This window comes from Kribbella sp. NPDC056345 (assembly GCF_042262745.1).
Lineage (GTDB): Bacteria > Actinomycetota > Actinomycetes > Propionibacteriales > Kribbellaceae > Kribbella.
Genome location: NZ_JBHJQQ010000001.1, coordinates 433,489 through 548,831 on the forward strand (window position 1 = coordinate 433,489; position 115,343 = coordinate 548,831).

A 115,343-nucleotide genomic window follows, 5' to 3' on the forward strand; every position below is an offset into this window, starting at 1 on the left:
GCCGTCAGCCTTCCACAGGAACAATCCGACATAGGCCGACGCCTCATCGAACAGCTCATCACTCAGGAAGAACCTCCGCCCGTCCTCAGCAGTCCCCGCATACGGCACGTGATAGTCATCAGGAACGATCCTGAAACGCGCGGGTGCTCGATGCATCACAACTCCTTCGCCCGGGTCCGTCGGCATCAAGGCACAGCTTGCCAGTACGCCGGACACCGAACGCACGTCCGTCTATTGCCGGGCAGACGGCGAGGGCGGTGCTGGTTCGATCCCCACGACATGTAGGTGGCAAGGCGCAGCCGCCGAACCCGCAGGGAGCGGGTTGTCTCACGCACGTACCGCACGCCACCGCACCCGAAAGGCGGCTGGCAGTTTGTGCTGATGCTCGCCGTCTTCAGCGGCTGCTCTCGGCTCCGCCGTTGACCTGCATCACCTGCGCCGTGATGTGGCCTGCCTTCTCGGAGGCGAGGAAGTGCAGCAACGAAGTGACGTCGCCCGGTACGCCCACACGGCCGGTCGCCGTCTCCTCGGCACGCAGCCTCAGCCGCTCTTCGGTCAGCGGTTCACCGAAGAACGGCGTATCAGCGATCAGCCCCGGCGCCACGGCGTTCACCGTGATCCCACGCGGACCGAGCTCATGAGCGAGCCGAACGACGTACGGCGTAAGCGCGGCCTTGGCTGCACCGTACGCCACCCTGCCGGATCCACGCAGCGCCGAGATCGAGCTGACGAACAACACTCGGCCGGTCTCGTTCGTCAACTGAACCTTGAGTGCCTCCGTCAGGAGCACGGATGTAAGCGTGTTAAGCCGGAAGTTCAGCACCCAGTCGTGGGCGATCGTCTCCAATGGGTCGGCATACTCGACCTTCTCCTCGAGGACGCCGTTACCGCCGGCGCTGTGGATGACGACATCGACCGCACGACACTGCTCGGAGATGAAGTCGGCCGCCGCCCGGACAGCATGGGGATCACTCAGGTCAGCCGCAAAGTACGTCGCGCCGGGAATCGTCCCGGCCGCCTCCACGAGCACCTCCCGCCGCCGACCGAGGAGAACGACCCGGTCGCCGTCGGCGGCAAACGTCTCCGCGGCCGCGAATCCGATGCCGGTGCCGCCGCCACTGATCACTACGGTGCGCCCCATGCATCGATCCTAGGAGGTCCCGTCCCTGCCGCGCGGCCGAGCTGGCGGCTGGGGATAGGCCGCCAGGTCGATGCCGCCGGGCAGCTGGGCGAGGCCGCGCCCGCCAGAGCAGCTGGCGCTCGTCCCTGGTGGTCTCCGTTGTCCGGTACTACAGGCACTGTTACGAACTCACCCCGCGCCATCGCCGGTGCCACGCCAATCGCAGTTATCCTGATAGAGGCGAGTCGACGTGGTACCAGATCGGACGCATCGCATGATTGACGGACGTACGGCGCGGCGCTCCCGCGTTGGTACCAGAGTGAGCCGCTCCTGGCTCTGTCCCGCATGACACCGCGGTCCGGTGGCGAAGCAGAGAAGATCGGCCACCGTTACGAGGGGACGTGGACGGTCGGACGCGTCTTGGAAGTTCTGCAAGGCGAAGCTGAATCTCTACGGATCGAACCGCTCGGTGATCTTGGCAAGGGCGTCGAATTTGTTCTCACCCGAGGCGACGGCTCCGTTGAGGCGCACCAGGTCAAGAGGCAGTACGGACAGTCGAACAGCTGGAACGTAAGTGCTTTCACGAGCCTTGGGGTATGGGCTGCCGCTGAGCGTCACGCCGGGGAGGGCCGGGACTACCACTTCGTTTCGATGCTCCCGTACCGCGATCTTCAAGAGCTCGCTGAACGCGTGCGCAACTCGCAGGACCTGCCGTCGCTGATTCACGGATCCCTCCCGGGTGGGTCGGACGTGCTGTTCACTCAACTTGGAGACCTCTACCGCACACCGGAGAACGCGTATCGGATCCTGAAGCGATTCCACATTCGGGTCATCGACGAGATCGAACAGCAGCGCGGCAACGCGGCAATCGCGGAACTTCTGTTGGAAGGCGGAGGCGGAAAACAACTCAGAGCTGTCCTGAGCGAGGTCGTCGACCACAGCATCGACATACCTCTGACCGCTGATGCGATCGACGCGTCGCTGCGTTCGTATCAGGTTACGCGGAAGTCATCGGCCGACCACAGAAGCGTGTCCCAGGCCATCACGACTATGACCGCCGACTGGGTACGCCGCACAGCAGAACTGTTGATGACACCGGTGATCGAACGCACCGAAGTTGCGCAGATCCAGAATCTGCTGTCGCAGCCAAAGCGGATTCACTTTGTAGCTGGCCCCGCAGGCGGTGGAAAGACCGGCGTCCTACACCAGACCGTCGCGGAGCTCGTTCACAATGAGGTGCCGACCCTTGTGCTGCGGATGGACAGGTACGGTCACCTCGCTTCAACCGCCGAGCTCGGCGAAGTCCTTGGCCTAGGAATGTCGCCGGTCGCAGGGTTGGCTGCCAGTGCGAGAGGCGAGCGATGCGTTCTGGTCATCGACCAACTGGATGCCGTCAGCCTGGTGTCGGGACGTCTTCCCGACAACTTCGACATCGTGTCTGACCTCGTCGCGGAGGCGGCAGCCGTCGACTCGATGCACATCATCCTGGGTTGCCGACAGTTCGATATCGACAATGACCATCGAATGCGCACTCTACAGAGCCGCACGGGCGCTACGACCCAACTCGTATCCAGCTTGACCGATGAGCAAGTTCGCAGAGCGATCGCCGCTATCGGACTCGACTCGAACGCTCTGACTGCTGGCCAGTTCGAGATCTTGCGACTTCCTCTCCATCTCTCCCTCCTCGCGAGTGTTCCGGTGGAACCGAGCTCGCTGGCCTTCTCCACGACCCAAACGCTGTTCGACGCCTACTGGGACCACAAGAGACGGGCCGTGCGCCAGCGACGTACAAGTACACGGTTCGATCAAGTCACAGGCCGGCTGGCAGATGTCATCAGCGAACGGCAGGAGCTGTCGGTGCCAATCGCAGTGCTCGATGCGGACGATCTTGCCGACGACAGCGATGTGCTCGTCTCGGAGCAAGTCTTGATCCGAGACGGCGCGAAGGTGGCCTTCTTCCATGAAGCGCTGTTCGACTACGCCTTCGCGCGTCACTGGACGACCCGTAGGAGCTCGGTCCACGACTTCCTGACTTCCGGGGAGCAGGAACTCTTCCGCCGGGCCCAAGTGCGACAAATCCTGACACATCTCCGGGCAACCGAACCAGGTCGCTTTGTCGACGAGGTCCAAGAGCTGCTGACGAGTGTTGAGATTCGCGTCCACATCAAGGACGTGATCCTGAGTCTTGTTGGCGGCTTGCCTGACCCGACTGTCGCTGAGGCGGTGGCGCTGGTCAGGTCAGCGGAGACGATTGGGCTCCTGAGCTCTCGCATCTGGGCTCGGCTCGCTCACCCGGCGTGGTTCCGTCGCCTCTGCGATGACGGCCTGCTCGAGGAGTGGCTTGCCGGCGATCAAATGCACCAGGACTGGGCCCTGCGACTGATGGCCAGCTCCGCAGGCCTATCGGGTAGAAGGCTCCACGGTCTACTCAGTTCGGTACGGGCAACGCCGCACTACGGCGAGTGGTTCCGCGCAGTAATCAGCGGAACCGAGATCAAGGCTAATCCGCAGATGTTCGACCTCCTCCTGGATGCAGTCGCTCGCGGATATTTCGAAGGTCATGAGGAGAAGATCTGGTTCCTTGCTCAAGGCCTGACAGCCGAAGCAAAGATCACGCTGCTATCCGCATACCTCAACGACCGGGCCAGTTCCTTCGAGGTCGATCGCAGCGGGCGCATCGTCGCATTGAAAGCGCACGACTATCTCGGCAGCGAGCTGATCCGCGAAGCCGCCGGACAGGCACCCTTCAGATTCGTCCAGCATCTCCTACCCTATGTCGTCACCGTCATTGAACGCACCGCGCTGAAACGTAGCGACGAGGCACTGCCGAGAGACACCAACTTCTCGCTTCGCTATCCGAACTTCCCCAACGACGACCTTGGCGAAGTCCTTTTCGGCGCCCTGACGGACGCCCTGCGAAGCGCTGCGTCAAGTCAGCCGGAACAGCTGAGCCCAATACTGGACCACCTGTCGGCATCTCTGTACGACAGCACCCAATGGCTGCTCTATCAGGCACTCACCGCAGGAGAAGAGACTTACGCCGAGCGGGCTGGATCCCTGCTTCTCGAGGGTCGACACCGGCTCCTTTGCGGCGATGCCAGTCACTCGCTGTGGGCGACACGACTTCTGCTTCAAGAACTCAGCCCCTATTTCAGTGACCTCACCTTCGCCCGTCTCGAGGACCAACTTCGTTACCTGCGGTTGTCGTGGGAGAAACCAGGTACGACCGCGTCCGCCTTCTGCCTCCTCTCGGCGATGGACGAGCTGCGACTGTCTGACATGAGTCGCGCCCGCCTACAGGAACTGCGGCGGGCGTTCGGAACAGACCAGCCATCGGAACCCGTGGGGATTGTCGAGCTCGAGGCCGGCTCGCCCATCCCCGATGAGGCTACGGCTCGTATGACAGACACGAACTGGCTACAGGCGATGGCCAAGCACGGCGAGGAGCAGAACGGCTCATCGTTCTTCGGCAATGGAGCCCGCGAGCTTGCGCAGTCTCTGCAGAGCCGCGCGTCGGAGAACCCGGATCGCTTCGCACGCCTCGCCGTGAGCCTCACGTCCTCGACCAATCCCGTATACAGCTACCACCTACTCATCGGACTCGGCGAGGGCGCACCCGGAGACCCTGACCTTGTCTTCGCTGCGGTCCGGCACATCGCCTCCCTCGGACAGGGTGAGACCGACCGCTGGCTGGCCTTCGCTCTGCAAAAGCACCTCCGTACTGTTCCGTTGGACATCGTTGATCTCCTGCTGCAGCGTCTCCAGACCAGGAGGGCTCCTGAAGATGGTGCGGGCAACGTCAGCATGTCCCGCGGCAACTGGGACAGCCTTCGGTTCAACGGCATGAACTCGACTCGCGGGAGCCTCGCCGAAGGACTTGCCAACCTGCTCGCACTTGACGTGGACGGCTCCAGGGCAGACCTCATCGTCTCTGTCCTTCCCCAGCTCGCACACGACCCGTCAATAGCCGTCCGTGTCAACGTCGCAAGAATCGTTGAGGGCGCCGTCAGACGTGCTCGCATCGAGGGCTTCGATGCCTTCGAGGTTCTGCTCCAAACCGACGACAGCCTGCTTGCGTCGCCGGCCGTACGCCGCTTGGTCAGTCTCGTCGGCGGTCTCAAACCGGACTTGGTGGCCCCAGTGCTTCGACGCATGCTGCACTCGCAGAGCAACGAAGTACGTCAGGCAAGCGGCGAGCTCGCAGTAGTTGCCGCAGCTGAGTGGAATCTTACGGACCACCTGGGCTTCGTCCTGTCCAGCTCCGATTCAGCAGCCCATGCCGGTGCCGCAACAGCCGCCGCTTACCTTCTGCCCCGCACGCTGAATGTCGAACTGGTGAAGGGCGTCTTGACGACAGCGCTCAACTCCTCGCAGCCGGACGTTCAGACGAGTGCCGCAAAGGTCACTGACAGTCTTCGTGTTCGCCCGCTTCTTCCCTTTCGCGACATCATCATGACGCTAATCAACTCCCCCTCCTTCGTTCACGCCCTGCCTCGGCTACTCATCACGCTCGAGACCGCGCCTGACCAGGTCGACGAGCTGGTCCTAGCCTGCGTCGAGCGAGCGGCAGGCGATCTGGGCGCCGATATCGGAAACATCCAGACAAGCGCGGCGCACCATGGATACCGGCTGGGACAGGTCGTCGTTCGCGCACTTGCCCAATCGAAGATTGGCTCACAGCGAGGAAGACTGCTCGATGTACTGGACCGGCTGATCGTTCTCGGCGCCTACGGCGTCGACGAGATGATCGACAAGGCGGAGCGCTGAATCTGGCAACGCCCCGCCCAAAAGCAGAGGTCCAAGGCCAGACCTACAGCACACACGAAAGCTGGCCGCTCGCGTCGGAAGGGCTATGGAGGTCGGCTGGCCGTTGGCCAATTTCTGGTCCAGCCGCTCACTGACGAAGAGATCTCCGAACGGCTCGGCATCAGTGTGCGCACGGCACGCTACGACATCGCCGCGATTCTTGAAGCACTTGATGCGCCGAACCCTCTCGTCGCCGGGCTCCGGTTGAGGGGGCGGATCGGCGGCTGATCAAGCGCCGGCCAGCGGCCACCGAGCCGGTCCGCAACCGTGACGTGCGAGGTCGCTCAGCCGAACCGCTGACATCAGCTGGGCCAGGTTCACTTCCGTCCTCGCCAGGCTCGAATAATCCGGCAGCCGCGCCACCAACGAGTCGGACAGCCCGGGTTCGGCTCCCACCAGGCACCTCGATTCGTAGGCTTTCCAGAGGTCCGTGAGTGGCGCCCGCGCCGGAGCCGCCTTCCACGCGCTGCGGCTCAGTTCGTCGCCGGCCTTCTCGATCAGACGTCGTTCGGCCGTCGGCACGGGACGGTTCGAACACTTCGCCTGCGCAGCCACGATGGTCGCGTGGCGCAGGAGCTCGAAGGAGTCCATCGCGCCCGACCTGCCCGTACGCCACGACGGCTGTGCACGCCACCGGGCGGGACAGGTTCCCCCCGCGTTGACCGCCAACGCCGCCGCATAGGAATCGTCCGCTGACCCGACGGGATACGGACCGGCGAGTTGTGCGGGCAGGTTGGCCGCGGCACTGGTCGCAACGACGATTCGCACGTTGTCCAGGGCCGATCCGTCTGTCATCGGTGGGGTCTCGCGTACCGCGTCGAGATGTTCGGCGCGGAAGCCGAGCATCCGCAGGACGAGCACCGAGTAGTGCAGGCCCGTGGCATCGATCTGCACACCCTCGTCGATCCGGCCGCCGACCTCCGCGCGCAGCTCCAGAGCACCGGCGGCGCGGTCGTCGACCTCGACGGTAGTACCGGAGAGTTCGACGTACTCGGCACAGGTCTGGTACGCGATCGGCGGAATCAGCTCTCGGTAGGTCGGACGCAGGCGCAGCAATTCCAGGCAGGTGTCCGGTACTTCCAGACGTCGACCCGACGCAACGAGAAACTTCCCGGCCGTCAGCGCAATCTCCTGCCCCTGTGGAGTGACCGGATCCGTCTCCAGCACCGCCTGGGCGGCTCGCCCGGCCCAGGCGTCGGCACCGGCGCAGGTGACGCCGATGCGCCGGGCCAGCGACAGCAGACCGGTGGCAACGATCACACGGTCCTCGCCCGCGGCCGGGCACAGGCCTCCACCGGGAAGGTCGGTGTCCTGGAGATCGCCGGCACGTTCCAGTACATCCACCCCGCCCGCAGTCGCGGTCACCGCGGCCGGGTCGTGCCGGAGCAACCCCGGCCGCATGGTTCGCAGGCGTTCACGAACAGCAGCACGCAGCCGTGCCGACATCGCGCCGGTCGCGAGTACCCGAAGCCGGGTCAGCAGCAGAGGTTCCTGAGTCTCCTCCCGAACCAGCCCGTCGGGCGTCTCGACGCCGAGCTTCACGGTCGCGCGCCGGCCGAGCTGCCGCAGGGCGGCGGCGGCACGCAGTGATTCCGCGATCTGTGGCTCGTTCCCCGTAGTTTCGGCGATCACCACGCCCTTCTCCTGCCGGGTGAGCAAGCGAGCGACAGTGGCAGCGGTGTCGGCCTGCCATTTGGCCAGCGGCGAGCCGTCGGGGCCGACGTCAAACATCGGCGGCGAGGGCACCGGTCCGCCGGCGGAATCGTCCTGGCGGGTACCGCCTGACCCGAAGCCGCACGCCTGCATGGCGAGGCACAGCGTCGAGAGGCCGATGAGGGCCGTTATCGAGCGCGCCGGGCGTCCGAGCACGATCAGTTGTGCCCGCGCCGCAGTCGAACCGACACGGCAGACCTGGTTTCCGCGCTCCCGCTCGGTGAGACGAACCGGACCGAGACCCGGTGGGTGTAGGCGTCGAGTTTGCCGGTGTCGGTCGACCGGGCGTAGACGTCGTCCTCGCCGAAGTTGTACGACGTCCACCCAGCGGTGTTGCTTCGCCACGGCACCGAGAAGGACGACTTCTCCGCGTAGTCGGAGAGCGTGCACTTCAAGCCCCAGCCGAGGTCACAGCTACCGACGTGGGTGCCTTCGACGGTCCACGAGTGCCCGATCTTGACCTTGCCGCCCTTCACCAGGGCCCCGCGAGAATCGCAGCTGCGGAGCTCGGCCTTGGCCTTGCTCCAATAGATGTGCAGATGCCTTCTTCCATTCCAACGCACGTAGTCATCCGCTCTGGCGATGCTGAATGCGCCCGCAGAGCCCCACCCCCGGGCTTGAACGCAGCTGCCACGCCCCGACAGCTTCAGCCTGTCGACGTCGTCGGCCGCAGCAGCCTCGGACGCGGTGACGATCGACAGCGGCAGGGCGGCGGCGATCGCCATGGTCCCTGCCAAGATCCCTCTGAACATACCTTCTCCTCGAGTAGCCGGGCCGGCGGTCGGCCCCTGGGCGCGACTGGCGCCGCCGTGATTCTGCGCGAGCCCGCTCATCATCGGCTAACCGCTCACTAACACCGGCCTCACATGTGGCCGAGCACAGACCAGGTGGTTGATGAATCGATTCTTCAAGACCCAGAATGTAAATCGTCGCCCGTCACGCCGGAATTGATGTGACGGATTTCCGCCCACCCGGACAGAGCGAGATCTCCGGGTTCGACGAAAGAGGATCCATGACCAGATCACGGAAGACGTCGCTGCTCGCGACGGCGTTGGCGCTCGCGCTGACGGTCACCGGAGCGGTGGTGCCGGGCGCGCTCGGCAGCACCGCAGCGCTCGCGTCCACCGGCTCGTCGTCGTTCAGCTTGGCCGACCCGAGCACCGTGCAGGCCATCGACGGCACCTACGTCACCTATGGCACGACCGTCGGCTCCGGTGCCGGCCCCCGCTGCGGCGCCCCGAGCGGCGTGACCTTGTACGTGCCCTTCCTCAACCACGGATCGGGCGACACGGTCGGCATGTCGGACTGCGCCGCCGGCGACGCACTCCCCTCCGGCCCCGGTTCCTGGGCGGTGGACAACGGCGCTGTCTGGGCACCTGGTGTGGTGCGGTTCAACGGCACGTACTACATGTACTACACGGCGACGAAGGCCGGCACCAGCCAGAAATGCATCGGGCTGGCCACCTCCGGCGGAGCCAAGAGCCCCTTTACCAACAAGGGCATCTGGGCCTGCCCCAGCGGCGGCCGGTGGGCCATCGACGCGAACCCATTCGTTGCCAACGGGAAGCTCTACGTCGCCTATCGAGACGACGCGATCACCTCGTACCCGGAGACCGGCATCTCCATCGTCCAGGTCGGTTCCGACGGCTTCGCCCTCTGGAACACCCGCCGCGACGCCCTGAAGAGCACCGACCTGGTCTGGGACACCATCAATGACTCCGGCAGCACCCACGTCATCGAAAATCCTTCGATCTTCGTCGGCGGATCCGGGCACTACTATCTGCTGTTCTCCGGCAACAACTGGAACAGTGCCCGGTACTCGACCGGCATTGCCGACTGCGGGCCCGATCCGATCCCGTCCAGCCGTTGCACCCTCTTGAAAGACGGCGCCAACCAGCCCTACTTCGGGTACACAGGCAGCGGAGGGCTCGGGCCGTACCGAGGGCTGCCCGGCAACCACACCGGCCCCGGCGCCATGGCCGCCTTCTACACCGAGGGCAACCGCCGCTGCGTCGTCTGGGCCTGGTACGACACCGCGACCGGCAAGCGACACCCGATCATCGGCGAACTGAAGCTCGACTCCAGCGGATTCCACGTCGAATGACGGGCGGGCGATCCACCGGCTTGCCCAGCGGCCGCCGGCGTACTCGACGCGATCCGATTCTCACCTCTGCCCACAACATTCACGTGACGGGAGTCCGAGCATGACCACCATGATGAGCAGGCGTAAGGCGCTCGCCCTCGGCGGCGGCGTGCTTGCCGGTGCCGTCGCGAGCACGGGCACCGCATCGGCGGCGACCGACTGGTTCCGGCTGCCGGTGATCACGGCGAACGTCGGCCGGGACAACCTGGGAGCCCGGGACGCCGCGTTCGACGCCGTACGCAACGCCGACGGCGAGCACCGGCCGCTGGTCTGCTTCCAGGAGATCAGCGAGGGCGATACCGGCGAAGAAGCGATGATCGATCACTACTTCGGCCCGCTCTACACCAAGGCGTTCTTGCGCCACGAGACGTCGTTCCGGATCCCGATCTGCGTCGGCAGGCCGTGGGTCGTGGTTTCCAGCCGGACCGAGCGCGCGCACGGCGGCATTCCCGGCGTGACCCCAACGCGTTGGTTCAACGAGGTCGTCGTCCGGCATCAGGACCATCCGTCCATCGAGTTCGCGGTGCTCAACACCCACTACATCGCGAACGCCTACAACGGCGACCAGCGCACAGACCTGCGCGACGAATGGTGGCTGATGCGGGACATCCACAGGGCCAGGGCACGCGCGCACCACGACGCGGGCAGGCTGGTGATCTGGGGAGCGGACACCAACCGCCCGGACTTCGGTACCGCGTCGGACCTGGCCGCGGAACAGAAGGCGTTCGGCACCGGCATCGATCGCCTGCACTGGTTGCCCGGCGACGGTTCCGTGCAGATCACCCTCAACACCACCAGGACTGTCAACATGAACGTCGACTCGCATGACGCCCGCCTAGCCATCTTCCACGTCCGCGCCGTCTGACGCCGATCCTGTCGTCGTCCTACGTGCAGATCCGAGGGGGTCGAAGGTCCGCGGCGGTCCGCGCCTTCGGCCCCTTCCGGCACCGTGCGCGGGCGCACGGCGCGTGCTCGTCAGGCCGTCGACCGCAGGCTCGCGCGACTTGATTGTGGCTGACGGAGCAGGCTCGAAATCGGACCCCAGAACGATGCCCTGATAAAAGGCCGAGCCTGCTGTGAGGCGCACTGCCAAGTCGTCGAAACCCCTTATCCGTAAGCTACTTGAGCTCCGCTGAGGTCTTGCCGAGGAGGCGGCGCGCGACGATCAGTTGCTGGATCTGCTGCGTACCCTCGAAGATGTCGAGGTACGGCGAAGCTAAACCGGATCGAAGCCTCAGTTCCCCCCTCTGACCTGCATCTTTATACCCATCCGTTCTCGACGCTGATCGGCCCTTGTCAACGTCCCACGGAGCAGTGACGGAGCAGGAGAGCTGACCGGCGAGATCCTGTCGACGCTGTGAGCCCTCGAAGTGTTTAGCGCGGGTAATCTGGTTGGCGGGCCCGAAGCCATATCCTTTGCCGCACACAGATGGCACTGGGCAGCTTCGCCGTCGGTTGAGGCCCCTCCTCGAGAGCTGCTCAGCAGTCGAGTCCAGGCAGAGTGCGCTAGACCTGGTCGGCACTCCAGTCTCCCCTTCGGTCAGCTTGCCCCGACTCTGCCTGCTGGATCTTCAGATGGGAATCTCGCCTCCATGAGGCCGGGCAGGCTCGGGAGCACCGCGGATCCAGCGGTGAGAGCTGCGGATCGCCGCTTGCCCAGGAGGTCTAATGGTGGTGATTCACAGTGCCGGACAAGGAGCTCCGAGGAGAGGTTGCGCGCACGCGCCGGCTCGGCACGACTAGCCAGCATCATGGTCTGCTGGGCAGCGAACAGGTAGCCCAAGCATGCCGAGGGCCGCGGCCACGGCCCCTCACTAAGTGGCTTACAACGAAAGGCACAGCCATGGACCTCGTCCAGTTCGCCGCGCATACGGCGTACCTCGATCCGATGTATGGAACCGGTCGTCTCGTCAGGCCACGTGCCGAGGACGACATCGGACCGCTAGAAGGGGTGGACCCCCGACGAATTTGGCTGCCTAACTGCGATGAGTACGCGACGGTGCCGGAGCTCTCCCTGCACTGGGCAGACTGGGAGTCTGCGGTCCAGGAGCTCTACCACCGAGGCTGGGAGGTACTCGAGGACGACGACGGCGACATGTTGGTCAGTGGTACGAGCGAGGACGGTCGAGTGGCCATCGGTCTTTACACGAAATCGATCATCGGCGATCCGGATTGGCTGGAGATCGAGGCCGCGATCCGCGAGCTCTGCGCCGCCGCCGACGTACGTCCACGCTGATCCGCGACCGACGCCAGCCCGCGGAATTCTCCGCATGATTTCTGAGGTTGGAGTACCGCTGGCGCACACCGAGAGCTCCGGCACTCATGGGCCAGTTGCCTGTGAGTGCATAACCGTGGTTATGCGCTTCCATACAAACCCCGCAGATCGGTATCGAGCCTTACCAATTTCTGCCCGCATCGGCCGGGGACAAGCTCGCGGACTATCTCGAGCAACACGTCGCCCAGTTGCGACCGATCTGCTAGCTGCCTGACGGGTCCTGGGCAGCAACTGTTTACTCGTGCAAGGACGCGGCAGCTCTCTACAACCTGGCCCAGTTCACTTTCCGACGAGGCACGCCGCGACGCGCAGCCAAGCTTGTTTCACTCGCCGCGGCGAGTGACGACACGACGGCGCTCCGAGACCTCGCCCGGCCCACTACAACTCCGGGGACTATGAGGGAGCACAGCGGCATGCTCGGCGGCCGCCGACCTTGGTGACTCCCTGCGCTCCGCGAGTCGGAACGGCGCCAAAAGGTATCGTCGAGAATCCACAGCAGTACCCGCGCAGCGGCCGACCTGGGTACGGAGAGCCTCGAGTTCGACTCGCAGGTTGCCAAGCACGCAGAGGTGCAACTGCTTCAGTCGGCTGCGAGCCTCGGAAGGCGGCCGCCGAAGGGGCGGTTAGGATCCGGTGACGCCGCGGCGCAATCAGGCATTGAGTGGACAAAGGCCCCGGTCGGTGTCAACGGATTCGATGGGAGCATCTTGTACGGCCTCGGCGTCTCAGCAGGCAAGGCGATCCTGTCGGGAGGCGGCGGCACAACGCGGCTCTGGCTTGGTTCAGCCACTTCGTGATCAGCGAGCAGTTCACTGTCCAGCTGGGGCACGACACGTCATGGCGGAATCTGATCCTGGAAGGAAGCGCGCATGAAGGAGGAGATCGCTGTCCCAGCGACAACCGCGGCGTGAAGCGTAGGAACGATGCTTCGATCCGCGAGCAGCTCCGGGACGCTAGACCGGACGTCATGAAACTCGCGCTGACCTTTGTGCCGGGCCTTGGCGGTGCCACCATTGAAGCGTTGAACGCCTTCGAGGCCCGGGCCCGACGACGCCAATTGGTGTCGAGGTCGTCGAGAGGCTCGACACCGACCTCGCGCAGCTGGAACAGCTACTCAACGACGATGGAGATCTCGCAGACCTCTGGGTGCGCGGAATGCAGGCTGCCAGGAACGCGCGGGCTGAGCCTAAGCTCGAGGCCTTCGCAGCGATCTCAGCGCGTTCGCACGTCGCGACTCGAAGCAAAGACCGGCGTCTACTCTGGCGAGCATCATGCTGCGAGTCCTCGACTCACTCAACGAAGAGCATATTGAAGACCGCGCAAGCATCGAGAGCTTCGAGGCCGAGGGGCCAGCGCTCGACCAGGAAGGCAACGCCGAACCCGCTGGCCGACCGCCCGGAGCAACTGGAGCACACCTTGAACTACCCGGCGAGGGTGATCGCGATCGTGGTCAACTCGCTACTTTCCTACAGCTCGTCCGGGACACGCATGAAGGCACTTGGGCCGACTCGAAGGCACGGGCCCCTATGCGCTGACTGAGCTCGGCTCGAACCTACTTGCCATGCTCCGCACAACTCATGATCAAGGTGCTGAGTCCGCCGGCCAGCCGACCAGCTCAGCCGGTCGGCCTCTCAGCTCAGACTGCCGATGACCGTCAGGTCGGCGTTCGCGCCCACAGCTGAGGTGCGCGCCGACCGTAGGAGGGTCTCAAGACGGAACAGACGCATCAGGTCTGCGCTCGGAGAAGTCGGCAGCGGATCGACTCTGAGCGACTTGTACCTCGCCTCACTGACATGCGGCTGGACGATCACCACCATGACGGGATCTGCGACGGATCGGCTGTCGAACGCGTCCAGAAACTCTGCACGGGTGGGGACGCTCACGCCGTTCGTCCACGTTGCCGGCTTGTCGATCAGTGGGTTCGCGAGCCGTAGTCGCAGCAGATCCAGGTCCGCGAGGAAGATCAGGTTCTTTACTGCCTGACCGACCACTACTTCATAGGCAGCCGCAGAGATCTGGCGCTTGGCCGAGTCGCTGTCGGCTCCCTTGACGTGGATGATGCTCAAGACCCCGGCCGGAGAGACGTGCAGAAAGTCGGCCAGCTCGCCAGGGCCGTCATCGCAGGTCAGCCAACCTTCCTTGTAGTGCCCCGCCACCCAGTCGAATAGCGAGGTGCCGCCCGCTTCGATCTTGTCGTGAATCGCTTGCGTAGCTTTCGTCAACGGGTCGTCGCCCTCGGACTTTGTTGCCGGCTTCTCCTGCTTGATCTTGAAGGCCGAGAAGTCCTGGAAGTCCCAGTTCGGGAACGGATCCTTGGGGATTCGCGCAGTCCACACCTGCCGGTCGACGTACGCATGCCCCGACTGGTAATACACACTGATCAACTCCGGATACCGCAGAGCGTGGAGCACTCGGCTCACTGCATCGGAATCCGTCGGAGTGCTGTCAGGATCGACCCCAATCACAAGTTTGCATTTGCCGTTCGCGCGACTAACCGAAGCCGAGAGTCTCCCGCCCACGGCTCCGTTCAGGCCGACCTCCAACTGGAAGTTGGCACTCGGCCCCCCACGAACGATCAGTACGGCGTTCTCGAGTTCGGCGGCCGCTTCGTAGACATCCTCGGACACCATTCCCCCGAGCAGGTCAGGTTCCATGATCGAGATGTCATAGGCCCCGTGAACGACGGTCAGATCCGTCACCTGCCGAGCAAAGAAGGGCAGCGCCCGGGATTCCGTAGTCCCCGTCGCCAGTTCCAGTTCGAGGACTTCGAACAACTCGAGCACGGCTGTCACAAAAATCGAAAAGTCCGCGGCGGCCTTGAACCAAACCGACGACCGACGCGGCGTCGTCCCTACCGTGCCGCGAAGCACCACTCGCGCCGCGTCATCGGCCAACACCGCCTTCCCCGACCCCATCGTGAACGAAGCGTCCTCCCATGGATTGACAGCTTCTTCGAGCCGCAGACCACCATAGTTCTTCACATCCGGACGCAAACTGCTCCTCCGATGGGTACCTCGCAGCCAGAGGCCCTTCGCCTGCCCTAGAAGCAACGCATTCTCCAGCACCGCTGGATGCAGCCGCCGGAACGGCGGGGCGGGCTCTCGATCGAGCCATCGCTGCAGGCGATCCTCTACATCACCCTCGGCCCGCACGGCGACGAGATCGCCTCGCCGGAGCACGACCGTCAGATCGTGCACCGTGTCCTGGAACCCGGAATCCGGCCCGAGTGTCCACGAGGGGGCATGCTGAAGTCGTCGGACGAAGCCGCCCAGCTGCGCCAGCCCGAACTGACCCGCATAGTCGGCAGCCGTGTCGGTGCTACTTGAAATAGCCACGATGTCGACGTCTCGCCCGATCCGCCGCCGGCCGTGTGTCGCGAGATAGGACTCCAACTCAACGAAGGCTGCGCCTCTGTCCTCAGCAACACATTGCAGGACCACGACCGTGACGTACGGCCGCAGACTCTCCCATCTCAACGCTTTCATATTGGTATTCATCGTCCCCCACCCCACTCCCCCAAGTGCGAGCTGGAACAGTAGCCGATTGCGCCCCCAGAAGGAACACTTTGCGCAATTGATCGGGGTACCTGCTGGACCGAATTCACTTGTCGTGTTACATCACTGCCAGGTCACCTGGTTTGTATCCTGCGACGCTGATCGGTGTCACAGTTACCGACTACCAACCGGCAGAATAAGGAAAGTTGCTACATAAATTAACGATCAACGCCGCAGGTGAGTGGCAGGAGACGCCTTGGCAGCCTTGTGGGGCTCGTGCCGACGAAATCGCGTGTATCAGACAGGTGGGATCGATGCTCCCTTTACCGAGACGATCATTCATCCACGCTGTCGCTTGGAGACCTGGCACATGAATTGGATACCGCTTGCCTCCAGCGTTGCCCAGGCAGCCGCCTACGATCCGATGGCGCAGACCATCTTCATCAGGCGTTGGCAGGGTGAGGTGTGGGCCTTCGAGCAGTGTGGCCCGGAGATCTGGAGTGCCTTCATGGTTGAGGGGATCAGCAAGGGCGAGTACATCTCGCACGTTCTCGAGCGGCGGCCGTACCGCCAGGTCCGGACCGTCTGATCGTGGTCACGCCGGTGGAGATCGCCCTGGGCAAGGCAGTTCTCGACACAGCTGGGCGATCGGTCGGCTTCTTCTTCCGGAGATCGGCGCATCGCGATGCCGGTGGTGGACGCAAACTCGAGTGGCTGCGGGAGCAGATGGATCTCGCCGACACGGCCGCGTTGATGGTGGCGCGAGCTGTAGGGCGAACACAGGCGAATGCGATGCTCAAGTACTTCGACTCGGCCGAGTTCGAATCCGCGCTCCGGCACGTGCTCGCTACGCGGATCTTGTACGGCCCCGACTTTCGTGACCAGGCAAGCAAGGTGATCGCGCTGGTCGGGGCCGGCATCAGGATGTACGCGCCCACCCCCAGCCGGGCATTGAAGGATGCCCAAGCAGAGCTGGTCGTTTTGGTAATCGATCTGGTGGACAGCCTGGTGAAGAAGCAGGCCAGCCGACTGCTCAAGTTCGCTGCCGATCCAGCGTTCCGCAGCCTGCTGGAACATCAGGTCAGCGAGATCGAGCTCGTGATCGACTCGGTCGTGCACACCGGCGACCCGCGGCTGGTCATCCGTTGGCTCGAGCAGTACCAGAGCGCGGCTGTGCAGAGGTACTCGCGAGTTCGAACGCCCCACTGGAACGATTCGGTGCTGCAGCCGATCGATCAGATTTACGTTCCGGCACGGTTCAAGTTCGGCGCGAACGTCTCGCTCGACGACGAGAGAGTCGTCGCAGCGCGTCAGGACTGGTACACCTCCACCAGCCGCCGACTCAGAGCGGAGTACCAGAGCGAAGCAGCGCATGCCAATGCTCTGGCGGCCGCCAGAGCGAAGCGCGACGAACGAGAGGTCTCCTATCGAATGCTGCCGGCGGATCGCCTGGTGATCCTCGGCGATCCGGGCGCGGGCAAGACAACGCTAGGAATGCGGATCGCGAGAGATCTGCTCTCGCAGAAGCCGGTGGGCAGCGAAGACATCCAGGGGCTCGTGCCGCTGGTGATCACCTTGCGCGACCTCCCCAGGATGGCCGGTGCCAGCTTCGTCGAGCATCTGTCGACGCTGTGCGCCGAGAGCTTCCAGGCCCGTCCGCCCGACGGTCTGATCGAGCTGCTCCTGACAACCGGCCGCGCCTTCGTCATCTTTGACGGCCTCGACGAACTACCTGATGTCTCGCGCCGCGCCGACGTGGTCAGCTCCATCGAGGCGTTCGCGACGGCCTACCCCAATACGCGGATCCTGGTCACCAGCAGATTGATCGGCTACGAGCACGCCCAACTGGATCCTGGACTCTTCACGACGCTCCGCATCCTGCCGTTCGACGACCATGAAGTGCTCGAGTACGCGCGAACCTTCTTCAAGCTGGACGGCAGTATCGACCTGAGCTCGCGTCCGGGTGTGGCCCGCGCATTCTTCGAGACGACCGGGACGATCTCGGACCTGCGGTCCAACCCACTCCTCCTAGCGCTGCTCTGCAACCTCTACCGAGCGACCGGTTATCAGGAGCTGCCAAGGAGCAGACCCGCCGTACTCGAGAAATGCGCCCTGGTTCTCTTCGATCGCTGGGATCGGCACCGCGGTATCGGAAAGGTCCGCTTCGAGGAGGAGTTCGCGCCCACCATTGCCCATCTCGCCTATGTCATGTTCACGGACGTCAGGTTCTCGGACGGGATCTCGGAACGAGATCTACTCGCCGTGGCTCTCCAGTTCCTGCACCCGTCGCGATTCGCCAACGAGGACCAGGCGCGCACGTTCTGCTGGTCGCTGATCGAGCACTGCCGAGATCGTGCCTGGGTGTTTTCGAATGTGGTCTCGGCCGGGTCGATCGAAGATCCTCAGTATCACTTCACGCACCGCACGTTTCTGGAGTACTTCACCGCATCCCACATCGTCCGGCGGCACATGGTCACCGAGCGGATCATGCCGCTGCTGGAAGGCCCGATCAAAACCCTGGCGTGGGGGCTTGTGCCGCTGTTGGTGTTCCAGATCCTCGCCCGAAACTTCGACGACGAGGCAGACCGCGCAGTGTTCCACCTACTCTCGAGCCCGACGGACAACGCGTCTCGTGGCCGAGTGGTTCGCTTCCTGGTCGACGTGATCCGCAACATCCCGCTCCAGCCCGCCACGGTGACGGCGATCGTCGAGAAGGCCGCCGAGTTCGCGACCGACCCTGGCGCCGACCGAGGGCCGATCGCCGCGTTCAACTCGGCCCTCAACGACGTTGAGAAGGTAGCTCCCGAGAACAGGGCCGCCTTTGCCCAAGCCTGTTTGCAAGCCGGCTGGAGCTGAAGAAGTGGTCTCAACCACCGGCGCATGGACGTGACCTGATTCGTCCGACCTGACCCAGCGATCACGATTCTCACAGTCCACCGATGCAGAGTGGTGACTCGGCCTCGGCTCGACGGACGCTGCCCGAACTGACCGGCGTTCGTAGGTCCGGCTTGCAACGATCGGCTCGTTCCTCGCGAGGCCGAACGTTTGACGCACTTCTTTGCGCACCTCAATCAACACGAGAGGTTGCTCAGCGATGAGAACCTGTGAGCACCGCCAGTACAGCAGACTCCTTACCAGTAAGAGCTTTCGCTCATCGTTGATAGTCTGCGCTCAGCCTCAGCTGTCAATCAGCCGGTTCGGGGTTCGAGTCCCTGGCGGCGCACAACATGCAGGCCCGGGCACACATCGCAATGTGCACTGGGCCTTCGTGTGTCTCCAACACACCAGATTGCCGATCGGCGCCCTCGATCTGATCGTGACTGTGCGTCATGTCACACCGATGCTCACCGTCGCCGGCCCCTATCGGATCCTGGGGAGCTATCTCGGTTTCCTCTTCACCGACTGAGCCGCGATTGCATCCGGGCAGGGTTACCTGGCGAGGTATCTGCGGACGTCGGCGGCGACCTGGATGCGGCTGACCATCTCGTACTTGCGCAGGATCTCGCGCAGGTGGGACTTCACGGTGCTGAGGCCGATGCCCAGTTCGGCCGACAACGCCTCGTTGTCGAGGCCTTGGGCCAGCAGTACGGCGACGCTCTGCTGAGCGGGGGTGAGCGCGGCGAAGCGTTGCTCGGGGCCGTCGTCGGCGTCGAGCATCATCTCGATCAGCTCGGACTGGACCTGTTCTGCGGTGCGGACCAGGTGGGTCAGCTGTCCGTGCGCCAGGGTCTGGTCCGGGTCCAGGCCGGCCAGGGCAGTGTCGGCGATACCGCGCAGGACGGCGATCCGGTTGGAGAGGTACTCCATCACGTGGTCGGATGTGAGGAGGTTCGGCGTTTCCTCGCCGGCCGGCAGGGACCGCAGCGCTTCGCGGTCCTCGGCCTCCCGGGTCAGCACCCTGCCGACGGTTGCCGTCAGCCACTCGAACGCCTCGACCATGTTGTCGTCGAACACGTTCGGGCGATAGCTGTGCATCGACATCATGCCGAACAGCTGATCGCGCCCGCCGGGCCCCGGACGGAACAGCGGCACCGTCACCACATCGGCCGACTGCCGGCTGACATCACCGCACGGGATACCGTGGCGCAGTACGGCGCCGTTGTCGTCGGCGAAGCGATAGGTCCGCCGGTGCCGCAGCAACCAGGCGGTCGGACTGTTCGGCCCGAAGTTGTGCGTCGAAGGGTCGTCGTACCGGCCGTCCTCGTAGCCGTACGGGTACCGGACCCGGTTCGTCCCGTGCAGGAATCCGACGTAGAACGTGTCGAGCGGAGCGAGCTTGCCGGCCACCACCCGGGCGTAGTCGTACAGCTGGTAGTGGTTCCCCCGCGGCATGCCCTCGATCTTGTGGTACGCCTCGCGCAAGATGATCGCCGTCACGGCATCCACCCGCGCCTGCGCAGCCGGCGTCTCCCCCACGTTCGTGCAAACCCTCCGGTCGCGAGCCCGACCCCCGTGCCAACCCGGCCCACTATCCTCCGGCCACTCACCGCTGCCAACCCCGAAACAACGCCCGAACCGGTCTCCGCCCGGACTCGTACCGGATGCTCCACACAACGACTGCTGACGCCCCATCGGCCTCCGGGAGAGACTCTGCTGCTTTCTCGTCCGGCTTCTCACTCGCCGAGCCGATGATGCGCATGCCCGAGACCCACGTCCCGACCTGCGCCAGGAGGCCGGCAGCGTAGAGGACCACCGCGACGATCCACTCGGCCAGTGGTACTTGGTACGACGCCTTGACCACGATGTAGGCCGTGTAACTCCAGGCGGCCACGTACACCCCGACGTACACGAAGAGCGAAGCGAACGCCAGCGGCCAGGGCGCTGCGTTGACGTCCATGATCCGGTGACTGACCGCGGATCTCCGGAGCCGTTCCGGCACCCCGGTACGGCGGAACAGCTCCTCCGTGATGATCCCCTGCGCGATCCCGTGGCTCATCCCGCTCAGGGCGACCAGCCCGTGGTAGACGATCACCAGGCAGAGCGGGAACGGCAGCCAGATCACGATGTCCCACGGCAGGGCCTTGGTGCCGAACTTCTCCGACAGCGTCAACGACGCGCCGAGATACCCGACGATGATCGTCATCATCACCATGCCGACGTTGAAGATGCCGATCGAGTCCGTCTTCTCCCCTTGATACAGCGCGCCCAGCGCCTCGACCTGCTCACCACTCGACACAGCTACCTCCCCTCAACTCGCGCGAGTACCGCCAGCAACGCACCGGCGCTCTCGGCCGGCCGCTCCACCAACGGGACGTGCCATCGCCCGTCCCGCCCCCCGACCGGTACGACGACCAGTCCCGGCAGCACCGCTGTCCACCCGCCGACCCCCGATTCCACATCGACCAGCGGATCGTCCGTCGCGTTCTGCTCGCCCTGGAAGTAGTAGGCCGGGCCGACGACAGCGCTCCATTTCGCGTCACTCGCGTCGACCCCGTGGTGACCGATGAACGCGCCCTGCGTCGCCATGGCCGCCGTACCGGCCCAGGCGGCGGCGTGATGCGCCGCACCGATCAACTCATCGTTGCCTCCAGCACCGACCGGTACGTCGCCCATCAGCCCGGCGACCCCGGCCCAGGCTGCCGTTGCGACTGGACCACCCCGATACCAATCGGCCGCGTCGATCAACCACCGTGGCCGTCTCACATCGAGGACACCGGAAGGTGCGGTGTCCAGGACCAGCACGACCTTCCCGTACGGAACGCCGTCGTACTGGTACCGCCGCAGGATCTCCATCGCCACCAGCCCACCCATCGACGCCCCGTAGACAACGACGGTTGCCGGCCGCAACCGCTTCAGCGCATCCATCACCTGGCGGTAGATCTGGTCCGGATCGACGCCACGCTCCGCGTAGTCGACCGCCACCACGGCGTCGTTCGGGCCCAGGTACGGCGCAAACGCGGTCGCGACCAGGCTGCCTTTCATCACGAATCCCGGCAGTACGACGATCGACCGCCGTACCCGTCCGTCGCGGGCGGGCGTGACGGACACCTCGGCATCGGTACCGGTCCGGAAGAGGCACGCCCCGACCAGCCCGTCGACGAGCAACAGGGCCACGAGAGCGCCGCCGAACCGGTGCAGGCGGCGGAACACGGTCCTCCTCACCAGATCCGGACGCCGCGGGAGGCCGGGATGCCGAAGACGATCAGGAAGACCGCCAGGGCGATCCCGAACCCTACGCCGAAGGCGCGGCCGCGCCAGGGACGGAGGAGCAGGGCCAGGATCTCGATCACGGCGAGGACCGAGAAACCCAGCCAGTACTGGACGTAACCGCCCTCGCCCTCGTCCCGCATCCGGTCGGTGATGAAGTTCGTCGTACCGTCGCTGGTCGCGTCCAGCACCCCCAGAATGACGCCTCCGATCAAGAACGGCACCAGAACTGTCACCGACAGGAACAGCAGTCCCCCGAACAGGAACCTGTCGATCTCCCTCCTGCGTTCCAGCAACTCGTCCCAGGTCTCCGGCTGAGCCGCCGGTAACGTGACCGTCGTACCGGCCCTGACCGGACGTGAGACGTCGACCGCGACCGGCGCCGGCTTCCGCCATTTGTTCACGTAGTACGTGAGCAGTCCGAACAGAAGGCTCGACACCAGGCCGGTCCCGACATCCTGCACCGCGCCCCACACCTCAACCGCCGGCGATGAACGCCGGCCGCACCGGGATCCTGCGTTCACCGCGGCCGTTGCTCTTGATCGTCCCCAGCAGTCCCTTGATCGGCCGCAACGTCACGAACGTCCCGTCGAACTCGATCTCGGCGTTGTATCCGGTTGCCTTGCTCATCTCTCGCCCCTCCCCCACCGGTCCACCCGGTGTTCGGATGCCGCCACTGTCGCAGCGCCACCCCACCCCGCACATCGCCCCCGGGACGGCGGTACACCACTCAGCCCCTCGTCCCCCGGACGAGACCCCAGCGGCAAGCGAAGCGCAGCCGCACAAACGACGAAGGCGAGGCGGCGAGCGCTGGTAACAGCGCCGCACACCTCGCCCATCGACTTCGTGTCCGTGTTACGGCGCCGGCAGCGGGGTCCCTGGGCACGTACGGTCCTGGGGCACCACGCCACCGACGAGGTAGTCCTCGACGACGTTGTTGGCGCAGGTGTTGTCGCTGGCGTAGATGCCGTGGTTTCCGTCGTTGGTGATGGTCACCATCCTGGATCCCTTGAACGCCTTGTGTGCGTTGCGGGCACCTTCGATCGGGGTCGCGGGGTCGCGCTCCGACTGAACCATCAGCACCGGGGGCACACCCTCGCCGTTGAGTTCCTGTTGTTCGGCTGGCCGGTTGTTCCAGAAGATGCAGGGCAGAGCCACCCAGCTCCAGCCGATCTTCGGGTACCGCGTGCCCTGCTGTGTCGAGTTCTCGATCTGCGACTGGCGGTCACCGGTGATCGGTCCGTCGTTGCACGAGTAGTGCCAGAAGCTGGCGTCGTATGCGTCGTCGTAGGCCGCCGTCGGGTAGTCGCCTGCCACCAGCGGACGCGGACCCCTTGGGCCGCGGTCGCGCTTCGCCACCACCTTCTCGGCAGCCGTGCGCGCGGCTGCCTTCTCCCCAGCTGTGGACCGTTCGTCAACAAGAGTCTTGACAGCCGCCATGTAGTCCGCCGTGTCGGCGAAGTAGCCCTTCCAGTACAGCCCGCCGTCGATGTCCCAGTCATACTGACTCGGGCCCAGCGGCAGTCCGCCGAGTTCGACCGGCTCTTCGGCAAGGGCGGCACGAACTTTTTCGTATGTCAGCCGTGCCGCTTCCGCGGTCCTGCCGTAGCCGTATTGGTAGTGGTACTTCGCCAGCCACGGCAGGAAGTCCGTACGCCATCGCCGTTCGAATCCCAGCGGCTGCTGGTCCCACGACTCGTGGAGGTTCAGCGTGAGGTCGCCGACCGAGTCGAGCACGACCTTGTCGACGTGCTCGGGGAACCGCTGCGCGAAGTGCGCGCCGAGCCACGTGCCCGCCGAGAACCCCAGCCAGTCGATCTTGTCGCGACGCAGGAGCACCCGCAGCAGGTTCAGGTCGTGAGTGGTCTGGAACTGGTTGACCAGCGGCCCGAAGTCACCGGAGAGCTGGTGACAGTTGTCGACGGTGCCCTCGACGTGATCGAGGATGGCGTCAAGGTTTCCCGCACTCCGGTTGCGCATGTCGAACTGGAATTCCGTACCGACGCCGCCGCCGCAGGTGACGTTGTCGCTCCCGCCGGTGCCGCGCACGTCGAACCCGATGACCTCATGGTGCTCGCGCACCCGGTCGCGGTGGTACACCTTGGCGGCATAGGTCCGCCCGGGCGCGCCAGGACCGCCGGGGTTGATCAGCAGGCTGTCCGTTGTCGCACCGGTCGAAGGCAGCCTGCTCACGGCGATGGTGATGTCCAGCCGCTCGTCGGGGTTGTTCCAGTCGAGCGGCGTTCGGTAACTCGCGCACTCCAGCTCGTCGACGCCCTCCCGTGACGACGGAGGCAACTCGCCTTCGGCACACAGATGCCAATCAAGGACCTGGGACGTATAACGACCAGGAATATACGGGGCGGCGCCTTCCTGGGTCTGCGCGGTTGCCGGGCCCCCGGTCGCGACGGCGGCGACCGTGACCGCCGCGAGCGTGGGGACCACCGCCCATCGCATTTTGCTGTGCAAACCTAATCGACGCAGCATGGTGCTGTCCTCTCTGCAGATTTCGCCGACTCCGGACATAACGCACCAGCGAATACAGCCCGAAGAAATGTCGAGGCTCCTGTGGTCATAGCTCGACCCGCGCCCTCGGCTCCCCCGAAAAGCTAAGGTGCGCCACCGGTACGGCGCTGCCCGTACTCCGCCCGTACTCCGCCCGCACCTGGTCCAAGCTGGACGTACCAGGCCATCCAGAGCGCTTTTCTGGGGATAACTTCGAATTCAAAGTAGGTACTATCGCGGGATGAGGGAAGCGGCGCCGGGCCTGAGTGGGGAGCAGCTTGGGGCGTACTTCGCTCTGGTGGAGGTCAGTAGCCTTCTTCAGTACGCGGTGGACGAGCACCTGCGCGTCGACGGTGACCTCAGTTATGTGCAGTTTCAGGTCCTCGCCCGGCTTGTCGACGCGCCTGGGGGCAAGCTGCGGATGACCGATCTGGCCGACGGTGTCGTGTACAGCCGTAGCGGGCTGACCTATCAGGCGGGCTTGCTGGACAAGCGTGGGCTGATCACCCGTTCGGCGTCCCCGGACGACGAGCGCAGTGTCATCGTGGCGGTCACGGATGTCGGCCGTGACCTGGTCGCCCAGGTGCTCCCGGGGCATGTCGACCGCGTCCGGGACCTGTTGTTCGAACCCTTGACCAGTGACGACGTCACCGCCCTCAACACCGTTCTGGGTCGGGTCCGCGACCACATGCGCGCCGCTCCGCCTCGTTCCGCCAAGCCTCGCGCGCGGCGCAACCAGACCGACTGAGGCGGGCGACAGCGATGGACCGCGCGTTGCTGGCGGACTTTCTCCGGGCTCGCCGAGAAGCACTGCAGCCGGAGGAGGTGGGACTGCCGCGGGGCGCCCGGCGTCGTGCCGGCGGGCTGCGGCGCGAGGAGGTCGCGGTGCTGGCCGGTATGTCGGCCGACTACTACAGCCGGCTCGAGCAGAAGCGCGGCCCGATGCCGTCCGAGCAGATACTGGCCGCCGTGGCGCGGGCGTTGCGGCTCAGCCCGAGCGAGCGCGAGCATCTGTTCGCCCTTGGCGGGCACGCGGCTCCGCGGCGCATCCTGCCGGACGACCGGGTGAGTCTGGCCATCAGGACCATCGCGGAACAACTCTCGGACACACCCGCGATCGTGTTCTCCCGGTTCGGTGAGGCATTGCTGCAGACCCCGGCGGCGGTGGCGCTGTTCGGTGACTACACCCGTTTCGATGGCATGTCGCGCTACCTGGTCTATCGCTGGTTCACCGACCCGGCGCAGCGTGCCATCTATCCGGCCGAGGACCACGACGTACGCGCCCGTGTCTTCACCGTGGACCTGCGGGCGGCGTACACAACCGATCCGGCGGGCACCGCCGGGGAGATCGTCGATGCGCTGCTGGCGGTCAGCCCCGAGTTCGCCGAGGTCTGGCGGCGGCACGAGGTGGACGTCACCCATCACCACGAGCTCAAACGCTACCGGCACCCCGAACTGGGCGAGTTGGAGTTGTACAGCCGGCGGCTGGTGGATCCCGACGAGGGCCAGGATCTGCTGGTCTTCATGGCCGAACCCGGATCGCCGAGTGCGGCCAAGCTCCGGCGGCTGATCACCATGACCGGGGACGAGGCGTGAGCCGAGCCTGAACCTCTTGTCCATGGTCTGTCATACCGTGGATGACGAGAACATTCACCCGCCTCCCGTTCTGCGCCACGCTTGAGTCCTGCCGATCGGCAGTAACCCGGCTGAGCCGGCTGTCACCCGCCACCCTTGCTTCGAATTCGAAGCTTGCTATGGTTGAGAAGTGCTTCGAAATCGAAGCACAACGACTCAGAAAGACGAGGCCCGTCATGAAGGCAGTACGTTTCCACGAGTACGGCACCCCCGAGGTCCTGCGCTACGAAGATGTGGACCAGCCAGTCCCCGGCGCCGGCGAGATCCGGATCCGGGTGGCGGCGACGTCGTTCAACCCGGTCGAGAGCAACATCCGCGCCGGGGTCATGCAGGGCCCCATTCCGGTCCGGCTGCCGCACACCCCAGGACTCGACATCGCGGGCACGGTCGACGCGCTCGGCGAGGACGTGACCGGCTTCGCCATCGGGGACCGGGTGATCGGCGCCCTGCCGCTGACCAGCACCGGCGCAGCCGCCGAGTACGTCGTCGCTCCCGCCCAGATCCTGGCGGCAGCCCCCACCGGCGTCCCATTGGTGGACGCCGCCGGATTACCGCTGGTCGGCCTCACCGCGTGGCAGGCGCTGTTCGAGCACGCGAAGCTGACCGCCGGCCAGCGGGTGCTGATCAATGGCGCGGGCGGCGTCGTCGGCGGCTACGCGGTCCAGCTGGCCAAGAATGCCGGCGCGTACGTGATCGCCACGACCGGCCCGGGCAGCTCCGATCAGGCCAAACTGGCCGGCGCCGACGAGATCCACGGCCCCGGGATCCCGGAACTTTCCGAGCCGGTCGACGTCGTACTCAACTTCGCCCCGATCGCCCCGGAGCAGATGGCCGCCCAGGCCGGCGTGATCCGGGACGGCGGAGTGCTGGTCAACACCACCGTGTGGATGCCCGCTGCGTCCGACGAGGCCCGCGGCGTACGGGGAATCAATCTCTTCTTCCGTCCCGATGCCGAACAGCTCGCCCAGCTGGTGACCCTGCTCGACGCCGGCAAACTGCACCTCGGCGCAACCCGGCGGGCGCCGCTGGCCGCACTGGCACAGGTGCATGCCGAAGCCGCCACAGCCCCGATCAGCGGCAAGGTCGTCTTCGTCGCCCCCAACGCCACCCTCGACTAGAGGAGGCACTCGCCGGCGGGCATCCGTCGTCAGGCTTGAGGCTTGTTGAGCTCGTCCTCGTGCAGGCGATCTACCAGCGGTGACTCCTGGAGATGGCGCAAGGTTGCCTCGTTCACCCTCAGCGTGAGCAGCGGGTAAAGCTCGAAGCGTGTCTTCACCTGGACTCCGAGCGGCTTGAGCTGACCCAGCAACTGGTCCTGCACGTCGGCGATGGCCTTCTTATGCTCCGCGCTCCCGGATGGTGTCTGCGGCAGCTTCAGCGTGACCAGAACCGTGAGCTGACCCTCCGCGCGGACCTTGTCGAGCAAGGCCTGCTCCTCGGGTGTGGTTGACGGACCCGCCGAGGTCTGGCGCGGACTCGCTGACGTCAATGGCGCGGACGCCGAACTGGTTGGGCCGTCCGGTGGATTGCCGCCGGCACAACTTGTGCACAGGAGCGCCAGCGCCGCTGTGATCCCCACCGCGGCGCCAAGAATGCGTGTCTTCACCAATCCTCCAGAAGGATGCCCTCGAGCCAGCCTGCACCCGCCAACGTGTCGTGACGGTAGGTGCTGTCACCGACGCGTCTCTGCCCGCACCGCACCCGTACCGCAGGGCGGTTTGTCTACTGTGTAGACTTTGGTGAAATCCTCTCCGAGAATGGTGGCGCGATGAACAAGCTGCTCTGTGGAGTCGTTGTCTTGTCCGGCCTGCTCTTCATGCTCGTTCCCATAGCCCCGGCAGCTGCGGGTGGCTACCTTCCCGACCCCACGCCGTTCGGCCCGCAACGGACGCATGAGCCGGATGTCGCTGGCCCGGCCAACATCGATTCGGTGGTGGCGACCGTACGCAAGGACGGCGGAAGTGCTCGAGGAATCGAAGTGACGCTCGATCGGCACAGCCGGACTGCGACCGGTGAGAAGCCGGCTGCGGCGCGGCGGTTCGTCTTCCTGTTCGACAGGTCGATCCGGTTCAACTCCGAGGCCTTCCCGATCTGCACACGACAGGTGATCGAGACCCGCGGGGTCGCCGGATGCCCGGCCGGCTCCCAGGTCGGTTCCGGCCGGGCAGAGTTCTATCCACAGGGCGCAGCGGACGTTGCGGTCTTCAACACCCGGTACGCGAACGGCCGGCGCGGGGTTCTGATCACGATCCCGGCCATCGGGGCCATCCTGGAGAACACCTTCGAGCCCGTCGTGTGGCCGTACACCAAGAATTTCCGGTGGGGGTCGGACGAGATCATCCCGCCCGACGCGACCGCACCCCAGAATCGCGGCGCGTCCACGAGATTCCTGGTCAGTTTCGGGGCCGCGCGCAACGGCCGCAGTTTCGTCGAGAGCTCCGCGCCGGCCGGGACTCCGCTGGTACTTGGCGGCCGGAGCGAATTCGTCACTGGCCAGGTCCTGACCGACCGAGGAACCGCGATCCGTCCCTAGCTGCCGGAAGCAGCAGTCGCCTGCGAACGTACGCCGGCCAGCAGCAGGCGCAGCCCGAACTCGAACTGCTCCTGTGAACCGGCCGCGAACATCTCAGCCTCCGCTGACGATTCGGGCAACCGCCCGAACATCGCCATCACCTGAGTCCATCGCTCGTCCCGTACGCCGCCTGCCTGAGCCGTCATCGCCAGTGACGCGCTCAGGTAGGCAATCAGAGTCTGCAGCACGTGCAGCGCCATCGCGGCCGGCAAACCCCCTTCGTCGAGCGCCATCAGGACGGCGCCGGCCAATCTCTGACCATTGGGCCCGAGCGGTGGACGCGCCGCCATGTGGGCCGTGAGACCCGGATGGGACGCCCCCGCATCACGCATCGCCTGCCCGATCACCGCCACCCGCTCATCCCACGGAAGGCCCAGATCTGGAAGCGCGACATCGGCCAGCGAAAGGTCCACCACGAAGTCCAGCAGTTCCTCGCGGTTCGCGAAGTGCCGGTAGATGGCCATCGGATCGCACTTCAGCTCGGCGGCGATCTGGCGCATCGTCATCGCCTGCGGGCCGACCCTGTCCCCCACCCGCAAAGCCGCATCAGCGATGAGTTCCCGAGACAACTGACGCGGTCGTGCCATGCCGCCATCGTCTCACGGCCATTCCGGTTGCTGGCAGCAAGCGGCCGTCGCTGGTGACGACGGCGGTCGTGGGGGCGCGCTGGTTCAGTTGGCCAGTGTTTGGTGTACGCGGTTGTGGACTGCCAGCAGACGGTCGACTGCTGAGGGTCCGAGGCCGGTGTGGGATGCGTTCGAGCTGAAGAGCAAGGCGAGCATGACCGCGGTGTCGAGGCGGTAGATCCAGAACGCGGGCGAGTCGAGGTCGAGTCCTTCTCCGTAGCCGGCGAGCACTTGCTCGTAGTCGATTCCGTTGTCGGGCACGAGGGCGTACTCGGCCAGTCGGCCCAGTTCCATTGCGGGATCGCCGACCAGCGCGTTCGACCAGTCGAGTACGCCGAGGACGTGTCCGTCGGCCGATCGCAGGTTCGACGCGCGCACGTCCAGGTGCAGCAGCCGCCCGCTCGGCTGCGCCGCGAGGACCTTGATCACCTGCTCGACCGGGGGCCCGGGCGGTACGTTCACGCCGTAGTCGGCCAAGGCGGCGAAGCGCTCGGACATCCGCTGGGCCAGCAGTTGGGCGGGTGGTAGGCCATGCGCGGCGACCGGAGCTATCGGTGGCAGCGGTGCGTGGTGCAGCTTGCGTAGCAGCGCGCCGAGCGCGAACTGATCGGCGCCACGGCCGTCGTCAGGGAGGAACTCGGACACGAGTACGTCGGTCTCCCCGAGGCACAGTTCGTACGGCGTTGCCACCGGGAAGCCGAGCCGGCCCAGGTGCCGGGTGACCTCGTACTCCCAGCGCAGCAGCGACCTCGTGTCGGTGTGTCCGTCGTTGGGGTCGAACTGGAACCGGCCCTGGACCGGAGTGCGTAGCACGACCGCAGCGCCGTCCGAGGCTTCGGCAGCGAACACCTGAAACTCCACCCCGCCGCCGGCAGGCCGCAAGCGGGTGAACCCGCGATCGGAGACCAGCCGCCGGATGTGAACAGGCGCGTCAACCATCCACTCGCTCCTCTCGCGCGCTCAACCGGGCCGACTTTCGCCTGCCCTGCCAAGCATCTCGTGATCGCCTATCATCGGGAGGGCTTCATCGGTCATATCCCATCAGGAACAGGGGCGGCATGCGCAAGGCACTCCGGAGTATGGCGGATCGGCTCTACGCGCGGCGTTTGTCGAGTCAGATCAGCCCGGAGCGCCTGCCGGCACACATCGGGATCCTCATCGACGGGAACCGGCGGTGGGCCAAGTCGGCCGGCTACCAGGATCCCAACGACGGCCACCGGGCCGGCGGCGCGAAGATCAACACCTTCCTGCGCTGGTGCGACGACGCCGGGATCGAGCGCGTGACGATCTTCATGCTGTCCGACGACAACCTGCGCCGGCCACCCGAGCAGGTGGCGGCTCTGAACGTGGTCGTCGAGGGCGTCGTCGAGGGACTGGCCAGTGAGGGCAACCACTGGGAGCTGACACTGATCGGTGCCCTCGACGTCCTCCCGGCCGAGATGGCAGCACGGTTGAAGGAGCACGCCGAGGCAACCGTCGGACGCACCGGCGGGGTCGGCGTCAACATCGCGGTCGGGTACGGCGGCCAGCGCGAGATCGCCGACGCAGTCCGTTCCGCGATCGCCGAGCTGATCGCGACCGGCATGAGCCCGGACGCCGTCGGCGACTCCTTCGACGCGGACCTCATCTCCCGCCACATCTACACGGCGAACCAGCCGAACGTCGATCTCATCATCCGAACCAGCGGCGAGCAACGCCTGTCCGGCTTCCTGCTCTGGCAATCGACGTACGCCGAGATGTACTTCTGCGACGCCTACTGGCCGGACTTCCGCCGGATCGACTTCCTCCGCGCACTCCGCTCCTACACCCACCGCGACCGCCGCTTCGGCCGCTAGCCGCGGTCCTGGAGGAAGTCGCGCAGGGCGTCGGCGAGCGCGGCCGGTGCCTGCTCAGCGATGTGGTGAGTGGATTCGATGCCGTGGCCGGTGATCTGCGGGCACCACGGACGCCAGATCGCCAGCGGATCGCCGTACAGGTCCTCCATATCGTCGCGGGTCGACCACAGCATGAGCGCCGGGCAGGTGATCTGCCGACCGGCCGCGCGGTCTTCCTCGTCGTGACGGCGGTCGATGCCGACGCCGGCGCGGTAGTCCTCCAGCATCGCGTGCACGGTGGCGGGATCACGGATGGCCCTCAGGAAGTCGGCATGGTTCTCCGCACCGAGCTGGTCCGGCCCGTTCTTGTCCCAGGCGCCGTACCAGGTCTCCGGATCTGCGCAGATCACGCGTTCGGCCGGATTCGCGGTCTGGGCGAAGAACCACCAGTGCCACCAAGCTTCCGCGAACTTGGCGTCACAACGCTCCAGCGCCTCGACCGTCGGGATGCCGTCGATGACCACCAGCCTCGTCACCCGGTCCGGATGGTCGAGCGCCGTACGGTAGGCGACCCGCATCCCGCGATCGTGCCCCACCACGGCGAACTGCCGATGCCCCAGCAGCTCCATCAGACCGATCACGTCACCACTCATCGCCCGCGCCGAGTACGGCGAGTGCTCCGCATCGGTCAGCGGTTTCGCCGAACCCCCGTATCCCCGTAGATCCGGACAAACCACGGTGAACCCTGCGGCGACGAGCCGCGGCGCAACGGCGTACCAGGTCGTGTGCGTGCGCGGATGACCATGGAGCAGGACCACCGGCGGACCCGAACCACCGTGCCGCACCCGGATCCGTACCCCCGCGACATCAAGCTCCTCCAGAACGAAGTTCTCGTACATCTCAGCTCAGTACCCACGAATACGCACCGGCCGAGCACGGTCATTGCGCGGCGGTGCGCCGTTCGATCGCTCGCACGACCGCGATCATGTCCGCGGTGTCGAGCCCGAGTGCCAGGGCCTCGCCGTACAGGCTGTGACAGATGTCGAGCAGCGGTACGGCGATGCCGGTGGCGCGGGCTTGTTCGGCGATCAGGCGGTTGTTCTCCAGGACGTTCGCGATCGACGCCTGTACGTCGAGGTCGCCGGTGACGAGTTTGCGCACCTTCACCCGGGACACGCTGCTCGCCATTGGCCCAGCGTCGAGTACCTCGGCGAACTGGCTCAGGTCAAGACCGTGCTCGGCGGCGAAGTGGGTCGCCTCGGCGAGGCCGGTGACCATCGTGATCAGGAAGATGTTCACCGCGAGCTTGGTCAGGAGCCCGTTCGGCACCAGGCCGCAGTCGAACGTCTGGTGGCAGATCGGGGCGAGCAGCGGGCGGACCTGAGCGACGGCGGCGGGTTCGCCAGCCAGCATCGCGACCAGCTCGCCGGCCTCGGCCGGCTTGCGCGAACCGGACACCGGCGCCTCCACGTAGCTGCCGCCGGCCGCGCGGACGGCGGTCTCGAGTCCACGGGAGTACTCGGGTGACGTCGTACCCATGTGCACGATCGTCCGGCCGGCGACCGCTGCGAACGCCGCCGTACCGCGGCCGAGGACGGTATCGATCGCCGGTCCATCGGCCAGCATCATCAGCACGACCTCGGCCTGCCGGAGGACCTCGGCCGGAGAGTCCGCGACCTTCGCACCGGCCGCTCGGACTGAGGCGCAGCGATCGGGCGAGCGGTTCCAGACGATCGGCGCCGCACCGGCCCGGGCCAGGTTGAGTGCCATCGGTTGACCCATCACACCGAGACCAAGGAACCCGATACCCATCGACGACTCCGTTCTATGACAAGTGTCATAGAACGGTACTATGACGACTGTCATAGAGCCAAGGGAGGTTCCCGAATGAACCACAGCCCGCGCGAGCGGATGGTGTACAGCGCGGCCCAGCTGATCCGGGCCCGCGGGCCGGCCGGTATCGGCGTCCGCGAGATCGTCGAACACGCCGACGCACCGCGCGGGTCGTTCCAGCACTACTTCCCCGGCGGCAAGGATCAACTCGTCGGCGAGGCAGTGCTCTGGGCGGGCGACTTCGCCGCACACTGGGTCGCCCGATACCCGGAGACCACCCGCAACCCAACGCCGAGCGGGCTGTTCGCCCACATGGTCAAGCCGTGGAAGGACGAGTTCACCAAGCGGGGCTACGAGCGCGGCTGCCCGGTGATGGCCTCCGTCGCCGACCTCGGTGGAACCGACGACCCGCTCAGCACCCAGATCCGCACCGCCCTCGACTGCTGGGAACAGGCCGTCACCCGCGAACTGATCCGGATGGACATCCCTCCCCGCCGCTCCCGCCGCCTCGCGGTCCTGATGATCAGCACCCTCGAAGGCGCCATCATGTTCGCCCGCCTTCGGCAGGACTCCACCCCGCTCACCACGGCCGTCACCACCCTCTCCCCAGCCCTCACGCCCTAGCCGGGTTGTCAATGTTTCGGTGACGGACCACTTGTCAACGAAACGATGACATGATATCTCTGTTCTTGCGTGTTGACACCGACTGAGACAGACGATGGAGGTGGAACGATGTTGATGCGCACCGATCCGTTCCGGGAGTTCGACCGGCTCGCCCAGCAGCTGACCACGGGGACCTGGTCCCGGCCCAGCCCGATGCCGATGGATGCCTACCGATCCGGCGACGAGTACGTCGTGGCCTTCGATCTGCCCGGCGTCACCTTGGATGCCATCAGCCTGGATGTCGAGCGCAACGTGCTGACGGTCAAGGCCGAGCGCAGACCGGCCGCGGTGGACGAGGGCGTCGAAATGCAGGTGGCCGAGCGCCCGCTCGGCGTGTTCTCGCGCCAGCTCTTCCTCGGCGACACTCTGGACGCCGACGGGATCAGCGCCGAGTACGACAACGGCGTACTGACCTTGAAGATCCCGGTCGCGGCCCGAGCCAAGCCCCGCAAGATCAGCATCACCGGCCGGACCGGCACCGAGCAGCAGCAACTGAACGCCTGATCGTTCAGGCACCGGGAGAGGAGCCACGCATGCCGCAGGACGATTCGATCATCCCACCTGCGGACATGCTCCGGCGCCTGACCGAAGTCCTGCGGACGCGCGCCTCCGCCGCGCCGGCGGAGGCTGTGTCCGCGGACGATCCGCTCGAGGCGTTGTACCAGCTGCGCCACCTACGCGACCGCCTGAACGCCTGGGAACCCCAACTGATCGACGCAGCCCGGAGCACCGGGACCAGCTGGGCACAGCTGGCGCCCGCCTTGGGCGTGGCCACCCGCCAGGCTGCCGAACGGCGCTACCTGCGCCTGCACCCGAACGCCGCACAGCCGGGCCTGAACCGCGAACAACGAGTCCAGGCAACCCGCGACCAGCGAGCCGGAGAACGCGCAGTAGCCGAGTGGGCCCGTCACAACGCCGCAGACCTTCGCCGGGTCGCCGGACAGGTCGCCGCACTGTCCGGCCTGGATTCCCGGACCCAAGCAAGCATCGACGCCGTACACGATGCCCTCGGCAACAATGACACCACCGCCCTGCTCGCGCCGCTGTCCCAAGCCGGCCCGCAACTGTCCGGCGAGCACCCCGACCTGGCCGACCGGATCTCCGACCTCGGCGCCCGGAGCGACGAGGCCCGCCAATCCGGCCGCGAACGCAAACGAACCTGAAGCACAGCACAAGGAGGCGTACTCCGATGAAGCTCCTGTTCGAACTCCGCCCCGTCGAGCACCTCGAAGCCAGCGTGGACTACTACCGTACACTCGGCCTGGTGCCACTGGCCTGGCCCAGCGACGACTCTGCGCTGCTTGGTACGTCGCCCGATTCCCCACCGGTTCTCGCCCTCGTCCACGACCCCGCGGAGGGAGCGCTGGGCACCGGTGGCGTGTACGACGTCGGCGACCTCAGCGCCTTCTTCGAACAGCACAAGGAGCTCGACTGGCTACTCACTCCCGCAGACAGTCCCTTCGGCCGGTACGCCGTCTTCGCCGACCGCACCGGCACGGCCATCCGCCTGCTGGAGCCCGCCGACAGGCACACGCTGCGGGCGAGCAACCATCGACTGGCCTCGGCAGCCGCCTGAGCTGACGGATCTTCGACGCGACAAGCCACCGATCGACGACGACAATGAGTAGATGACTTCGGTGGACCGGATGCGGCGCTGGGAGCGATGGGCTTCGGGCCGGGCGCTGATCCGCCAGCGATCCTTGGCCGCGTTCGCCGTGTCGCGCCTGGCCGCCGAGCTGCATCGGGGCAAGTCCTCGTGGGCCGCTTCGATCCTTGTGCAGGCCGCCGCAGGTTCGTTGGAGCCGGCCGCAAGTAAAGCCTTCCAGACACTGGCCGAGGGATGCGAAGACCCTCGCGTGGCCGGCACTGTGATCTATCAATGCCTTCTGCAGTCCGGAGGAGGCGACGACGACTCCGACGCGACCTGGTCGCGGGTCGCGGAGCCACTACTGCTGGGCGACTCACCTCCCCGACTGATCCAGTTCCTGGACCGTACGCCGACCGAGGAAACATCGCGCATCGTCGAGCAGCTGATGATGTGTGTCTCCTTCAGCTCGCCGGAGCGCCCTCAGCTGCGGCGGTTTCTGTCCAGCACGGATCAGCCACTGATCCTGGAGGCGTTGCAGGCGTGCTGGTACGACAGCATCTTCTTGCCGACCCGGCTTGTCACGGAGGTGTGCAGGGCGAACCCGCACGTCCAACCTTCGGGCACGGACGGGAACGGCGTACTGCTGGCCGTCATCAAGGATCGCCTGGACCTCCTCGACTTCACCCGGCCGCACACTGTCGACGCTTTGCTCCATGGCGCGGAAAGGGCTGACCTCGCCGACAAGTGCCTGCGCGTGCTGAAGGCGCTACCTCCCGGCCCCGCGCAAGAGCGCCTGTGCGAGATCGTTCCGCACCGAGCCGGCCGCGAAGATGTCGCCACCAAGGTCGCCGTTGAAGCAGGGTACGTACCCGGCAAGCTGGAGGATCGAATCGTCTTCTTCTTCCTCACCGAACAGTGGAGTCGCTACGACGCGATCGACCCTACCGGGGAACTCCTCTATGCCGCCTATGCGGGAATCCAGCGAGCCGCCGGCGACCATGGCCTGACCTCGAAGCTCATCGAGACCGCCCGCCGCAACGGGCGGCCCGATCCCGCCGTTCGGTACTACAAGGAGAACTACCCGGACGAGATCGACGGATCCGACGGGAAGCGCAGGCCGGCCGGTGGCTACAGCAGCGATTACGGCATCGGCGGCGACCACGGCGGCAGCGGCTGGACCGGCGGCAGCTTCCACGCCTAGACCGCATCCGATGTGAAAGTGGACACTTGCACATCGAGGGATCGGCTGGCACAGTTCCCTCATGGACAGCATCGAGCGTGAGGTGTACGTCGACGCGCGGCCGGAGCAGGTCTGGTCCGCCCTCACGAACCCCGAGCACTTCGCCACCTGGTACGCGTTCGGCGGCGCCGAGATCGACCTTCGCCCGGGCGGCAGCCTGGTGATGCGCTGGGACGAACACGGCGAGTACCGCGGATTCGTCGAGACGGTCGAGCCCGGCCGGCGGTTCGCCTACCGCTACGCGGTCGACCCGGACGTCGCCCCGGTCCCGGGCAACTCCAACCTGGTCGAGTTCACCCTCACTCCGGATGGCGAGGGCACTCGGCTGCGGGTCGTCGAGAGTGGTTTCGACCGCCTGGAGTTTCCCGAGGACGTGCGAGCCAAGCACGCCGAAGACTCCGGCCAGGGCTGGGACGGCGGTCTGGCGGCACTCGCCGAGGTCGCCCGGGGCCTGTGACAACGGGCGAGGTCCTCGCAGCCCTGGCGGATCCGACCCGACGGCAGCTGGTCGAGCTCCTCGCTCGGCAAGGCGCCGGTACGGCGACCACCCTGGCCCGCGAACTCCCGGTCACGCGCCAGGCCGTCGTACAGCATCTGTCGGTTCTGCGAACTGCCGGCCTGGTCAGCAGCCGGAAGAGTGGGCGAGATGTCCGCTTCCAGCTGCATCCGGACGTGCTGACCGAGACCGCCCGGTGGATGAACGAGGTAGCAGCTGCCTGGGATCAGCGATTGGCCACCATCAAGGCAATCGCCGAAGGAACGTGAGTCACCGGGTAGTCAGATCGTTGGCGGTGCGGAGCACCGGCGGCGCAGCAAGGTCGACCGTGGCTCCGGACCACCCTGTCGTCACCACGAAGGACGCCGTACCGCCTGCCGGGAGGTTCACCAGTCCGCGGTCGACAGTGGCGTCGGCCGCGATTCGATCGGCGTGCAGGTGGATGGCGATCGCCAGGCTTCGCGCGGTGACGTCGACCCGATAGCCGCCGTCGATGCGTACCACCTGCGCATCGAGCGGCGCGGGATCGAGGTCGGCGTCGACCACTTCCACGAAGAGGTGGACGAACGACAGCTCGCCGAGCGCGCCGATCAAGGTCTCCCTTCGATCATCGTCAGCCGAAGCCACCTCACCAGGTAGTGCAAGCACCTGTACGGCGCGCGGCCCGACCGCGACCGGGAGCGACGCGTCGGCCAGTACGGCGCCGTCGAACTTCTGCCGGCTCAGCACCAGCGCGCCTTCCAGCGGCTCGTCGGTATCGTTGACCACGGCAACCGACAGCACACCCGCACGCTCGACCACGGTCAGCAGCCGCGGTGCGTAAGCGTCCCGGAGTGCGAACCACAGCGGCTTGAGTCGCTGCTCGGAGTCGATCGCGGACCAGGACGTGACCGGCCAGCAGTCGTTCAGCTGCCAGATGATCGACCCGGCCGTCCGCGGCCACCAGGACCGGTAGTGTTCGATGCCATAGGCAACAGCTCGCGCCTGGTTGAGCTGCGCCGCCCAGTGCCAGTCGGTGAAGTCGTCCGGTACGCCGAGGTGCGGCACCATCCCGCGGTCGAGTTTGCCGTTGCCGTCCTCGGCCTTCTGGTGCACGAGGAACACCGGATCGCTCTTCGTCAGCGGACCCGGACCGGACGGATGGACCCAGTCGTCGAGCGTGCGCCAGTTCGGCGGTCCCTGGAAGCCGAACTCCGAGCAGAACCGCGGCACCTCGCTGCGGTAGACCGTGTAGTCGACCCGGTTCCAGACCTCCCACTGATGATGGGTACCGCGGTCAGGATCGTTCGGATGCACCCGGTCGGGACTGGACGGGCTGTTGTCGGTGTAGGGACGGGTCGGGTCGAGCTCACGCACCAGCCGCGGGAACAGCTCCCGGGCATAGTGCTCACCCCAGCTCAGACTGGTCCCGTCCGGCTGCCGGAGAAAGAACTTCCAGCCCCAATCCTCATGACCCCACAGGTTCTCGTTGCCACCGTTCCACACCACCAGCGACGGATGCGGCATCAGCCGCACGATGTTCTCCCGCGCCTCCGCCTCGATCTCGCTCCGGAGCGGCTCCTCCTCGGGATATGCGGCGCAAGCCAGCAGGAAGTCCTGCCAGACAAGCAGTCCTCGTTCATCGCACAGCGAGTAGAAATCCTCCGACTCGTAAACGCCACCACCCCAGATCCGCACCAGATTCACGTGCGCGGCCAAGGCCTGGTCGAGGCGGCCGGCCAGCCGCTCACGGGTGATGCGAGTCAGGAAGTGGTCGTCCGGGATCCAGTTCACTCCCTTGACGAAGACCGGCCGGCCATTGACGACCACGGTGAACGCCGACCCGAACTCATCCTCGGACGTATCCACGGCGACGCTACGAAACCCGATCCGGCGCTCCCACAGGTCCAGCGGCTTACCCCCAAGCGCGCCGTCGATCACTGTGACGGTCAGGTCGGCGAGCGGCTGATCGCCGTATCCGGCCGGCCACCACATCGGCGCATCCGGTACGTCGACCACGACCACGGCCGTAGTTTCGCCCGGCCCGACGATCGCCGTACTGCGGTGGTTCCGGCCGACCTCGACAACGACCAGCAGCGGCGTGTCCGCCGTACCGGCTCGTTCGAGCTCGATGTGCGCCTCGACCCGTCCGGGAGCGATCGTCGTGTGCTCCCCGTCGAGGTCAACCGTGACCAGCGGACGGACCTGGGCGATGCGTGCCGTGTGCCAACGCTCGACCCGCACGCCCTTCCAGATCCCCGCCGTCCGCAGGTCCGGACCCCAGTCCCAGCCGAAGCTGCACGCCATCTTGCGGACGAACTGGAACGGCGTACCGTACGGACTCGGCCGGTTGCCCAGCCGGTCCCGCTGCTCGTTGGCGTAGGTGGTCACCGACGCGAGCTCGACGACCAGATCGCGTTCGATGCCGTCGGCAAGGGTTGTCACATCGAAGCGGTAGGACCGATGCATGTTCGCCGTTCGCCCGAGCTCGGCTCCACCGAGCGTGACCGTCGCGACGGTGTCCAGTCCGTCGAACACGAGCTCGACCCGCTCCCCCAGCACGGCCGGCCGGAGAGCGAGCGGACGCCGGTACTGCCAGTCGACTCCGAACATCCACCGCAACTCGGCCTCGTTCGCGTCGAGGTACGGATCCGGAATGATCCCGGCCGCCAGCAGATCGGTGTGAACGCTGCCCGGCACCTGCGCCGGTAAGGGGCTGCGGACAGCTGTGGGAGCGGTGGCAGCCAACGCTGTGACGGTCCAGGCGTCGTGGAGCGGGTCTGTACGCAAGCGAAACTCCTGAAGAGTGGTGTCAGCGCCCAAGCTCGGCGAGGCGGCGTTCCGGATCCGGCGCGGCCTCGGCCAGCAGACGGGTGTACTCGTGCTGCGGATGGAGGATCACGTCGTCGGCCGGACCGTGCTCGACCACCTCGCCGCGGTACAGCACCATGATCTCGTCGCTGAAATGCCGCGCGGTCGCCAGATCGTGAGTGATGTAGAGGACGCCGAGGTTCTCCTCCCGCTGCAGTGTGGCCAGCAGGTTGAGCACGCCGAGACGGATCGAGACGTCGAGCATCGACACCGGTTCGTCAGCCACCAGGATCCCCGGCGACGGCGCGAGGGCACGGGCGATCGCAACACGTTGGCGCTGGCCTCCGGACAACTCGTGCGGTTTGCGCTGCACGAAGTCCGGATCGAGCCGCACCCGATGCAGCAACTCCAGCACCCGCTCCTCCACCTGCGCCCGCGACAATCCCGGATGGTGCAACCGGATCGGACGGGCGAGATGGTGCCCGACGGAATGGTACGGATTCAGCGAGGCGAACGGATCCTGGAAGACCATCTGGACGGCCTTCCGGTACGACGCCGCGCGCGCACCGCGATAGACCATCGGCTCGTCGTCGACGAGGATCTGGCCGGATGTCGGCCGTTCGAGCTGCATCAGCAGCTTGGCGATCGTCGACTTCCCCGACCCGGACTGCCCGACCAGAGCGATGGTCCGCCCCGGCTCCAACCGGAAGCTCACCTCGTCGACCGCGCGCAACTTCCGGCTCTGCCAGCCGTCCCGCAACTTGTACTCCTTGACCACGTCGCGCAGCTCCAGCACGGTCATCAGCTCGCCACCTCCTCAGCTTCGACTTCTTCCAGCGAGGTGTCCGCGCCGAGCGATCCGGTCCGGACGAAGTCGCCGCGAGCTCCGGTCAGACTGGGGAACGACGACAGCAAACGCCGGGTGTACGGGTGTTTCGGCTGCGTGTAGAGAACGGGAGCAGCGTCCAGCTCGACGATCCGCCCGGCCCGCATCACCGCGATCCGATCGCTGATCTCCAGCAGCAGCGGCAGATCGTGGGTGATGAAGATGACCGCGAAGCCGAGCTCCGACCGCAGCTCGGTGATCTCCTGCAGGATCTCGCGCTGCACCACCACGTCGAGCGCGGTGGTCGGCTCGTCCATCACCAGCACCTGCGGCTCGAGGGCGAGCGCCATCGCGATCATGACGCGCTGCCGCATCCCGCCGGACAACTCGTGCGGGTAGGCGCGCAGACGATCGCGGTCGACACCGACGCGTTCGAGCAGTTCCCCGCAGCGCCGGCGGCGTTCGGCCTTCGTCATTCCCGGACGATGCGTGCTGAAGACATCCTCCAGCTGCTCCGAGATCCGCAGTACCGGGTTCAGGGAGTTCATCGCGCCCTGGAACACCATCGCGATCTTGTCCCAGCGGAACGCTCGCAGGTCGTCGCCGTTGAGCTCCGACAGATCCAGGTCGTAGCCCTCCCGCGACGAGAACAGAACCCGGCCAGAGGTGATGAACGCCGGCGGTTTCAGCAGCCGGGTGATCGCGTAGGCGAGGGTGGATTTGCCGCATCCGCTCTCCCCCGCGAGGCCGAGGATCTCGCCCCGGTAGAGCGCCAGCGACACGTCCCGGACCGCTTCCACCGTGGTCTCGGCCAGGTAGTCGACACTGAGATTCTCGATGGTGAGCACTGGGTGTCCGGTCATGAGGCCCCCTTTCTGGACTGAGGAACGTAGGGAGCGAAGCGACTGGAGAGACGAGGGAAGAAAGGGAACCAGGCCTCAGGACCCGCCGCGCGGAGCGTGGCAATGTGCACGGTCATGCGGTCTCCTCCCGGGCGTGCTTCAGCTGCTCGCGGGTCATGCTCCAGCGTTTGCGGTCGGCCCGGGTCTGCGAGCGCAGTTTCGGGTTGATGATCTCGTCGATCGAGAAGTTGATCAGCGACAACGCGGCGCCGAAGAGAGCGATCGCGAGCCCCGGCGGCACGAACCACCACCAGGCGCCGAGTCGCAGCGACAACCCGTTCTGCGCGTAGAAGAGCATGGTTCCCCAGGTGAAGGATCCGGAGGCACCGAGCCCCAGGAAGGACAGCCCGGCCTCACCGAGGATCGCGAAGATCACCGCGAAGACGACCTGCGAGGCGAGCAGCGGAATCAGGTTCGGCAGGATCTCGACCAGCAGGATCCGCCATCGCTTCTCCCCACTCACCCTGGAAGCCAGCACGTAGTCACGGCTGCGCACGCTGAGCGTGAACCCGCGCAGTACGCGGGCCGATCCGGCCCAGCTGGTGATGGCGAGAACGACGGCGACCAGCCAGACGGACTTGTTCGGGACATAGCTCGAGATGACGATCACCAGCGGCAGCCCAGGGATGACCAGCATGACGTTGGTGAACAGCGAGAACGTCTCGTCCACCCAGCCGCCGACGAACGCGCCGACCACACCGAAGAAGGCCGACAGCACCAGCGTGATCGCGCCGACCACAACTCCGATGGTCAACGATCCGCGGGTCGCATGCGCCAACTGGGCGAACACGTCCTGACCGGTCTGGGTGGTGCCCAGGATGAAGCCACCTCCCGGCGGCGTCAGGCCGAGATCCCGGACGGCCGACGGGTCGCCGACCAGGAGCGGGCCGATCAGCCCGAACAGCGTGATGAGGCCGGTCAGCGCCAGACCGATCCCCAGTTTCAACGTCATCGGCGGCAGGATGCGCCGCCGTCGTACGGTGTCGGCCGGCAACTGCGACGCCGAGGTCGTGATGGCCATCAGGCTCAACCCCCTTCAGGAGCGCGCGCGGGTGCGCGGGTCGATGACGCCGTACAGGAGATCGACGAGCAGGTTCGCGCCGAGGACCGCGAGCGTGATGATCAGGAACACTCCTTGCATGAGTGCGTAGTCGTTGTTGCCGACGGCAAGCAGCAACGCGGACCCGATGCCGGGGTAGGAGAAGACCGCCTCGGTGACGATGGAGCCCGCGACCACGAAGCCGAGCGAGATCGCGAACCCCGAGATCGACGGCAGTACGGCGTTCCGCGCGGCGTAGCGGGAGCGGATCCGGCGCGGGGTGAGCCCCTTGGCCTCGGCGGTCAGGATGTAGTCCTCCGAGAGCGTGGACACCATCATGTTCCGCATCCCGAGCATCCAGCCGCCGATCGAGGACAGCACGATGGTCAACGCCGGCAGGGCACCGTGATAGAGCACCGACTGGAAGAACGCCAGGCTGAATCCGGGACTGACCGAGTACACGTCGTATCCCCCGCTGAGCGGGAAGACCGGCCAGGTGCTGCCGAGCAGGAACAGCAACAGCAGGGCGAGCCAGAAGTACGGCACGGACTGCAGCATCGTCGTGAAGGGAATGAGGTTGTCGACCCACGACCCGCGGCGCCAGCCGGCCGCGCGACCGAGCAGGACCCCGATGACGAACGACATCACCGCGGCCAGCCCGATCAGCCCGACGGTCCACGGCAGCGTCTGCCCGATGACCGTCGCGACCGGGGTCGGGAAGTAGGCGATCGACGTACCGAGCTCACCGGAGCCCAGCTGTTGCAGGTAGGTCAGGTACTGGCGCCACAGAGACACGTTCGACTCGGTGCCGAGCATCGCCTCGATCGCGGCCCGCGTCGTCGGCGTGACCGGCCCTTTCGTCGCCAGCTTGGACAGCATCAGGTCGACAGGATTGCCCGGCATCAGCCGCGGGATGAGGAAGTTCAGCGTGAGCGCCGCCCAGCACGCCACGGCGTAGAAGGCGAGCTTCTGCCCCAGATACCGCACGACTCAGCCCGCGGGGGTGATCGTCTTGAGGACCACGCCGAGGTCCCAGGCCTTCCACGAGGCCGGCAGTGCGTAGATGTTGTCCTTGGTCGGCCAGCCGGACGCACGCGAGGTGTTGAACTCGGTCAGCATCGAGTTCACGTAGACCGGGATGTACGGCATCTGGTCGGCGAACACCTTCTGGATCTCGGCGTACTGCGCCTTCTGGATCGCCTCGTCCGAGGTTCCGGCGGCCGTCCGCAGCGCCGCGTCCACCTTCGGATCCGAGAACCGGGCGAAGTTCCCGGCGCTGGCGGATTTGCCCACGTCGGCGGTGTTCTCGGTGGCCAGCCTGCCGTTGTAGGTGAAGTACGGGTTGGTCGAGGCGCCGAGTCCGACGGAGTCGAGCGAGAGCTGGAACTTCCCGTTCGTCTGGGCGGCGTTCCACTCGTTCCACGAGACCTGGCTGGGCTTCAGCTCGATGCCGATCTGGGCGAGCTGCTGCTTCAGGGTGTCGTTGATCGAGATGTAGTCGCTCCAGCCGGTCACCGTCTGCACCGTCAGCGTCAACCGTTGGTTGCCCTTGGCCCGGATCCCGTCCGCGCCCTTGGTCCAGCCGGCCTCGTCGAGAATCTTGTTCGCCTCGGCTGTGTCGGCGGCCGGCGGAATCTTCTGGAGTTCCGGGTCGGTGATCCAGCTGTCGTCCCGGCCGGGCAACAGCAATGTCGGTGACGCATCGGACGCGACCCCGCCACCGGCGAGCTTGATCAGTTGCTCACGGTTCATCCCGTGGTAGATCGCCTTGCGTACGGCGGGATCCGTCTGCGGACCGGTGCAGCCACGGGCCGCGTTCGCGCACGTCACGAGAACGGTCGTCATCACCGGGGTGTTGACGTAGGTGAGTTCCTTCTTGGACTTGATGATCTGATCGACGCCCGGCAGATAAGCGCTGATCCAGTCGACCTTGCCCGCGACCAGGGCGGCACTGGCGGCGTCCGCGGCCTCCAGCGGGATGTAGCGGACCTCCTGGATGGCGGGCTTGCCGGCTTCCCAGTATGAGTCGTTCTTCACCAGGGTGTAACTCTGGGTGCTGAAGGTACCGAGCTTGAACGGGCCAGTCCCGACCGGGTTGTCGTTGACGTTCGTGACGGGGTCCTTGATGTCCTTCCAGATGTGCTCGGGCACGATCGCCTGGTTGGCGAGCACCGCGGGCTCCTGCATCAGGGACTTCGACTTGAAGGTCAGCACGGCCGTGTCGTCCGCGGTGGCCTTCGCGGTGGCGGCCAGACCCGACGGGTTCAGCGCCGGGGTCTTCGCGATCAGGTTGAACGTGAACGCCACGTCCTTCGCGGTGAACGGCTGCCCGTCGTTCCACTTCACGCCCGGCCGGGTCTTGATGGTGAGCTCGGTGCCCGCGGCGTTCCAGGAGAAGCCACTGGCCAGGACCGGCGTCGGATCCTGCTTCTTCGCGAAGTTGTACCAGTAGAGCGGCTCGTAGAGCGCGCCCCGCGTGGGCTGGAGCGCGGTCGTGCTGAACGGGTTGAAGTTCTTGGTGATCGTGCCTCCGCCCACGGTGATCGAAGCCTTGGCATCAGCCTTGGTCCCGCCACCACCGGCGGTGTTCCCCGAGCAGGCAGCGAGCAGCAGTGAGGTGGCGGCGGCGACTGCCGTGACGCCGAGCAGACGCCGTCCGCCGGGCTTGTTCTGCACCGTGAAGAGCATTGTGCGGCTCCTTCTGAAATTAACCGCTTAAGTAGATTGCGGATGACCGTAGGCTGACACTTCGGACTCGTCAAGACCTCAGGCAAGGGCTTTCCACTTAAGGAGTTAAGTAACGTAAGTGCGGCAGGCCGGAGAGCGATCGGCTTTACTGAGGCCGACAGAAGGAGGGACATGGTCAAGCGACCGACCATCGCCGACATCGCGAGCCAGGCCGGTGTCTCCACCGGAGCGGTGTCGTACGCGCTCAACGGGCGGCCCGGCGTCTCCCCCGCGACGCGTGACAAGATCCTCGCCATTGCCGAGGAGATCGGCTGGCGGCCGAGCCTCGCCGCCCGCTCGCTCACCGGCGCCCGGGTCAACGCGGTCGGGCTGATCATTCCGCGCCCGGCGCGCGTGCTGGGGATGGAACCGTTCTTCATGCAGTTCATCTCCGGAGTCGAGTCCGTCCTGTCGGCGAACCGGACCGCGCTGCTGCTTCAGGTCGTCCCCGACCACGACGCGGCCGACGAGGCCGTCCGCTACTGGTGGGCCGAGCGCCGGATCGACGGCGTACTGGTGACAGACCTCTGGGCCCAGGACCAGCGGCCCGAGCTCCTCACCCAACTCGGAGTGCCCGGAGTGCTCGTCGGCCGACCGCGGGACGGCGTGGACCTGCCGGCCGTCTGGAGCGATGACGCAACCGCGGTCGAGTCCGTCGTCGACTACCTCGTCACCATCGGACACCGCCGCATCGCGCGCGTGGCCGGGCTGCCGAGCCTCGAGCACACCCAGATCCGTACGGCGGCCTTCCAGGCTGCGGCCGAGCGCCACGGACTGGAGTCAGCACCGGTGATCAGCACCGACTACACCTGGGAGGAAGGCGCCCAGGCCACCCGCAGGTTGCTGACCACGGCCGACCGTCCGACCGCGATCACCTACGACAACGACCTGATGGCGGTCGCCGCCCTGAGCGTCGCCCACGAACTGGCCATCTCCGTCCCCGCCCAGCTCTCGATCGTGGCGGGGGACGACTCCCAGCTCTGCTTGGTGCAACATCCGTCCATCACCGCGCTGGCCCGCGACATCGTCGACTACGGCGCGCGAGCAGCACAGGCCATGCTGGACCTCGTTGCGGACGGGCACACGAGCTCTCACCAGGTCCCGACCGCGACATTGATCCCGCGCGCAAGCACCGCCACGGCCCCGTAGTACCACTGGGCACCTGCTTGGCTGCCGGCGTGGATTACCGTGTGTGTTCATGAGCGGTGGCTGGGAGGTGCGCTGGTGGCGGTGACGATGCGGGACGTCGCGCGGCATGCGGGGGTTTCACCGAAGACGGTCTCGAACGTGATGAACGACTACCCGTACATCCGGGAAGAGACCCGGATCAAGGTCCTCGCGGCGATCGACGACCTCGGCTATCGGGTGAACATCTCGGCGCGGACGCTGAAGTCCGGCCGGACTGGTGTCATCGCACTCGTGCTGCCCGAGCTGAGCAACCCGTACTTCGCGGAGCTGGCCGACGCGGCCATCGCAGCTGCCGGCGAGCACGGGCTGACGGTGATGATCGAGACCACAAACGCCGACCGCCAGCGTGAGCTGACCGCGCTCTCGCGTCCCGGCGGCCACCTGGTCGACGGCCTGCTCTACAGCCCGCTCGGGCTGGGCCAGGAGGACGTCGACGCACTGCCTACCCACAGTCCGATGGTGCTGCTCGGCGAGCGGATCTTTCACGGTCCCGTCGACCACGTGATGATCGACAACGTGGAGGGGACCAAGGCCGTGGTCAGGCATCTGCTCGACCAGGGCCGGCGCCGGATCGCGCTGCTCGGCAGCAAGCCGACCGAGCAGATCGGCACGGCCGCCATCCGGCACCGCGCCTATATCGAGGCCCACGAGGAGTACGGCGTACCGGTCCTGGAGGAGCTGGCCGTCTCGGGCGGTCAGTGGCACCGCTCGAGTGGGGCCGATGCCATGAACGACCTGTTCTCCCGCACGTCCGACTTCGATGCAGTCTTCGCTCTGAACGACACCCTCGCGCTCGGCGCGATCCGCGCGATCACCGCGCACGGCCTCCGCATTCCGCACGACATCGCGGTGGCGGGGTTCGACAACATCGACGAGGCCGAGTACAGCACGCCGACCCTGACGACCGTCGATCCCAACCGGGTGCACATCGCCCGGACCGCGGTCGACCTCCTCGTCCGGCGGATGGGCGGCGACACGTCGGAGCACGAGGAGCTCGTCGCGCCGTACCAGCTGCACGTCCGCGAGTCGACCCGCAGCTGACGTCTTGACCGGCTGAAGGCTGGCATGCATCCTTTCTACACCGATGTACTACACCGATGTAGAAGGCCGGAGGAACCCTGCTATGCCCGACGGCTCCGCCCCCCGAATTTGGACTACACAGCGACCCCGTCGCCGAGCAGTACTTGGTGGACTTCTCGGCGCCGGCGCCCTGTCCCTGACCGGCTGTACCGGCCTGCAGTCGCAGGCCCGGGTCCGCGAGTGGAACCTCTTCGGCGGCGGTGACGGCGCCCGCCTGCAGCAGATTCACCAGCAGTACGTCGCGGAACACCCGGACGTCCGGTTCGAGGCCCACACGCTCGCGTGGGGACCGCCGTTCTACACCAAGCTCGCGATGTCGGCGGCCGGTGGGCGCGCCCCTGAGATCGCCACCCTGCACCTGTCCCGGCTGAAGGGTTTCAGCCCGACAACCATGCTCGATCCGATCCCCCTCGACCTGCTCAACGAGGCCGGCATCAGCGAGTCCGACTTCCTGCCGGAGATCTGGCAGCGGTGCCACGTCGACGGCGTCCTGTACGCCGTACCGCTCGACCAGCACCCGTTCGTTCTGTACTACAACACCGAGATCTGCGAGAAGGCCGGGCTGCTCGCGGCCGACGGCCGGCTGAAACCGGTGACCGGCGTACCCGCGTTCCTCGAGATGCTCCAGGCGGTCAAGGAGACGACGGGCAAGTTCGCCGCCTCGGTGGAAACCACCAACCCCTGGCGGATGTGGTGGACGCTCTACGGTCAGCTCGAAGGCAAGTTCCTCGACGAGTCCGGACAGCACCTGGCGCTCGATGACGACAAAGCGCTCGAAGCCCTGTCGTTGATGGCGAAACTCGCAGCCGACGGACTCACTCCGCGCTCGGCCAACTATCCCGCGCTGGTTGCGCAGTTCAGCAACGGCGAGGCCGGTCTGAGCTTCAACGGCGAGTGGGAGGTGACGACCTACCAGACGGCGAAACTCCCGTTCAGTATGGCGCCCTTCCCTGTCCTGTACGACGTTCCCAAGTTCGCCGGTGACGCCCACACGTTCGTCCTGCCGCACCAGGCGAACCGGAACCGTGCTGATACCAAGGCGACGGTCGAGTACATCGCGTGGATGCTCAAGCACAGTACGGAATGGGCGGTCGGCGGCCACATCCCGGCGTACCAGCCTGTCGTCACGAGCCAGGAATACGTGAGTCTCAAGCCACAGGCGGAGTACCGCAGCGTCGCGCCCAACGTCTTCTACGACCCGGACGCCTGGTTCAGCGGCTCCGGGGCGCAACTGCAGAACGAGGCCGGTGCGGCGTTCAGCGGCGTCTTCTCCGGACAGACGACACCTCAGGCCGCGCTCGCGCAGTTCAAGGCGGCAACCCAGAAGCTCCTCGACACCCCGTCCCCGGTCTAGGAGGTACAGATGTCCTCGCGCAAACCTTGGCAGGAACGCTGGGCCGGACTGTTCTTCGTCGGTCCGTTCTTGCTCCTGTTCGCGGTGTTCCTGGTGTGGCCGACCATCTCCGGGTTGTGGAACAGCTTCTTCAACACGAGCCTGGCCGGTGTCGAGCAGGAGTTCCTCGGTCTGCAGAACTGGCGTGAGATGTTCAGCGACTCCGCGGTCTGGTCGTCGCTCAAGAACACGCTGATCTTCACCGCGATGAGCACGCCGCCGCTGGTGATCATCGCGCTCGTGATGGCCCTGCTCGCCAATCGGACCGGCGTCCTCGGATGGCTGTTGCGGTTCGCGTACTTCGCTCCGTTCGTGCTCCCGGCCACGGTCGTCACACTGATCTGGGTCTGGATCTACGAGCCGGGGTTCGGCCTGGTGAACGGGCTGCTGACGGCCGGTGGGTTCGCGGAGATCGATTGGCTGAACACCGAGAACCGGGCGATGCTCGCGGTGGTGATCACGACCGTCTGGTGGACGGTCGGGTTCAACTTCCTGCTCTATCTGGCCGCTCTGCAAGGGATTCCGGAGCAGGTCTACGAGGCGGCGGACATCGATGGTGCGAGTGAGCGGCAGAAGCTGTTCCGGATCACGTTGCCGCTGCTGCGCCGGACGACCGGGCTGATCGCCGTACTGCAGCTGGTGGCTTCGCTGAAGATCTTCGACCAGATCTACCTGATGACCAACGGCGGCCCGAACTACGCGACCCGGCCGATCATCCAGTACATCTACCAGAACGGCTTCACGAACTACCGGATCGGTTACGCCTCGGCGATCTCGTACATGTTCTTCGCGATCATCGTGGTGGTGGCCGTACTGCAGTTCAAGTTGTTCTCCGGTTCGAAGGAGGACAGCGCATGAGGTCGACCTGGACGTTCCCGAAGGTCGCCACCGCTGTCGGTGCGTCGATCTTGGGGGTCATCTGGCTGATTCCGCTGCTGTGGGCCGTGAGTACGTCGCTCAAGCCGGAGTCGGAGACCACCCGGTCGCCGATCACGTGGGTGCCCGCAACGCCGACCGGGGACGCGTACCGCAGCGTCCTCGACCAGGGCGATCTCATCCGCTGGTTCGTCAACAGCAGCGTGGTGTCGGTGCTGGTCACCGTCTTGACGCTGCTCGTCTCCGTCCTCGCCGCGTTCGGCTTCTCCCGCAACGAGTTCCCCGGACGGCGAGTCCTCTTCGGCCTGGTCGTCGCCGGCATCCTGGTGCCGCCACAGGTGCTGATCGTGCCGCTGTTCCAGGAGATGACCAGCCTCGGACTCGTCGACACCTACTGGGGCATCGTGCTGCCGCAGGTCGTCGCTCCGGTGATGGTGTTCGTCCTGAAGAAGTTCTTCGACGGCATCTCCCGCGACTACGAGGACGCGGCCCGGGTCGACGGCGCGTCCCGCCGGCGGATCGTCTGGAGCGTGATGGTGCCGATGTCCCGCCCCATTCTCGTTGCCGTCGGCATCTTCACCTTCATCGGTGCCTGGAACAACTTTCTCTGGCCCTTCATCGTGACCACCGACCCGTCGATGATGACGATCCCGGTCGGGCTCGCGAACGTCCAAGGTTCGTATGGCCTGCGTTACGCCCAGATCATGGCCTCGGCCGTGCTGGGCGGCCTGCCCCTGCTGATCGTCTACGCGCTGTTCCAGCGCCAGGTGGTCCGCGGGGTCGGCGACGCCGGCATCAAGGGATGACCCTTACCTCCACCATGACACCTGCTGACAGGAGCAACCCGGTGCCTACTGCCCACCTGACCATCGATCCCGCCTTCTCGATCGCGCCGGTGAACCGCCGGACCTTCGGGACCTTCGTCGAACACATGGGACGTTGTGTCTACACCGGGATCTACGAGCCCGGCCACGCGACCGCCGACGAGGACGGCTTCCGCAAGGACGTCCTCGAGCTGACGCGCGAGCTCGGCGCTTCGGTCGTCCGCTACCCGGGCGGCAACTTCGTCTCCGGGTACCGCTGGGAGGACGGTGTCGGTCCGCGGGACGGCCGGCCGCGACGGCTCGACCTTGCCTGGCACAGCATCGAGACCAACGAGTTCGGGCTGGACGAATTCATGCGCTGGTGCGCCAAGGCCGGGGTGGAGCCGATGATGGCGCTCAACCTGGGCACCCGTGGCGTGCAGGAGGCACTTGACCTGCTCGAGTACACCAACCACCCCGACGGTACGGCGTTGTCCGAACTGCGCGCGCAGCACGGCGCCTCGCCGTACGGGGTCAAGTTGTGGTGCCTGGGCAACGAACTCGACGGACCGTGGCAGGTCGGGCACAAGACTCCGGCCGAGTACGGACGGCTCGCGGCCGAGACGGCCCGCGCGATGCGGATGGTCGAACCGGATCTGCAGCTCGTCGCCTGCGGCTCGTCGTCGTCGAAGATGCCGCTGTTCGGTACCTGGGAGCGCGACGTACTGCGTGAGACCTACGAGTTCGTCGACTACATCTCCTGCCATGCCTACTACGGCAACGACGACGGCGACACCGCTTCGTTCCTTGCCTCGGCCGTCGACATGGATCACTTCATCGACTCCGTCACGGCGACCGCGGACCACGTCGGCGCCGAGCTCAAGAGCAGCAAACGCATCGGCATCTCCTTCGACGAGTGGAACGTCTGGTACGGCGATCGCTCCCGCCGGACCGACGGCCCGGCGGACGCGTGGGAGGTCGCGCCGCGGCGGATCGAGGACGAGTACAACGTCACGGATGCCGTTGTCGTCGGCAACCTGTTGATCTCCTTGCTCCGGCACAGTGACCGGGTTGCGGTCGCGTGTCTTGCCCAGCTGGCCAATGTGATCGCCCCGATCATGACCGAGCCCGGCGGTGCGGCCTGGCGGCAGCCGATCTTCCACCCGTTCGCCATCACCTCACGGCTCGCCGCCGGGCAGGTCCTGCGGGTCGAGACCGAATCTCCCACCGTTACCACGGAGAAGCACGGCGAAGTGACGGCCATCGACGCGATCGCGACGTACGACGAGGGCCGGCTGGCGCTGTTCGTCGTCAACCGATCCACCGAAGGACCCATCGAGATCACCGTCGATCTCGGCCGGCTCGGGGTGAGCTCGATCGACGAAGCCGTCATCATCCACGACAACGACCCCCTCGCCACCAACTCCGCGGCCGCACCGGACCGCGTCACCGCCCAGCCCTTCGACTCAGCCCAACTGGTCGACGGCAAGCTGACCATCACCTTGCCCGCCATCAGCTGGAGCGCACTCAGCTTGTCCGCCTGACCTCAGTACGCCCGTAACCGCCCCTACGGATCGAGGACACCATGCGCCGTTTCGCCTTCCTTCTCGCCGCAGCACTTGCGGTAACGACCGTGTTGGCCCCCAACGCCTGGGCCGCCTACCCAGGACCCGGCCATGTCACCGGAGACATCGGAGTGCACGACCCAAGTGTCGTCAAGCGACCAGGTGGTGGCTACCTGGTCGCGCACACCGGTGACAACATCTCCCTGAAGACCTCCACCGACCGGACCGCCTTCCGCAACGCCGGATCCGCCTTCCCAGGCGGCGCACCCTGGACGACCACCTACACCAACGGCAGCGCACACCTGTGGGCCCCCGACATCTCCTACCGCAACGGCCAGTACTACATGTACTACTCGGCTTCCACCTTCGGCTCCAACCGGTCGGCGATCTTCCTGGCCACCAGTCCCAGCGGCAACTCCGGCACCTGGACACACCGCGGCCTGGTCGTCGAGTCCCGCAGTACCGACAACTTCAACGCCATCGACCCCGACCTCGTCGTCGACGACCAGGGCCGCTGGTGGCTCTCGTTCGGCTCGTTCTGGTCCGGAATCAAGCTGATCGCCCTCAACCCCTCGACCGGGCTGCGCGCAGACTCCACCCTGCGCGCCCTGGCCGGTCGCAACGGCGGCCCGATCGAAGCGCCGAACATCGTCAAACGCGGCAACTACTACTACCTGTTCGTGTCCTTCGACTACTGCTGCCGCGGCGCCGACAGCACCTACCGCGTCATGGTCGGCCGCTCCACCACAGTCACCGGCCCCTACCGCGACCGCAACGGCACCGACCTGAACTCAGGCGGCGGAACCGAGATCCTCGCCTCTCACGGCGCGATCCACGGCCCCGGCCACCAAGACGTCTTCGCCGACACCGACCACGACATCCTCGTCTACCACTACTACGCCGACAACGGCACACCGCTCCTCGGCATCAACTGGCTCACCTGGACCTCCACCGGCTGGCCCGCTGTCACCTGAGACCGCTGAGGCCCTGTTGCCCGGGACGCCGGGACGGTTAACGTTCCCTCATGACGGCCGCTGCACGCTTCGGTCGCCCGGCCGCGCTGGGTCTGGTGGGGCTTTGTGCGGTGTTGTTCGGTTGGGGGGTGGTGCTCGGGGCTGCCTCGGACCGGCCGGAGCCGGTGCTGGCGACGCTGACAGGGTCGTGGACGGAGGCTGGGCTGCGGGCTGCTGCTGGTGACATACCGGTGCAGTGGTTGCAGGGGTACTTCCTGGCCTTGCAACTGCTGCCCGCGGTCGCCGGGCTGACCGCCGCGTTGCTTCTGCTCCGGCGTGCGGACTCGTGGTTCCGGTGTTACGCGGCGGTCGTGCTGGGGTTGTTCGGCACGATGAACGGCGCGATTCCCGGAGTCCTCCGGAGCGAGCTGGGCGGGTGGTCCGGCGACTTGCTCTACGGACTACAAGGCTTGGCCTGGGTGTCGCTGTTCCCGCTGATGTACGTGTTTCCGGACGGCCGGATCCGGCCGCGGTGGGGGCGATGGGCCCTGCTGGCGTGGGCGTTGCTGCTGCCGTACCTGCTGTTTGTGTCCTGGTTGGGTTTCGATGATCCCGCCGGCCCACTGCAGTCGCTTCCGACGGTTCCACTGTTCGGGTCGGCTGCGTGGGCCGCGGTGTACCGGTACCGGAAGATCTCGTCGCCGGAGCAGCGCACCCAGACTCGCGGCGTGGTTGCCGCCTTGGTGCTGTGGTTCGGATACGTGTTGCTGGTGCTGGCCACACCGGTCCACGGACTACTTGACGAGGTCAGCCGGCGAGGGCTGCTGACCAGCGTGGTGGCGTATCTGGCCAGCTACCTGATTGCCGCGCTGATCCCGGCGGCGGTTGCCGTGGGCATCTTGCGCTTCCGTTTGTACGACGTCGACGTCTGGGTCAACCGCACCTTGGTGTACGTCGTTCTGGCCGGCCTGGTCGGTCTTGCCTACGCCCTCGTGACGGTCGCCGGAACGTGGTGGTGGCGGGACAGCGAGCTGATCGGACCGATGGCGTTGGCGGTGCTGCTCGGCGTCGGCTTCCAGCCCGTCCGCACCCGCGCGCAACGAGCGGTCGACCGGTTCGTCTACGGCCGCCGGAAGGAGCCGTACGCCGTACTGACCGATCTCGGTCGCCGGCTCGAATCCGTGCTGCCACCGGATCAGGTACTGGAGACGCTCGTCCGCGAGGTCTGTGTAGCGCTGAAGTTGCCGTACGCATCGGCCACCGTGACGGCCTCCGCACTGACCGCGAGCTGGCCACCCGGAAACCCGGTGCCGACGGTGGGCCGGCCGGAGGTTTTCCCACTTCGTTGGCAAGAGCAACAACTCGGAGAGTTGCTGGTGGTCGGCGCGCCCGGGGACAACCTGACCGCGACCGATCGTGACCTGCTCGACGGGTTGGCCAGGCAGGCCGGCGCAGCGATCCGCGCCGCCACGCTCAACGACGATCTGCGCCGTTCACGGGAGCGGATCCTGGATGCCCGCGAGGACGAACGGCGGCGCCTCCAGCGCGATCTCCATGACGGGCTCGGCCCGACGCTGGCCAGTCTCTACCAGCGGGTCGATCTGGCTCGGTCGATGGCGAAGACCGAGCCTGAGGCCGCCGACAGACTGCTCGCCGAGGTCGGTGAGCAGACCCGGTTGGTGATCGACGACATCCGCTCCCTGGTCCGGGCACTCCATCCCCCTGAGCTCGAACTCGGTCTAGGTGCTGCGATCGAAGCGCGGGCCGCACAGCTGCCAAATCTCGGATCCGTCGATGTCGACACGACCGCGTTGCCCCCGCTGCCTTCCGCCGTGGAGACCGCGGCGTACCGGATTGCTGTCGAAGCATTGACGAACGTCGCCCGGCACGCCTCGGCCACGCGAGCAACGGTCAGCCTCTCGGCCAGTGATCGGGAGCTGACCATCTCGGTCGTCGACGACGGTACTGGCCTGCCGGCCGAACCGCGGCCCGGGACCGGACTGCGGTCGATGCGCGACCGCGCCGATGAACTGGGCGGTACTTGTGAGGTCACGGCCGAGCCGGGCGGCGGTACCCGCGTGCTCGCCGTACTGCCGTTGCGGGAAGGGGAACGATGAGCGCGATCCGCGTCCTGGTCGTCGACGACCACCTGTTCTACCGTGAGGGCGTCAAGACACTCCTCGCTACCCGGGCCGACGAGGTGACGGTCGCCGGCGAAGCGGCAACGGGCGAGGAAGCTCTCGAACTGATCCCGGTACTGCGGCCCGACGTGGTGCTGATGGATCTCCGGATGCCCGGGATGGGTGGGATCGCGGCGACCAGGCAACTGATCGCCGATCAGCCCGGGATCGCCGTACTGGTTCTCACCATGAACGACGACGACTCCGTCGTACCGGCGTTGCGGGCAGGCGCCCGGGGTTACCTGCTCAAGGATGCGTCCGTCGACGAACTCGTCCGCGCGATCACCTCGGTCCACGGTGGCTCCGCGGTCCTCGGCCCGCAGGCCGCCGCCCGGATGCACGAGCACATCCTCCACCCGCCGGGCCGGCCCGAACTGCCGTTCCGCGAGCTCACCGAACGCGAGCACGAACTCCTCGCCGAACTCGTCCAGGGACGGTCCAACGAGGAGATCGCCCGCCGGCTCGGCCTCACCGCGAAGACAGTCCGCAACTACGTCTCGAACATCCTCGCCAAGCTGCACGCCCGCGACCGCACCCACCTGGTCGTCATCGCCCGTGAAGCCGGCTACCCCGGCGCCTGAGCGACCAGCCGAGAACCGCCCACAACACCGGCAGCACCATCGGCGGCAGTCCGACCGTGTCGACCAGCTTCTGTCCGCCGATCAACGCCGGCAGGTAGATCGCGACCTCCAGTACCAGGAACACCGCAGTCAGTACGCCGATCACCAGCGCCGTCCTGCTGTTCTTGGCCAGTCGCAGGCACGTGAGCACGGCAGCCACATCCACTGCCCACCACGCCAGCAGACTCAGCAGAATCGCCAACGGCAGGAGCGAGCTATCGGCGAGCCTCTCCGCCTGATCGATCCACACCACACCGGCCTGCGCCGCGACGTACGCCACCGAAAGCCCGATACCCATGGCTGCCGGCAAACGCACCATCCTTCCCCCGATCGCCCGGAACGCGAACGCGGCCAACATCACCGGCGCGATCCACAGCACCGCGACCACCATCCACGGCAACGCCCGCGCATCCACCTGCGCCGCCGTCATCGCACCCGCCGAACCATCCACCGTCAGATGCGCCAACCCCATGAACGCAGCCAAAGGAACAAGAGCAATCAGCAGCAGCCCGCCCGGCCGCCTCACCTCGACACCCACCTGCGGCACCGTCTCAGTCATAGCGAAGTCCTTAGTCTCGGAAGTACCAGGACCTCACCGTCAGCCGCCTGACGTCCCGGGCACCAGAGTCCCCGGACCCGCTACACGTGGCGTTGAAAGAAGCGCAGGGCCTCGTAACCGAGCTCTTCCCAGGGCTGGTCGGTCCAGGGCGCATGGGGGTCGCCGCTCAGGTTGTGGTGTCCGCCGGGGATGGTGCGGAGGGTGAGGTCACCGCCCAGGGATCGGACCCGCTCAGCGAAGTCGAGACTCTGGCTGTACGGAACGGTCTCGTCGCGGTCGCCGTGACACAGCAGGATCGGCGGCGGGACCGAGCCGCTCAGGTCGAGGTGGTACGCCGGGCTCGCCGCGGCTCGCAGCCGGCTGTTGGTGGTGTTGGGTCCGCCGAAGAGGCCGTGAAAGACCGATCCGGGTTCGTTCTCGTCGGCCAGGTGCCAGCCACGGAAGTCAGTCGGTGCGCAGCGAGCAACAGCAGCCTGTACGGCGGGATCCTCGTCCGTCGGGCGTTGGGTGGCGAGCAGAAGCGCCAAGTGCCCACCCGCGGAATCTCCCCAGACCGCAATCCGGCCAGCGTCGAAGTTGTAGGCATCGGCCTGGCTGCGGAGCCAGCGGACTGCGGCTCGGGCATCGTCGAGCTGGGCCGGGAAGGGATCGCTGGTGGTCAGCCGACAGCTGACGCTGGCCGCGGCAATGCCGTTAGCGGCGAGCAGTGGACTGATCCACGGATACATCGCGAGCTCTCGTCCGCCCGATCGCCATCCACCGCCGTGGAAGTAGATGGCCAGCGGGGTGCGGCTTGCGACACGTGGAACGAGCAGGTCGAGGTGGAGGTCGGATTCCCACGGTGGGCGATCCGGATGCCGCTGATAGCGAAGTGCGGGGATGACCTCGAACCGGTGTGGTCCGGCGCTGACCGAGACGAGCATGGGTGGAGACTATGCTCGCTCGGCCGGCTGATGTCAGGCTGTTACGGCTTCTTGCCGACTCCTACCCAGAGGCTGCAGCTGATGTCGTTGAAGGTGCCGTTGTCGACCAGGCGCTCGGTCTCCGCGTCGGGGTGCCAGCGGTACGGGACCTCGACGCCGGGCTCGACCAGCTCCAGGCCGGCGAAGAAGCGCTCGATCTCCTCGCGGCTGCGGACCTGCGCGTCGCCACCGTCGGCCTTGTAGACCTGGATCGCCTGCTCCCACATCTCGGGGGCGAAGTCCGGTGTGCAGTGGGAGAAGAGCAGGTACGAACCGGGTGCCAGCGCGTCGACCAGCTCCTGGAGCAGCTCGTAGGGCTTCGCCTCGTCGGGGAGGTAGTGGAAGACACCGACGATGCTCAGCGCGACCGGCTTGCTCAGGTCGAGGACCTCGCGGACCTCCTCGGAGTCGAGGATCGCCTGCGGGTCGCTGATGTCCGCCTCGAGGTACGCCGTCCGGCCCTGGGGGTTGCTGACCAGCAGTGCCCGGGAGTGGGCGAGCACGATCGGGTCGTTGTCCACGTAGACGACGTTCGCCTCCGGCACGACCTCCTGCACGACCTCGTGCAGATTCGGGCTGGTGGGGATGCCGGTACCGATGTCGAGGAACTGCGTGATGCCCTGCTCGGCGACGTACCGGGCCGCTCGGTGCATCCACATCCGGTTCGACTGCGCCGCCGTACGGAATCCGGGGAACGCCTCGAGCAGGTGCTCGGCGGCGGCGCGGTCCGGCGCGAAGTTCGTCTTGCCGCCCAGGAAGTAGTCATAGACCCGGGCACCGTGCGGCACGCCCAGATTGAGTCGCTCCACCATGTCTACTTCAGTGTCATCGCTTTGATCACTCATAGAAACTCCTCGACGCCGCCCGTGCAGTAGTCCGCATCGTAGCGAATGCGCATCAGCCTGTAACCACAACCCACGCCATCAGTCCACACGGTCCGTCAGCCGGACGTGATGACTTCGAAGGCGTTGCGGCGATGCGCGGCGAAGAGGGCGAGGGCAGTGTCGGCATCCCGGGCACGCAGCGCGGAAACGAGGCCGTGGTGTTCGCCGGGGACGAGGCCGAGGTAGTCCTCGGTACTGAGGTTGATCCGGGTCAGCAGGAAGAGGTGGACCTGACACCGGATCGCGTCCCAGGCCTCAGCCAGGCGCTGATGTCCGGCCGCGGCGAAGACAGCATCGTGGAAGGCGATGTCGCAGCGCACCATCTCGTGCGGATCATCCGCCCGGTCCATCGCTGCCGCGGTCTTCTCGAGGAGATTCAGGTCCTCGTCCGTGGCCCGGTCAACGACGTGGCGAACGGCGAGGTCCTCCAGCGCGCCGCGCAGAGTGTGCAGCTCCGCGACATCGATGGCGGACAAGGTGGTGACCGTCGCACCGCGGTGCCAGGCAACCCGGACCAGCCCCTCCCGCTCCAGGAGCCGCAGCCCTTCCCGCACCGGACCCCGGCTGACATCCATCACGCCGGAGAGTTCCACCTCGCGCAACTGGGCCCCGGGTGCGTAGGCGCCGCTGAAGATCGCCTCGCGGATGCGGTCCGCGACCTCGTCCGCCAGCCCCCGGCGCCGGGCCGGGCTCACCTTGCTCTGATCACTCACGTCTGCCTTGCCCCTCCCTGGCGCCCTGATGCTAACGTTCCATCATTGTCGCAATGTTAACATTAGGACAGAGAGGCGTTGCCATGACCGTGCTCGACTCCCCGATCCCCCGGTTCCACCTGGCCGTGCCGGTCGACGACCTGACCGCAGCCCGCCACTTCTACGGCGAGGTTCTCGGCCTCACCCAGGGCCGCAGCTCCGACACCTGGATCGACTGGAACCTGCACGGCCACCAGTTCGTCACCCACCTCGCCCCGACGCGTGCCCAACGCATCCACAACCCGGTCGACGGCCACGACGTACCGGTCCCGCACTTCGGCCTGATCCTCACGGTCCCAGCCTTCGAACAGCTCGCCGGCCGCCTGCGCGACGCCGGTACGACGTTCGTCATCGAGCCCTACGTCCGCTTCCAGGGGCAGACCGGCGAGCAGTGGACGATGTTCCTGCTCGACCCCGCCGGCAACGCCCTCGAGTTCAAAGCATTCGCCGACGACTCCCAGGTCTTCGCCGCCTGAGACAATGCAACCGATTCCCATGGCCACCCGGACCTGGCCGGCATCTCCGCGTTCTCTTGCCCAACTGCCTGGGTGACTGCTGTGCACGTTCACACTTTCTTGCGCCAAGCTCTTGCCATGCCCGGTGACTTAAGTTTTCATCATGGGAAGCCCCGTGGCGTCGGAAACTGTGCACGTTCACGGCCCTGACTCGTGGTCCGCCCCATCCACGGAAGAGGTATCGCCCCATGCCTGGAACCGCCCTCCAAGACAGTCAACAGGCCTTTCGGTGCGATCGCGATCGTGCCGGGGTCCACCGCCTGGGCCCAGCACGTTCGATGGCAGCGCACCCGCGATTCGCGAGCTGAACCTGCCGCTGACCATCTGCCTGCGCTGACACCACGAAACCTCTCCAGAAGGGTTCCTTCATGTCCAGATTCACCATCAGACAGCGGCTGGCCCTCGCAGTCGTCGGCGTCGTGGCGGCCGGATTGACACCGAACCTGGCGGGCGCCGTCAGTTCCCCGCCCACACCGGTCGCGCAGCAGGCGGCCCAGCCGCAGACCGACAAGCTGGACCGGGGCGTGATCAACGTCCACACCGGTCAGGGCAACCGGATCAGCTGGCGACAGCTCGCCGATGACCCGGCCGACGTCACGTTCAACGTCTACCGCAACGGCGTGAAGGTGAACCGTACGCCGATCAGCGGCCCGACGAGTTACGTCGACGCCGGCGCCCCTGCCGATGCGAAGTACGTCGTACGGGCAGTTGTCGGTGGGGTCGAGCGCGCGGCCAAGACCGCCGGGGACGAGTCGCTGACACTCAATGCCGTTCCTGGTGAGGCCGGCATCGAAGCCAGCACTCGCGACATTCCGCTCCAGATCCCGGCCGGTGGCAGGACGCCGTCCGGGGAGAACTACACCTACGTCGCGAACGACGCGAGTGTGGGTGATCTGGACGGTGACGGGCAGTACGAGATCATCCTGAAGTGGGATCCGACCAACGCTCACGACAACGCACAGTCCGGGTACACCGGCAACGTCTACCTGGACGCCTACAAGCTGAACGGGACCAGGTTGTGGCGGATCGACCTGGGCCGCAACATCCGGGCCGGTGCGCACTACACGCAGTTCCAGGTCTTCGACTACGACGGTGACGGCCGGGCCGAGGTCGCGGTCAAGACCGCCGACGGCACCCGCTCCGGCACCGGCCAGGTCATCGGCAACGGATCAGCCGACCACCGCAACTCCAGCGGATACATCCTCACCGGACCCGAGTTCCTGTCCGTGTTCCGCGGCACCGACGGCGCCGTACTGGCGACCGCCAACTACCAGCCGCCGCGCGGGAACGTCTCCTCCTGGGGCGACAACTACGGCAACCGCGTCGACCGCTTCCTAGCCGGTACGGCGTACCTGGACGGCGCGCGGCCCAGCATCATCATGGCCCGGGGCTACTACACCCGTTCCGTCATCGTCGCCTGGGACTACCGCAACGGCGCACTGACGCAGCGCTGGATCTTCGACTCCAACAGCGCCGGCAGCCAATGGTCCGGGAAGGGCAACCACAACCTGTCCATTGCCGATGTCGACGCCGACGGCCGCGACGAGGTCATGTACGGCTCGATGGCGATCGACGACAACGGCCGCGGGTTGTGGCAGAACAACACCCACCACGGCGACGCCTACCACGTCAGCGACTTCATCCCCTCGCGCCCAGGACTCGAGGTCTTCAAGCCCTCCGAGTGGACGAGCGAACCGACGCACTGGATGGGAGACGCACGCACCGGCCAGATCATCTGGAGCGCACCTTCCTGCGGTTGTGACAACGGCCGAGCTGTTGCCGCGGACATCTGGGCGGGCAACCGTGGCGCCGAAGCGTGGTCGGCATCGGTCGGCGGCCTCCGCAGTGCGACCACCGGTGGTCAGGTCTCCTCGCGCAAGCCGAGCTCCATCAACTTCGTGGTCTGGTGGGACGGCGACGCACAACGCGAGCTGCTCGACGGCACGCAGATCAGCAAGTACGGCACCAGCGGTGACACCCGGCTGCTGACCGGCTCGGGAGTGTCGTCGAACAACGGCACCAAGTCGACCCCGGCGCTGTCGGCCGACATCCTCGGCGACTGGCGCGAAGAAGTGATCTGGCGAACCTCGGACAACCGGGCACTGCGGATCTACTCCACCACCGACAGCACATCGATCACCCGGCCGTCACTGATGCAGGACCGCCAGTACCGGGTGGCCGTGGCTTGGCAGAACACCGCCTACAACCAGCCGCCGCACCCGAGCTTTGCCATCGGCAACTGAGCTGTCCTGCCGCCGCCCCTCCTTGGAGTTCCCATGACTATGCAACGCCGTACTTTCCTCGGCCTCGGCGCCGCCGGAGTCGCGGGCGCCGGCCTGACCGCACTCGGCGCCGGGCAGGCACTCGGCGCGCTGGCCGGCGCACCGACCACACCATTCGCGGTCGGTGTCCGCCAGTACACCTGGTGGCGCGGCAGCCGTCGCGTCAATACCTACGTCTACTACCCCGCCAAAGGCACGCCAGGCAGTGGCCCGACCACCAACGCACCCGTTGCCGATGGCATCTTCCCGATCTGCCAGTACACACACGGTTCCGGCGCCAGCCCACAAGGCGCGCTCGGACACATCCGTCCGTTGGCAGCGGCCGGGTTCATCGTGCCCGCGCCGCACTTCGGCAGCTCCATCGGTGATGCCTACAACGGCAATCTGTCCAGAGACGCATCTCAGGCCATCACCGGCACCCTCGCGTTGAACACCGCCAACGACCCGCTGCGAGGCCACATCAACACCTCGGTCGGCGTCGGTGCGTCCGGCTACTCGATGGGCGGCATGACGACGCACGGCCTGCTGACCATCGCGCCGGATTCGCGCATCGTCGCCGCCGCTCCCTGGGCCTGTGTGGACATGGGCAATCCGTCGCCCTCGATCAGGGCGAAGGTGCTGTTCATCCACGGCGACCGGGACAGCACCTGTCCCTACTCGTCCGCCCGCCAGGCCTACCGCGAACTCCCCGCCCCCAAAGCGTTCCTCACGTTCCGCGGCGGTACCCACAACAGCTATTTCAGCGACTCCCGCGCCCGCAACACGTTCGTGGACTGGATGCGCTGGAGCCTGTACGCCGACACCGCCGCCCGCGACCGTCTGCCCGCCGACGCCAGCTCGAGCTCCACCACCTGGGAATCCATCCTGAGCTGAGCCGCCCCAGTACGTCACCCTCGGACCGGCTCAGGACGCCGGTCCGGGGGTGGCTCCTTCTTCGACACCGCTGACACCTAGAAATGGACGTCGCATGACCACCAGAACGAGAAAGCTGAGTTTCGTCGCCATCGCTGCGCTGCTGGCAGCCACGGTGTCCGCACCCGCGGCGGCGACACCCGCCCCGCAGTTGCATGCCGCGCAGCTGAATGCCGCGCAGGTCGTGGCCGACATGGGTGCCGGCTGGAACCTCGGTAACCAGCTCGAGGCCAACTCCAACGGCTACCCGAGCGAGACCGCCTGGGGCAACCCGACCGTCACCCAGGCCCTCATCGACAAAGTGAAAGCCGCCGGCTTCAAGTCGATCCGGATCCCCGTCTCCTACCTGCGCACCATCGGCGCCGGCCCGAACTACACCATCAACTCCGCCTGGCTGAACCGCGTGCAACAGGTGGTCAACTACGCACACAGCCGTGGGCTCTACGTCATCATCAACATGCACGGCGACGGCTACAAAAGCATTCCCTACGCCTGGCTGATCTGCGACGCAGCGAACCAGAGCGCGATCAAGGCGAAGTACCAGAAAGTCTGGCAGCAGATCGCCACCAGATTCCAGAACTACGACAACCGGCTGATCCTCGAGTCGATGAACGAAAACTTCGACGGCCAGTACGGCCGCCCCACCCAGCCGTGCTACTCCAACATCAACGCCTACAACCAGATCTTCGTCGACACCGTCCGACGGGCAGGCGGCAACAACAGCTCGCGCTGGCTACTCGTCCCGGGCTGGAACACCAACATCGACTACACCGCCGGCAACTACGGCTTCGTCGTACCAACCGACCAGTACCGCTCCCCCACCATCCCCAGCAACGAGCGACGGATCATGATCTCCGTGCACTACTACGCCCCGTGGGACTTCGCCGGCGAAGAGAACTCCAGGATCACCCAGTGGGGACGCGGCTCGACCGACCCGTCCCGGAAGTCGACCTGGGGCCAGGAAGACTACCTCGACTCCCAACTCAAGCTGATGTACGACAAATTCGTCGTCCGCGGCTACCCCGTGGTCGTCGGCGAATACGGCTCGATCGACAAAACCTCATTCGATTCCTCGAACAACCGCTACCGAGCCGACTTCGCCCGCGCCGTCGCCGCCACCTCCAAGAAGTACGGCGCCGCCACCATCTACTGGGACAACGGCGTCAACGGCCGCTACGGCTTCGGCCTCTTCAACCGATCCGCCACCACAGTCACCCAACAAGGCATTATCAACGCCATCAGAACCGGCACCGGCACCTAGGCGTGTGGGCAAGTCGAGTGCAGCCGCACCGCCATCGGTCGCCCGGGCACAGCAGCCAGCGGGGGCGGTTCGGGGGGCGCGCCTCGGTTGCGTACCGGGCAGCTGGGGGTCAGGCTGATTCGCGGACGACCAGTTCGGTGGGGAGGATTACTGTGGCTGGGCCGTCGCCTTCGATTTGGGCTAGTAGCTGGCGGACCATCATCTCGCTGATTCGTTGCCATGGCTGTCGCATCGTGGTCAGGGTGGGGGTTGTTGCGGTGGCTACGGAGGAGTCGTCGAAACCGCCGACGGCGATGTCGTCGGGGACGGTGCGGCCGGCGCGCTCGATCGCGCGGAGGGCGCCTTCGGCCATGAGGTCGGATGCGACGAAGACGGCGTCGAGGTCGGGGGCGCGGCTGAGGAGATCTCGCATGCAGGACTCGCCGCTTGCCCGGCTGTAGTCGCCGGTCGCGACCAGCCGCTTGTCGAAGCGGATCTTGCGCTCGGTGAGTACGTCGCGGTAGCCCTGCAGCCGGTCGGATCCTCCGGGGCCGTCGGACGGGCCGGCGATGGTTGCGATGCGTTTGCGGCCGGCGTCGGCCAGGTAGCGCATCATGGTTCGTGCGCCTTCGCGGTCGTCCGCGACGACGTAGGAGATCGTTCCGCTTTGGTCCTGGGGTTTGCCGCAGCAGACGAACGGCAGGCCGGCGCGCTGTAGCAGGTCGATCATCGGCGTACCGCGGTTCGAGTTGAACAGCAACGCACCGTCGACCTGGTGGGCCAACAGGTAGGGAGCGATGCGTCGGCGCTCCGCCTCGGTCCCCGCGGCGATCAGGACGAGCGGGATGTCGTGCTCGGCGAGGGCGGTCGTGCATCCTCGCAGCAGGGTGGCCAGGTTGGGATCCTCGAACAGCCGTTCTTGCGTCTCCGACAGCAGGAAGGCGACCGAGCCGGCGCGCCGGGTCACCAGGCTGCGGGCTGCCCGGTTCACCACGTAGCCCAGCTTGCGGATGGCGGCGTCGACCGCTCGGTGGCTTGCCGGGCTGACGTTGTGCCCACCTTGCAGAACGCGTGACACCGTGCCACGAGAGACCCCCGCCTGGGCGGCGACGTCGTGGATCGTGGGTGGGCGCTTGTTCTGCGATGGCACGGTGTCGGTCATAGGTCCTCAGGATCGACAGATGGTGCCCAAACTCTACGCCCGACCGCGAGTTTACGACTGACGCCACCCGAACACGTAGCGTTCACCCGGTTCACCATTGTGCTGGCAGACGGTGAAAGTTAGCGTTAACACCTCCGCCCTTCCATGCAGTTTGAGCACAGGGGAACCTCTGATGCGCAGATCGCTCCTGGCCGTTGTGACGGCCGTCCTGCTGACCGCCGGCACGACCACGGCCCCCGAGGCCCAGGCCGTGGTGAACTCGTTCTCCGTCCTGACGTACAACGTGGCCGGGTTACCCGACGGCATCTCGTCGGGCGACCCGGAGAAGAACACTCCCCTGATCAGTCCCCGGCTGGCCGAGTACGACGTGGTCACCGTGCAGGAGGACTTCAACTATCACGCCGCGCTCTACGCGGGCGACAACCATCCCCACCGGACGGCGACCAGCGGTGGCGTGCCCTTCGGGGACGGCCTGAACACCTTGTCCCGGTACCCGTTCGACGACTTCGACCGGACCAAGTGGTCGAGGTGCAACGGCACGGACTGCCTGACACCCAAGGGATTCAGCCTCAACCGGATCCGGCTGGCCGAGGGCGTGTACGTCGACCTCTACAACCTGCACCCGAACGCCGGGGTCGAGCCCGCCGACCTGGCCGCCCGCCGGGCCAACATCACCCAGCTCACCCAGTACATCGCCGCCAACTCGGCCGGCAACGCGGTGATCGTGATGGGTGACACCAACACTCGCTACACCAGGACCGAGGACAACATCCGCGAGCTCGTCACCGGTGCCGGCCTGACCGACGCCTGGGTCCAGCTGATCCGCGGCGGCCAGGCTCCGCCCCTCGGCAGCCCCGCGCTGGTGTGCGATCCCAACGCGGTGACCAACTCCTGCGAGGTGGTCGACAAGGTCCTCTACCGCGGCAACCGGTTCATCAACCTCACCGCAACCCAGTACAACAACGAGAATCAGAAGTTCCTCGACAGCGCCGGCAAGCCCTTGTCGGACCACTACCCGCACCTGGTCCGCTTCACCTGGTCCCTCAACGACCAGCTCCGGATGAGCGACCAGTACGGCGGCCCGCACGGAACGCCGTTCACCGATGTCGACCGGATCGCCGGCAGCACCGGCGTACGATCCGTCCGCCTGAGCGGTGCGGCACGCCTCGACCGGGTCGGCCTGACACTGTCCAACGGCACCGTCCTGACCCACGGCGGCACTGGCGGAACCGAGACCGAACTAACCCTCGCCCCGAACGAACGCATCGTCCGGATCACCTTGACCCAAGGCAAGTACAACCAGCGGACCAGACTCTTCTCAGCCGCCATCACCACCAGCACCGGCCGCACGTTGTCCGCCGGCACCCCAACCGCGAACACTGTCACCTACACCGCCCCCACCGGCTGGCAGATCACCGGATTCACCGGCCGAGCAGGCGACGGAGTCGACAAACTCGGCGTCATCTACCAACCCTGACCACCGCCCCCCAACCAGGAGACCGCCCCATGGACTCACCTCTGAACATCCATCGCCGTACGCTGCTCGCCGCGGCCGGCGTCACCGCCGCGAGCACACTGCTCAGCACCGCTACGGCGCGCGCCGACGCGACCGTGCGTGTCGATCCTGCCGCCGATCAGGGGGCCTGGGAGGGGTGGGGGACGTCGCTGGCCTGGTGGGCCAACGTGTTCGGCGACCGGGACGACTTCGCCGACCTGTTCTTCAGCACCAAGACGGTGACCTACAACGGCGCCTCCCTGCCGGGCCTTGGGATGAACATCGCCCGCTACAACCTCGGTGCCTGCAGCTGGAACGCAGTCGGCAGCGAGCGGATGGTTGCCTCACCCAACATCCCGAGGTTCAAGCAGATCGAGGGCTTCTGGCAGGACTGGGGCAACGAGGACCCGGCATCCGCAGCCTGGAACTGGAACGCCGACGCCAAACAGCGCGCGATGCTGACCAAGGCAACTCAGCGCGGTGCGATCAGCGAGCTGTTCGCCAACTCGCCGATGTGGTGGATGTGCTCGAACCACAACCCGTCCGGCGCCGCGGACGGCGGCAACAACCTCCAGTCCTGGAACCACCGCCAGCACGCGCTGCACCTGGCAGCAACCGCCCGCCGTGCCCGCGACCAGTGGGGCGTGAACTTCCGGACCGTTGACCCGTTCAACGAGCCGTCGTCCAACTGGTGGAAGGCCGACTGCGGCCAGGAAGGCTGCCATATCGACGCCACCACCCAGCGCAGCGTCATCAGCAACCTGCGCACCGAGCTCGACCGGGTCGGCCTGAGCAGTGTGGCGATCTCGGCTTCCGACGAGACGAACTACGACCTCGCCCGTACGACGTGGAGCAGCTTCGACTCGGCCACCAAGGACCGCGTCCGGCAGGTCAACGTGCATGGGTACCAAGGGCTGAGCGGCCGTCGTGACCTGCTGGGCAACGAGGTACGGGCCTCGGGCAAGATTCTCTGGAACTCCGAGCACGGCGACTCCGACGGCAGCGGCATGATGACCGCACGCTGTCTGCTGATGGACTTCCGGTGGCTCAAGCCAACAGCGTGGTGCTACTGGCAGGTGATGGACCCGACCGCCGGCTGGGGCCTGCTCCGGTACGACGGCAACTCGGGCCAGGCGGGCGCTGTCGAGACCAAGCTGTACGTCGTCGCCCAGTTCACCCGGCACATTCGCCCGGGCATGCGGATCATCAACACCGGTGTCGATTACGCCATTGCGGCCCATGACGCAGCAGCGCGACGCCTGGTGATCGTTGCCGCGAACAACGGAGCCGCGCAGAACCTCACGTTCGACCTGTCGCCGTTCGGCACGGTGCCGAACGGCACAGCCACTCGCTGGTCCACACTGACGTCAGGTGCTGGCGACCGGTATACGCGTCGCCAGGACCTGACGGTCAGCGGGGAGATGGTTCAGGTGCCCTTCGCCGCGGGCGCCGTACAGACGATCCAGATCGACGGCGTCGTGCGATGAGCCGTCCTACTTCAGGTACGCCGACAACGGGATCTGCTGGTCACGCACCGCCTTGGTGACCACCCCCGCGATCTGCCGAGCACCGGCGGCTTCGAAATGGGTGTGGTCGTTGCAGAAGAACGCACCGACCGGCCCCGATCCCCAGTCGCCGTTGTTCGGGCAGAACTTCAGGGTGTTGTAGAGCGTGTAGCTCAGGCGGTGCAGGTCGATGACCGGTACCTGGTTGGCAGTCGCGGCAGCGTTCGTCTCGCTGATGAACCCGCGGGTGCCGACCGCCGTACTGCCCGAGCACCTGATCGCGGAGACCGGGGTCAGGAAAACAGGCTTGGCGCCACGGGCCTTGGCCGCGGCGGCCATCACGCCGAGCAGCTCGCGGTAGCGCGCCGAACCTACGTGCCGAGGGCAATTGGGATCGCCGTCGTTGATCCCGAACTGGATCAGCAGGTAGTCACCGGCCTTCATCCCCGTCGTCGAGTTGAGCATCGCCTGCCAGCGCGAGGAATAGGTGTTCGAACTGAGGACACACTCACCGGCCGAGTTCTTCGTACCGGTGACGTTGCCCTCGTACAGCCAGGTCTGGATGCTGCGTCCGCCGACAGCGCTGTTCCGCACCGTCACATTGGAGTTGAAGTAGGGGGCGACCTGAGACCCCCACCCGGCCGGACACACCGCGCCACCCGACGGCGCTGCCATCGTGGAGTCGCCGGCGAGCCAGACGGTGATGGGAGTTTGCGCGGCCGGAGCGGCCGACGCGGTGGTGGGTGCCGACGCGCAGCTGTTGGCGACCGCCGGTGTCGCCGCACTCGCGGTGACGGTCGAGAACACGATGGTCGCGCTGGTCAGCAGCGCAGTACGGACGAGGACTGATCGAAGATTCATCGCGTACTCCTTAGATGTAGTCGTCGAGGACGGCGGTCAGGCGCTGCGCGATCTTCACGTGCCCTGCGTCGGTCGGATGGACGTTGTCATGGGTGTCCGCCGTGGTGATCCATCCGGTGGTGTCGACGAAGCGGACCCTGGTGTCCCCGGCCGAGGTCCGCGCCGCGACGGCGTTGCGGGTCTCCGGGAGGTACCGGTTGCGGAAGGTACCCATCGCGAAGATCTGCGCGGACGGATAGGCCCGCCGGACGCGCTCGAGCATCACCACGTAGTTCTGCTGGAACGTCGGCCCCGACACACCGTGGCCGACATCATTGGTCCCCAGGTTGATCACAACCCCGGCTGCTTGGTACGTCGAGAAGTTCCAGTCGTCGGTGGTCGCCGTGTTGGAGGACCGGCGGAACCAGTCGACCATTCCGTAGCAGTCCTGGGCGACCAGACAGGCGCCGCCTTGCGCGACCTGGGTGTGACTGGACTTCAGCGCTTCACCGGTCAGCCACGGGTAGGAGGTGAAAGGCCGGTTGCCGTTCGGCTGACCGACCGTGATCGAGTCACCGATGAACTCGACAAGCTTCGCCGGCCGGCTGATCGCCGTCGTCCCTCCGCCGCTCGCGAGGAGGAAACCGCCGAAGACCGGGTCACCGGTGTACGAACCCGCCCGCTCCCGATAACCGATCCGGATCTTGTGGGTGCCGCTCGACAGCCCGGTGGCGAGAGTGACGTTGCCGGAGACATTGCGGCGCCACTGCAGCGGCTTCCCGTCGACCGAGTAGTACAGGTCGATCGCGTTGCGCTGGCGGACCCCGATGGAGCTTCCGGTGAAGGCGGTTTCGACATAACCGCCGGCCCAGCCCATCCAGTACCACGACGCATTCGAGCGGTTCCAGCGACCGTAGTACTGGATGTTCGAGTCGTTCGGCAGTCCGTTCCCGGCCAGCGTCGGGGCGTCGGCGACAACGGGCGCGTTGCTGATCGCGAAGCTCGGGTGCGGCGGCTGGTTGTAGCCGGTGTTCTGCCAAGCCACGGCCACCCGGTACTGCCGGTCCTGCATCAGCGACGGCCGCGTGATCGACGTACTGTCCGTCGTCGAGTAGATCCGCAGCGCCCGGTTGTCCGACGTCCGCCAGATCACTTCCTCCCGCCAGTCACCAAGAATGTCGGCAGACAGTGCAGGCGTCGCCTTCGTACCGTTGTTGGAGACAACCCCGGAGCCGGTCAGCAGGCGGGTGTCGCTGCTCGTTCCGTACTTGTCGATGTTGGTGCCGTCGAGCAGCTCACGCTGCGCGTCGCCGTCCCACCACACCACGAAGTTGATCGATCCCGGCTTACGGGCCGCGACCTGGTTGCCGTTGGTGCCACTCCGCAGACCGCTGACCGATGCCGACCAGGCTTCCGCACCGGCGTTGCCTGCCCAGACGTCCGCGGCGACCCCTCGCCCGTTGTCACAACCGCACGACGGAGCACTCCAGATGATCTGGCCGGTGCGCGCGTCACCCATCCAGTGCGAAGGTCCGCTCGTCCACTCCGACGGCTTGAACACCTCAAGTCCCGGCCGCGAGGGGATGAAATCGCTCACGTGGTACGCGTCCCCGTGATGGGTGTTGTTCTGCCACAACCCGCGACCGTTGTCGTCGATCGCCATCGACCCGTACATCACCTCGTCACGCCCGTCGGCATCGACATCGGCGATCGACAGGTTGTGGTTACCCTTCCCGGTCCACTGGCTGCCGGCGCTGTTGGAGTCGAAGATCCAGCGCTGCGTCAACGCCCCGTTGCGGAAGTCCCACGCCACGATCACCGATCGCGTGTAATAGCCCCGCGCCATGATGATGCTCGGCCGCGACCCATCCAAGTACGCCGTACCAGCCAGGAACCGGTCGACGCGGTTGCCGTAGTTGTCGCCCCAGGACGACACAGTGCCACGCGGCGGCTGGTAGTTGGCAGTCGCCAGTACGGCGCCATCGGTCCCGCGGAACACGGACAGGAACTCGGGTCCGGTGAGGATGTACCCGCTGGAGTTGCGGTGGTCGGCTGATCCGTTGCCGATGACCTGGCCGGTCCCCGACCGGGTGCCATCGGCGGTCTTCACGGCGAGCTCAGCCCGGCCGTCACCGTCGTAGTCGAACACCTGGAACTGCGTGTAGTGCGCACCGGCCCGGATATTGCGCCCGAGGTCGATCCGCCACAACCTGGTCCCGTTCAGCTTGTACGCATCGAGATAGACGTTGCCGGTATATCCGGCGTGCGCATTGTCGTGAGCGTTGGTCGGATCCCACTTGACGATGAGCTCGTACTGCCCGTCCCCGTCGAGATCACCGACGCTCGTGTCGTTGGCGGTGTAGGTGTAGGCCTCACCGGACGGCGTCGTACCACCGGGTGGGATCTGCAGCGGCACGTCCCGGCTGCTCGCGTTCACGCCGTTGACACTGTCCAGCGACAACGAGTTCTGCACGGCGAACTTCGCCTGCTGCTCGACCCCGTCGGCAACAGCCCGTACGGCGTACTTCGCGCCGGCCTGCCCATCCGTGTCCACGAAAGTCGTCGGGCCACTGACCGGCGTGCTGTTCACCTTGGTGCCGTCGCGGTAGACGTTGTAGGCGACGTCGGCCGGATCATCGGCGAGTAGCCGCCAGCTGACTCGGTTGCCCTTCGCCGTGTGCACGCTGATCACACCACGATCCAGCGTCTCGGTCTGGGAAGACGCCGAAGCCTTCGCCGCAGCGGTGGAACGCAGGAAGGTCGTCAGCGAGAGGTTGCGCTCGCGGATCCCTTGGACAACGAGCTCCGCCATCTGCGTCGCGCCGTACACCGAGAAGTGGGTGTTGTCGTTGTTCTCTCGGGTGAGGAACAGCTGCTGCGAGGCCGTCGGCCCGAGTGACTCCACCAAGGCCTTGCTCTTGGCGGTCAGGTCGATCACCGGAACGTTCGCGCTCTGACCGAGGGCCCGGATCACGGCCGGCAGGTCCACGCCACGACCGTTGATGTGCAACGCGGTCGGAGTGAGTGTGTTGCCGCTGAACAGCCGTCGTACCGGTGGGGTCATCAGCACCGGCGTGCCGCCACGTTCACGAACACCGTTGACCAGCTTCGTGAGGTTGTCCCGGAACGCCGTCGCGGTGGTGTCCTTGTCGTTGTGCCCGAACTGGATGAAGACCAGATCCTTGCTCTTGATCAGCGGCTTCATCTTGGGGAACAGCGCGGCATTGGCGAGGAAGCTGCCGGAGCTCTCGCCGGAGTCGCCGTAGTTCGCGACGACGGCACCGTTGCGGACGCGCGTCGGCAGGAACTGTCCCCACCCGGCGTACGGCGCGCCCGGCTGATCGCAGACCGTCGAGTCACCGGCGAGATAGGCAACCAACGGGGCGGCGGCCGGCTTGACCGTCAGCGCGCCGATCGCGGGCGCGCTTCCGTCGAAAGTGATGCTGAGGCCGGGCGTGCCGGTTCCGCCTTGGCCGGTCGGCTGTCCTTCGGGAATCCGGACGTTGACCGTGGCGGTACTGCGGATCACCTGGCCGGCGCGCGTCGAGACGGCCGGCAGCACCTGTCTGCGGGTTTCCACCGACATGCCGGTGGTGGCCGCCCGGGTCGGGCTGCCGAGGTCGACCGTGACGTCATAGTTGCCAGGAGCAACGTCGAAATGGCACTGGATCGGCGCAGTTCCCGAGCAGCCCGCCGGGAGGGCCGACGGCTGCGCGCCGGCCGGCAACGGGCTCAGGGAGGCGACGACCAGCGCCGCCGCAAGGGTCAGTGTTCTGAGCTGGGACATGGGGCGGTACCTCTTCCTCGATGGGCGAAGGAAAAGCTGGCGGCGCGCGATCCGGAGGGAGTTGAAGGGGCGGCGCGGTGATCACGACTGTGAGCGTGAACACGTTCTGGAATCGCGCGATCACCATGATGAAAGCGCATGTTCACGAACCTGACAAGACCTGATCACGAAACCTGTGAACGTGAACAATCACGGCCGGCAGGCACAGCAGGGCTTCCGGAGACACCCTTGTAAACTGCGCGCACACCGCACCGGATGCCAGGACGGAGGACGATGGCGACGCCCAGCATCAAGGAAGTGGCGCAGCGGGCAGGCGTCTCGGTCGGGACCGTCAGCAACGTCCTGAACCGTCCCTGGATCGTTGCCGCGACCACCAGACAGCGGGTGCAGGACAGCATCCAGGCGCTCGGATTCGTCCGCAACGAGGCCGCCCGGCACCTCCGCGCCGGCCGCAGCCGGACGGTCGGACTGATCGTCTTCGACGTGGCCAACCCGTTCTTCACGGCGATCGCCGAAGGCGCGGAGTCGCTCGCCTATGCGCACGACACGATGGTGATGCTCTGCAACAGCAAGACCGACCGGGTCCGCGAAGGTCACCACCTGGACCAGCTCGAGCAGCAGCGCGTCCTCGGCATCCTGATCACGCCGTTCGACAGCGACGATCCCCGGCTGACGGCGATGGTCGCCCGCGGTACGCCGGTCGTCCTGGTCGACCGTACGGCGGACAGCGGGCTCTGCTCGGTGAGCGTCGACGACCAGCTCGGCGGGCGGCTGGCCGGCAAGCATCTGATCGAGACCGGACATCGCCGGATCGCCTTCATCGGCGGCCCTTTCGGGGTGCAGCAGGTCGCCGACCGGATGGCCGGTATCACCGCGACCGTCGAGCAGGCAGGCACCGTGGAGCTGCAGTGCCACGAGGTCGACGTCATGGGTGTGACCGAAGGCCGGGTGATCGGCGAGCAGCTCGCCGCACTGCCCGCGGCCTCGCGCCCGACCGCCGCCTTCCTGGCGAACGACCTGCTGGCACTGGGCTTCCTGCAGGCGATGGCCGCCGCCGGCCTGCGGGTGCCCGACGACATGGCCATCGTCGGGTACGACGACATCGACTTCGCCCGCGCGGCCGCCGTACCGCTGTCGTCGGTGCGGCAGCCTGCTGAGCTGCTCGGCCGATCGGCGATGGAGCTGCTCCAGGAGGAGGTCGAGGCCGCCGACAGCCACCGCCACCGTCAGGTGATCTTCCAGCCGGACCTGATCGTCCGCGCCTCCAGTACCGTGCAGCGATGATCCTGTACGAGAACCCGCTCGCCACGGCCGAGGACCTCGCCGATTTCCGGCTCGAGGGTGATGGCGCCATCTCGTTCCCACTCGGCCGGTTGCGACTCGAGAGCACTCGATCGGCCGACGAGGGTCAGGACGCGAACGTCGTACTGTGGTGCCCCGAGACCTTCCCGGCCGACATCGTGGTGGAGTGGGACTTCTGGCCGATCCGCGAGCCAGGGCTGTGCATCCTGTTCTTCCACGCGGCGGGCCGGAACGGCGAGGATCTGTTCGACCTGGCGCCACGGACGGGACCGTACGAGCAGTACCACCACGGCGACCTCGACACGTACCACGTCTCGTACTTCCGGCGCCGCTGGCCCGGGGAGCGCGCATTCCACACCTGCAACCTGCGCAAGAGCCACGGTTTTCACCTGGTCGCGCAGGGGCCTGATCCGTTGCCGTCGGTCCCCGACGCGCACGGCCCGTACCGGCTGCGACTGTCGGTGCGGGGCGGCTTGATCGCGTTCGCGATCAACGACCTCGTCACCTTCGAGTGGTACGACGAGCATCCGCTGACCGGCGGCAAACTCGGCCTGCGGCAGATGGCGCCGCTCATCGGCGAGTACGCGAACCTGCGCGTTTCCCGCGCCTGAGTACGCCTGCGGACACGCCTCGACCGGTCGCCGACAAGCGCTTTCCCAACTCTTGACATTGAGACGATTCAACCATACGGTCACATCACTTTTCGCCTGCAGAACGTATCGGCCAAGGAGTGACGATGAGCGGCACCGGTTGGTCGATCAAGCTGTATGACGTTGCAGACGAGGTGATCTGGGCAGTTCGGCTGAACTGCCTGTGGCTCGGTTTCACCCTGCTCGGCGGTGTGGCACTGGGTATCGGTCCGGCTACTCTCGCGGCCTATTCCCTGGCTCGACGCAGGTCTTTCGGTGAATCGTTTCATATCTTCCCCGCATTCCAGACGGCGTTTCGGCGCGAGTTCCGTCGCGGCACCCTGCTGGGGCTGCCGGCGGTCGTGACCGCGGTGCTGCTGGTGGGCAACTACCTGTACTTCGCTTCGCTCGGAGCGCAGGCATCACTCCCCCGCCTCGCCAGTCTGGGCGCGCTGGCCGTGCTCGGCGTCATCAGCGCCTACCTGCTGCCGATGGCGGTGCACTTCGACCTTCGGACCCGCGAGTTGTTGCCCAAGGCATCGTTGATCGCCCTGGCCCGCCCCGCGTCGTCGGCGGTCCTGCTCTTCGTCGCGATCTGCATCGGCTACGTCTCGGCGAAGTTCCCGGTGCTCGGAATCCTGCTGGCCGGCGGTGCCTGGATCCAGCTGAACACATGGCTCTGCCTGCGCTTCTTCGCCGAGAACGAGGCGCGCCTGCATCTGAAAGGGACCTCATGACCATCTTCTCCCGGCGCCCCGTCGCCCTGGCCGCCTCATTGGCACTGCTCGCCGTCGCCGGCTGTTCCGGTGGCAGCGACGACAAGGGCCAGGCCACCGACGAGCTCACCGTGATGGCGCAGCTGTTCGGCACCGCACCCGATCCGGCCGGCGAAATGCACCAGGCGGTCGAAAAACTGATCGGCAAGAAACTCAAGGTCACCTGGGTGCCGAACGCCGAGTACGGCGACAAGGCGAACGTCACGCTGGCCTCGGACAAGCTGCCCGATGTGATGGTGGTGAACGAGAAGGGCCCGTCCTTCGTGAAGGCCGCCGAGGCCGGCGCGTTCTGGGACCTGACCGGCAAGCTCGACAAGTACCCGAACCTGAAACCGGCCAACGAGCAGACCGCCAAGAACTCGATGACGAACGGCAAGACCTACGGGATCTACCGGGTCCGGCCGTTGCTCCGCTCCGGCATCGTGATCCGCAAGGACTGGCTGGCCAAGGTCGGGCTGAAGGAACCGCGCACGGTCGACGAGCTGCGGGCGGTCGCGAAGGCGTTCACCGAGCAGGACCCGGACGGCAACGGCAAGAAGGACACCTACGGCCTGATCATCCCGAAGTGGCCAGGCGGCTACAGCAGCGCCAGCCCTTACGACGTGATCGAGACCTGGTTCGGTGCTCCCAACGGGTGGGGTGAGCGCGACGGCAAACTCGTCCCCGGCTTCGACACCCCGGAGTTCCTGACCGCGAACCAGTGGCTGCGCGGCTGGGTCCAGGAAGGCCTGGTCAACCCTGACTTCGCCACCCTGGACAGCGGCAGCTGGAACAACCCGTTCGTGCAGGGCAAGGGCGGCATGATCATCGACGTCAACGTCCGCGCCACCCAGTTGCTCGACCTGTTCAAGGAGAAGAACCCGAAGGACTTCGACAAGGTCACCCTGGTCGGCAACCTGGAACGCTCGGACGGCAAGAAGTTCTCCTACCCGTTCACCGGTTACCACTCGGTGATGGCGGTCTCCAAGCAGCGGGTGCGGACCGAGGAGCAGCTCGACAGCGTGCTGCAGGCCCTGGACAAGCTCGCCTCCAAGGAGGGCTCGATCCTGCTCACCAACGGCATCGAGGGCCGCAACTTCAAGGTCGACGGTGAGTTCGCCGTACCGATCAATCAGGACGACCCGAAGGTCAAGGTGATCCAGAACGACGTCGACAAGGCCTTCATCCAGCTCGGTACCCGGGCCAGCGTCGGGATGGGCGCCTACCGGCTGAAGCCGGCCGACGAGGCCAGCCGGGCGATGCGGGACAAGTTCGACGTGCTGATGAACGAGGACCTCAAGACCGCGGTGTTCAACCCGGCCCTCGGCGTGGTCGCCCCGACCTCGATCGCGAAGGGGCAGACCCTCGACACGATCATCCCGGACGCCCGGATCAAGTACCTGTCCGGTGCGATCACCGAGGACCAGCTGAAGGCGCAGATCAAGCGCTGGTACGACGGCGGCGGCACGCAGATCGCCCAGGAGGTCAACGACCTGGCTGCCAAGGTCGGCGGCTGACCTGTGGCCACCGATCTGGTGCCCGAAGTGGCCCGGCCCGCCGCGGAGGTTTCGCGGCGGGCGCCGGCCCCGAAGCGCAGGCGCCGTGCCAGGCCGTTGTGGCAGGACCTGCTTCGCTACCGCTGGCTGTACCTGCTGCTCCTTCCCGGTCTGTTGTACTTCCTGGTCTTCAAGTACCTGCCGATGTACGGCCTCACCATCGCGTTCAAGGACTACGTGCCGTTCCTCGGCTACTCCGGCAGCGAGTGGGTCGGGCTGAAGCACTTCGAGGAGCTGTTCACCGGGCCGGACTTCGGCCGGTTGATGGGCAACACGATGCTGCTGGCGCTGCTGACGATCGTGTTCGTCTTCCCGGCGCCGATCGTGGTCGCGCTGCTGCTGAACGAGTTGCGCGTCAACGTGGTGAAGCGGTCGGTCCAGTCGCTGATCTACATCCCGCACTTCCTGTCCTGGACGATCGTTGCCTCGCTCACCTATCTGTTGTTCTCGGTGGACTTCGGCGTGATCGCGAACTGGATCCACGGCCTGGTCGGCGGCCAGAAGACCGACTACGTGGCGCAGGCCGACTGGTTCCGGCCGTTGATCGTGGCGCAGCTGCTGTGGAAGCAGACCGGGTGGGGCACGATCATCTATCTCGCCGCACTGGCCGGGGTGGACTCCCAGTTGTACGAGGCCGCCCGGGTCGACGGGGCCGGGCGGTGGCGGCAGTTCTGGCACATCACCCTGCCGTCGATCGCGCCGACGGTCGTCATCATGGCGATCCTGACGTCGGGCAACCTGCTGGACTCGGGTTTCGAGCAGATCTGGCTGATGACCACCTCACTCAACCGGGACGTCGCCGACGTGTTCGACACCTTCGTCTACTCGATCGGTATCACCCAGGGTGCGTTCAGCTACGCGACCGCGGTCGGCCTGTTCAAGGGCGTGGTCGGTGTCGTGCTGATCTTCGGCTCGAACCTCCTGGCGAAGCGTCTCGGTCAGCGCGGATTGTTCTGAGGGGACCGACAGATGCTGAACAAGAAATCAGTCCGGTACTACGACTCGCTCGGCAGCCGGACGTTCGACGTACTGAATGTCGTGCTGCTGGTAGGTCTCGGCCTCATCACCGTGCTACCGCTGGTCTACGTGCTCGCGGGGTCGTTCGCGACCGAGTCCGAGATCAGCTCGCGGCCGTTCTTCCTGTGGCCGGAGAAGTTCGTCACCGACACCTACCAGTACATCTTCTCCACCGACACGTTCGTCCGTGCGCTGCTGACCACGATCTGTGTGACGGCGGTCGGCACCATCGTCCAACTGGCGCTAACGCTGACGATGGCCTATCCCCTGGCCAAGCGGGCGCTGCCCGGACGCGCGCTGGTGCTGAACCTGGTGATCTTCACCCTCGTGTTCAGCGGCGGCATGATCCCGACCTATCTGGTGGTGCGTGATCTGGGTCTGCTGAACAGCTACTGGGCGCTGATCCTGCCGCTGGCGATCAACCCGTTCTACCTGATCGTGGTGAAGAGCTTCTTCCAGGAGCTGCCCGAGGCACTCGAGGAGGCCGCGCGGATCGACGGCTGCAACGAGCTGAACGTTTTCCTGCGGATCGTGCTGCCGCTGTCGAAGCCGATCATCGCCACGTTCTCGCTGTTCTACGCGGTCGGGATCTGGAACGACTACATGTCGACCCTGCTCTACATCGACGACAGCAAGAAGTGGACGCTGCAGATGATCGTCCGGCAGCTGACCGCGACCAACGCCGACTCGGCGAACGTTCTGCAGCAACTGGAGACCGTGACGTTCCCCGAACAGGGCCTGAAGTTCGCGGTGGTCGTCGTTGCAACACTGCCGATCCTGCTGTTCTACCCGTTCCTGCAGAAGCACTTCGCGAAGGGCGTCCTCATCGGATCGGTGAAGGAATGACCACCGTGTACTGGCTCGAGACGCCGGCCCGGCAGGGCGTCACCTGGGGTGTCCCCTGGCCGCGCGGAACCGTTGCCGGCGGCACGCAGTTCGGCCTCGCCGACGGTACGCCGGTGCAGAGCTGGACGACCGCGACCTGGCCGGACGGGTCGATCAAGTGGTCGGCCCATGCGATCGGACCGGCCGAGCACCCGGCGTCGTCGTACGACCTGGTCACCGGAGAGCCCGCAGTACCGGTAGATCCGGTGCGCGTGGAGCAGGAGGGTGCCGAGATCCGGGTCACGTCCGGTGCGGTCGTGTGGGTGCTGCGCGCTCCGATGCTGATCGCGTCGCTCGGCATCGACGACCGCGAGATCGCGCGCGACGTCCGGCTCGTCAGTCTGCGCCAAGACGCACCGGACGAAGACGGGAGCAGGTACCGGCACCGGACGACGGCGACCGTGGACACGATCACCGTCGAGCAGTCCGGGCCGGTCCGGGCTGTGGTCAAGCTGGACGGCAAGCACGGTGACTGGCTGCCGTTCTCGGTGCGTCTCTACTTCTACGCCGGAGCGACCGACGTACGGATCGTGCACAGCTTCATCTGGGACGGCGATCCGGACCGGGACTTCCTGGCCGGACTGGGCCTGAGCACGGATGTAGTGATGCGCGACCAGCCGCACGACCGGCACGTGCGCCTCGCCGGTCCGAGCGGATTCCTCGCCGAGGCCGTCCGCGGGCTCACCGGGCTGCGCCGCGATCCCGGCGAGCAGGCGCGCCAGGAACAGGTCGCCGGCCGGCCGATCGAAGAGATCACAAACCCGGAGGTCTTCGGCCGCCTCCACCTCATCCCCCAGTGGAACGACTACACCCTCGACCAGAGCAGCGCCGACGGCTTCACCCTGCGCAAACGCACCGGCTCCGAGCACGCCTGGGTGACCGTGCCGGCGGGGACCAGGGCGCCGGGATACGGGTACGTCGGCGGTGCCAGCGGCGGACTGGGGTTCGGGCTGCGCGACTTCTGGAAGCTCCATCCGACCAGACTCGACATCCGCAACGCGGCCACCGACCTCGCCACCGCGACGGTCTGGATGTGGTCGCCGAGCGCGCCGGCCATGGACGTCCGCTTCTGGCACGACGGGATGGACCAGGACAGTCATGCCGAGCAGCTCGAAGGACTCGAGATCACCTACGAGGACTACGAACCAGGCTTCGGTAACGCACACGGCGTCGCCCGCACCCACGAGCTGACGCTGCGGGTCCACGACAGCACCCCGACTACCGACGAGCTCGCACAACACACTGCACTGCTCGACTCCCCCGGCCTGCTGACGGTCTCCCCCAGCCGGATGCTGGAGGCCGGTGTCTTCGGCACCTGGAGTCTCCCGACAGCCGACCATCAGGACCTCGAAGCCCGGTTGAACTTTCTCTTCCAGTACTACGTCGGCCAGCGCGAGCAGCGCCGGTGGTACGGCTTCTGGGACTACGGCGATGTCATGCACACCTACGACCGCGACCGGCACACGTGGCGGTACGACGTCGGTGGGTATGCCTGGGACAACTCGGAGCTCTCGCCGGATCTGTGGCTCTGGTACCAGTACCTGCGCACCGGCCGGGCCGACGTGTTCCGGTTCGCGGAGGCGATGACTCGGCACACCGGCGAGGTCGACGTCCATCACCTCGGCCGCTGGAAGGGTCTCGGATCACGGCACAACGTGCAGCACTGGGGCTGCAGCTGCAAGCAGCTCCGCATCTCCAGCGCGATCTACCGGCGGTTCTACTACTACCTCACCGCCGACGAGCGGACCGGCGACCTGCTGGACGAGCTGGCCACGGCCGAGGAGACCTTCCTAGCGGTGGATCCGCTCCGCAAGGTGCGTACCGACGTCTACACCCCCGACCCGCACGCGCTGTCGGTCGGGCTCGGCGTGGACTGGGGCGCCCTCGCGGCCAGCTGGCTCACTCGCTGGGAACGGTACGGCGACGAGCGCGCTCGCTCGCGGCTTCTCGGCACCATGGCCGATATCGCCGTGCTGCGCTACGGATTCCTGACTGGGAACGCGGCGCTCGATCTGTCGACCGGGCGCTTCGACACCAGTCGACGGAGCATCTCGGTCTCCCACCTGTCCGCCGTCTTCGGACTCCCCGAGATCTGCGCGGAACTCATCGACCTGGACCTCGACGTACCGGGGTTCGAGAAGGCTTGGCTCGACTACTGCCGGCTCTATCTGTTGCCGCCGGAGCAGCAGGCTGCCGAAGTCGGTGAGGCCTTACAAGGCATCTCGCTCGTCCAGGCGCACAGCAGGCTCGCCGCGTACGCCGCGGCACGCACCGGTGATGTGGAGCTGGCCCGCCTGGCCTGGCGCACGTTCTTCGTCGACGAAGGCGACCAACTCAACCGCAACGCCTTGCAGCGTGAGGCGGAGTGGCGGACCACACCGGTGACCGGCGGGCTGATGCCGGTCGACGAGGCGCCTTTCGTCAGTACCAACGACGCATCGCAGTACGCGCTCGCCGCGATTCAGAACTTGACCCTGATCCCCGAACACCGACATGACCGAGGTGGACCGGTATGGAGATCTCCCGACGCACAGTCCTAGCAGGTATGGCCGCCGTCCCCGTGGTGTCCGTGCTGGATACCTCAACCGCGGCGGCGGCCGCGCCCTCGGAGGTGAAACTCACCTGGCTCGAGGGGCGGCCAGCCACGGCTGCAGTGACCAACTGGGGCACGCCGTGGCCGAAGGGCGCCGTACCGGCTGGCCAGTCGTTTGCACTGACGGCTCCCGACGGGAGCGCCGTACCGATGCAGAGCCGACCGCTCGCTTATTGGCCCGACGGCTCACTCAAGTGGAGTGCACACGCCATCGCGGTGGACGCGCCTGCTGACTCGTACACCCTTGGTCCGGGTACGCCGGCCACCCCGGCGCACCCGGTCACGGTCAAGGACGAGCGCCTGTACGTCGATGTCGATACCGGCGTGATCAGGGCCCGGATCCGCAAGCACGGGTCCGAGGTGATCAGCCAGATCTGGCGTGGCGACGTACTGATCGCCAAACAGGGCAAGCTGATCAACCTCAAGCAGGAAAGGATTCCTGAGGACGAGGAGGGCGGCAGCGTCCGGGAGCGCTACGAGAGCGACGTCACCCGCGTCACCGTCGAGCAGGCTGGTCCGGTCCGCGCTGTGGTGCGGGTCGAGGGCAAGCACAAGTCCCGCAAGGGCAAGACCTGGCTGCCGTTCTCGATCCGGTTGTACTTCGCCGCCGGCGCCGAGAACGTCCGGATCGTCCACACGTTCGTCTACGACCGGGACGGTCAGAAGGACCACATCGCCGGGCTGGGCGTACGTTTCCGCGTGCCGCTGCGCGATCCGTCGTACGACCGGCACATCCGGTTCGTCGGCGAGGGCCACGGCATGGTTGCCGAAGCAGTGAAAGGGATCACCGGACTGCGCCGCGATCCGGGAGCCGCCGTCCGCGCCGCGCAGGTGGCCGGGACCAAGCTGCCGGACCCGTCGACCTGGGACCAGCGGGTCACCACGCGGCTGGAGTACATCCCCGAGTGGGGCGACTACTCGCTGAGCCAGCTCACCGCCGATGGCTTCGCGGTGAAGAAGCGGACGGCGAAGGGTTGCGGCTGGATCCCTGTCGACCAAGGGCGTCGCGCATCCGGTCTCGGGTACGTCGGCGGTGTCAGCGGCGGACTGGCCTTCGGGCTGCGCGACTTCTGGCAGCGGCATCCCACCCAGCTGGACATCCGGGACGCGGCGACCGACGACGCCGAGGTCACCATCTGGCTGTGGTCGCCCGAGGCGGGTCCGATGGACACGCGGTTCTATCACGACGGTATGGGTCAGGACACCTATCCCGAACAGATCGAGGGCCTCAACATCACCTATGAGGACTACGAGCCGGGGTTCGGGACGCCGTACGGGATCGCGCGGACGTCGGAGCTCACGTTGTGGGCCGTGGCCGCGACACCGAGTGCGGCCCGGCTGGGCGACATGGCCGACCAGCTCCGGACGCCGCCGCAGCTGATCAATCCCGTGGACCAGCTGATCTCGACTCGGGTCTTCGGTGGGCTGATCAGTCCGGTCGACCGGTCGGTCCCGGCGAAGAAGGTGATCGAGGATCATCTGGACTTCCTCTTCGACTACTACCGTGGCCAGGTCGAGTCGCGGCACTGGTACGGGTTCTGGGACTACGGCGATGTCATGCACTCGTTCGACGAGGACCGGTCGGTCTGGCGGTACGACGTCGGTGGGTATGCGTGGGACAACTCGGAGCTCTCGCCGGACCTATGGCTCTGGTACTCGTTCCTGCGGTCCGGTCGCGCCGACATCTTCCGGTTCGCCGAGGCGATGACTCGGCACACCGGTGAGGTCGACGTCTATCACCTCGGGAAGTGGGCCGGCCTCGGCACGCGCCACGGCGTACAGCATTGGGCGGACAGTGCGAAACAGCAACGGATCAGTACGGCGATCTATCGGCGGTTCTACTACTACCTGACGGCCGACGAACGCACCGGTGATCTGCTGTCCGAACTGGTCGACTCCGACCGGACCTTCCTGGTCCTGGACCCGATCCGCAAGATCCGGACCGAGCCGTACACACCGGATCCGCATGCGCTGTCCATCGGCCTCGGGACCGACTGGAGCGGACTGGCCGCCGCGTGGTTGACCGAGTGGGAACGTCAGGGGCCCAAGGCAACGACAGCCAAAGCGAAGCTGCTCGGCACGATGGAGACCATCGCGGCGATGCCCAACGGTTTCGTCACCGGCGGTGGGCTGTACGACCTGGACACCGGCCGCTTCGCTCCCGTTGCCGAGAAGAAGGTGAGCGTGTCCCACCTGAGCGCAATGTTCGGTCTGGTGGAGATCTGCGCCGAGCTGATCGACCTGGTGGAGATGCCGGCCTTCGAGGCCGCCTGGCTGCAGTACTGCCGACTCTTCAACGGGACCCGCGCCGAGCAGACGGCCGAGTGCGGCGCGTACTTCGGCAACCTGATCCTCCGGCAGGGCCATGCCCGGCTCACGGCGTACGCCGCGGTGCGGTTGCAGCGCGACGATCTCGCGAACCGGGCCTGGAAGGAGTTCTACACCGGCGACGGCTACGGCCCCAACCTGCCGTGGAAAGCGGACCCGGTCGACTCCACCCTCAATCCGACGGAAGTTGCCAAGTGGGTGTCGACCAACGCGACCGCCCTCTACGGTCTAGCGGCCATCCAGTCCCTGGCGCTGGTCGGAGATCACATCGTGAATCCCTGACCGCGGCTACGGGGCGCATTCGGGGCGGGCTACACAGGTAGTCGTCTCCACCTGGCACCCCGGGCCGGAATAGCACACCCTGGTCCGGTACCAGCGGTTTCCATTGCACGCACCGCACTGCCCGACCACCCGGCAGGGTATACAGGCAGCCGCGGCGATGACCTTCGGCGCGAACACGGAGAGCAGGCTGTCGCTCATCCTCTGGATCAACTTTGCCATGGAAACCTCCAGGGTCGGGTGCGGAGCACGCTACGAGCCGGCGACGACACCCCACTGCCCGTACCCCACCCGTACTCAATCCGTCAGGCTGCTCAAGGTCGGTGTGACCTTCGCCATCGTTCCGTCGGGGGCGAAGGTCAGCCGGTCGATCGTGGTCTCGCGATGCGTCCCGTCCCCACCCGGAATCCCGAAGCGGTGATAGGCGACGTACCAGTCGTCCGTACCGGGGACCTGGATGATCGAGTTGTGTCCGGTGCCGAGGATGCCCTGCGCCGGGTCCTTCTCGAGGATGACGCCGCGGTAGGTCCACGGTCCGTCGATACTCGTCGCGGTCGCGTAACCCACCCGGTAGTCGGGCGAACCGGTGTCGTCGATCGAGTACGTCAGGTGGTACAGACCCTTGCGGTAGTTGACGAAAGCACCCTCACGGAAGCTGGTCAGTCCACTGATCTTCTTCAGTGTCTCGGCCTTGATCGAGAGCATGTCGTCACTCAGCTCGGCGGACACGGGTGAGCCGTTGCCCCAGAACAGGAAGTACTTCCCGGTCTGCGGATCCCGGAACGCGGCCGGGTCGATCGCCTGGCCGGACGTGACCGCCTCGTTGTTGAGGATCATCGCGGTCGGCTGGGCGGTGAACGGGCCCTCCGGGCTGTCGGCCACCGCGACGCCGATCGTCTTCCGGTTGTACGTCGGATTGTGCCCGGAGAAGTAGAAGTAGTACTTGCCACCGCGCTCGATGATCGTCGGCGCCCACGCGTTACCGGTTGCCCAGGGGACGTTGCCATTGGCACCGTCGAGAGTGAGGAAGGGCTTCGCCGATCGCTGCCAGTCCCTGAGGTTCTTGGACTTCCAGACGTAGAAGTCCTTGCCGCCCCAACCGGGGTAACCGTCGGTGGTCGGATAGAGGTAGTAGGTGTCACCGAAGACGGCGATGTTCGGGTCGGCGTTGTAACCCGGCAGCACGGGTGACCTCATGACGACGGCCTTGACCTTCCAGGCGCGCATCGTTCGGTCCTTGGCCTTCACGACGAACGTCTTGGGCGACGTGAGGTCAACGTTGCCCTTGGGTGCGATCTTCGAGCCGGTGACCAGCGTGAAGTCCGGTCGCAGCTTGCGGAGATCTGTCCCCGGCGCGACCGGCAAGGTGACGGTCGACGACGCATCGTCGATGATCGCGGGAACCTTCAAGCCGGCCAGGTCCACCCCGAGGATCGCGCGCGGATCGGCGTCCTGGTCACGGACTTCGGCGGCCGACAGGGCCCGGTTGTAGATCCGGAAGTCCCGCACCTTGCCCTTGAGGTACTTGTCGGACGTGTACACGGAACGCCCGATGTAGTTGGCCGTCGTGCGACCGCCGCCGATGTCACCGGGGTCGATGGAGACACCGGTCTTCTGCCCGACCTGGACTCCGTCGAGATAGATCGTGGCGACGCCCTGTGGTGTGAGCGTGTAGGTGAGTGCCTTCCAGGCACCACGCGGTACGGCGCTCGACGACGACGCGGTCTGTTCGGTCGACCAGTTGCCGCTGGCAATCGACGTACGGTAGGCGTTGCCGGTGGTGAAGAGATAGCCGTTGCCGATGTTGTTCGCGGTATTGCCCAGTCCCCAGATGAAGTACGGCGTGGTCTGGCCGGCGTCGATCCAGACCCGCGTCGAGACCGTGGTCGCGGTGAGCCCGGCCATCAGGTTGTCGGGCAGCTTCACGTGACCGTTGGTTCCGCCCAGCGTGAGAGCACCGTCGGCCCAACTCGTGTCGCCGGCCACCGTACCGTCGTACCCGTGTCCTGTCAGGTCGGTCGCCTTGGTGCCGCTGGTTTGGTTCAGCGGGTAGTGGGCGACCAATCCGTTCGCGTCCGCTTTCACCGGCTCCGGCAGGACGATGCCGTTGCGTAGCCGGTCGAGCTCGGCCTGCGTGACCGGTAGCACCGTGCCGTGGCGGGGACTGGAGGGCAACGAGTACTTCGTGGGGACCTTCCAGTTCGGTGCTGCGAGGTCGTTCGTACCGAGCGGGATGTACCCGCGGCCGCCGTACTCGTCGACGAACAGGTAGTACTTGGAGCCGGAAGTGTCACCCGGGTTCGCCTTGAAGACCGTCGGCCCTTCGACCGCCGAGGTGCCTGCATCCCGGCCGATACACGAGTCCTGCATCGCCCACTTGGGCTGACCCGGCAGGTCGACCGCAGTCAACGAGGACGACTTCTCCTGAATGATGTCCGAGCACCCGGTGCCGCCACCGCCCTCGTCCTTGGTGAAGCGGTAGTAGGTCCCGCTCTCCCTGATCACGGTCGAGTCGATGCGCGACTCGCCCCGGTCCTGCCAGATCGCCGGTGCGCTGAAGGTCCGGAAGTCCTGAGTCGTTGCGTAGAGCATCCGGTTGTACGTCGAACCGGTGTGGCCGGGGTCGTCCGCGGCGTACAGCTTCGATGCCCAGAACACGACGTACGACTGAAGTTCCGTGTCCCAGTAGGCCTCGGGAGCCCAGGTGTTGCCGGCCGTTTCCGGCGACACCAGGACGTGCCGCTGCTCCGACCAGTTGACCAGGTCGGTGGACTCCCAGACCTCGAGATACCGGCTGCCACGGCGCTGCGCGGCATCCCAGTCACCGTTGCGGCCGATCGACAGATCGGTGGCGATCAGGAAGAACCGCCCACCGTCAGGAGACCGGATCAGGAACGGATCGCGCAGACCGAGCGTGCCCTTGGTGGACTCGAGCACGGGCTGACCGTTGTTGAGTTCGTCCCACTTGAGCGCGGTGTTGCCACGGCTGGCCGCGAAGTAGATCTTCTCGCCGGCGACCGAGTTGCCGGTGAAGTAGCTGAACACATAACCCACGTACGGTGCCGCGGCCGGCTGAGCGGGCGCGGGTGCCGCGGTGGTGGAGGCGACGGGCAGCAGGAACTGCCCACCAAGGAGAACGAGGAGTGCGATGGCTGCGTGGAGCGACGAGCGCATGCTGATCTTCACGAGACCTCACCAGGGTGTTAACGTTAACAGTCTGCGTACCTTGACCGATCGCTCACGGTCCGTCAAGGCCTCAGCCCATCGCCGCCGAGCCCGACGAAAGGGATCCGCCCTCCATGACTGATGTGACTCGCCCCCACAGCACAGGCAGTCCACGCCGGAGTTTCTTGCGCGGAGCAGGGTTGACGGGTGCGGGTGTGGCCGTCGCGGCCACACTCGGCGCAACGGCGGCGGCAGCAACACCGGAGACCCGACCTCGGCGCGGCGGGTACCTCTGGCTGGCCGGCGACCATCATCTGCACAGCCAGTACAGCAACGACGCGATGTTCCGGGTCGACGACCAGGTGCAGCGGGCGATCGAGCACGGCCTGGACTGGATGGTGATCACCGATCACGGCAACACGGCCTTCTCGTCGTACAGCGTGCCGATGCTCGCCGCCGACGTCGCGGCCGCCCGCAAGGCCGAGCTCGACGACATCCTGGTCTTCCTCGGCATGGAGTGGAACATGCCCGGCGCCGAGCACGCCACCTTGATGCTTGCACCGGGCAAGGACGAGGACGGCTTCCTGAACGAGTTCGTCAGCAAGTACGACGCTCGCGTCACCAACAGCCGGGACGGCACCCCGGCCAACGAGGCACTGGCGGTCGAAGCCATCAAGTTCCTGTACCGCGGTGTGCGGGACGGACGCATCCCAGATGCGCTGGTGCTGGCGAACCACCCGTGCCGACTGGGCATCGACTCACCTCACGAGCTCCGCGCCTGGCGCGACGCTGCTCCGGGGACCTTCCTCGGGATGGAAGGTGCGCCCGGCCACCAAGCCGCCGGGCTGCCGGCTCCCGGAATGGGGCGCGGCCGCGGCCTGTACGACAGCGCGCCGAGTAAATATTCCTTTCCGGGACTCCCCGCGGAGGCCTACCGCACACACGGCGGCTTCGACTGGATGACAGCGACCGTCGGCGGCGTGTGGGACTCCCTGCTCGCGGAGGGCAAGCCGTTCTGGATCACAGTCAGCTCCGACGGCCATCAGGCCTGCGGCGACTGGGTGAAGAACCCCGTGGACCCACTCGACCAGAGTTCCTACGACAACACGCCGTACGACGAGACCGGCCGGACCTTCATGACCACCGGCAAGTTTCCCGACCCGGTCGGCGCCGGCAGGCCAGTCACGACGTACAGCGGCCTGCCGCCCGGCGCCTACTCCAAGACCTGGGTCGGGGCGACCGGTCGCGGACATCGCGCCGTGATGGATGCCATCCGGGCCGGCCGGGTCTGGGCCTGCCACGGCGACCTCATCTCCGGTCTCGACGTCCGGCTGCGATCCACCAGTACCGGCCACGAGGCTCCGCTGGGCGGACGGATCACCGTCAAGCGTGGATCGTCGGTCCGGTTGTCGGTCGAGATCGAGCTCACCGAAGGCGGCAACTACGCACAACTCCATCCCGAGCTCGCCCGCGTCGACCTCATCATGGGCACCGTGACCGGTCCGGTGACCGATCCCGACACCATGACCGCACCCGATGCCCGCGTCATCAAGTCCTGGGACGTCACGCAGACCGGCGGCACCATAACGCTGTCGCACACCCTGAAGATCGACGGACCGTGCTACTTCCGGCTCCGCGGCACCGACGGCAAGCGCAACGCGCCCGGCCCGTACGGCGCCGCCGTCGATCCGGCCGGCCCGGTCATCGACGTGCTCGGGAACGCCAATCCCTGGGAAGATCTCTGGTTCTACGCGAATCCGACCTTCGTCGACATTCGAAGGGTTTAACTGTAATTCCCGATTTGATCGTTCAATCGAACCGCTTCGATTTCTGATCGCCCGAGCCCTTGACCTGCAGGTTTCCGCTTTGTAAATTCTTCGATGGAAAGCGTTTTCCTCTCAGTCCCGCCCCGTTCACTGGAGGTTTTTCCATGCGATCTGTCGCGCGCCGATTACCTTTCCTCGTGGTGGCTGCCGTCCTGACGGCCACCGCCGGCACCACCGTCGCCGCCCCCCGGCTCCTGCCGGAGGCCGCCGCCTCGACGTACTCCCTGCAAGGCTGGGCCACTCAAGGCGGTGGAACGACCGGCGGCGGCAGTGCAGCCCCCGTCACCGTGACCACCGCCTCCGCACTGATCAGCAACATGCAGGCCAGCGGAGCCCGCGTCATCCGGGTCTCCGGCACGATCACCCTGTCCGGTATGAACAAGGTCGCCGCCAACAAGACGATCATCGGCGTCGGCAGCGGTTCGGCGATCGTCGGCGGTGGACTCAACGTCGCCAACGTCAGCAACGTGATCATCCGCAACCTCAACTTCCGCAACTGGGGTGACGACGCGATCAACGTGCAGTACTCGACGCGCGTCTGGGTCGACCACAACAGCTTCAGCAACGGGTACGACGGCGCTGTCGACATCAAGCGCGCCTCGGACTACGTGACGGTGTCGTGGAACAAGTTCTCCAGCCACGACAAGGTCGGACTGATCGGTCACGACGATGGCAACGGCGGCGAAGACCGCGGCAAGCTGCGCGTCACCTACTACGCCAACTGGTTCGACGGCACCACGCAGCGCCACCCACGGGTCCGCTTCGGCAACCCGGTGCACGTCTTCAACAACTACTACCGCAGCACCAGCGGGTACGGCGTGGCCTCGACCTGCAACGCCGGCGTCTACGTCGAGCGGAACTACTTCGAGAGTGTGTCGAAGCCTGTCGTCGCCCAGACCGGTGACTCACCGGAAGGCAATGTCAAGCTCCTCAACAACTACCTGGCCAGCTCCGGCGCGCCGGTTTCCCGGAATGCGGCCAGCGTCGCCGCCATTCCGTATTCGTACGTGGTCGACGCCGCCGAAAGCGTAAAGTCGATCGTCACCGGTGGCGCTGGAACCGGTAAAATCTGAATCCAGCACAATTGACCCCGGAGCACCTCCCGTCGCCCCACAGGAGGTGCTCCGGCCAAAACTTATGTCACAGCACTAATCTCACAGCTCGACCGTGCTCCAGAAATCGCAATTGTGGGCCCGGCTCACATTCGTCCGGTGAATGGTGCGCGCGAGGGATTGAACCGCGACATCGGTCGGCCGGAGTTGCTGCCAGCGCGGAAGGCCCGGCATGTTCGGGCTGCCGGTGCGAGCGAAGGTCGACCAGTAGCTCATCATGCTGTCGGCCAGGCGTCGCTGGGCGCTGGTGAGAGCTGGACCGGTGACACCGTCGCGGAACTCGAAGAGGTACAGCGCATCGGCCGAGTGATAGGCGCCGTACGGGTAACCAACGGGTGGCAAGGTCGGCGGCGCAGTGCGGTCGGCGAACTCGTAGGCGTACGTCGGGGATCGGCGGGCGAAGGCCTGGTTGCGTTTCAACGTCGGGCAGGAGAAGACGCTGTCGGTGGTGACAGCAGCCCAGGTCCGGCTCGGCGGGACGCTCTTGCGCAGTGGATAGCGGTCGGCGACTCGGTCGGCATCGGCACCGAACGCCTCGGCGAGGTAGTCGAGGTATTGCCGGGGAGTGAGCGGCTGAGTTGCGTGATCGATCATCCCTTGCAGGTAAGTCATCTCGTCGCGAGTGGTACCGGACAGCATCGGTACGTCGTGCGCTCGGCCCTCGGCCAGCACAGTGGCCGGATTCTCCGGCAGAGTCGTGCTGCCGTAGGAGAGCCCAGCGAAGTGACCGAAGACCGGCATCAGGTCTTTGGCGCACTTCAGTCGCAGGCAGTCGACAGTCGAGCAACCGAGGGTGGCTGCAACGGCTTTGCCGCGGGCGGCGACACTGCCCAGCGCCTCCCACGGTGAAACGGTCGGCAGTCCGGGCGCCAACGCGTTGGCCGGGATGCGCGACGTACACAGCGAACTCTGGATGATCGCGCGATGGAAGAGACCTGCGGCCGCGGGTGCGGCGAGCTGGGCGCAGATGCTTTGGCCGCCGGCCGATTGCCCGAACAACGTGACGTTGCCGGCATCGCCTCCGAAGGCGGCTGCGTTGTGCCGGACCCAGCGGAGCGCGGCTTGCTGATCCGCGAGCCCGAAGGCGCCCGAGCCTTCGAGCCCGGGATAGCCGAAGTTCCCGAAGATGCCCAGGCGATAGTTGATCGTCACCACGACCGCACCACCGCGAACCGCCAGCCGGTGCGGGTCGTATTCACCACCCGACCCCTCCACGAAACCGCCGCCGTGCAGCCACACCATCACGGGTTTGCGCGGCCCTCCCGCGGTCGGAGTAGTCACATTCAGAAACAGACAGTCCTCCGCCTGGGCGCAGCGCGGTCCGAAAGCGGAAGCAGCGCGTACGCCGGTCCACGCCGCCGCGGGCTGCGGTGAGCGCCAACGGAGAGCGCCGACCGGCGGCGCGGCGTACGGAATGCCGTTGAATTCCCGGTACTCCCCCTGATCAATGCCGCGGACCGCCCCCTGTCCGGTCCGGACAACGAGCGGGTCTTCAGCGGGAACCACGGGTGCCGCAAGCAGGGCGGCCAGTGCGAGCGCGAGTATCTTCACCATGAGGTCCTCATCTAATCAATACTATCGTATTGTTCTGCTCAGGAGGCTAATGCAGTGAGAGGTCAGGGTGCCGCGCACGACGAGCGGCGGTCCGCGATCGTCGAGGCGGTCTTCGCGCTGGTCGACACCGGCGGCGTCGAGCAGGTGACGGTCCGGCGGGTCGCCGACCGGGCCGGGGTCTCGATCGGCCGCGTGCAGCACTACTTCCCGACCAAGGACGATCTCCTCCGCGCGGCCTCCGTCGCCATCAACGACCGCGGCACCCAGCGCGTGCGGGAACGCGCCACCGGCGACGACCCGGGCGACGTACTGCGCGCCGTACTGTCCGTGCTGATCCCACGCGACGAGGACGAGCGGCGACTCTTCCGGATCCAGCAGTCCTTCGAGACCTACGCGCTCACCAACCCGGAGCTCGCAGAACACGTCAAACAGGGTTACACCGACCTGGCCGCCCTCTTCGCCCTGCTCCTCGGCGGCAACGAGACCGCAGGCCACCAGTTGCTGGCCACCTCGATCGGCCTCGCCGGCCTGGTCCTGACCGGCACCATCACGCCGGCCCAGGCCGACAAGATCCTCGCGAGCGAACTCAACTAATTGCTTTGCAACCTCCTGGCCGGTGGACCCAGTAGATGCAGGGTGGAGATCACCGACAAGGGAGGGCGGACCGTGAACGATCGGGACGCGGAGTTCCTGGAGTACGTGACTGCACACCGGGGCCGGATGCTGCGGACGGCCCGGCTGCTCGCGTCAGGGGACGTGCACTGGGCCGAGGACCTGGTTCAGGTCGCACTGACCAGGTTGTACGTGCACTGGGCGAAGATCCGGCGCGAGGAGGGGGCCGAGCGGTACGCCGACCGGATCCTCGTGAACGCATTCCTCGACGAGCGTCGGCGGATGTGGCGCCGGCGAGAGGCAACCACCGAGGAGATGCGCGACGCCGTACCAGCGGCCGGCCCGGACGCTGCCGAGCGGCTCACTGTGCTGGCTGCGCTCGCGAAACTCCCCCGTCGCCAGCACGCGGTCGTCGTGCTGCGGTACTTCCGCGACTGCGACGTACGGACGACTGCCGAGCTGATGGGTTGCACCGAAGGCACGGTCAAGTCCCAGACGTCGCGCGCGCTCTCGACACTGCGCGGTCTCCTGCACGAATCCTTCGACACCCTGGAGAGCCTGCGATGACCGACCTCAAGCACCTGCTCGACGACGCCGCGGGTCCGGAGCCCGCCACCACCGACCTCGACCTCGACGCCGATCTCGTCCGCGGCCGTCGCGCCGTACGGCGTCGCCGGCTGACCGGGATCGCCGCCGGAACCATCACCACCGCCGCCGTCATCGGCGCCGCCTGGTCGTTCCTGCCCGGAGGTGCCACACCGGACACGACCCCCCAGGTCGCCACGACCACCGCCAAGCCGTCCGCCACGCCATCCGCCGCCGAACGGCCGCCGCAGCTGGATACCGGTCCGTTGCCGCCGAAGCCCGCCGTACCGGTCGCACTCGTCCCGAACCCCACCCCGATGCCAGGCAAGATCACCTGCGATCTGATCCCCCAGGGGTGGTCCGTCGACTTCACCTCCCCCAGCAAGAACGGGTCGTGGGAGCAGAAGGCGCTCTTCGATCCAGCGCTGCAGGATCCGGAGCAGTACCGCGCGCACTCGACCCGGATCCGCATTCGCCAGTCCGAGATGCGCGACGAGGGCCACGGTCTGGTCCCCGACAAGTACGGCATCCCCTGGTCCGAACTGCCCCACGTCCGGGCCGGCAACAAGGAGGCGGTCATCAGCCTGGGCACCAAGGGCGACGGCCTCCGCGAGGTTCACGTACGCCAGGGACGAACCGCTCACCTCATCGCCGTCTTCAACTACACCCCAAGCCTCGGCTGGGACGAGGCCACCCTCCTGAAGTTCGCCGGCTCCTGCCACTACAAGTAGGCAACAACCACAGAGCTTCAGGCAGTGGTGGTTTCCCAGACGAAGCCGTCGGGGTCGGTCAGCGGGGCTGCGTCGGTACCGAGGACGAGGTGGTGGGAGCCGGTGCCTTCCTGCGGCATGCCGGTGTCCTTGGCGAGGGCGCGGCGGGGGTAGAGGGCCAGGGTGACGTCGGACGACGGGGTGTCGAACTCGACGTACTTGCCGCCGAAGCTCCGGCCGACGGCCAGGCCCTTGCCGACGTAGAAACGCTTGCTGGCCTTGACGTCCTCGACGCCCAGCAGGAGTGCGACCTGATCGATGTTTCCGGTGACCGGTGCGGTGTCCTTCTTGCTCGAGGTGGCGACCTTGATGATCGTTCCGTCCGGCGTCTGGACGATGCCGCCGTACCCCCAGAAGCTCTTGGTGGCGGGCTTCAGGGTGGTGGCGCCGGCCTGAGCGGTGGTGTTGATGATGGCGTCGACGTCACCGGGCTGCGAGGCAACGAGGGACAGGGCGAAGCCGCGGAAGCCGGTCGACGGCTTGTCGGTGCCGCGGACGGTGACGTAGGTGTCGAGGCCGGTGGCGCGGTAGAAGGCGTCGGCGGCGGTCGGGTCGGTGGCTTCGACGGTGACAGAGGCGAGAGTGTTCATGGCTGGATTCCTTTGCTGATGAAAAGTGGATGTGGTTCAGCGGTCTTGGATGAGTCCGAGGACGTTGCCGTCGAGGTCGATGACAGTGGCGACCAACCGGCCGCCGCCGACCTCGTGGGCTGCTTCCTTCACTTCGGCGCCGGCCGCGGTCAGCTCGGCGAGCTTCGCGTCGATGTCCGGCACGTGCCAGTACGTCACCGGCGAGGTCATGCCCTGCGGTCCGCCGTCGGGGACCAGTCCGATGTGCTGGCCCTCGGCGTCGAAGCCGACGTAGTACGGCGAATCCGTCTGCGGGGCGAGGCCGAGCAGAGCCGCGTAGACGGCCTTGGCCTTGCCGAGGTCGGACACCGGGTGCAGCACCGTCTTGATTCCCTGGGTGGTCACGATCACTCCTGTGGTGGTCCGTTGCTTGCTTGTGGTCATAGCTTGTCGTCCGGCCCGGCAGCTCCACATCCGTGGAGACCACGGAAACCTGACCACTGACTCCCACCACGGATCGCCGTACGGATGCGTCGGGTGGCGGCCACGGAGGCTCGGATGAGGGAAGATTGGGCGGTGACCGCCACTGTGGACATCTCGCCGCGCGAAGGTGAGGTGCTGGAACTGGTCGGGGCGCACTTCAGCAACGCGGAGATCGCCGCGCGGCTGAGCATCTCGGTGCGCACCGTGGAGAGTCACGTCTCCTCGCTGCTGCGCAAGCTCGAGGTGCCGGACCGGCGCGCGCTGGCCCACCGTGCGCCCGAGCCGACCAGCACGGGCGCGGTCCCGGTGCCGCCGGTGCTACCCGCCGCGCTCACCTCGTACGTCGGCCGGGCCGGCGAGCAGGCCCGGCTGATCGAGCTGATCACGACCCGTCGCGAGGTGACCGCGGTCGGTCCCGGCGGCGTGGGCAAGACCCGGCTTGCGCTCGCGGTCGCGGCTGAAGCAGCCGGTAATCACTTCGACGCTGTCTGGTACGTCGATCTCGTTCCGGTCACCGATCCGGAGATGATCGCGACCGCGATCGCCGCCACCCTCGGCCTCGGTGAGCAGCCGGGTCGGGACATGACCGAGTCCGTGATCGCCGCGTTGGCCGACCGGCACGCCCTGCTGGTGCTGGACAACTGCGAGCAGGTGCTGGACGGCGTCGCGCTGGTCGTCGAGCGGCTGCTGGCGAACTGCTCCCAGCTGACCGTGCTGGCGACCAGCCGCGCCCAGCTGATGGTGCCGTTCGAACACGTCTACCAGGTGCCGCCGCTGTCACTTCCCGCCGACGGCGAATCGGACGCGGTCGCGTTGTTCCTCGAACGTGCAGCCGCGGTCGGCACGACCTTGGACCCGGCTGCGCGCGACCAGATCGCCGTCATCTGTGAACGCCTGGACGGTATGGCGCTCGCCATCGAACTGGCCGCCGCCCGCTACCGGACGCTCGGGCTGGATGGCATCACCGCCGCGCTGTCGCACCCGCTCCGAATGCTCACCGGCGGCTTCCGCGCGAATGAGCGGCATCGTTCGGTGCGAGCGGCACTGGACTGGAGCCATGCGCTGCTGGATCCCGCCGACCAGGCGCTCCTACGCCGGGTGTCCGTGTTCGTTGCGCCGTTCACCGCCACCGCGGCAGCGGAGGTGGCCGGGTCAGAAGAGTTCTTGGTGGCCGACGGCTTGGCCCGGCTGGCCGAGCAGAGCCTGCTGGTGGTGACGGCGTCACCCCGCGGTACGGCGTACCGGGCGTTGGAGACGATCCGCCAGTACGGGACGGAGCAGCTCGCCACGGCTGACGAACTCGACGCGGTCCGGACTCGGCACCTGCACTGGTGCCTGGAACAGGCGGGCGGACTGACGGTGGATCGGCCGGACTGGCGGGCCGGATTCGACGCGGTCGCTGACGACCTGCGCGCTGCGCTCGCCTGGGCGGCTCAGGAGCCGGAGCAGCGTGCGAACACGTACCGTCTCGCGCAACGGCTGGCCGAGCTGACCTTCACCCGGACGCTGATCGGTGAGTCCCAACTGCGGTACGAACAGGCAGCGTCGTACGCCGAGGAGCCCGGGGCGACGGCCTCCGAGCTCCGGCATGCCGCAGCGGTTGCGGCGTGCCGGATGCGTGGCGACGACCTGTACCGCCTCTACCGCGCTGCGGCGGAGGCCGACCTTCGCGCGGGGAACACCGAGGGCGCGGCCCGCGACCTGGCGACTGTCGCCATCGCGTCGTACCGGTTCTCGGGCAGGTTCGTGCGCGAGCTTCCTACCGAGGAGACCGACGCACTGGTCGCCCAAGCACGTGAGCTGGCCGGCCAGGATCAGGCGGCACAGGTGATGGTGGCGGTGGCCGAGGCCGGGCAGGCGCTCTACGCGGCGATCACCACCGCCGAGGGCCACCCCGGTAGTTCCGTCGCGGATACCATCACGCGCGCCGAACGAGCTGTCGAGCTGACGCACAGCGCAGGCGATGCGCTTGCCGAGTCCATCGCGCTCGACGTACTGACCGGCGCCCAGAGCTGGGCCGGTGACACCTTCGCCGCCGCTGCGACCACTCAGCGCCGCATCACCCTGCTCGCCTCCACCCCGGTGACGCCGGCTGCTACCCACGAGCTGATCGAAGCACTCGGTGAGGCCGCAGAAGCCAGCCTTGGCACCGGCGACCTGCACGCGGCCCGGCGGTGGGCGGCGCAACTCGCCGAACATCCCCTGCTCGCCGAAGTCGGTCATCGCGCCACGAGCTGGCTCTTGGTCGCGGACGCCTTCGCAGGCAACGTCGACCAGGTGCTCACCGGCAGCGTCCGCTTCCTCGACGCCTGGCGGCGCGCAGGCAGCCCGGCCAGTGCGTCCCTTGGTCCGGCAGTCGCAGCGGTGGCGATGGTCCACGGCCTCCGTGGCGACGATGACGCTCGGCAGGAGTGGCTGGAGGTCCTGGAGCAGCTCGACACTCCCCCGGAGCAGACGTTCGGCTACGGAGCGGTCTTCGACACCATGCTCCTGCTGCACCACGACCGGCTACCCGAAGCCCTGGAGCGGATCGCCAGACCACCCTCGGAGATCTGGAAGTGGGTCACCTGGATCTGGCACCACTGGTACGTCGCCCTGCGCGCCGAGGCCGCCGTACTCGCAGGGCATCCAGACGCCCTCGCCTGGGGGACCGAGGCAGGAAGCATCGTGGCCGGCAACCCGCTCGCCGCCGCCCAGGTAGCGCGCGCCGCAGCCCTCCTCGACGGCGATCCGGAAGCGGTCCGCGCCACGGCGGCAACATTCGATGCCCTCGGCTGCCACTACCAGTCCGCACGGACCTTGGTGCTTGCTGCGGGCAACCACCCTCAGCACGGCGGCTAAATCTCCGCGCTCGTCCAAGTCTTGTCACCGGCCGCTCTGCGTGTTTAAGATCCGGCCCATCCCTGGTGATCTCGTCCTGAACTGCCCGCCCCCATCGTCGAAGCGCTTCGACGCTTCGTTCGACAGAACCGGAAGAGGCACGTCCTCATGCGTTCACGAAAGCTCAGAACCCTTTTGCTCGCTGCTGTTCTCACCGCCCTGCCGGGTCTGACGAACAGCGCCTCCGCCGCCACGGCGGCACCATCGAACGCTGCCCAGATCGTGGCCGACCTAGGCGTCGGCTGGAATCTCGGCAACCAGCTCGAGGCCAACTCCAACGGCTATCCGAGCGAGACGGCCTGGGGCAATCCGGCCGTCACCCAGGCGCTCATCGACAAGGTGAAAGCGGCCGGCTTCAGCTCGATCCGGATCCCCGTCTCGTACCTGCGCGCCATCGGCGCCGGCCCGAACTACACCGTCGACGCCGCCTGGCTGAACAGGATCCAGACGGTCGTCAACTACGCCTACAACCGCGGCCTGCGCGTCATCATCAACATGCACGGCGACGGCTACAAAAGCATTCCCAATGCCTGGCTGATCTGCGACGCGGCCAACCAGACCGAGATCAAGGCGAAGTACCAGAAAGTCTGGCAGCAGATCGCCACCAGATTCCAGAGCTACGACAACCGGCTGATCCTCGAGTCGATGAACGAAAACTTCGACGGGCAGTACGGCCGTCCGACCCAGCCGTGTTACTCGAACATCAATGCCTACAACCAGATCTTCGTGGATACCGTCCGACGGGCCGGCGGCAACAACAGCTCACGCTGGCTACTCGTCCCGGGCTGGAACACCAACATCGACTACACCGCCGGCAACTACGGCTTCGTCGTACCGACCGATCAGTATCGGTCCTCGTCCATCCCGAGTAACGAGCAGCGGATCATGATCTCCGTGCACTACTACTCTCCGTGGGACTTCGCCGGTGAGGAGAACGGGACCATCACCCAATGGGGGCGCGGGGCAACCAACCCCGCGAAGCGCTCGACCTGGGGCCAGGAAGACTACCTGGATTCGCAGCTGAAGCTGATGTACGACAAGTTCGTCGTCCGCGGCTACCCCGTGGTCGTCGGCGAATACGGTTCCATCGACAAGACCTCGGCCGACTCCTCGAACAACCGCTACCGCGCCGACTACGCCCGCGCCGTGGTGGCAACTTCGAAGAAGTACGGCGCCGCGACCATCTACTGGGACAACGGACACAACGGCCAGTACGGCTTCGGCCTCTTCAACCGAAGCAACAACACAGTCACCCAGCAAGGCATCATCGATGCCATCAGGAGCGCTCGCTAGTACTCGTTGTGGTGGTGCAGCCAGCTCATTGTCGGGTCCTGCGGCCAGCCGGGAGGCGAGTCTTCCCAGTCCTCCTGGCGGCCGTAGGGGGTTAGGTCGAGGAGGTTGTTGTCGGCTCGGAGCCGGTCGACGCCGCGGGCCTGAGTGACGTAGGTGCGGTAAACCTGCTTGCCGTCGTGGACGAACACGCTGAGGGCGAAGCCGTCGCCGATGTCGCAGTCGGCGACGAACGTCGTACCGTGCGAAGAGTAGAACGGCATCGTCCAGCCCATTCGCCGGCGCCACTTGAACAACTGCTCGGGTGGCATGTCCGACACCACGACGAAGGTGGTGTCGCGGGCGTTCAGGTGGGCCAGGTGACCGATGTTGTCGACGAAGCTCGAGCACCCGTTGCAGTACTCGTCCGGACCCAGATCCATCATCTGGTACACGATCAGCTGGCGGCGCCCTTCGAACAGCTCCGCCAGCCCCGCCTTCCCATCCGCGCCAGTGAACACGTAGTCGTTCTCGAAGCGCACCATCGGCAGCCGTCGCCGCTCCGCCGCCAGGGCGTCCAGGGCTCGCGTGAGCTCTTTTTCCTTGACCAGCAAGGCATCACGGGCCTGCTGCCACTCCTCCGCAGTGACCACCTCAGGGAATTTCATCCTGAACGGGTACCCAGGCCGATCACGGTCCACTCGGTCGAGCTCTTCCGCAGGGGCGCGAATCGGTCTACTGTCCGGCTCACGTGAGAGCGCTCTCACCTCTCGTCCCCTCTACCGCCCCGGAGGTGGTTCCCCGTGATCCGGAGTTCCGAACGAGCTCGCCGACGTCGTAGTCGGTGGCGCGCGATCGTGGTGTCGGTGGTGCTGGCTGTCTGCTCGAGCCTCCTGGTGGGTGGCGTAGCGACGGCGGCCGACGACTACACGCAGACGGTTACGTCGCTCAATGCGACCCAGGCGCAGATCGCCTTCACCCCGACAACAGCCGCGGTCTATGTCGATGTCCACTACATCGTCGCGGGCCAGGGTCAGCAGAATTTCCGGATGGATCTCAGTGGCGGTACGTGGCGCAAGACGGTGAGCAATCTGTCGTCGGGCAGCGTCATCGACTACTGGTTCACCTACGAGAAGAGCGGACCGCAGTACGACACACCGCACTTCAGCTACACCCATGGCACGGCCACTCCGGCGGTCGCGACGCCGACCTTCTCTCCAGGCGGCGGCACCTATGCGACGGCGCAGACAGTGACGATCTCGACGGCGACGGCCGGCTCCACGATTCGGTACACCGTGGACGGTTCGACGCCGACCGCATCGTCGCCGTTGTACAGCGGACCGATCAGCGTGCCCTCGACGCGGACGGTCAATGCGATCGGCATCAAGTCCGGTCTCACGAACTCCGCGGTGGCGAGCGCGACCTACACGATCGGTACGACGCCAGTCAGCTGCACGACGCAGCCCGACGTACCGAGCTTCGGGCCCAACACCCGCATCTTCGACCCGAGTATGTCGTCGACGGCGATCCAGGCGCAGCTCGATGCCGACTTCAACGCGCAGAAGGACACGATCGCCCACCAGATGGGGACCGGGCGGATCGCGCACCTGTTCAAGCCTGGCGCGTACAGCGTGCACGACGATGTCGGCTACTACACGTCGGTCGCGGGTCTCGGCCAGAACCCTGGCGATGTGGTGATCAACGGCGCCATCACCGTCGATGCGTTCAACGAGTCCGACCACGGTGTGGCCTTGCAGAACTTCTGGCGTTCCGCGGAGAACATGGCGGTGAACCCGATCGGCGGCTCCAACCGCTGGGCAGTCGCGCAGGCGGCGCCGTTCCGCCGGATGGACATCCGCGGCAACCTCCAGCTGTACCCGGCCAGCTACGGCTTCGCGAGTGGCGGCTACATCGCCGACTCGAAGGTGTCCGGGCAGACCGCATCCATCTCGCAGCAGCAGTGGTACACGCGCGACAGCAACCTCGGCAGCTGGGACGGTGGCGTCTGGAACATGGTCTTCTCCGGCACCCCCGGCGCCCCGCCGACCACCTTCCCGAACCCGCCCGAGACCACGCTGGCCACCACCCCGGTCTCGCGAGACGTGCCGTACCTCTACCTCGACGGCGCGGGGAAGTACCGCGTGTTCACCCCCTCGCTCCGCACCAACGCCTCCGGCGCCAGCTGGGCGAACGGCTCAACCCCCGGTACGTCGATTCCGATGAGCCAGTTCTATGTCGTCAAAGCCGGTGACACCGCGTCGACGATCAACTCGGCACTCGCATCGGGCTGCAACCTGTTCTTCACACCGGGCATCTACCACCTCAACCAGACGCTCAACGTGACCAGGGCGAACACCGTCGTACTGGGTATCGGCTATCCGACCCTGATCCCGGACAACGGCGTCAACGCGATGCAGATCGCCGACGTCGACGGCGTCCGCGTCAAGGGCCTGCTGTTCGACGCCGGTACGACGAACTCCGCGGCACTGCTCACCGTCGGCCCCGCGGGCTCGTCGGCGAACCATGCCGCGAACCCGACCACGCTCCAGGACGTGTTCTTCCGGATCGGTGGATCGATCGCCGGCCACGCGACCACCAGCCTGGTCGTCAACAGCCAGCACACGATCATCGACCACATCTGGGCCTGGCGCGCCGATCACGGGAACGCGGGCACCTGGGGCTGGACCCAGGCGACCGGGGATACCGGAGTGATTGTCAACGGCAACAATGTGCTCGCGACCGGCCTGTTCGTGGAGCACTACCAGAAGACCCAGGTGATCTGGAACGGCCAAGGCGGCAAGACGATCTTCTTCCAGAACGAGATGCCGTACGACGTCCCGAACCAGGCGAGCTGGAACCGGCCGAGCGGCCGCAACGGGTACGCGGCGTACAAGGTCGGCGACAACGTCACCTCACATGAGGCCTGGGGGTTGGGGAGCTACAACTTCTTCAACGTGAATCCCTCGGTCAACGCGTACAACGCCTTCGAGGCACCCAACAACGCCAACGTGCGCTTCCACAGCCTCTGCACGGTGTCGCTGAACTACCAGGGCACGATCACCCACGTCATCAACGACACCGGTGCAGTGACTCCGCCCGGCACAGTCCCGGTGAATGTGGTCAGCTACCCCTGATCGGCACCGGCCGGCTCCTGCGCTGCACAGTGCAGGTTGCCGGCCGGGACCTTCAAGTCCGTCAGGTAGTTGTCGGTGCTGGACTTGGTACAGGTCGTGTACGGGTAGGCGCGATGCCCCCAGCCCTCATAGGTCACGAGAGCCGTGGTGGCCTTGTTCTGACCGTGGATAGCGGCGGCCCACTCGAGCGGCGTGGACGGGTCGTGGGCGGAGTTGAGCAGCAGGATCTTGTTCGCGGTCCTGAGCTTCGGGGTGTGCTGGGGATTGACGGCCTTCGGTGAGGCCAGGCAGGCCGTCGTTGCGGCGTGGCCGAGCATTGAGCTCCGGACGTGGGGTGCGTTCTTCCGCTCGGCCGCGCTGAGCTGCTGGTAGTGCTTGAAGTCGCGGATGGCGAAGTTGAAATCGCTGCACAGTGAGGCGGCAAGCGGTTCTGGTACCGGCTCACCCAGGGCGGCCGCGCGGCTGGGGGCCGGCGCCTTCTTGCCGGTGTGCAGGCCCGCGATCCACTCGCTGAAGCTGAGCCATTCGGGCCCGTAGCCCATGCCGCCCACCTCCTCGAACAACTTGGCTGCGGGCACCTTGCTGCCGCCGGCCTCGGTCAATTCACCGCGCTCGGCCTTGGCCATCAGGCCGTCCCAGATCTTCACGACGTTCTGGCCGTGCAGTGCTGACGAGGCGGTCCGCTGATTCCACTTCACCCATTCCCGGAAGGAATCCTCGACCGCTCGCGCCTCGCTGGTCAGGAAGGCGTGGGTGTCCAAGCTGTGGTCCACCGTCGAATCGAGCACCATGGCACGAACCCGATCGCCGTACCGCTCGGCGTACATCTGCCCGAACAACGTGCCGTAGGAAACGCCGTAGTAGCTGAGCTTCGCCTCACCCAACGCGCCACGCAGCGCATCCATGTCATCGGCGACGTCGACCGCTGACATGTGGTCGTAGATCGGACCGGTCCGCGCGCGGCAGTCCGCGCGCAACTGCTTCTCGACCGTGATCAGCTTGGCGAACTCGGCGGCCGTCCGCGGATAGATCGCTGCCCGCTGCTTGTTGACCAGATCCTCGCCGCACAGCACCGGCTTGCTGCCGGCAACCCCTCGCGGATCGAAACCGATGATGTCGAACCGCTCCAGGATCTGCGGCGAGAAGTACTGCGGCGCTTCCCCGGCGAACTCGACACCCGAGCCACCTGGGCCACCAGGGTTGACGAACAGTACGCCGAGCCGGTGCGCCGGATCGGTCGCCTTGTGCCGGTTCACGGCCAGCTCGAACGTCGGTCCGCCGGGCTTGCTCCGATCGATCGGCAACGCCAGCGTGCCGCACTCGTACCCGGGCTGCTCATCCGCACACGGCTTCCACACGATCTTCGCCGTACCCGCGCTGGCCGGTATCGCTACCGCAGCAAAGACCACCACACTCGCGGTCAACGCCCCGAGCGCTCGTTTCATCGGTCGCATAACTCCCTCTCGAAGGATCATCGATCTCCCCTTCGAGGACCTTGGCAGTCTGCGTCGGCTACCGGGACCACCCACAGGATGGCCCCTGATCATCCTGTGGGTGTACGCCGCCTACGACCAACTGTCGAGCTCAGTAGCCGGCGAAGACCCGGCGCAGGGTGTCCAAGCTGATCGGACCGGTCAGCTCGACCGACTCCGGCGTACGGTCCGCGGCAAGGCGGCCTGCACTCAGCCGCAGCCAGGCCTCGGCAGGCAGCGTCAGCGTGCCGTCCGGCTCAGCAGCGGGAGTCGCCTCGATGCTGACCGGATCGGCCAGCCGCAAAGTGAACTCCTGCGACGGGTCGGTCGTGACAACAGCCAGTACGGCGGTCTGGCCGTTCAGCTCGGCCGGCTTGGTGACCCAGCTGAGGTCACGATCGTTCTCCAGCATCTCGGGGACCGCCGCCGCATCGAGTGTCGCCTCGGGATCGGAGGGGCTGCGGACATCCCACGAGTGGTAGGTGAGTTCGTTGAGGCGCATCCGCGCGAAGGCCGCCACATCGATCGGGGCGGGCAACCAGGGGAACTCGATCCGGACGCTGTCGCGCTGCTCCCCGGTCAGCGATTCGAACAGCGCGAGCAGCTTCGCGTTCCACTCCAGGAAGCCGTCGGCCTGCTCGCGGCGCGACGACGAGTCCCAGCGCGCCCAGACGGTCTGGTTGAAGTCACCGGCGGCCGGCGGCTTCCCGTCCACCGCGAGCTGGAGGGTGTTGGTCATGATCTCCGCGCCACTGCCCAGGTGACTCAGCACCTGCGCGATATCCCACTCCGTGGCGGCCGACGGACCCGCCAAGGTCTCGTCGTCGAACTTCTTCACCAGATCCGCGAGCCGCTCGTAGCCGCTCCGAAGCGCGACGATGACGGTATCGGCGTTGCTCAAGCTGTGCCTCCACAGAAGTAGTTGTTCAGTTGTCAATCACTTCACCGGCCGCGCTATTCCTGCCGGGCGGAACGAGATGGTTGCCGAGACCAGGGTCCGTCGGTACAGTCTGGTTTCTGTTAGGAAAGTTTACTTATTGTTCCGCTACCGTTCACCGAGCCCCGCCCCCGTTGGCCGGAAGGAGCGCGACGTGTCCCTGGTCCGCCGTACGACCGTGTCCGCTGTTGTCCTCGCGGTGTCCTTGTCCTCGATCTCCGCCCCGGCCCACGCGGCGACCGCCTGGCCCGGCGGCCCGGCCGTGACTGTTGCCGATGGCAGCAATGTGTTCGGGACGAACCTGAGCGGACTCTCGTTCGAGAGCCCAGATGTCTTGTGGGCAGTCAAGAACGGACCCAGTACGCTCTACCGGCTGGTTCGCGACGGCACCCACTGGAAGCCGGATGCGGTCGGCGGCCGGACGTTGAACTATCGCGATGGCAGCGGTGATCCCGACGCCGAAGGCGTGGTCCGTACGCCGGACGGCGTGGTGGTCGCGACCGAGCGCGACGGTGACGACAGCGGAACCAGCCTGCTGAAGGTGCTCCGCTACAACCCGAGCTCCACGGCGAAATCTGTCAACGCTGTTGCCGAATGGGATCTCACGTCCGACCTTCCCGAGGTGGGCGACAACTCCGGCCTCGAAGCGATCTCCTGGGTCCCGGACGCGTTCCTGACCTCGAAGGGCTTCCGCGACGAGAACACCCAGGCCGCCTACCGGCCGGGCTCGTACGCCAACCACGGCACCGGCCTGTACTTCGTCGGGCTCGAGGACAACGGGATGGTCTACGCCTACGCGCTGAACCAGTCCGGCGGGAGTTTCACCCGCGTGGCCTCGTTCGCCGGCGGGTTCGCCACAAACATGGACCTCGAGTTCGAACCGGAGACCGGTCGGCTGTGGTCGACGTGCGACAACCACTGTCAGGGACAGAGCGCAGCGCTCTCGATCGTGAACGGGAAGTTCACCGTCGCGACGACCTACGACCGGCCGGGACAACTCGGCAACTACAACCTCGAAGGCTTCGCGATCGCGCCGCACTGTGCGTCCGGTCGCAAGCAGGTCGTCTGGGCCGACGACGACAACACCGGCGGACATGCACTCCACGCGGGCTCGCTGCCCTGCACTGCGCCCGAGCGAGGCGATGACGGCTGGGAGAAGATCGGCGACGGGATGACGGCCGGTGTCAGCGGAATCGCCGTACTGGGCGACAGCGACGACGTACTGGTGGTGCGGGACAACAAGAAGGCCGGCGAGAACCGCGCCGTACGGGTCCGGCTCGACGACGGCGAGGTCGGCAAGGTCGAGCCGATCGCCTGGCCGGGTGAACTGCCCGTTGACCTGGAAGCTGTCGAGCCGGTGCCAGGCCGGTCTGGTGAGTACGTCGCTTTGGCCAGTGCAGGCAAGGGATTCGTGTTCCAGCTGAAGGGCTTGCGGCTCAAGGTGCTGGCCACCTTCCAGGTTCCGCAGGGGCAGCCGGGTGACAACTACGAGAGCTTCGCGTTGAAGACGGTCCGGGGTCGCCTGTACGCCGTCTGGGCGGATCGCGGCCAGGATGTCCGCTCGTCGACGCTCTACTCAGCCCCCTTCGATATCGGTACGACGACGTTCGGGCAGGTACGGACGGTGCCGTTCCGGGTGCCTTATCCGACGACCGACGTACGGCACATCTCCGATGTCGAGATCACCGACGACAACCGGGTGCTGGTCACTTCGGCATCGGATCCAGGCGACGACGGTCCGTTCGATTCCGCCGTGTACCTGGCCGGCAAGCTCGGCAAGGACGGCTCGATCGGGCTCGCCACGAAGGAGCTCGCCCGGTACCCGGGCCACAAGATCGAGGCGCTGACCTGCCTGTCGCGCTCGTGCGACCAGGTGCTGTACGGAACCGATGACGAGGCGGCCGGTGGCGCCGTACTCATCGGGCAGTTCTGATCATCATTCTCTAGCCAGGAGGCGATATGCGCGGTCTTGCCGTGGCAGTGGCGTTGACGGTTCTCGGTGGCAGTACGGCGGTCGCCGTCGCCCAGACGACGCAGGATCAGGAGGCCAAGAAGCCCCGCGTCGCGAAGAACATCATCTACATCCAGGGTGATGGTCTGGGGCCCGGGCAGCGCAACCTGATCCGGCTGGCCACCAAGGGCCGGTACGGCGAACTGGAGCTCGACAAACTGCCGGTTGCCGGGATGGTGCGGACCACGTCCGTCGATCCGCATGAGATCGTCACCGACTCGGCCGCCTCGGCCACCGCGCTGGCCACCGGTCACAAGACCAACAACGGCGTCATCGGCATGGACCCGAAGGGCAAGCCGGTCGAGACGATCCTCGAGCTGGCGAAGAAGGCGGGGAAGTCGACCGGCCTGGTCACCACCGCCACGGTGACCGGCGCGTCACCGGCGTCCTTCGCTGCTCACGTGCCGAGCCGCGATCTGCAGAACGACATCGCCAAGCAGTACATCGAGAACATCAGGCCCGACGTACTGCTCGGTGGCGGCGAAGACTGGTGGTTCCCGAAGGGCAACCCCGGTCAGTGGCCGGACAAGCCCGGCGAGGAGAGCAACAGCCCGTACGGCAACCTGGTCGAGCAGGCCCAGCGCACGGGCTACACCTACGTGCGCAACGCCGACGAACTGCGCACCACCCGCTCGAACCGCCTGCTCGGTCTCTTCGCGAACGAGGACATGGTCGACTACGGAGAGAACGGCAAGTACGCGCCGCGTGTCCCCCTGCAGCAAATGGCCCGCAAGGCCTTGGACGTGCTCTCCCAGAACCCCCGCGGCTTCTTCCTGTTCCTGGAGGAAGAAGGCACCGACGGCCTGTCCCACGACAACAACGCCGCCGGAGTGATCGACGCCGGCCGCGCCCTCGACACCACCGTCGCCGAGGTCATGCGCTTCGTCGCCAAGCACCCGGACACCCTCGTCATCATCAACGGCGACCACGAGACCGGCGGCCTGAGCATCGAGGACCACGACACCGACGAGGAGAAAACCGACCCCCGCCAGGAAGGCCCCTTCAAGATCCCCGGCTCGAACCTGCGTTTCTCCGTCGACTGGACCACCAACAGCCACACCGGCGCCGACACTCCCCTGACCGCCTCCGGCCCCGGCTCCGACCGCCTCACCGGCGTCCTCGACAACACCGACGTCTTCCACGCCATGCGAGCCGCCGCCCGACTCTAGACTGGGCGCCGTGGCGACTGACTTGGTGATCGAGGAACGTCCTGTTGATGATCCGGAGCTGGCTCGGTTGCTGGCCGCCGCGTTCGACGAACTTGTCGGGCGGTACGGCGCGGAGGGGCGGTCGCAGGTGAAGGACGGGGCGCGGTATCTCGTGGTGCTGGATGACGAGACCGCGGTCGGGTGCGGCGCCGTACAAGCCTTCGAGCCGGAGCACGAGCATGCCGGCGACGGTGAGGTGAAGCGGATGTACGTTTCGCCTGAGGCGCGTGGGCGCGGGCTTGCCCGGGTGCTGCTCACGTGCCTCGAGCATGTGGCGCGGGAGGCGGGGCATCCCGTGCTGCGGCTGTCGACCGGCCACCTGCAGCCGGCGGCGATCGGTCTCTACGAGTCGAGCGGCTACCGGCGTACCGACCCGTGGGGCAAGTACGTCGACCAGCCTTCCACGTTCTGCTACGCAAAATCCCTCTAGGGGCGCTGTCACAGATCGGTCTGCCCTCTTGTCATTGACGACAGGACCGGACGGTCGCTTCGCTTTGCGCCCTCCAGAGGAGAAGACCTTGAACTGGAACAACAACACCAACGACTTGGTTCCGTCGCGTTATGCGCTGAAGGTCGGCGACATCGACGTGATGGTGATCAGCGACGGCGTACTGCCGATCACCGCCTCGACGCTGGCCACGAACGTCGCCCCGGCCGAGCTGTCGGCCTGGCTCAGCGAGATGTTCCTGCCGCCGGAGGTGCTCGACTGGCCGCTGAACGTGGCCGTGGTGCGCAGCGGTGACCGGACCATCCTCATCGATTCCGGGCTGGGGACGGAGTTCCCCGGCTTCCCGCGAGCCGGGCAGTTGGCCCTCCGGCTGGACGCCGCCGGGATCGACCCTGGCTCCGTGACCGACGTGGTGCTCACCCACCTGCACATGGACCACATCGGTGGACTGCTCGTCGACGGGCTGCGCGGCCGGCTGCGCGCAGATGTCCGGGTCCACCTCGCGTCCGCCGAGGCTGAGTTCTGGGAGAAGCCGGACTTCTCGCGCGTCGTCATGCCGGAACCGATCCCCGACGTACTGCGAACGACGGCCGCGCGGTTCCTGGACATGTACCGCAGCCAGTTGCAGGCATTCGAGACGGAGTACGAGGTGGCACCCGGGGTCGTCCTCCGTCGAACCGGCGGTCACACTCCCGGCCACAGCATCGTGCGCCTGGAGTCCGGTGGCGAGCGACTCACCTTCGCCGGCGACGCCGTCTTCCAGCCCGGTTTCGACAACCCGGGCTGGTACAACGGCTTCGAACACGACCCCGAGGAGTCGGCCCGCGTCCGCCTCAATCTCCTGCAGGAACTGGCGGCCAGCGGCGACCAACTGATCGCCACCCACCTCCCATTCCCGTCCGTCTGCCACGTAGCAGTAGCCGGCAACGCCTTCCGCTTCGTACCGACGGTCTGGGACTACTAGATCGGTACTGCGACATACCCCTCGGCTGGTACGGCGTACGTCGTTCCGTTGACGACGATCGTGGTGAAGCCGGGGGGTGCGTGGACGAGGAGGCGTTGGGGTTTGGTGCGCCAGGCGGCGGTCCAGGTGAGGGTCAGTTGGGTGTTGCCGGTACGGCGGAATTTCAGCGAGACGGGGCCGTAGACAGTCGGCATCTTGTCGAACACGGTGTCCTGGCCGGTGGCGAGCCAGGCCATCGGGCAGAGGCGGAGGAGGTTGAGATCGGTCTCGGAGAGGCTGTCGTCGACCACCGCCAGGCGCATCAGCGAGAAGATGGTGGCGTGCGTGCCGAGTGAGGCCGACATACCGCCGCGGTGTTCGAAGGGGATGTATGTCTGCGGTGAGACGCCACCAGCGGCCAGGGAGTACAGACCTTCGAGGAACTTGGCGCGGTCGCCCAGCTGCCAGGAGTGGAAGATGTTCCAGCTGTAGATCGGTTCGAAGCTGGAGATCTCGTGCTCGAGGATCGGAGCGTCGAGTGGGTGTTTGCGGGAGCCGCCGTTCCAGAGTCGGGCGTTCGGGCCGACGCGGAAATAGTCGCAGTACTTGACCATCCGCTCGTCGGATGCGGGCAGGAGCCCGGCCCAGACCATCACCATGGCGCCGGTGTCGAGGCGCATGGCCTCGCCGAACGCTCCGGCCGCGCCGAAGTAGTTCGCCGGGTAGATCGGGTAGTCGTTGCCGTCCGGGTGCCGCCATTTCGGGGACTGGGCGCCGACCGTCTCCAGCGCCTGAACGGCCTTGGCCTGGTACGCCGCGGCGAAGAGCGTCAGCTCTTCCTCGCGCGGATGCTTGAGCCGCTTGAGCAGCCGCAGGGTCGTCATCAGGCCCTTGTAGATCCACGCGGTCGCCCAGATGCTCTGGACCGAGCCGCCCTCATCGCTCGCCCCACCGGCCGGCGGCAGACCCTTGACTCCGTCGTGATTGGTCAGCGCGCAGACGTCCTTGATCCAGTCACAAGCCTTGAGCAGGTTGGGCAGCCAGGCGTCGATGAACGCCTGATCCCCGGTCATTAGCGCATGGGTCGACACCGCGAGCATCACCGCGCCGTGGTCGGGCAACCAGTTGATGGCAGTGACGGTGTCCGGCGTCGCGAAGTACCCCGGATGTTTGACGTAGTAGTCCGGGCCTGGTGGCGTCACCGTGCCCTGCGTGGCCTTGTAGAGCTCGAGGTGCTGCGCGACCACGTCGTGATAACCCAGCAGGGACAGGAACATGTGGCTGGTCATCGACGTCGGCGTGGTCCACAGCACGTCGTACCCCATCGATCCGGTCAGGAAGGTGGAGTAGTTCTGCCCCGGCACCTTGCACGCGACCACCTCGGAGAACTGGATGTTCCGCGTGACCAGGTCGTTGACGTACTTCTCCGGCGTGCTGACCGTGGCCGCGGTGGCGGGCTTGCGCGACCAGTACCGGTTCGATTCGGCGAGCGCACCGTCGTACCCGAGATTGACCTCGGGCAGGAACTCGCGCGTCTCTTCCACCGGCCGCATGCACTGCAGGATGTCGACCCGCGATCCGACCTCCGGCTTGAGCCGGGCGGCGATCTCGTAGATCGGCTTGGTCCTGTCCTTGGTATCGATGAAGTCCGGGGCCGGTGCGCCCTTCATCGCCAGTACGGCGAGTTGGGGCCCGCGGGGTCCCCACATCGAGAAGCCGGCCATCGCGCTCGTGCTCAGGTCGAACTTCCACCGGGTGTAGGTGAAGGGGGCGAGCTCCGGGAAGCCCGTGAGCACGATGCCGTCCTGCCAGTTGTACGGGAGCTCCTGGGAGTAGTACGCGCGGCAGACCCGGATCGCGAAGCCGTAGTCGCTGCCGTCCTTCACCAACCGGGGGTCAGCGGCAACCACCTCGAGCCGGATCCACGCGAAGAGTGGCTCCTGACCGGTCACCACGTCGGCGCCGTTCAGCGCGTGGGCGAACACCGACTGCCGCAGTACCAGCCCTGCCTCGGAGAACGTCCACTCCGTCTGCAGCACCGGTGTCGGGTGGTCGGCCCAGCTCTGCCGCCCGCGGCCGTACAGCCCCTGGTCCTCGCGGTAGACGTAGAAGTGGCCCGGGTACAGATCCGGCATCCGCGGCGGTGGATCCGTCGGCTTCTGCTTGGTGAACGCCGGTCCGCCCCACGGCGTCATGTCCAGCTGCAGCCGGTCCTTCTCATAGTGCTTGTCGTCGTGCTCGTTGCCCGTTTCGAACTCCTTGATCTTGCGCGCGAGCGGAGACGGCGCGCCGATCACGCTGCCGTTGTAGGTGACGTTGAACCGGAACAGGTGGTCCTTCCAGCCGAGCGGCGTCCAGACGTTGCGCGGATTCGGCCACCACAGTTTGGCCAGCTCGATATCCGGCTCCACCCCCGCGAGCCCAGCCACTGCCGGTGCCGGGACAGCAGCAGGTGCCGCGGCCGCCGACCCACTGGGAACCGCGGCCGCCGCGAGTGCGCCACTACCAGTAGCAAGGAAAGTGCGTCTGGACCAGTTCGTCGCCATCCGAACAACGTAAGGACCTTCGGACATCTCGCCCATCGTTTCGACGTCGGTGATCACGCTCTTGACAGCGCCGCGCAGGTAGTGTGCACGCATGGCGAATCGGCGGGAGGGGGCGGGCCGGCGGACCAATGCCGAGCGGACCGCGACGACGCGGGGCGAGATCCTGTCGGCGGCCATCGCCGCCTTCGGGACCAGGGGATTCCACAAGGCCTCGCTGCAGGAGATCGCCGCTGCGGCCGGGGTCACCCCGGCCGGTCTGCTGCACCACTTCGGTAGCAAGAACCAGCTGCTGACCGAGCTGCTCGCCCATCGCGACGGCTCTGAGATCGCCGAGGTGAACGACCCGGAGCGCCCCTACGGCACCGACTTCCTCGACCATCTCGCCGCCACCGCCGAGCGGAACAGCCGGCGCCGCGGCGTCACCCAGCTGTACGCCGTCCTGTCCGCGGAAGGTGTCACCGACGACCACCCGGCCCAGGACTACTTCCGGGCCCGGTACGACGGCCTGCGCCGGATGATCGCGGACGAGATCCGCACCGCACAGGCGGCCGGTGATCTGCCGGCCGGCCCGGATCCGGTCCGGGTGGCGACCTTGGTCATCGCGGCCATGGACGGTCTGCAGATCCAGTGGCTCTACGACCCCGAGGCCGTCGACATGGGTTCGCTGATCCGCGATCTCATCACCGCACTGACGCGCTGAAACCAGTGGTCACGAGGTCTTGACGTGACGGAAACACTTACCGAACATTCAGTAGGTAAGTACTCCGCACCGCCCCCACGGAGGCTCACATGTCCAGATCCGTCCGACCCGTCGCCGCTGCTGTCGCACTGGCGGTCCTCCTCCCCGGCGCTCCCCCGGCGCAGGCCGCGACCTCGTCCGAGGTGTGGCTGACCACCGCCGACGGCTCCCGGCTGCTCGCTCGGCAGGCCGATGTCGCGTTCGGCTCGGCCACGAGCGGAACGACCATCGACGTGAACGCCGGCACGACGTACCAGACCATGGACGGCTTCGGTGCCGCGTTCACCGACTCGTCCACCTGGCTGACCTGGAACCGGCAGAACAGCAGCCAGCGCGACGCGATGCTGACCAAACTCTTCGACCGCACGAACGGCATCGGTCTCAGTCTGATGCGGCTCCCGATCGGCGCCAGCGACTTCACCGCGAACAGTGCCGACTACACCTTCGACGACACCTGCTGCGATCTGAACGACTTCTCGATCAACCACGACAAGGCGTTCACGATCCCCGTCATCAAAGCGGCCAAGGCGAAGAACTCCTCGCTCAAGATCATGGCCAGCCCGTGGACGCCACCGGCCTGGATGAAGACCAACAACTCCTTGTACGGCGGCAGTCTGCGCACCGACCGCCATGGCGTCTTCGCCGACTACTACGTGAAGTATCTGCAGGCCTATGCGGCCGAAGGGCTGCCGATCTACTCGCTCGCGATCCAGAACGAGCCGCATCACGAGGCGGCGTACGAATCGATGCGGATGGCGGCAGGTCAGCAGGCCGACGTGATCAAGAACCACCTCGGCCCGAAGCTCGCGGCGAACGGGCTGACGCCCAAGCTCGTTGCCTGGGACCACAACTGGAACGAGGCCAGCTACGCGACCACGGTCCTCAACGACGCGGGCGCGAAGCAGTACCTGGCCGGGTCGGCGTTCCATTGTTACGGCGGTGACGTGAGCGCGCAGACCGCCGTACACAATGCGCATCCTGATCGCGACATCTGGTTCACCGAGTGCTCGGGCGGCGAGTGGGCCACCAACTTCGGCGACAACCTGAAGTGGAACCTGCAGAACCTGATCATCGGCGGTACCCGGAACTGGGCCAAGGGCGTCCTGTTCTGGAACCTCGCCCTCGACCAGAACCACGGCCCCACGAACGGCGGCTGCACCAACTGCCGCGGCGTGGTCACGATCAACAACGGCACCGGGAATGTCGCCTACAACGTCGAGTACTACGCCCTCGGTCACGCGAGCAAGTTCGTCGTCCCTGGTGCACGCCGGATCAGCTCCACGAACGTCGCGGGCAGCGTCGAGACCGTTGCCTTCCGCAACCCGGACAACTCGATCGCCCTGATCGCGCTCAACCCGTCCGGCTCGGCCAGGACCTTCACCGTCCGGTACGCCGGCCAGTCGTTCAACTACACCTTGCCCGCCGGAGCCGTCACCACCTTCAAGTGGGCCGGGTGAAGCAGGCACAATGACGCCATGAGCTCTGAGAGGCGTACCCGGGACCTGGCGTTGATCGCGACCTTCGCGGGTCTGGTCGGCGCCATGGGCCTGGTGCCAGGTGTGTCACCGTTCGGGTTCCCGGTGCCGGTCACCGTGCAGACACTGGGCGTGATGATCACTGGTGCTGTCCTCGGCGGTCGCCGGGGTGGGCTTTCGATGTTGCTGTTCCTTGCGCTGGTTGCGCTCGGTCTGCCGCTGCTGTCCGGCGGCCGGGGTGGGCTGGGTGTCTTCACCGGGCCGAGCGCCGGATACGTGATCGGGTTCCCGGTCGCGGCGTTCGTGATCGGGACTCTCGTGTACCGGTTCGGAGCGCCGTACCGGATGTGGCTGGGGCTGCCGAGCATCGTCTTCGGTGGGATCGTGGTGCTGTACTGCATCGGCATCCCGGTCACCGCCTGGCGGGCACACCTCAGTCTCGGTGAGGCGATCACGGGGAGCGCGTTCTTCCTGATCGGGGACAGTGTGAAGGCAGTCATCGCGACGGTCGTGGCCGATGCCGTACATCGCGCCGTACCGGATCTGCTGCCGCGCCGTCAGTCGTCGAAGCCGCGGGCAATCAAGGCCTCGGCCAATCCGTCGGCCTGACGGAGCGAGCGGACCACCAGCGGTACGGCGAACGCCCGGAGGCTGAAGCCGAGTCCGCGAGCCAGTTGGGCTTCGCGGACATCCCGGGCGAGGTCGAAGACGACCGCGACCGAGCGGATGCCGAGGGCGAGGGCGATGCCGAAGCGCTCGGGGTCGACGCCTACGCGTTTGAGGGGCGTGGCACACCGGACTGCGAGGTCGAGCAGCTCGGTCGTGCGCGTCGTACTGCTGATCACGCCGGCGAGGATGAGTAGCGCGGCCAGACCGCCGGCGACGTGGAAGGCGGTCGCTGGTCCATCGGTCAGCCATTGGTAGCCGCCGAGCAGGACGACGATCAGCAGATAGGCCTTCCACTGCCTGACGAGGACTTTGCGGGGCATGCGTGCTGTCGCTGCAGCTGTTGCCGCGAGCACGAGTGCGCCTGCGGTCAGCCAGACGTTGTCGATGACTACGGTTGCGATCGAGACCACGGCCAGGGTGAGTACCTTCGTACCGGCTTTGGTTCGATGCAAGATCGACGTACCGGGGACGTAGGTCATGAGATCGCTCATGAGGCCAGACTCCGGTACGCCGCGCGTGCCTGATCCGGCTCGTCGTCGCAGACGAGACGGCCGTTGTCGAAGACCAGTGTGCGATCGAAACCGTCCAGCAGGTGCAGGTGGTGGGTCACCAGGATCACTTGCAGGTCTAGCCGTTCGATCTCGTGGCGGATCCGTCGTTCGTTGCTCAGGTCAAGCAGTGTGGTCGGCTCGTCGAGTACCAGGACCTCGGGTTCGGTGACCACGACGGAGGCCAGGGCGAGCAGTTGCTTCTGACCACCGGACAATGTGTGCGCGGGTCGATCGGCGAGCTCGGTCAGGCCGTAGGTGGCGAGGACGTCGGCGACGCGCTGCTGCACCTCGGGCTTGGCGAGGCGCAGCCGACGGAGGCCGAAGGCAACATCTTCGGCGACCGTCGGCATCACGATCTGCGAGTCCGGATTCGTGAAGCAGAACCCGACCTTGCGGCGGATCCGGCGCGCCTGGTTCGCCGTACTGTCGCCGTCGACCCGCACGGTCCCGGTCTCAGGGAGGACGAGCCCGTTGATCATCCGGACGAACGTCGACTTGCCGGAACCGTTGCCGCCGATGATGCCGATGCGCCGT

General features: G+C 66.4%; 95 protein-coding genes (2 of these 95 only partly in view). 57 read left to right on the top strand and 38 right to left on the bottom strand.

Going from position 1 to position 115,343, the window contains the following annotated elements; genetic code table 11:
* A protein-coding gene (locus ACFCV3_RS02045; RefSeq protein WP_376025246.1) for a tyrosine-type recombinase/integrase crosses the window boundary here: on the top strand, positions 1–285 show its final stretch. Its footprint begins 1,290 nt before the window's first position; the window shows 285 of its 1,575 coding nt (coding positions 1,291–1,575); its start codon lies beyond the left edge, outside the window; its stop codon occupies positions 283–285.
* A 109-nt stretch (positions 286–394) separates the two neighbouring features.
* Here the strand turns inward: ACFCV3_RS02045 and ACFCV3_RS02050 are convergent, their stop codons facing one another.
* Positions 395–1,141, bottom strand: coding sequence for an SDR family NAD(P)-dependent oxidoreductase (locus ACFCV3_RS02050; protein ID WP_376025248.1), 747 nt, complete (start codon positions 1,139–1,141; stop codon positions 395–397).
* A 324-nt stretch (positions 1,142–1,465) separates the two neighbouring features.
* On the opposite strand from ACFCV3_RS02050, the gene ACFCV3_RS02055 reads away from it, so the two are divergent.
* Positions 1,466–5,887 (top strand): hypothetical protein, encoded by a 4,422-nt coding sequence (locus ACFCV3_RS02055; protein ID WP_376025250.1) that lies wholly within the window; start codon positions 1,466–1,468, stop codon positions 5,885–5,887.
* Between the two features lie 267 nt (positions 5,888–6,154).
* On the opposite strand, the gene ACFCV3_RS02060 is transcribed toward ACFCV3_RS02055, so the two are convergent.
* Entirely contained in the window at positions 6,155–7,657 is a 1,503-nt protein-coding gene (locus ACFCV3_RS02060; RefSeq protein WP_376025251.1) for a hypothetical protein, read from the bottom strand.
* Between the two features lie 140 nt (positions 7,658–7,797).
* Positions 7,798–8,391 (bottom strand): hypothetical protein, encoded by a 594-nt coding sequence (locus ACFCV3_RS02065; RefSeq protein WP_376025253.1) that lies wholly within the window; start codon positions 8,389–8,391, stop codon positions 7,798–7,800.
* Between the two features lie 260 nt (positions 8,392–8,651).
* Here ACFCV3_RS02065 and ACFCV3_RS02070 point away from each other — a divergent pair, with 260 nt between their 5' ends.
* The 3 genes from ACFCV3_RS02070 (at position 8,652) to ACFCV3_RS02080 (ending at position 12,018) form a co-directional block, all read left to right on the top strand.
* Positions 8,652–9,743, top strand: a complete 1,092-nt coding sequence (locus tag ACFCV3_RS02070; RefSeq protein ID WP_376025254.1) for a family 43 glycosylhydrolase — start codon at positions 8,652–8,654, stop codon at positions 9,741–9,743.
* A 100-nt stretch (positions 9,744–9,843) separates the two neighbouring features.
* On the top strand, positions 9,844–10,647 hold the full coding sequence (locus ACFCV3_RS02075; protein WP_376025256.1) for a hypothetical protein: 804 nt from the start codon (positions 9,844–9,846) through the stop codon (positions 10,645–10,647).
* A gap of 978 nt (positions 10,648–11,625) precedes the next feature.
* Positions 11,626–12,018 carry a hypothetical protein gene (locus ACFCV3_RS02080; protein WP_376025257.1) on the top strand — a complete coding sequence of 131 codons (393 nt, stop codon included), beginning with the start codon at positions 11,626–11,628 and terminating at the stop codon, positions 12,016–12,018.
* A 1,670-nt stretch (positions 12,019–13,688) separates the two neighbouring features.
* On the opposite strand, the gene ACFCV3_RS02085 is transcribed toward ACFCV3_RS02080, so the two are convergent.
* A complete protein-coding gene (locus ACFCV3_RS02085) occupies positions 13,689–15,554 on the bottom strand; it encodes a hypothetical protein (RefSeq protein ID WP_376025259.1) in 1,866 nt (621 codons plus the stop codon).
* A 367-nt stretch (positions 15,555–15,921) separates the two neighbouring features.
* Here ACFCV3_RS02085 and ACFCV3_RS02090 point away from each other — a divergent pair, with 367 nt between their 5' ends.
* Entirely contained in the window at positions 15,922–16,140 is a 219-nt protein-coding gene (locus tag ACFCV3_RS02090; protein WP_376025261.1) for a hypothetical protein, read from the top strand.
* A 2-nt stretch (positions 16,141–16,142) separates the two neighbouring features.
* On the top strand, positions 16,143–18,407 hold the full coding sequence (locus ACFCV3_RS02095) for an NACHT domain-containing protein (protein WP_376025263.1): 2,265 nt from the start codon (positions 16,143–16,145) through the stop codon (positions 18,405–18,407).
* Positions 18,408–18,980: 573 nt separating this feature from the next.
* Here ACFCV3_RS02095 and ACFCV3_RS02100 read toward each other — a convergent pair.
* The 6 genes from ACFCV3_RS02100 to ACFCV3_RS02125 form a co-directional block, all read right to left on the bottom strand.
* The gene (locus ACFCV3_RS02100; RefSeq protein WP_376025265.1) at positions 18,981–19,967 is read right to left on the bottom strand and encodes a LuxR C-terminal-related transcriptional regulator; all 987 of its coding nucleotides are present in this window, start codon (positions 19,965–19,967) and stop codon (positions 18,981–18,983) included.
* Between the two features lie 67 nt (positions 19,968–20,034).
* Entirely contained in the window at positions 20,035–20,727 is a 693-nt protein-coding gene (locus tag ACFCV3_RS02105; RefSeq protein ID WP_376025267.1) for a hypothetical protein, read from the bottom strand.
* Between the two features lie 2 nt (positions 20,728–20,729).
* Positions 20,730–21,641, bottom strand: a complete 912-nt coding sequence (locus tag ACFCV3_RS02110; RefSeq protein WP_376025268.1) for an alpha/beta fold hydrolase — start codon at positions 21,639–21,641, stop codon at positions 20,730–20,732.
* Positions 21,642–21,649: 8 nt separating this feature from the next.
* Complete coding sequence (locus ACFCV3_RS02115; protein ID WP_376025270.1) at positions 21,650–22,162, bottom strand: hypothetical protein; 513 nt, start codon at positions 22,160–22,162, stop codon at positions 21,650–21,652.
* Positions 22,163–22,175: 13 nt separating this feature from the next.
* The gene (locus tag ACFCV3_RS02120) at positions 22,176–22,328 is read right to left on the bottom strand and encodes a hypothetical protein (RefSeq protein WP_376025271.1); all 153 of its coding nucleotides are present in this window, start codon (positions 22,326–22,328) and stop codon (positions 22,176–22,178) included.
* Between the two features lie 225 nt (positions 22,329–22,553).
* Positions 22,554–24,155 (bottom strand): alpha/beta hydrolase, encoded by a 1,602-nt coding sequence (locus ACFCV3_RS02125; RefSeq protein WP_376025273.1) that lies wholly within the window; start codon positions 24,153–24,155, stop codon positions 22,554–22,556.
* 289 nt (positions 24,156–24,444) lie between these two features.
* Between ACFCV3_RS02125 and ACFCV3_RS02130 the strand changes: the two genes are divergently transcribed.
* The 3 genes from ACFCV3_RS02130 to ACFCV3_RS02140 all read left to right on the top strand — a co-directional run bounded on the left by ACFCV3_RS02130 (position 24,445) and on the right by ACFCV3_RS02140 (position 26,956).
* Positions 24,445–24,951 carry a MarR family winged helix-turn-helix transcriptional regulator gene (locus tag ACFCV3_RS02130; RefSeq protein WP_376025275.1) on the top strand — a complete coding sequence of 169 codons (507 nt, stop codon included), beginning with the start codon at positions 24,445–24,447 and terminating at the stop codon, positions 24,949–24,951.
* A 14-nt stretch (positions 24,952–24,965) separates the two neighbouring features.
* The gene (locus tag ACFCV3_RS02135) at positions 24,966–25,799 is read left to right on the top strand and encodes a helix-turn-helix transcriptional regulator (RefSeq protein ID WP_376025277.1); all 834 of its coding nucleotides are present in this window, start codon (positions 24,966–24,968) and stop codon (positions 25,797–25,799) included.
* Between the two features lie 215 nt (positions 25,800–26,014).
* Positions 26,015–26,956, top strand: a complete 942-nt coding sequence (locus ACFCV3_RS02140) for an NADP-dependent oxidoreductase (RefSeq protein WP_376025279.1) — start codon at positions 26,015–26,017, stop codon at positions 26,954–26,956.
* Positions 26,957–26,985: 29 nt separating this feature from the next.
* Here the strand turns inward: ACFCV3_RS02140 and ACFCV3_RS02145 are convergent, their stop codons facing one another.
* Positions 26,986–27,444, bottom strand: coding sequence for a hypothetical protein (locus ACFCV3_RS02145; protein WP_376025280.1), 459 nt, complete (start codon positions 27,442–27,444; stop codon positions 26,986–26,988).
* 162 nt (positions 27,445–27,606) lie between these two features.
* Here ACFCV3_RS02145 and ACFCV3_RS02150 point away from each other — a divergent pair, with 162 nt between their 5' ends.
* A complete protein-coding gene (locus ACFCV3_RS02150) occupies positions 27,607–28,371 on the top strand; it encodes a hypothetical protein (RefSeq protein ID WP_376025282.1) in 765 nt (254 codons plus the stop codon).
* On the opposite strand, the gene ACFCV3_RS02155 is transcribed toward ACFCV3_RS02150, so the two are convergent.
* Together ACFCV3_RS02155 and ACFCV3_RS02160 are read right to left on the bottom strand one after the other, a co-directional pair.
* Positions 28,368–28,997, bottom strand: coding sequence for a TetR/AcrR family transcriptional regulator (locus ACFCV3_RS02155; protein ID WP_376025283.1), 630 nt, complete (start codon positions 28,995–28,997; stop codon positions 28,368–28,370). The genes ACFCV3_RS02150 and ACFCV3_RS02155 overlap by 4 nt on opposite strands.
* Before the next feature lie 84 nt (positions 28,998–29,081).
* The gene (locus ACFCV3_RS02160) at positions 29,082–29,975 is read right to left on the bottom strand and encodes a phosphotransferase family protein (RefSeq protein ID WP_376025285.1); all 894 of its coding nucleotides are present in this window, start codon (positions 29,973–29,975) and stop codon (positions 29,082–29,084) included.
* Positions 29,976–30,094: 119 nt separating this feature from the next.
* On the opposite strand from ACFCV3_RS02160, the gene ACFCV3_RS02165 reads away from it, so the two are divergent.
* Positions 30,095–30,871: an isoprenyl transferase gene (locus ACFCV3_RS02165; RefSeq protein WP_376025287.1), complete on the top strand. Its 777-nt coding sequence runs from the start codon at positions 30,095–30,097 to the stop codon at positions 30,869–30,871.
* Here ACFCV3_RS02165 and ACFCV3_RS02170 read toward each other — a convergent pair.
* Both ACFCV3_RS02170 and ACFCV3_RS02175 read right to left on the bottom strand, forming a co-directional pair.
* Complete coding sequence (locus ACFCV3_RS02170; RefSeq protein ID WP_376025289.1) at positions 30,868–31,749, bottom strand: alpha/beta fold hydrolase; 882 nt, start codon at positions 31,747–31,749, stop codon at positions 30,868–30,870. The two genes, ACFCV3_RS02165 and ACFCV3_RS02170, sit on opposite strands and share 4 nt — an antisense overlap.
* Before the next feature lie 40 nt (positions 31,750–31,789).
* On the bottom strand, positions 31,790–32,662 hold the full coding sequence (locus tag ACFCV3_RS02175; protein WP_376025291.1) for an NAD(P)-dependent oxidoreductase: 873 nt from the start codon (positions 32,660–32,662) through the stop codon (positions 31,790–31,792).
* A 75-nt stretch (positions 32,663–32,737) separates the two neighbouring features.
* On the opposite strand from ACFCV3_RS02175, the gene ACFCV3_RS02180 reads away from it, so the two are divergent.
* From ACFCV3_RS02180 to ACFCV3_RS02210, 7 genes are all read left to right on the top strand, one after another.
* A complete protein-coding gene (locus tag ACFCV3_RS02180; RefSeq protein ID WP_376025293.1) occupies positions 32,738–33,307 on the top strand; it encodes a TetR/AcrR family transcriptional regulator in 570 nt (189 codons plus the stop codon).
* A 108-nt stretch (positions 33,308–33,415) separates the two neighbouring features.
* Entirely contained in the window at positions 33,416–33,850 is a 435-nt protein-coding gene (locus tag ACFCV3_RS02185) for an Hsp20/alpha crystallin family protein (RefSeq protein WP_376025294.1), read from the top strand.
* Between the two features lie 29 nt (positions 33,851–33,879).
* Entirely contained in the window at positions 33,880–34,509 is a 630-nt protein-coding gene (locus ACFCV3_RS02190) for a hypothetical protein (RefSeq protein WP_376025296.1), read from the top strand.
* A 26-nt stretch (positions 34,510–34,535) separates the two neighbouring features.
* A complete protein-coding gene (locus ACFCV3_RS02195) occupies positions 34,536–34,922 on the top strand; it encodes a VOC family protein (RefSeq protein WP_376025298.1) in 387 nt (128 codons plus the stop codon).
* A gap of 52 nt (positions 34,923–34,974) precedes the next feature.
* Entirely contained in the window at positions 34,975–36,135 is a 1,161-nt protein-coding gene (locus ACFCV3_RS02200; protein ID WP_376025300.1) for a hypothetical protein, read from the top strand.
* 61 nt (positions 36,136–36,196) lie between these two features.
* Positions 36,197–36,631, top strand: coding sequence for an SRPBCC domain-containing protein (locus tag ACFCV3_RS02205; protein ID WP_376025301.1), 435 nt, complete (start codon positions 36,197–36,199; stop codon positions 36,629–36,631).
* A complete protein-coding gene (locus ACFCV3_RS02210) occupies positions 36,628–36,939 on the top strand; it encodes an ArsR/SmtB family transcription factor (protein WP_376025302.1) in 312 nt (103 codons plus the stop codon). The genes ACFCV3_RS02205 and ACFCV3_RS02210 overlap by 4 nt, the downstream gene beginning before the upstream one ends.
* Before the next feature lies 1 nt (position 36,940).
* On the opposite strand, the gene ACFCV3_RS02215 is transcribed toward ACFCV3_RS02210, so the two are convergent.
* The 6 genes from ACFCV3_RS02215 to ACFCV3_RS02240 form a co-directional block, all read right to left on the bottom strand.
* A complete protein-coding gene (locus ACFCV3_RS02215; protein ID WP_376025303.1) occupies positions 36,941–39,439 on the bottom strand; it encodes a glycoside hydrolase family 2 protein in 2,499 nt (832 codons plus the stop codon).
* 22 nt (positions 39,440–39,461) lie between these two features.
* Positions 39,462–40,262: an ABC transporter ATP-binding protein gene (locus tag ACFCV3_RS02220; protein WP_376025304.1), complete on the bottom strand. Its 801-nt coding sequence runs from the start codon at positions 40,260–40,262 to the stop codon at positions 39,462–39,464.
* Positions 40,262–41,149: an ABC transporter ATP-binding protein gene (locus tag ACFCV3_RS02225; protein ID WP_376025306.1), complete on the bottom strand. Its 888-nt coding sequence runs from the start codon at positions 41,147–41,149 to the stop codon at positions 40,262–40,264. Before ACFCV3_RS02225 ends, ACFCV3_RS02220 begins: the two co-directional genes overlap by 1 nt.
* A 112-nt stretch (positions 41,150–41,261) precedes the next feature.
* Positions 41,262–42,209 carry an ABC transporter permease gene (locus tag ACFCV3_RS02230; protein WP_376025308.1) on the bottom strand — a complete coding sequence of 316 codons (948 nt, stop codon included), beginning with the start codon at positions 42,207–42,209 and terminating at the stop codon, positions 41,262–41,264.
* Positions 42,210–42,224: 15 nt separating this feature from the next.
* Positions 42,225–43,214 (bottom strand): ABC transporter permease, encoded by a 990-nt coding sequence (locus tag ACFCV3_RS02235; protein ID WP_376025309.1) that lies wholly within the window; start codon positions 43,212–43,214, stop codon positions 42,225–42,227.
* 3 nt (positions 43,215–43,217) lie between these two features.
* A complete protein-coding gene (locus ACFCV3_RS02240) occupies positions 43,218–44,915 on the bottom strand; it encodes an ABC transporter substrate-binding protein (protein WP_376025310.1) in 1,698 nt (565 codons plus the stop codon).
* A 171-nt stretch (positions 44,916–45,086) separates the two neighbouring features.
* Here ACFCV3_RS02240 and ACFCV3_RS02245 point away from each other — a divergent pair, with 171 nt between their 5' ends.
* The 9 genes from ACFCV3_RS02245 to ACFCV3_RS02285 all read left to right on the top strand — a co-directional run bounded on the left by ACFCV3_RS02245 (position 45,087) and on the right by ACFCV3_RS02285 (position 55,573).
* Positions 45,087–46,103, top strand: a complete 1,017-nt coding sequence (locus ACFCV3_RS02245) for a LacI family DNA-binding transcriptional regulator (protein WP_376025311.1) — start codon at positions 45,087–45,089, stop codon at positions 46,101–46,103.
* Between the two features lie 75 nt (positions 46,104–46,178).
* Positions 46,179–47,183 (top strand): LacI family DNA-binding transcriptional regulator, encoded by a 1,005-nt coding sequence (locus ACFCV3_RS02250; RefSeq protein ID WP_376025313.1) that lies wholly within the window; start codon positions 46,179–46,181, stop codon positions 47,181–47,183.
* Between the two features lie 82 nt (positions 47,184–47,265).
* Positions 47,266–48,576: an extracellular solute-binding protein gene (locus ACFCV3_RS02255; RefSeq protein ID WP_376025315.1), complete on the top strand. Its 1,311-nt coding sequence runs from the start codon at positions 47,266–47,268 to the stop codon at positions 48,574–48,576.
* Between the two features lie 9 nt (positions 48,577–48,585).
* Positions 48,586–49,473: a carbohydrate ABC transporter permease gene (locus ACFCV3_RS02260; RefSeq protein WP_376025317.1), complete on the top strand. Its 888-nt coding sequence runs from the start codon at positions 48,586–48,588 to the stop codon at positions 49,471–49,473.
* Positions 49,470–50,297 carry a carbohydrate ABC transporter permease gene (locus ACFCV3_RS02265; RefSeq protein WP_376025319.1) on the top strand — a complete coding sequence of 276 codons (828 nt, stop codon included), beginning with the start codon at positions 49,470–49,472 and terminating at the stop codon, positions 50,295–50,297. Before ACFCV3_RS02260 ends, ACFCV3_RS02265 begins: the two co-directional genes overlap by 4 nt.
* A gap of 14 nt (positions 50,298–50,311) precedes the next feature.
* On the top strand, positions 50,312–51,838 hold the full coding sequence (locus tag ACFCV3_RS02270) for an alpha-N-arabinofuranosidase (protein WP_376025320.1): 1,527 nt from the start codon (positions 50,312–50,314) through the stop codon (positions 51,836–51,838).
* A gap of 41 nt (positions 51,839–51,879) precedes the next feature.
* Positions 51,880–52,833 (top strand): arabinan endo-1,5-alpha-L-arabinosidase, encoded by a 954-nt coding sequence (locus ACFCV3_RS02275; protein ID WP_376025321.1) that lies wholly within the window; start codon positions 51,880–51,882, stop codon positions 52,831–52,833.
* 50 nt (positions 52,834–52,883) lie between these two features.
* Positions 52,884–54,929, top strand: a complete 2,046-nt coding sequence (locus tag ACFCV3_RS02280) for a sensor histidine kinase (protein ID WP_376025323.1) — start codon at positions 52,884–52,886, stop codon at positions 54,927–54,929.
* Positions 54,926–55,573, top strand: a complete 648-nt coding sequence (locus ACFCV3_RS02285) for a response regulator (protein ID WP_376025324.1) — start codon at positions 54,926–54,928, stop codon at positions 55,571–55,573. The genes ACFCV3_RS02280 and ACFCV3_RS02285 overlap by 4 nt, the downstream gene beginning before the upstream one ends.
* On the opposite strand, the gene ACFCV3_RS02290 is transcribed toward ACFCV3_RS02285, so the two are convergent.
* The 4 genes from ACFCV3_RS02290 to ACFCV3_RS02305 form a co-directional block, all read right to left on the bottom strand.
* Positions 55,539–56,171 carry a hypothetical protein gene (locus ACFCV3_RS02290; protein WP_376025325.1) on the bottom strand — a complete coding sequence of 211 codons (633 nt, stop codon included), beginning with the start codon at positions 56,169–56,171 and terminating at the stop codon, positions 55,539–55,541. The two genes, ACFCV3_RS02285 and ACFCV3_RS02290, sit on opposite strands and share 35 nt — an antisense overlap.
* Before the next feature lie 80 nt (positions 56,172–56,251).
* A complete protein-coding gene (locus ACFCV3_RS02295) occupies positions 56,252–57,094 on the bottom strand; it encodes an alpha/beta hydrolase fold domain-containing protein (protein ID WP_376025327.1) in 843 nt (280 codons plus the stop codon).
* A 41-nt stretch (positions 57,095–57,135) separates the two neighbouring features.
* Complete coding sequence (locus ACFCV3_RS02300; protein WP_376025329.1) at positions 57,136–57,978, bottom strand: SAM-dependent methyltransferase; 843 nt, start codon at positions 57,976–57,978, stop codon at positions 57,136–57,138.
* A 95-nt stretch (positions 57,979–58,073) separates the two neighbouring features.
* A complete protein-coding gene (locus ACFCV3_RS02305; RefSeq protein ID WP_376025330.1) occupies positions 58,074–58,730 on the bottom strand; it encodes a GntR family transcriptional regulator in 657 nt (218 codons plus the stop codon).
* A gap of 83 nt (positions 58,731–58,813) precedes the next feature.
* Here ACFCV3_RS02305 and ACFCV3_RS02310 point away from each other — a divergent pair, with 83 nt between their 5' ends.
* The 4 genes from ACFCV3_RS02310 to ACFCV3_RS02325 all read left to right on the top strand — a co-directional run bounded on the left by ACFCV3_RS02310 (position 58,814) and on the right by ACFCV3_RS02325 (position 63,739).
* A complete protein-coding gene (locus tag ACFCV3_RS02310) occupies positions 58,814–59,245 on the top strand; it encodes a VOC family protein (protein ID WP_376025332.1) in 432 nt (143 codons plus the stop codon).
* Positions 59,246–59,652: 407 nt separating this feature from the next.
* On the top strand, positions 59,653–61,527 hold the full coding sequence (locus ACFCV3_RS02315; RefSeq protein ID WP_376025333.1) for a rhamnogalacturonan lyase: 1,875 nt from the start codon (positions 59,653–59,655) through the stop codon (positions 61,525–61,527).
* A 33-nt stretch (positions 61,528–61,560) separates the two neighbouring features.
* The gene (locus ACFCV3_RS02320) at positions 61,561–62,439 is read left to right on the top strand and encodes an alpha/beta hydrolase family protein (RefSeq protein WP_376025335.1); all 879 of its coding nucleotides are present in this window, start codon (positions 61,561–61,563) and stop codon (positions 62,437–62,439) included.
* A 94-nt stretch (positions 62,440–62,533) separates the two neighbouring features.
* Positions 62,534–63,739 (top strand): glycoside hydrolase family 5 protein, encoded by a 1,206-nt coding sequence (locus ACFCV3_RS02325; protein WP_376025337.1) that lies wholly within the window; start codon positions 62,534–62,536, stop codon positions 63,737–63,739.
* A gap of 109 nt (positions 63,740–63,848) precedes the next feature.
* On the opposite strand, the gene ACFCV3_RS02330 is transcribed toward ACFCV3_RS02325, so the two are convergent.
* Entirely contained in the window at positions 63,849–64,880 is a 1,032-nt protein-coding gene (locus tag ACFCV3_RS02330; RefSeq protein ID WP_376025339.1) for a LacI family DNA-binding transcriptional regulator, read from the bottom strand.
* Positions 64,881–65,052: 172 nt separating this feature from the next.
* Between ACFCV3_RS02330 and ACFCV3_RS02335 the strand changes: the two genes are divergently transcribed.
* On the top strand, positions 65,053–66,357 hold the full coding sequence (locus ACFCV3_RS02335) for a jacalin-like lectin (RefSeq protein WP_376025340.1): 1,305 nt from the start codon (positions 65,053–65,055) through the stop codon (positions 66,355–66,357).
* Between the two features lie 29 nt (positions 66,358–66,386).
* Positions 66,387–67,862 carry a glycoside hydrolase gene (locus tag ACFCV3_RS02340; RefSeq protein WP_376025342.1) on the top strand — a complete coding sequence of 492 codons (1,476 nt, stop codon included), beginning with the start codon at positions 66,387–66,389 and terminating at the stop codon, positions 67,860–67,862.
* A gap of 6 nt (positions 67,863–67,868) precedes the next feature.
* Here the strand turns inward: ACFCV3_RS02340 and ACFCV3_RS02345 are convergent, their stop codons facing one another.
* Together ACFCV3_RS02345 and ACFCV3_RS02350 are read right to left on the bottom strand one after the other, a co-directional pair.
* Positions 67,869–68,741, bottom strand: coding sequence for an SGNH/GDSL hydrolase family protein (locus ACFCV3_RS02345; protein ID WP_376025343.1), 873 nt, complete (start codon positions 68,739–68,741; stop codon positions 67,869–67,871).
* Between the two features lie 10 nt (positions 68,742–68,751).
* Positions 68,752–72,507: a GDSL-type esterase/lipase family protein gene (locus ACFCV3_RS02350; RefSeq protein ID WP_376025344.1), complete on the bottom strand. Its 3,756-nt coding sequence runs from the start codon at positions 72,505–72,507 to the stop codon at positions 68,752–68,754.
* A 273-nt stretch (positions 72,508–72,780) separates the two neighbouring features.
* On the opposite strand from ACFCV3_RS02350, the gene ACFCV3_RS02355 reads away from it, so the two are divergent.
* The 8 genes from ACFCV3_RS02355 to ACFCV3_RS02390 all read left to right on the top strand — a co-directional run bounded on the left by ACFCV3_RS02355 (position 72,781) and on the right by ACFCV3_RS02390 (position 83,854).
* The gene (locus ACFCV3_RS02355) at positions 72,781–73,791 is read left to right on the top strand and encodes a LacI family DNA-binding transcriptional regulator (RefSeq protein ID WP_376025346.1); all 1,011 of its coding nucleotides are present in this window, start codon (positions 72,781–72,783) and stop codon (positions 73,789–73,791) included.
* A complete protein-coding gene (locus tag ACFCV3_RS02360) occupies positions 73,788–74,420 on the top strand; it encodes a DUF1961 family protein (RefSeq protein WP_376025348.1) in 633 nt (210 codons plus the stop codon). Before ACFCV3_RS02355 ends, ACFCV3_RS02360 begins: the two co-directional genes overlap by 4 nt.
* Positions 74,421–74,545: 125 nt before the next feature.
* Positions 74,546–75,175 (top strand): YesL family protein, encoded by a 630-nt coding sequence (locus ACFCV3_RS02365; protein ID WP_376025350.1) that lies wholly within the window; start codon positions 74,546–74,548, stop codon positions 75,173–75,175.
* Positions 75,172–76,710, top strand: coding sequence for an extracellular solute-binding protein (locus ACFCV3_RS02370; protein WP_376025352.1), 1,539 nt, complete (start codon positions 75,172–75,174; stop codon positions 76,708–76,710). The genes ACFCV3_RS02365 and ACFCV3_RS02370 overlap by 4 nt, the downstream gene beginning before the upstream one ends.
* A gap of 3 nt (positions 76,711–76,713) precedes the next feature.
* Positions 76,714–77,706 (top strand): ABC transporter permease, encoded by a 993-nt coding sequence (locus tag ACFCV3_RS02375; protein ID WP_376025354.1) that lies wholly within the window; start codon positions 76,714–76,716, stop codon positions 77,704–77,706.
* Between the two features lie 12 nt (positions 77,707–77,718).
* A complete protein-coding gene (locus tag ACFCV3_RS02380; protein WP_376025356.1) occupies positions 77,719–78,612 on the top strand; it encodes a carbohydrate ABC transporter permease in 894 nt (297 codons plus the stop codon).
* Positions 78,609–81,191 carry a Tat pathway signal sequence domain protein gene (locus tag ACFCV3_RS02385; RefSeq protein WP_376025358.1) on the top strand — a complete coding sequence of 861 codons (2,583 nt, stop codon included), beginning with the start codon at positions 78,609–78,611 and terminating at the stop codon, positions 81,189–81,191. The genes ACFCV3_RS02380 and ACFCV3_RS02385 overlap by 4 nt, the downstream gene beginning before the upstream one ends.
* On the top strand, positions 81,164–83,854 hold the full coding sequence (locus ACFCV3_RS02390) for a Tat pathway signal sequence domain protein (RefSeq protein ID WP_376025360.1): 2,691 nt from the start codon (positions 81,164–81,166) through the stop codon (positions 83,852–83,854). Before ACFCV3_RS02385 ends, ACFCV3_RS02390 begins: the two co-directional genes overlap by 28 nt.
* A gap of 294 nt (positions 83,855–84,148) precedes the next feature.
* On the opposite strand, the gene ACFCV3_RS02395 is transcribed toward ACFCV3_RS02390, so the two are convergent.
* Positions 84,149–87,037, bottom strand: a complete 2,889-nt coding sequence (locus ACFCV3_RS02395; protein ID WP_376025361.1) for a family 43 glycosylhydrolase — start codon at positions 87,035–87,037, stop codon at positions 84,149–84,151.
* Between the two features lie 194 nt (positions 87,038–87,231).
* Between ACFCV3_RS02395 and ACFCV3_RS02400 the strand changes: the two genes are divergently transcribed.
* Both ACFCV3_RS02400 and ACFCV3_RS02405 read left to right on the top strand, forming a co-directional pair.
* Complete coding sequence (locus ACFCV3_RS02400; protein ID WP_376025363.1) at positions 87,232–88,803, top strand: PHP domain-containing protein; 1,572 nt, start codon at positions 87,232–87,234, stop codon at positions 88,801–88,803.
* A gap of 179 nt (positions 88,804–88,982) precedes the next feature.
* Positions 88,983–89,915, top strand: coding sequence for a polysaccharide lyase family 1 protein (locus ACFCV3_RS02405; RefSeq protein ID WP_376025365.1), 933 nt, complete (start codon positions 88,983–88,985; stop codon positions 89,913–89,915).
* A gap of 81 nt (positions 89,916–89,996) precedes the next feature.
* Here ACFCV3_RS02405 and ACFCV3_RS02410 read toward each other — a convergent pair whose 3' ends face one another.
* Entirely contained in the window at positions 89,997–91,508 is a 1,512-nt protein-coding gene (locus tag ACFCV3_RS02410) for a carboxylesterase/lipase family protein (RefSeq protein ID WP_376025366.1), read from the bottom strand.
* A gap of 54 nt (positions 91,509–91,562) precedes the next feature.
* Between ACFCV3_RS02410 and ACFCV3_RS02415 the strand changes: the two genes are divergently transcribed.
* From ACFCV3_RS02415 to ACFCV3_RS02425, 3 genes are all read left to right on the top strand, one after another.
* Positions 91,563–92,102 carry a TetR/AcrR family transcriptional regulator gene (locus tag ACFCV3_RS02415; RefSeq protein ID WP_376025367.1) on the top strand — a complete coding sequence of 180 codons (540 nt, stop codon included), beginning with the start codon at positions 91,563–91,565 and terminating at the stop codon, positions 92,100–92,102.
* A gap of 72 nt (positions 92,103–92,174) precedes the next feature.
* Positions 92,175–92,687 carry a SigE family RNA polymerase sigma factor gene (locus tag ACFCV3_RS02420; protein ID WP_376025369.1) on the top strand — a complete coding sequence of 171 codons (513 nt, stop codon included), beginning with the start codon at positions 92,175–92,177 and terminating at the stop codon, positions 92,685–92,687.
* A complete protein-coding gene (locus ACFCV3_RS02425) occupies positions 92,684–93,436 on the top strand; it encodes a hypothetical protein (protein WP_376025371.1) in 753 nt (250 codons plus the stop codon). The genes ACFCV3_RS02420 and ACFCV3_RS02425 overlap by 4 nt, the downstream gene beginning before the upstream one ends.
* Before the next feature lie 17 nt (positions 93,437–93,453).
* Here ACFCV3_RS02425 and ACFCV3_RS02430 read toward each other — a convergent pair whose 3' ends face one another.
* Together ACFCV3_RS02430 and ACFCV3_RS02435 are read right to left on the bottom strand one after the other, a co-directional pair.
* A complete protein-coding gene (locus tag ACFCV3_RS02430) occupies positions 93,454–94,065 on the bottom strand; it encodes a glyoxalase (RefSeq protein WP_376025372.1) in 612 nt (203 codons plus the stop codon).
* Positions 94,066–94,101: 36 nt separating this feature from the next.
* Positions 94,102–94,449: a VOC family protein gene (locus ACFCV3_RS02435; RefSeq protein ID WP_376025374.1), complete on the bottom strand. Its 348-nt coding sequence runs from the start codon at positions 94,447–94,449 to the stop codon at positions 94,102–94,104.
* 153 nt (positions 94,450–94,602) lie between these two features.
* Between ACFCV3_RS02435 and ACFCV3_RS02440 the strand changes: the two genes are divergently transcribed.
* Both ACFCV3_RS02440 and ACFCV3_RS02445 read left to right on the top strand, forming a co-directional pair.
* A complete protein-coding gene (locus tag ACFCV3_RS02440; RefSeq protein ID WP_376025376.1) occupies positions 94,603–97,368 on the top strand; it encodes a LuxR C-terminal-related transcriptional regulator in 2,766 nt (921 codons plus the stop codon).
* A gap of 147 nt (positions 97,369–97,515) precedes the next feature.
* Positions 97,516–98,700 (top strand): glycoside hydrolase family 5 protein, encoded by a 1,185-nt coding sequence (locus tag ACFCV3_RS02445; RefSeq protein WP_376025377.1) that lies wholly within the window; start codon positions 97,516–97,518, stop codon positions 98,698–98,700.
* Here ACFCV3_RS02445 and ACFCV3_RS02450 read toward each other — a convergent pair.
* Positions 98,697–99,344 (bottom strand): DUF899 domain-containing protein, encoded by a 648-nt coding sequence (locus ACFCV3_RS02450; RefSeq protein ID WP_376025378.1) that lies wholly within the window; start codon positions 99,342–99,344, stop codon positions 98,697–98,699. The genes ACFCV3_RS02445 and ACFCV3_RS02450 overlap by 4 nt on opposite strands.
* 135 nt (positions 99,345–99,479) lie before the next feature.
* Between ACFCV3_RS02450 and ACFCV3_RS02455 the strand changes: the two genes are divergently transcribed.
* Positions 99,480–101,810: a chitobiase/beta-hexosaminidase C-terminal domain-containing protein gene (locus tag ACFCV3_RS02455; protein ID WP_376025380.1), complete on the top strand. Its 2,331-nt coding sequence runs from the start codon at positions 99,480–99,482 to the stop codon at positions 101,808–101,810.
* On the opposite strand, the gene ACFCV3_RS02460 is transcribed toward ACFCV3_RS02455, so the two are convergent.
* Positions 101,801–103,255, bottom strand: a complete 1,455-nt coding sequence (locus ACFCV3_RS02460) for an alpha/beta hydrolase (protein WP_376025381.1) — start codon at positions 103,253–103,255, stop codon at positions 101,801–101,803. The genes ACFCV3_RS02455 and ACFCV3_RS02460 overlap by 10 nt on opposite strands.
* A gap of 139 nt (positions 103,256–103,394) precedes the next feature.
* The gene (locus tag ACFCV3_RS02465; RefSeq protein ID WP_376025382.1) at positions 103,395–104,183 is read right to left on the bottom strand and encodes a maleylpyruvate isomerase family mycothiol-dependent enzyme; all 789 of its coding nucleotides are present in this window, start codon (positions 104,181–104,183) and stop codon (positions 103,395–103,397) included.
* A gap of 190 nt (positions 104,184–104,373) precedes the next feature.
* Between ACFCV3_RS02465 and ACFCV3_RS02470 the strand changes: the two genes are divergently transcribed.
* From ACFCV3_RS02470 to ACFCV3_RS02485, 4 genes are all read left to right on the top strand, one after another.
* Positions 104,374–106,152, top strand: a complete 1,779-nt coding sequence (locus ACFCV3_RS02470) for a hypothetical protein (protein ID WP_376025384.1) — start codon at positions 104,374–104,376, stop codon at positions 106,150–106,152.
* Positions 106,153–106,178: 26 nt separating this feature from the next.
* Entirely contained in the window at positions 106,179–107,399 is a 1,221-nt protein-coding gene (locus tag ACFCV3_RS02475; protein WP_376025385.1) for an alkaline phosphatase, read from the top strand.
* 10 nt (positions 107,400–107,409) lie between these two features.
* Complete coding sequence (locus ACFCV3_RS02480) at positions 107,410–107,868, top strand: GNAT family N-acetyltransferase (protein WP_376025387.1); 459 nt, start codon at positions 107,410–107,412, stop codon at positions 107,866–107,868.
* An 88-nt stretch (positions 107,869–107,956) separates the two neighbouring features.
* Complete coding sequence (locus ACFCV3_RS02485) at positions 107,957–108,850, top strand: MBL fold metallo-hydrolase (RefSeq protein WP_376025388.1); 894 nt, start codon at positions 107,957–107,959, stop codon at positions 108,848–108,850.
* On the opposite strand, the gene ACFCV3_RS02490 is transcribed toward ACFCV3_RS02485, so the two are convergent.
* Entirely contained in the window at positions 108,847–111,375 is a 2,529-nt protein-coding gene (locus tag ACFCV3_RS02490) for a hypothetical protein (protein WP_376025389.1), read from the bottom strand. The genes ACFCV3_RS02485 and ACFCV3_RS02490 overlap by 4 nt on opposite strands.
* A 91-nt stretch (positions 111,376–111,466) precedes the next feature.
* Between ACFCV3_RS02490 and ACFCV3_RS02495 the strand changes: the two genes are divergently transcribed.
* The 3 genes from ACFCV3_RS02495 (at position 111,467) to ACFCV3_RS02505 (ending at position 114,198) form a co-directional block, all read left to right on the top strand.
* Positions 111,467–112,075 carry a TetR/AcrR family transcriptional regulator gene (locus ACFCV3_RS02495; RefSeq protein ID WP_376025391.1) on the top strand — a complete coding sequence of 203 codons (609 nt, stop codon included), beginning with the start codon at positions 111,467–111,469 and terminating at the stop codon, positions 112,073–112,075.
* A gap of 89 nt (positions 112,076–112,164) precedes the next feature.
* Positions 112,165–113,571, top strand: coding sequence for a glycoside hydrolase family 30 beta sandwich domain-containing protein (locus ACFCV3_RS02500; protein WP_376025393.1), 1,407 nt, complete (start codon positions 112,165–112,167; stop codon positions 113,569–113,571).
* Between the two features lie 18 nt (positions 113,572–113,589).
* The gene (locus ACFCV3_RS02505; RefSeq protein ID WP_376025394.1) at positions 113,590–114,198 is read left to right on the top strand and encodes a biotin transporter BioY; all 609 of its coding nucleotides are present in this window, start codon (positions 113,590–113,592) and stop codon (positions 114,196–114,198) included.
* On the opposite strand, the gene ACFCV3_RS02510 is transcribed toward ACFCV3_RS02505, so the two are convergent.
* A complete protein-coding gene (locus ACFCV3_RS02510) occupies positions 114,147–114,749 on the bottom strand; it encodes an energy-coupling factor transporter transmembrane component T family protein (RefSeq protein ID WP_376025395.1) in 603 nt (200 codons plus the stop codon). The two genes, ACFCV3_RS02505 and ACFCV3_RS02510, sit on opposite strands and share 52 nt — an antisense overlap.
* Positions 114,746–115,343: the 3' portion of an energy-coupling factor ABC transporter ATP-binding protein gene (locus ACFCV3_RS02515; RefSeq protein WP_376025396.1), read on the bottom strand. Its footprint extends 86 nt past the window's final position; the window shows 598 of its 684 coding nt (coding positions 87–684); its start codon lies off the right edge, out of view; its stop codon occupies positions 114,746–114,748. Before ACFCV3_RS02515 ends, ACFCV3_RS02510 begins: the two co-directional genes overlap by 4 nt.

What these genes read in the sequence shown, in the direction of transcription:
- ACFCV3_RS02050 (WP_376025248.1), bottom strand. Translation starts at nt 1,141, where the DNA reads ATGGGGCGCACCGTAGTGATCAGTGGCGGCGGCACCGGCATCGGATTC.
- ACFCV3_RS02430 (WP_376025372.1), bottom strand. Translation starts at nt 94,065, where the DNA reads ATGAACACTCTCGCCTCTGTCACCGTCGAAGCCACCGACCCGACCGCC.
- ACFCV3_RS02190 (WP_376025296.1), top strand. Translation starts at nt 33,880, where the DNA reads ATGCCGCAGGACGATTCGATCATCCCACCTGCGGACATGCTCCGGCGC.
- ACFCV3_RS02200 (WP_376025300.1), top strand. Translation starts at nt 34,975, where the DNA reads ATGACTTCGGTGGACCGGATGCGGCGCTGGGAGCGATGGGCTTCGGGC.
- ACFCV3_RS02160 (WP_376025285.1), bottom strand. Translation starts at nt 29,975, where the DNA reads ATGGTTGACGCGCCTGTTCACATCCGGCGGCTGGTCTCCGATCGCGGG.
- ACFCV3_RS02080 (WP_376025257.1), top strand. Translation starts at nt 11,626, where the DNA reads ATGGACCTCGTCCAGTTCGCCGCGCATACGGCGTACCTCGATCCGATG.
- ACFCV3_RS02180 (WP_376025293.1), top strand. Translation starts at nt 32,738, where the DNA reads ATGAACCACAGCCCGCGCGAGCGGATGGTGTACAGCGCGGCCCAGCTG.
- ACFCV3_RS02275 (WP_376025321.1), top strand. Translation starts at nt 51,880, where the DNA reads ATGCGCCGTTTCGCCTTCCTTCTCGCCGCAGCACTTGCGGTAACGACC.
- ACFCV3_RS02390 (WP_376025360.1), top strand. Translation starts at nt 81,164, where the DNA reads ATGGAGATCTCCCGACGCACAGTCCTAGCAGGTATGGCCGCCGTCCCC.
- ACFCV3_RS02380 (WP_376025356.1), top strand. Translation starts at nt 77,719, where the DNA reads ATGCTGAACAAGAAATCAGTCCGGTACTACGACTCGCTCGGCAGCCGG.
- ACFCV3_RS02365 (WP_376025350.1), top strand. Translation starts at nt 74,546, where the DNA reads ATGAGCGGCACCGGTTGGTCGATCAAGCTGTATGACGTTGCAGACGAG.
- ACFCV3_RS02495 (WP_376025391.1), top strand. Translation starts at nt 111,467, where the DNA reads ATGGCGAATCGGCGGGAGGGGGCGGGCCGGCGGACCAATGCCGAGCGG.
- ACFCV3_RS02460 (WP_376025381.1), bottom strand. Translation starts at nt 103,255, where the DNA reads ATGAAACGAGCGCTCGGGGCGTTGACCGCGAGTGTGGTGGTCTTTGCT.
- ACFCV3_RS02270 (WP_376025320.1), top strand. Translation starts at nt 50,312, where the DNA reads ATGACACCTGCTGACAGGAGCAACCCGGTGCCTACTGCCCACCTGACC.
- ACFCV3_RS02315 (WP_376025333.1), top strand. Translation starts at nt 59,653, where the DNA reads ATGTCCAGATTCACCATCAGACAGCGGCTGGCCCTCGCAGTCGTCGGC.
- ACFCV3_RS02325 (WP_376025337.1), top strand. Translation starts at nt 62,534, where the DNA reads ATGACCACCAGAACGAGAAAGCTGAGTTTCGTCGCCATCGCTGCGCTG.
- ACFCV3_RS02410 (WP_376025366.1), bottom strand. Translation starts at nt 91,508, where the DNA reads ATGGTGAAGATACTCGCGCTCGCACTGGCCGCCCTGCTTGCGGCACCC.
- ACFCV3_RS02075 (WP_376025256.1), top strand. Translation starts at nt 9,844, where the DNA reads ATGACCACCATGATGAGCAGGCGTAAGGCGCTCGCCCTCGGCGGCGGC.
- ACFCV3_RS02240 (WP_376025310.1), bottom strand. Translation starts at nt 44,915, where the DNA reads ATGCTCTTCACGGTGCAGAACAAGCCCGGCGGACGGCGTCTGCTCGGC.
- ACFCV3_RS02085 (WP_376025259.1), bottom strand. Translation starts at nt 15,554, where the DNA reads ATGAATACCAATATGAAAGCGTTGAGATGGGAGAGTCTGCGGCCGTAC.
- ACFCV3_RS02440 (WP_376025376.1), top strand. Translation starts at nt 94,603, where the DNA reads ATGAGGGAAGATTGGGCGGTGACCGCCACTGTGGACATCTCGCCGCGC.
- ACFCV3_RS02385 (WP_376025358.1), top strand. Translation starts at nt 78,609, where the DNA reads ATGACCACCGTGTACTGGCTCGAGACGCCGGCCCGGCAGGGCGTCACC.
- ACFCV3_RS02175 (WP_376025291.1), bottom strand. Translation starts at nt 32,662, where the DNA reads ATGGGTATCGGGTTCCTTGGTCTCGGTGTGATGGGTCAACCGATGGCA.
- ACFCV3_RS02320 (WP_376025335.1), top strand. Translation starts at nt 61,561, where the DNA reads ATGACTATGCAACGCCGTACTTTCCTCGGCCTCGGCGCCGCCGGAGTC.
- ACFCV3_RS02280 (WP_376025323.1), top strand. Translation starts at nt 52,884, where the DNA reads ATGACGGCCGCTGCACGCTTCGGTCGCCCGGCCGCGCTGGGTCTGGTG.
- ACFCV3_RS02130 (WP_376025275.1), top strand. Translation starts at nt 24,445, where the DNA reads ATGAGGGAAGCGGCGCCGGGCCTGAGTGGGGAGCAGCTTGGGGCGTAC.
- ACFCV3_RS02290 (WP_376025325.1), bottom strand. Translation starts at nt 56,171, where the DNA reads ATGACTGAGACGGTGCCGCAGGTGGGTGTCGAGGTGAGGCGGCCGGGC.
- ACFCV3_RS02300 (WP_376025329.1), bottom strand. Translation starts at nt 57,978, where the DNA reads ATGAGTGATCAAAGCGATGACACTGAAGTAGACATGGTGGAGCGACTC.
- ACFCV3_RS02195 (WP_376025298.1), top strand. Translation starts at nt 34,536, where the DNA reads ATGAAGCTCCTGTTCGAACTCCGCCCCGTCGAGCACCTCGAAGCCAGC.
- ACFCV3_RS02285 (WP_376025324.1), top strand. Translation starts at nt 54,926, where the DNA reads ATGAGCGCGATCCGCGTCCTGGTCGTCGACGACCACCTGTTCTACCGT.
- ACFCV3_RS02425 (WP_376025371.1), top strand. Translation starts at nt 92,684, where the DNA reads ATGACCGACCTCAAGCACCTGCTCGACGACGCCGCGGGTCCGGAGCCC.
- ACFCV3_RS02255 (WP_376025315.1), top strand. Translation starts at nt 47,266, where the DNA reads ATGCCCGACGGCTCCGCCCCCCGAATTTGGACTACACAGCGACCCCGT.
- ACFCV3_RS02490 (WP_376025389.1), bottom strand. Translation starts at nt 111,375, where the DNA reads ATGGCGACGAACTGGTCCAGACGCACTTTCCTTGCTACTGGTAGTGGC.
- ACFCV3_RS02090 (WP_376025261.1), top strand. Translation starts at nt 15,922, where the DNA reads ATGAATTGGATACCGCTTGCCTCCAGCGTTGCCCAGGCAGCCGCCTAC.
- ACFCV3_RS02355 (WP_376025346.1), top strand. Translation starts at nt 72,781, where the DNA reads ATGGCGACGCCCAGCATCAAGGAAGTGGCGCAGCGGGCAGGCGTCTCG.
- ACFCV3_RS02505 (WP_376025394.1), top strand. Translation starts at nt 113,590, where the DNA reads ATGAGCTCTGAGAGGCGTACCCGGGACCTGGCGTTGATCGCGACCTTC.
- ACFCV3_RS02500 (WP_376025393.1), top strand. Translation starts at nt 112,165, where the DNA reads ATGTCCAGATCCGTCCGACCCGTCGCCGCTGCTGTCGCACTGGCGGTC.
- ACFCV3_RS02135 (WP_376025277.1), top strand. Translation starts at nt 24,966, where the DNA reads ATGGACCGCGCGTTGCTGGCGGACTTTCTCCGGGCTCGCCGAGAAGCA.
- ACFCV3_RS02060 (WP_376025251.1), bottom strand. Translation starts at nt 7,657, where the DNA reads ATGTTTGACGTCGGCCCCGACGGCTCGCCGCTGGCCAAATGGCAGGCC.
- ACFCV3_RS02330 (WP_376025339.1), bottom strand. Translation starts at nt 64,880, where the DNA reads ATGACCGACACCGTGCCATCGCAGAACAAGCGCCCACCCACGATCCAC.
- ACFCV3_RS02055 (WP_376025250.1), top strand. Translation starts at nt 1,466, where the DNA reads ATGACACCGCGGTCCGGTGGCGAAGCAGAGAAGATCGGCCACCGTTAC.
- ACFCV3_RS02170 (WP_376025289.1), bottom strand. Translation starts at nt 31,749, where the DNA reads ATGTACGAGAACTTCGTTCTGGAGGAGCTTGATGTCGCGGGGGTACGG.
- ACFCV3_RS02065 (WP_376025253.1), bottom strand. Translation starts at nt 8,391, where the DNA reads ATGTTCAGAGGGATCTTGGCAGGGACCATGGCGATCGCCGCCGCCCTG.
- ACFCV3_RS02225 (WP_376025306.1), bottom strand. Translation starts at nt 41,149, where the DNA reads ATGACCGGACACCCAGTGCTCACCATCGAGAATCTCAGTGTCGACTAC.
- ACFCV3_RS02260 (WP_376025317.1), top strand. Translation starts at nt 48,586, where the DNA reads ATGTCCTCGCGCAAACCTTGGCAGGAACGCTGGGCCGGACTGTTCTTC.
- ACFCV3_RS02360 (WP_376025348.1), top strand. Translation starts at nt 73,788, where the DNA reads ATGATCCTGTACGAGAACCCGCTCGCCACGGCCGAGGACCTCGCCGAT.
- ACFCV3_RS02310 (WP_376025332.1), top strand. Translation starts at nt 58,814, where the DNA reads ATGACCGTGCTCGACTCCCCGATCCCCCGGTTCCACCTGGCCGTGCCG.
- ACFCV3_RS02295 (WP_376025327.1), bottom strand. Translation starts at nt 57,094, where the DNA reads ATGCTCGTCTCGGTCAGCGCCGGACCACACCGGTTCGAGGTCATCCCC.
- ACFCV3_RS02265 (WP_376025319.1), top strand. Translation starts at nt 49,470, where the DNA reads ATGAGGTCGACCTGGACGTTCCCGAAGGTCGCCACCGCTGTCGGTGCG.
- ACFCV3_RS02245 (WP_376025311.1), top strand. Translation starts at nt 45,087, where the DNA reads ATGGTCAAGCGACCGACCATCGCCGACATCGCGAGCCAGGCCGGTGTC.
- ACFCV3_RS02335 (WP_376025340.1), top strand. Translation starts at nt 65,053, where the DNA reads ATGCGCAGATCGCTCCTGGCCGTTGTGACGGCCGTCCTGCTGACCGCC.
- ACFCV3_RS02165 (WP_376025287.1), top strand. Translation starts at nt 30,095, where the DNA reads ATGCGCAAGGCACTCCGGAGTATGGCGGATCGGCTCTACGCGCGGCGT.
- ACFCV3_RS02150 (WP_376025282.1), top strand. Translation starts at nt 27,607, where the DNA reads ATGAACAAGCTGCTCTGTGGAGTCGTTGTCTTGTCCGGCCTGCTCTTC.
- ACFCV3_RS02230 (WP_376025308.1), bottom strand. Translation starts at nt 42,209, where the DNA reads ATGGCCATCACGACCTCGGCGTCGCAGTTGCCGGCCGACACCGTACGA.
- ACFCV3_RS02140 (WP_376025279.1), top strand. Translation starts at nt 26,015, where the DNA reads ATGAAGGCAGTACGTTTCCACGAGTACGGCACCCCCGAGGTCCTGCGC.
- ACFCV3_RS02350 (WP_376025344.1), bottom strand. Translation starts at nt 72,507, where the DNA reads ATGTCCCAGCTCAGAACACTGACCCTTGCGGCGGCGCTGGTCGTCGCC.
- ACFCV3_RS02155 (WP_376025283.1), bottom strand. Translation starts at nt 28,997, where the DNA reads ATGGCACGACCGCGTCAGTTGTCTCGGGAACTCATCGCTGATGCGGCT.
- ACFCV3_RS02510 (WP_376025395.1), bottom strand. Translation starts at nt 114,749, where the DNA reads ATGAGCGATCTCATGACCTACGTCCCCGGTACGTCGATCTTGCATCGA.
- ACFCV3_RS02450 (WP_376025378.1), bottom strand. Translation starts at nt 99,344, where the DNA reads ATGAAATTCCCTGAGGTGGTCACTGCGGAGGAGTGGCAGCAGGCCCGT.
- ACFCV3_RS02205 (WP_376025301.1), top strand. Translation starts at nt 36,197, where the DNA reads ATGGACAGCATCGAGCGTGAGGTGTACGTCGACGCGCGGCCGGAGCAG.
- ACFCV3_RS02125 (WP_376025273.1), bottom strand. Translation starts at nt 24,155, where the DNA reads ATGCGATGGGCGGTGGTCCCCACGCTCGCGGCGGTCACGGTCGCCGCC.
- ACFCV3_RS02340 (WP_376025342.1), top strand. Translation starts at nt 66,387, where the DNA reads ATGGACTCACCTCTGAACATCCATCGCCGTACGCTGCTCGCCGCGGCC.
- ACFCV3_RS02370 (WP_376025352.1), top strand. Translation starts at nt 75,172, where the DNA reads ATGACCATCTTCTCCCGGCGCCCCGTCGCCCTGGCCGCCTCATTGGCA.
- ACFCV3_RS02345 (WP_376025343.1), bottom strand. Translation starts at nt 68,741, where the DNA reads ATGAATCTTCGATCAGTCCTCGTCCGTACTGCGCTGCTGACCAGCGCG.
- ACFCV3_RS02120 (WP_376025271.1), bottom strand. Translation starts at nt 22,328, where the DNA reads ATGAGCAAGGCAACCGGATACAACGCCGAGATCGAGTTCGACGGGACG.
- ACFCV3_RS02445 (WP_376025377.1), top strand. Translation starts at nt 97,516, where the DNA reads ATGCGTTCACGAAAGCTCAGAACCCTTTTGCTCGCTGCTGTTCTCACC.
- ACFCV3_RS02475 (WP_376025385.1), top strand. Translation starts at nt 106,179, where the DNA reads ATGCGCGGTCTTGCCGTGGCAGTGGCGTTGACGGTTCTCGGTGGCAGT.
- ACFCV3_RS02220 (WP_376025304.1), bottom strand. Translation starts at nt 40,262, where the DNA reads ATGACCGTGCTGGAGCTGCGCGACGTGGTCAAGGAGTACAAGTTGCGG.
- ACFCV3_RS02070 (WP_376025254.1), top strand. Translation starts at nt 8,652, where the DNA reads ATGACCAGATCACGGAAGACGTCGCTGCTCGCGACGGCGTTGGCGCTC.
- ACFCV3_RS02185 (WP_376025294.1), top strand. Translation starts at nt 33,416, where the DNA reads ATGTTGATGCGCACCGATCCGTTCCGGGAGTTCGACCGGCTCGCCCAG.